Consider the following 115,343-nt stretch of genomic DNA (forward strand, 5'->3'; position numbering starts at 1 on the left):
GAAGCGCGCGGCATTCCGGGCGCAGAAGGAAGACGGCCGCCGCCGGTTCGTCGCTGGCGCCATCGGCCCGACCAACCGCACGGCCTCCATTTCGCCGGACGTCAACAATCCCGGTTACCGGGCGGTGACATTCGACGACCTCCGCATCGCCTATGGCGAACAGCTCGACGGCCTGATCGACGGCGGCGCCGACATCATCCTGATCGAGACGATCTTCGATACGCTGAACGCCAAGGCGGCGATCTTCGCCTGTGCGGAGCGTTTCGAGGCAAAGGGCATCCGGCTGCCGGTGATGATTTCCGGCACGATCACCGACCTTTCCGGCCGCACGCTGTCCGGCCAGACGCCCTCGGCCTTCTGGTCCTCCATCCGTCACTCGAAGCCCTTCACCGTCGGGCTGAACTGCGCGCTCGGCGCCGATGCGATGCGGCCGCATCTGCAGGAGCTTTCGGGCGTCGCCGACACGTTCATCTCCGCCTATCCGAATGCCGGCCTGCCGAACTCGTTCGGCGGTTACGACGAATCGCCGGAGGACATGGCCCGCCAGATCAAAGGCTTTGCCGAGGAAGGCCTCGTCAACGTCGTCGGCGGCTGCTGCGGATCGACGCCGGACCATATCCGCGCGATTGCCGAAGCGGTTGCGCCGTACAAGCCGCGCGAAGTGCCGGAACACCGGCCGTTCATGTCGCTTGCGGGCCTGGAGCCCTTCGAATTCACCAAGGACGTGCCGTTCGTCAATGTCGGCGAGCGCACCAACGTCACCGGCTCGGCGAAATTCCGCAAGCTGATCACCGCTGGCGATTTTACCGCAGCACTCGCGATCGCCCGCGACCAGGTGGAAAATGGCGCTTCGGTGATCGACATCAACATGGACGAAGGCCTGATCGACTCGCAGCGGGCGATGGTCGAATTCGTCAACCTGATCGCCGCCGAGCCGGATATCGCCCGGGTGCCGATCATGCTCGACTCGTCGAAGTTCGAAATCATGGAAGCAGGCCTGAAATGCGTGCAAGGCAAGCCGGTCGTCAACTCGATCTCCATGAAGGAGGGCGAGGAGAAGTTCATCGCCCAGGCCAAGCTGCTGCGCAATTATGGTGCTGCCGTCGTGGTCATGGCCTTCGACGAGCAGGGCCAGGCCGATACCTACGAGCGCAAGGTGGCAATCTGCGAACGCGCCTACAAGCTCCTGACCGAAGAGGCGGATTTCCCGCCGGAAGACATCATCTTCGACCCGAACATCTTTGCGGTCGCGACGGGTATCGAGGAGCATAACGGCTACGGGCTCGCCTTCATCCAGGCGACGAAGACGATCCGCGAGCGCATGCCGCTGGTGCATGTCTCGGGCGGTGTCTCGAACCTGTCCTTCTCGTTCCGCGGCAACGAGCCGGTGCGCGAGGCGATGCATGCGGTGTTCCTCTACCACGCCATCCAGGCGGGCATGGACATGGGCATTGTCAATGCCGGCCAGCTGGCGATCTACGAAAACATCGATCCGGAACTGCGCGAAGCCTGCGAAGACGTCGTGCTCAACCGCCGCGACGATGCGACGGAACGGATGCTCGACATTGCCGAGCGCTATCGCGGCACAGGATCGAAGGAAGCCAAGGAGAAGGATCTTGCCTGGCGCGAATGGCCGGTCGAAAAGCGCCTCTCGCATGCGCTGGTCAACGGCATCAACGAGTTCATCGACATTGACACGGAAGAGGCACGCCAGAATGCGGAACGGCCTCTGCATGTGATCGAAGGTCCGCTGATGGCCGGCATGAACGTGGTCGGCGACCTGTTCGGTTCCGGAAAAATGTTCCTGCCGCAGGTGGTGAAATCCGCCCGCGTGATGAAGCAGGCCGTGGCCGTGCTTCTGCCCTACATGGAAGAGGAAAAGCGCCTGAACGGCGGGGACCAGAAGAAGTCCGCCGGCAAGGTGCTGATGGCGACCGTCAAGGGCGATGTCCACGATATCGGCAAGAACATCGTCGGGGTCGTGCTCGCCTGCAACAATTACGAGATCATCGATCTCGGGGTGATGGTGCCGGCGACCAAGATCCTGGAAACGGCGATTGCCGAGAAGGTCGACATCATCGGGCTTTCCGGCCTGATCACTCCGTCGCTCGACGAGATGGTGCATGTGGCGTCCGAGATGGAGCGCCAGGGTTTCGATATTCCGCTGCTGATCGGCGGGGCGACGACCAGCCGCGTCCACACGGCGGTCAAGATCCATCCGCGTTATGATCGCGGCCAGGCCATCTACGTGACCGATGCCAGCCGCGCGGTCGGCGTCGTGTCAGCGCTTCTGTCCGAAGACGGAAAGCCGAGCTATATCAGCACGGTGCAGGCGGAATATGCCAAGGTGGCGGCGGCCCATGCCCGCTCGGAAGCGGAAAAGACCCGCCTGCCGATCGGCCGCGCTCGCGACAATGCCGAGAAGGTCGACTGGTCGTCCTATCAGCCCAAGAAGCCGCAGTTCACCGGCACGAAGGTGTTCGAGACCTATGACCTGGCGGAACTGGCGAAATATATCGACTGGACGCCGTTCTTCCAGACCTGGGAATTGAAGGGGCGTTTCCCGGCCATCCTCGACGACGAGAAACAGGGCGAGGCGGCACGCCAACTTTATGCGGACGCCCAGGCGATGCTCGACAAGATCATTGCGGAAAAATGGTTCCGGCCGCGGGCAGTGATCGGCTTCTGGCCAGCCAATGCCGTCGGCGACGATATCCGCGTCTATACGGATGAGAGCCGCAACGAGGAACTGGCGACCTTCTTCACGCTGCGCCAGCAGCTTTCGAAGCGGGATGGCCGCCCGAACGTGGCGCTGTCGGATTTCGTCGCACCGGTCGCGACCGGTCTCGACGACTATGTCGGCGGTTTCGTGGTCACGGCCGGCATCGAGGAAGTGGCGATCGCCGAACGTTTCGAACGGGCGAACGACGATTACTCGTCGATCCTCGTCAAGGCGCTGGCCGACCGTTTCGCCGAGGCCTTCGCTGAATGCATGCACGAGCGGGTCCGCAAGGAATTCTGGGGCTATGCGCCGGACGAGAATTTCTCCACGGAAGAGCTGATCACCGAGGGTTATGGCGGTATCCGCCCGGCGCCCGGTTATCCGGCCCAGCCCGACCATACGGAAAAGGCGACGCTGTTCCGGCTGCTCGATGCGGAAGAGGCGACCGGCGTCATCCTGACGGAAAGCTATGCGATGTGGCCCGGTTCATCGGTCTCCGGCCTCTATATCGGCCATCCGGCCTCGTACTATTTCGGGGTGGCGAAGGTCGAGCGCGACCAGGTCGAGGACTATGCCAAGCGCAAGGGCATGTCGATCGAGGAGATCGAGCGCTGGCTCGGCCCGGTCCTCAACTACGTGCCGACGTCCGCCCAGGATGCGGTAGACGACGCGGCGTGAGATCCTCAACGCAAAAACGGCATCCACGAGGATGCCGTTTTTGCTTATGGGCCATCAGCCCCTGATTTGCAGAAGACTTCCGATCAGTCGCGGACGATCAGGAAATCGTGGGCGTTGAAGCGCAGCGTCAGGGTTTCACCCGGCTGCGGCAGGACGGCATCCGGCGAATTGAACATGTCGAAGGAAATCTGGTTTCCGCCGACTTCGAGCTTGGTGCGGATGACCGAGCCGAGGAAATGCGAGGAGATCACCTGGCCGGTCAGCGAGGTGTCACCCTTGGCATTTTCCAGGAGCGAGCCCGCTTCCGGACGCAGTGCGATCGACAGCTTGTCACCGCCCTTCAGCGCGCCGATCGATTCCCGCAGCCTGATGGTGTTTTCGCCGACCTTGACGGTGTTAGCGGCCGGATCGATGACGGTCGCCTCGATGATGTTGAGCGTGCCGACGAAGGAGGCGACGAAGCGGGTGGTCGGGCGGTTGTAGATTTCCGACGGCGTGCCGATCTGGTCGGCGCGGCCGGCATTCATCACCACGATGCGGTCGGAGATCGACAGCGCCTCTTCCTGGTCATGGGTGACGAAGACGGTGGTGATGCCGAGCTGGCGCTGGATCTGGCGGATTTCCTCGCGCAGCGAGACGCGGATCTTGGCATCGAGCGCCGACAGCGGCTCGTCGAGCAGCAGGACCTGCGGTTTCGGCGCAAGCGCGCGGGCGAGTGCCACGCGCTGCTGCTGGCCGCCGGACATCTGGTAGGGATAACGGTCGGCCAGATGGTCGAGGCCGATCAGATTCAGCATTTCCTTGACGCGCGTTTCGATCTCCGGCTTGGACTTGCCCGCCACCTTCAAGCCGAAGGCGACGTTGTCGAAGACGTTCATGTTCGGAAACAGCGCATAGGCCTGGAAAACCATGCCGATGTTGCGCTGGTTGGTCTTCAGCGTGTTCTGATTCCGGCCGTTGATCGAGATCGCGCCATCGCTTGGGGCTTCGAAGCCTGCGATCATGCGCAGCACGGTCGTCTTGCCGCAACCCGACGGTCCGAGAAAGGAGACGAATTCGCCCTTCTCGATGGACATGTTGAAGTCCTTGACGACCTGGGTCTGTCCGAAACTCTTCTTGAGGCTGTCGAGCACGAGGAATGACATTATCGAAAATCCTTAAGGCCTGGACGGCGTCAATTTGCTGAAGCGGGAAACGAGCTGGATCAGACCCATCGACAGCCAGGTGATCGCGAACGCGATGACGGCCAGCGCCGAAGGCTCATAGGCCTTGTTGGCGCCGACGAGCTGGAGATAGGGTCCGAAGGCCGGACGGTTGAGAAGGGCCGCCATGGTGAATTCGCCCATGACGATCGCAAACGTGATGAAGGCGCCAGAGAGCACGCCCGACATGACGTTCGGGAAAATGCAGCGGAACATGATCGTCGGCCACTTGGCGCCGAGGATTTCCGCGGCCTCCGTCAGCGTCCGCACATCGATGGTGCGCATCGCCGTGTCGACCGAACGGTACATGTAGGGGAGCGCCAGCGTCACGTAGGAGAATGTCAGCAGGACGTTCGTGCCCTGCGTCGAGCCCGTGAACGGGATCCAGGACGAGGAATTGTAGAGGCGCAGGTAGCCGAACACGATGACGATCGCCGGGATGACGAGCGGCAGCAGCGTGATGAACTCGACGACCTGCCGCATCTGCGGCAGGCGCAGCCGCACCCAATAGGCCGTCGGCACGATGAGCAGCATGCCGACGATGATCGTCACCAGCGCCATCAGCATGGAGAAGCCGAAGGTCGCGCGGAACTGCGCGTCGGTGAAGACCGACTGGTAGGCGTCGAAGGAATAGATACCGCGCCGCATGCGCAACGAGAACTCGAACGTGCCGATCAGGGGTACGAAGAAATAAATCGCGCCGATGGCGATCGCGAGCCAGGCAAAGATCTTGTGCGCCTTCATTTCTGCCACCGTTCGGCGCGGGTGCGCAGCCAGATATAGAGGATGTTGGAAATGCCGGTGATGACGATCATGCCGAGAGCCAGGGCGTAGCCGAGGTTCGGATTGTGCAGCACGTCGCCGCGGATCTGGGCGTAGAGCAGGATCGGTACGATGTTGAGAGAGGCACCGGTCAGCGCAAAGGCGGTCGCGATTGCGCCGAAGGCGTTGGCGAAAAGGAGAAGCGTGGCGCCCATCAGGCTCGGCCAGAGGATCGGCAGCACCACCATGCGCCAATATTGCCAGCTGGATGCGCCGAGGATTTCGGATGCCTCGCGCCATTCCTTTTTCAATCCGTCCAGCGCGGGGGTGAGGATCAGCACCATCAGCGGGATCTGGAAGAACATGTAGGTGATTGTCAGGCCGAAGAACGACAGGAGATTGAAGCCGGTCGAATAGAGATTGAAGCCCAGCCAGTCACGCATCAAGACGGTGACGAGCCCGGTCCGGCCGAGCGTCGCCAGAAAGGCGAAGGCGAGCGGCACGCCGGCGAAATTCGAGGCGACGCCCGAAAAAGTCAGCAGGCTGGAGCGGATCCAAGACGGCACGCCGCCGAGCACGACCGCCCAGGCGAGGAAGAAGCCGATCAATCCGCCGCCGAGCGCAGACGCGACGGATACCCGGATACTGATCCAGTAGGCGCCGAGGATGGACGGCGAAAAGAGGTCGACAATATTCTGAAAGGTGAATTCGCCGGCCGGATTGAAGAAGGCGCCGACGATCAGATAGAGCGTCGGAACAATCAGGAAGGCGAGCGCGAATACCATGAACGGCACGATGCCGAGCCAGTCGATGACTGTCCGGCGGTCGATGAATGACGTGGAAGCGGTGGTCATGAATGCTGGCCATCCAGGAAAAACGGGAAAACTCCCGCGCCGGGTGGCGCGGGAGGTCAGTCTTGTTCCGATTACTTTGCGACGTTGGCGCCGACCACGCTATCCCATTTCTTGGTGATGGTTTCCTTGGCGGCGGCCTGCTGGGCGAGCGTCGGGAAAACGGCCTTCTCATAGGCTGCTGCCGGGGGCAGGGCGTCGAGCAGGTTCTTCGGGATCTTGTTGTTCTTGGCAAGATCGTTGAAGCGGATCGGGTGGCAATATCCCTTCAGCCAGCCGAGCTGACCTTCGTCGGAATAGAGGTATTCCATCCACAGCTTCGCCGCGTTCGGATGCGGAGCGAAGGCGGAGATCGCCTGGACGTAGACGCCCGCAACGACGCCGCTTGCCGGAACCACGACCTCGAAGGGCGGGTTGCCCTTCAGGCTTTCGCCCCAGGACAGCGCGTTATAGTCCCAGGCGACGATGATCGGCGTGGTGCCCTGCGCGAACGGGGCGGCCTTGCCGGTGACCGGAACGAAATTGCCCTTCTTGTTGAGTTCCGCAAAGAACTTCAGGCCTTCGTCGCCGGCCTTGGCGGAGTCGCCCTTGGCGCCGGAGAGGCCGGCAGCGTACACGCCCTGAACGGCCTGGTTGGCGCTGCGCGGATCGCCGGCGAGCGCGACGGCATTGGCGTAGTCGGACTTCAGGAGGTCCGGCCAGTCCTTCGGAGAGGTCTTGACGAGGTCCTTGTTCACCAGGAAGGCCAGAACGCCGTAATAGTCGCCGTACCAGTAGCCGTCGGCATCCTTGGCGTCGGCCGGGATCGAATCCCAGGTGGAGACCTTGTAGGGCTGGATCAGGCCTTCGGTCTTGGCGGACGGGCCGAAGGAGAGGCCGACGTCGATGACGTCGGGAGCCTGCGGGCCCTTGTTGCCCTTGTTGGCCTTGATAGCTTCGATTTCGTCGCCCGAACCGGCATCCGGGTTCAGTTCGTTGACTTCGAGGCCGTACTTCGCCTTGAAGCCGGCGATGACGTCGCCGTAGCCGCACCAGCTATGGGGCAGTGCGATCGTGGTCAGCGTGCCTTCCTTCTTGGCGGCCGCGATCAGCTCGGCACTCGGCTCGGCGGCGGCGATGGCGGTCGAAGCGACGACGATCGCGGTCGTCAGGGAAAGAAGACGTTGGGTCTTGTTGAGCACGGTATCCTCCTAAGGGTTCAGGTCGTGTGGTCTGGATCGTTTCGGCGCGACTCGTAGAGCCAGTTCATGTATCGTATATGACAGGCCGGAGGATGAGCGGTTGCTCATAAGCCCCCGGAATTACCGGCATATTTCTTGACCCCGACGGTCAGTCGGGACGGCCCTGGCGGCCCGGCCGGCGGAACAGCATCGTCCGCTCGAACAGGCCTTCCAGAGAGTTCATTCGTTCGCGGGTTTCCTCCCAGGTTGCGCTCTGCACCGCCTCGATCAGCGCCTCGACGACGAACAGGGTGATGACGGAGCTGTCCCAAGCCGAGGGTGCCTCGATCCGCACCTTGAACGTATGCTGCGCGTGCTTGGCGACGGGCGAGGCCCAGACGTCGGTCAGCAAGACGATGACGACGCCGTTGGCCCGTGCGGCCTCTGCCAGCGTCGCCATCTCCTGCTCGTAGCGGCGGATATCGAAGATCACCAGCACGTCGCCGGCGCTCATGTTCAGCACATGCTGCGGCCAGGAACTGGAATTGGTGGAGATCAGGGTCGTTTTCGGTCGGATGACCTGCATATGGGTGAAGAAATACTCGGCCAGCGCCCCGGTGATACGGCCGCCGACGAAATAGATGCCCCGGTTGCGATCACGCAGAAGTGCAGCCGCACCCTCGAAAGTCGTGGTGTCGAGATCCGAAAGCGTATCGCGCAGATTGGCGGTGATGGCGTCGGCGAAGCGGTTGAGGATATGTGTGCCCGGCGCATTGGAGGCCCAGCGGTCGTGCTTGGCGATCGGGTTGGAGATCGTCGCCTCGAGTTCCTGGTGGAGATGCGACTGGAATTCCGGATAGCCCCTGTAGCCGAGCTTCTGCACCATGCGCGCAACCGTCGGCGTCGAAACCCCAGCGTTCTCCGCGATCACAGTGATGCTGCCGAGCCCCGACACCGGATAGTTCTCCAATAAGCTGTCCGCCAACTGTTTTTCCGCGCGCGTCAGGCTGTCGTAACGAACACGAATGACATCCGATACGGTGCGTGCAGTTGGTGGCACGAAAGCTGTTCCCTCCGGTCTTCGCCGGTTTGTAGAGGGGATTAACAATCGTTTCCGATGAGAAGTCAACGGTGCTTTTGAAGAGAAATTTTCAGAATCACGTTGACGATAGCCAAAAAGTGAAGAATTCTCTTCTTAGTCCAATTTAAACGATTTTTCCGGAACGCGTTGATGCTGGTCCAGTCGGAATTCTTCACGGAAGCGGATGGCGAGCCCGTGGCCGTGGACAATGCCGAGGGCCGTGGAGAGGTGCTTCTCGTCTGCGAACACGCCTCGCGGCGCCTGCCGGAACGCTACGGCGATCTCGGGCTTTCCAAGGATGCGCTCGCCTCGCATATCGCCTGGGATCCGGGAGCGCTTGCAGTCTCCCGGCTGATGTCGAAGAGCCTTGGCGCGACGCTGATCCACCAGCGGTTTTCGCGTCTCATCTACGACTGCAACCGGCCGCCGGAATCGCCTGCCGCGATCCGCGAGGTGTCGGAAGTCTTCCGGATCCCCGGCAACGAGAACCTGTCCGAGGCGGAGAAATCCGACCGGACGGCGGCGCTTTACCTGCCCTTCCACGGCCGTATCCGCGAGGAGATCGCAGCAAGGCGGGCGAGGGGGCAGGCAACCGTCTTCGTCACCATTCACAGCTTCACGCCGGTCTATTTCGGCAAAGAGCGCCCCGTCGAGATCGGCGTGCTTCACGATACCGACAGCCGGCTGGCCGACCGGATGCTGGAGGCCGCATCCGACACGCATCTCTACCGCGTCGAGCGCAACGAGCCTTACGGGCCGGCGGACGGGGTGACGCATACGCTGGAAGTCCACGCCCTGCCGGCGGGACTTCTCAATGTCATGATCGAAATCAGGAACGATCTCATAACAGACGAAACCGGCCAGGGGGTCGTGGCCGATTTCTTGACAGGATTGCTGCGGGAAAGCCTCGCAGACATCCAAGGATAAGACCCGGGGAGCAGCAGCTCGCATGCCCGCGGCGGATCTCCGCGGGAAGGACAAACCGGATGGCCGCGATGGCGCGGTCTTTCTGCCAACAGGGGGAAGTCATGTCCGATTATACCGAAGGCGATAAAAAGCAGGACGTTCATATCCTGCATTCCATGGGCTATGCGCAGGAACTCGAGCGCCGCATGAGCTCGTTTTCGAACTTTGCTATTTCATTTTCCATCATTTGCATTCTCTCCGGCGGCATCAACTCGCTGGGTCAGGCGACTGCCGGCGCCGGCGGCGCGGCGATCGGCATCGGCTGGCCGCTCGGCTGCCTGATTTCCGGCATCTTCGCGCTCGGGCTCGCACAGATCGGCTCGGCCTATCCGACGGCGGGCGGCCTCTATCACTGGGGATCGATCCTCGGCAACCGCTTTACCGGCTGGCTTTCCGCCTGGCTCAACCTGCTCGGCCTCGTCACCGTGCTCGGCGCCATCAATGTCGGAACGTTCTATTTCTTCTTCGGCGCCTTCGGGCCGACTTTCGGCATCGAGGATACGCTGACACACCGCGTGGTATTCGTTGCCATCATCACCGGGCTGCAGGCCGGCATCAACCATTTCGGCATAGGTCTGACGGCGAAACTCACCGACTTTTCCGGCTATCTGATCTTCGTGACTGCGATCCTGCTGACGATCGCATGCCTTATCGCGGCCCCCGGCTTCGATTTCGCGCGGCTCTTCACCTTCGCCAACTATACCGGCACGGAGGGGGCGGCGCTCGTCTGGCCGAATAGCGTTTCCGGCGTGATGGCATTCCTTCTCGGCCTGCTCCTGCCGATCTATACGATCACCGGCTATGACGCCTCGGCCCATACATCCGAGGAAACCGTCAAGGCGGCCGTATCCGTCCCGCGCGGCATGGTCTCGGCCGTCGTGTGGTCCGCGGTGTTCGGCTACATCATGCTGTGCGCCTTCGTACTGATGATCCCCAACATGGACGATGCGGCCAAGCAGGGCTGGAACGTGTTTTTCTGGGCGATGGACGCGCAGATGAACCCGGCCGTGAAAAGCATCCTGTATTTCCTGATCTTCATTTCGCAGCTGCTTTGCGGCCTGGCTACCGTCACGTCGGTATCGCGGATGATCTTCGCCTTCTCGCGCGACAAGGGCCTGCCTGCGTCGTCGGTGCTCGCCAAGGTCAGCCCAAAATACCGTACGCCCGTCGCGGCGATCTGGACCGGCTCCATTCTCGCCGTCCTGTTCGTCTGGTTCACCTCGGCGATCACCATTGCCGGCACGCCGGCCTATTCGATCGTCGTGTCCTGCACGGTCATCTTCCTGTTCCTGTCCTTCGCCCTGCCGATCGCGCTCGGGCTGTTCACGATCGGCACAGCGAAATGGCCGAACATGGGACCCTGGAACATGGGTATTCCGGCCTACAGGCTGGTCGCCGTCCTGGTGATCATCTCGATGATCGTCATCTTCTTCATCGGCATCCAGCCGCCGAACGACTGGGCGCTCGAAATCACCGTCGGCTTCCTGGTGCTGACCGGAATCGTCTGGTTCGCCTTCGAGAACCGGCGCTTCATGGGACCACCGATCGGCGAGGCCATCGCCAAGCGGCAGGCCGAGATCGCTGCTGCGGAAGCGGCTGTCGGAGAGAAATAAGCGCAACCGGGCTGACGCCCCTATGATCCCGCCGCCACGACACTTGGAAGGTTGTGGCGGTTCACCCTTTTGAAACGGATGTGAGGCATGACCCCGATTTACTCCTTCGACGATCTGAAACGCGATGTCGCCGACGGCCGCATCGATACGATCATCGCCGCTCAGGTGGACATGCAGGGCCGCCTGATGGGCAAGCGGTTCCAGGCGGAATATTTCGTCGAGAGCGCCTATAAGGAAACCCATAGCTGCAACTATCTGCTCGCCACCGATATCGAGATGGAAACCATCTCCGGCTACAAGGCGACGAGCTGGGAGCAGGGCTACGGCGACTATACGATGAAGCCGGATCTTGCGACGCTCAGGAAACTGCCCTGGCTCGAAGGCACGGCGCTGGTGCTTTGCGACGTGCTCGACCATCACACCCATGAAGAGGTGCCGCATTCGCCGCGGGCCATCCTCAAAAGACAGGTCCAGCGGCTCGCCGACATGGGCATGTCCGCCTTCATGGCGACCGAACTCGAATTCTTCCTGTTCGACCAGACTTATGACCAGGCCCGCGAAAGCGGCTATCGCAATCTCAAGCTCGCGAGCGGTTATAACGAGGACTACCACATCTTCCAGACCACCAAGGAAGAAGAGGTGATGCGGGCGATCCGCACCGGGCTGCAGGGGGCCGGCATTCCGGTCGAGAATTCCAAGGGCGAGGCTTCGGCCGGCCAGGAGGAAATCAACGTCCGTTATGCCGATGCGCTGACCATGGCCGACCGGCACGTGATCATCAAGAATGCGTGCAAGGAGATCGCCTGGGGCAAGGGCAAGGCGATCACCTTCCTCGCCAAGTGGAATTACTCGGCCGCCGGCAGCTCGTCGCACATCCACCAGTCGCTGTGGAGCGCCGACGGAAGCAAGCCGCTGTTCTTCGACAAGGACGGCGAGCACGGCATGTCGGACCTGATGAGACATTATATTGCCGGGCTGCTCGCCCACGCGGGCGAGATCACCTATTTCCTGGCCCCCTACATCAATTCCTACAAGCGCTTCATGGCCGGCACGTTCGCGCCGACCAAGGCCGTCTGGTCGAAGGACAACCGCACCGCCGGCTATCGCCTCTGCGGCGAGGCGACCAAGGGCATCCGCGTCGAATGCCGCGTCGGCGGTTCCGATCTCAACCCCTATCTTGCCATGGCGGCACTGATTGCGGCCGGCATCGACGGCATCGAGAAGAAGATGGCACTGGAGCCGGCCTTCGTCGGCGACGCCTATGGCGGCAAGGGCATTCGCGAAATCCCGAAAACCTTGCGCGAGGCGATCGACCTGATGAACGGATCGGAACTGCTGCGCTCGGCCTTCGGCGACGATGTCATCGACCACTATGTTCGCGCCGGCCAGTGGGAGCAGGAGGAATACGATCGCCGTGTGACGGATTGGGAAGTGGCACGGGGGTTCGAGAGAGTTTGAGATAATCGCAACAACCATGTTGCGATTGTTGCCGTCATCGCATCGTGCTATGGTTGCGATGACGGCAATCCGGAGACGATCATGGGAACGATCGACAGCGCCTGGTTTTATGACAAGTTGGCTGAAAAAGGCAGTTCGTTGCGGGATATGGCGCGCTTCATGGAGCTCGATCCCAGCGCGGTCTCGCGCATGCTGAACGGCGAGCGGAAGATGAGCGCGGAAGAGCAGGACCGGATTTCGGCCTTTCTCGGGCTGGATCTCAATGAGGTTGCAGCTCATCGGCGTGGCGAGATGGCAGGCTTGTCGGAGAGCAAACAGGCGGCCTATGAGCTCCGGCTGCCGCCGCCCGAACGTCCCGTGAAGATGTTTACGGAAGCCGACATCATCTACAAGGATGGCAAGCGCTGGATGGAAAAGGATGACGGTACCCTGATAGAACTGCATCCCGCCTACGGTTGCATGAAGGGTACGATGACGACCCCTCCGGATCTGGACCTTACAGCGCCTGTCGATCCCGATTGGGGTAAAGTCTACGAGGATGACTGATCGATATCTATTGGACACCTGCGCCGTCATTTGGCTTGCGAATGGTGCTCCGCTCGGTCGGGACGCCAACATGGTTCTCAGCGAGAATCGCGCACGGAGTGGAGCTTTGGTTATTTCGCCGATGTCGGCATGGGAGATCGGGATGTTGGTCAGCAAAGGTCGGTTGCCGACAGCTAAAAATGCGGCAGCCTGGTTTAACGACGCGCGCGGGATGATTGGTGCTGATATTATGGATATATCCCAATCGGCTTTAATAGAGGCTTCCTTCCTCCCGCAACCCATCCACAACGACCCCACGGACCGCATCCTGATCGCCACCGCCCGCGAAAATGACCTGACAATCGTCACGCGTGATCGCGCAATCCTTGCCTATGGCGATGCCGGCCATGTTCGCACCCTTGCCTGTTAAGCCTTCGGGCCTGTTGAATTTCTGGAGTATGTATCAATGACGATGATCCAATGTATCTCGCCGGTGGACGGCTCGGTCTATGCCGAACGTCCGGCCATGTCGCCGGAGGCCGCGGCGGAAGCCGTCGGCCGCGCTCGGCATGCGCAGAAGGCATGGGCGAAGCGGCCGCTTGAAGAGCGTGTCCAGCTTGTGCTGAAAGGCGTTGCACGCCTCAACGAGATGGTCGATGAGGTAGTGCCGGAACTTGCCTGGATGATGGGCCGGCCGGTGCGTTACGGAGGCGAGTTCAAGGGGTTCAACGAGCGCTCCAATTACGTCGCGTCGATCGCGGCCGATGCGCTTGCTCCGCTGCGAGTCGAGGACAGCGCTTCGTTCGAGCGCCGCATCGAACGGGAGCCGCATGGCGTGGTCTTTGTCATCGCGCCCTGGAACTATCCCTATATGACGGCGATCAACACGGTCGCGCCGGCGCTGATGGCCGGCAATGCGGTCGTCATCAAGCACGCTTCCCAGACGCTGCTCGTCGGCGAGCGGATGGTGCGCGCCTTCATCGAGGCCGGCGTTCCGGAGGATGTTTTCCAGAATATCTTCCTCGACCACGCGACGACGGCCCAGCTGATTTCCGAAGGGCTGTTCAACTTCATCAATTTCACGGGCTCGGTCGAGGGCGGACGTTCGATCGAGCGGGCCGCAGCCGGTACCTTTACCGGCATAGGCCTCGAACTCGGAGGCAAGGATCCGGGTTATGTGATGGAGGATGCCGATCTGGATGCGGCCGTCGATACGCTGATGGATGGCGCGACCTACAATTCCGGCCAGTGCTGCTGCGGCATCGAGCGCATCTACGTGCACGAATCGCTCTACGACGCCTTCGTCGAAAAATCGGTCGCCTGGGTATCGAACTACAAGCTCGGCAATCCGCTCGACAAGGAAACCACGCTCGGGCCGATGGCCAACAAGCGCTTCGCCAAGGTGGTGCGCCAGCAGATCGCTGACGCGGTCGCAAGCGGCGCCAGGGCGCTGGTCGATCCCAAGCTTTTCCCCGCGGATGACGGCGGGGCCTATCTGGCGCCGCAGGTGCTGGTCGATGTCGATCATTCCATGGAGATCATGCGCGAGGAGACGTTCGGCCCGGCCGTCGGCATCATGAAGGTGAAGAGTGACGACGAGGCGATCGGCTACATGAACGACAGTCGCTACGGTTTGACGGTGTCGCTGTGGACGCCTGACGTCGATCGCGCCAACCGGATCGGCAGCCAGCTCGAAACCGGCACGGTGTTCATGAACCGCGCCGATTATCTCGATCCGGCGCTGGTCTGGACCGGTGTCAAGGAAACCGGGCGGGGCGGCTCGCTCTCCGTGCTCGGCTTCCATAACCTGACCCGCCCGAAATCCTACCATCTCAAGAAGGTCACGAAATGAATATCGTCGCGAACTGGAGCTATCCGACCGCCGTCAAGCTGGGCCGCGGACGCATCAAGGAACTGGCGGACGCCTGCAGGACGCTCGGCCTGAAAAAGCCGCTTCTGGTCACCGACCGGGGACTGGCCTCGATGGCAATCACCGGCCATGCGCTCGACGTGCTCGAAGAGGCGGGCCTCGGCCGGGCGATCTTTGCCGATGTCGATCCGAACCCGAATGAGAACAACCTCGAAGCCGGCGTCAAGGCCTACAGGGACGGTGATCACGACGGTGTTGTCGCCTTCGGCGGCGGCTCGGGCCTCGATCTCGGCAAGCTGATCGCTTTCATGGCCGGTCAGACGCGGCCGGTCTGGGATTTCGAGGATATCGGCGACTGGTGGACCCGCGCCGATGCCTCGAAGATCGCGCCGATCGTCGCCGTGCCGACCACGGCCGGCACCGGTTCGGAAGTCGGCCGGGCAGGGGTGCTCACCAATTCCGTCACCCATGTGAAGAAGATCATCTTCCATCCGAAACTGCTGCCGGGCGTCGTCATCTGCGATCCGGAACTGACCATGGGCATGCCCAAGGTGATCACCGTCGGCACCGGCATGGATGCCTTTGCCCACTGCCTGGAAGCCTATTCGTCGCCCTTCTACCACCCGATGTCCGGCGGGATCGCGCTCGAAGGCATGCGGCTGGTCAAGGAATTCCTGCCGCGCGCCTACAAGGACGGAGCGGATCTCGAAGCCCGCACCAACATGATGTCGGCTGCGGCCATGGGCGCCGTCGCCTTCCAGAAGGGGCTCGGCGCCATCCATTCGCTGTCGCATCCGATCGGGGCGGTCTACAACACCCATCACGGCATGACCAACGCGGTCGTCATGCCGCCGGTGCTGCGCTTCAACCGTCCTGCGATCGAGGAGAAGATCGCCCGCGCCGCGGCCTATCTCGGCATCGCCGGCGGCTTCGACGGCTTCTACGATTATGTCCTGTCGCTACGCTCTGAACTCGGCGTGCCGGACAATCTCACGGCCATGGGTATCAAGCCGGACCGAATCGATGAGCTGACGGCCATGGCGATGGAGGACCCGAGCTGCGGCGGCAACCCCGTCACCATGACGATGGAGAACACAAAGGCGCTTTTCCTCGACTGCTTTTAAGACTTCCGAGGCGCGAGAAAGTCGGCATCAACGAAGCCCGGAGGCCAAAACCTCCGGGCTTTTCCGCATTTTAGAGCCGGAAGCTAAATCTCCTGAGTGATATTAATGGTGCCTAAATTTGCAATTCGTTAACCATGTTTGGAAAGGATGGCGTTCATGACACCATGCTTCCCGGTGTCCTCGTGAGCGATGTGGCTCAAGACTTGTTCGAGGACCGACAATGCCTGTAATTTCCTTTGCCAATGCCAAGGGTGGAGCCGGAAAAACGACCGCCGCGCTCCTGCTCGCGACCGAACTTGCCCATCAGGGTTTTCGCGTCACCGTCATTGATGCCGACCCGCAGCGCTGGATCAGCCAGTGGTTCGAAACCTCGGGCGCGGTGCGCAATATCGAGGTGGTATCGGAAGTCACCCTCGCATCGCTGCAGTGTCATCTCAGGGAAATGGCATCGCGCACGGACTATTTCATCGTCGACCTCGCCGGTGCCCGTGATGCGGTGGTCACAACAGCCATCGGCCTTTCCGACCATGTGATGATCCCGGTGCAGGGGTCGGCCATGGATGCCAAGGGTGCAGCGCAGATCCTCGACCTTCTGGCCTACATGAAGGAGAGGGCCGGCCTGGTGATCCCGCATTCGGTGGTGCTGACGCGCGTCACCTCGATGGTGACCACCAAGGCGCTTCTGACCATCAAGGGCCTGCTTGCGGCCCGCGGCGTGCATGTCCTCGATACGCCGATCGGCGAACGCATCGCCTTCAAGGAACTGTTCGAGACCGGCGGAACGCTCCACACGCTCGATCCGGCCAAGGTTAGCAATGTCGACAAGGCCAAGGAAAATGCCGGCACCTTTGCGAAGGAGGTCCTGCGGCTCATGCCGGTCAAGATCACCCGTTCCGCCGCGTCGCGCCTCTTCGGACTGGGCCGCCACGCCGCCTGATCATCAACAGAGTTCCGTTGATCTCGGGACTTCGCTCAAGAGGCGGTCGGTTCGAAAGAGCTGACCGCCTTTGCATATGCACTGGCCGCGTGGGTCGCTGCGGCTGCAGTTGCGATCAGGTCCGGCTCTTCCTGGTTGGCCGGGACATTGCGCGCGGCGAGGAACCGGCCGCGCATCTGACGCCAGTTCTGCTGGGCGAGGCCGCTGATTTCATTTGGCGGCATCCCGGATGTCGTCAGGATCTCCACCGTCAGCAGATCGAACCGATCCTGCGAGTGCATATAGCTCCAGCCGATCAATCTGCTTTGCGGAAGCGACGAGACGAGGACACGCAGCATTTGCTCGAGGGCGACACGTTCGGGAGCGCCCAGCAAGACTTCGTCATGGGCGAGCGGGATTGCGATCGTCTTTTCATGACCTTTTTCGGCATGGCGGCGGAAACCAGGGGGGCCGGAATATTCAAGCATGACTTGGTTGCAGACGAATATGCAACGACTGCAGATCGCCGTGGCGGCCGGACCGGCAATGATCACTTCGACAGTGCGGCGGTTTTCACCACAAAAGGAGCAGACGGCTCCGTCATCCCCGCGCCCGAAGAGAAGGGACAGGGCGCCTTTCAGTCTCGTTGGGAAATCCATTCCATCCACCGCCGATACATGTCTCTGGCGAAAAACTAGTCTCTGGCGGAAAACTAGCGCTGCTATCGCCCGAAGCCAGATTGCCCAAGCGAACAAATGGCCGCCGGCAGCGGGTGCCGCCGGCTCATGTGTTGTTCTGGAACTTACTCGATGAATTCGACCGTCGTGCCGGGCTTGACCATCTTGGCGAGCTCTCGTGCATCCCAGTTGGTCAGGCGCACGCAGCCATGACTGTTGGTCTTGCCGATCTTGGAGGGTTCCGGCGTGCCGTGGATGCCGTATGTAGGCTTCGAGAGCGCGATCCACACCGTACCGACCGGGCCGTTCGGGCCTGGCGGGATCTGCAGGATCTGGTCGTTGTTGCCCTGCTTGAAATTGATCTTCGGATTGTAGGTATAGCCGGGATCGAGTGCGATGCGTTCGACCGCATGGGTGCCGGTCGGCGAGGGCGTGTCGGTCGAGCCGATGGTCGCCGGATAGGCCGCCACCAGCTTGTCGTCGGCGCCATAGGCGAAGACCTGCTTCTTGCTCTTGTCGGCGATGATGCGGGTGACCTGCCCGACCTTCGGCTGGCCGGGATTGATGACCTTGATGGTCGAGCCGGGGATGGTGAAATCGACGCCGGGATTGAGCGCCTTCAGATAGCTTTCGTCCATGTGGAACTGCTCGGCGAGCTTTTCAGTGACGGACGTATAGGACATGGCCGGCAGCTGCGACTTGTGCGCATAGTCTTCCGGGATCGAGGCGACATAGGGACCGGCGGCATCAGCCGGCGTGATCGTGTAGTCGACGATCGGCAGGCCGCCCGAATAGGTCAGCCGCTGCAGGATGTCCTCGGAATTGTTCGGATCGAGCGTCTCGCCGGTCATTTCCTGCCAGGCGGCGATCGCCTTGTTGACGTTGTCGCCGAGATGGCCGTCGATGACGCCGGGCGAGATGCCTTCGCGGTCCAGGAAGACCTGAAGTGCTGCGATCTGAGCCTGCGGCTTCTTGGTGACGGTGATGATCGGCTTCTGCGGTAGAAGCGTTTCCGCCGGCCGCTGGTCCGGCTCGATCGAGGCTTCCTGCGGATAGCCGTTGTCGGTGCCGGGGAGGGCTTGGTTATCGAGCGGCATGCGGCTGACTGAGCCCTGGCTCGGGATCCCGCCGGTAATGGCGCCGGGTTCGCCCGGCCGGTATTCGCGATAATCGCGATAACCGCTGGCGCCCTGCTGATAGCCGCCGCTGTCGCGCAGCGACCGGTAACCACCCGGTACCGGCGGATATTCCTGCGTCCGGTTGGGGCGATAAGTTTCCTGCCGGACCTCGGTTGCGACGACATTGCCGAAATGGTCGATCAGGACACGGCGGCCCATGCCGTCACGGCTGATGATGACGTCTCCGCGGTCGGGCACGTAGTCCAGGATCGAGCCGTCGGGAGCGACGAGCATCGTTTCCGAGGGATAGCGGCCATAACGGTTCTGCGCCTCGGCGGAGGGAATCCCCTGGGCCGCGGTCAAGATCACCAGGCTTGCGCATGCAAAAAATAGCCGCTTCACGATGTCACCGACTTCCTTGTTTCCTACCTACACGTAATCGGGAAATCGGACATTGGTTCCCGCCCGCTCGCCTGTCGTCACAGACAAGGTAAATTTGACCGTAGTGTGGAAAAAGTGAATTCGTCATGAACACACCGTTAAATTCACATCACGATCGGTTAGAAGTTTTGACGAAACCGTGAAGGGAATGATTATGAAGGCTTTTTCGGCTGCCAACGGACCGAGGATTTTCCTCGACGAGAGTTCCGTTCTCGATATCGGAGGCTGTTTCATCGGCGATTTGGACCTTTCTCCGGGCCGGGCCATTCCGGACGACGGCGATCCGCGAATCGATCATTCGCTCGAAGGCTTCCTCTTCACCTGCGGCCCGGATCATATCCGTCATCCGGAGACCATCGAAGGCTCGATGGACGGCCGGAAATATCCCCTGCACGGATCCTTCTCCTCCCACCCGGCCGAGATCCTGTTCTGGGATGCACAAGGGCCGGATGCCGAATGCCGCGCGCGCGTGCCGCTGACGCTTGCGACGGGCGGGACGGCGCTTCTCGAAAGGCACTGGCGGACCGATGGCGCGACCGGCGAGGTGAGCCTGTCGGACAAGGTCACCAATACCGGCTCGAAGCCGTTCCCGCCGGTGCACATGTACCACATGAATGTCGGTGCCTGGTTGTTCGACGACAATGTCCGGCTGACTGGCAGGATGCTGGAGGGCGGCGGGTTTCCCTGGACGTTCGGCAAGGACCCTGGCGGAGTGTTCTGCGTGCCCGCAGGGCAAGAGGGCGAACATTGGGCTGAAATTGCGCTCGGGCCAATCGCCGCGATCGGCGGACTGACGCTGAAGGTGAAATTCCGCACCGATACGCTGCCCTATCTGCAAATGTGGCGGAACCAGAAGGCGCCGGCGCATGTGCTCGGAATCGAACCCGTCTCGCATCGGGCCGCGAGCCGCTACGAGCTTGCCGAGAAGGGGGAGCTTGGCTCGCTGAAGCCGGGCGAAAGCGTCGAATACGGTCTGCGCTTCTGCTTCGTGTGAGGTCGGAGGTTCGGCAGCCAGCGCATGATTGACGCCCGGGCGGCACCGTCGTAATGCTGGCGCCTCAATCAGAACGGAGGGCTAAGTCCATGGATATCCGCCAGATCAACGACGAGTATTCCGTCACGGGCCAGATCACCGTCGAGGATCTCGACCAGGTCAAGGCCATGGGGTTCAAGTCGGTCGTCTGCCATCGTCCGGACGAGGAAGAACCGGGCCAGCCGCACTATGCCGAGATCGAAGCCCGCGCCAAGGAACTCGGCCTCGACATTCGCCACATCCCGGTCGGTCGCATGGGCGTCGACGAACAGGGCATCAACGCGATGGTCGATGCGCTCGACGAATTCCCGCGCCCGATGCTCGGCTTCTGCCGTTCCGGCGCTCGTTCGACGGCGATCTACGAAAAGAGCCAGCATCTGCGCGGCTAAAGACTTTCCGCAGCCTCGTGCTTTTGGCGCGGGGCCTTTTCCCGAAGCTCACATTTTCCAGGAGAATTCCATGAGCATCCAGCGCATCGAGCCGGGCGCCCGCATGAGCGGCGCCGTCGTCCACGGCAACACCGTCTATCTCGCCGGCCAGGTTGGCGATGGTGAATCGGTCACCGACCAGTGCAAGGACGCGCTTTCCGAAGTCGACCGCCTGCTGGCAGCCGCCGGTTCAGACAAGTCGAAGATCCTGCAGACGATCATCTATCTCTCGGACATCGCCTATTTCGGCGAAATGAACGCTGTCTGGGAAGCCTGGATCGACCCGGCCAACCCGCCGGCCCGCGCCACCAGCGAAGCCAAGCTCGCTGCGCCGAAGTACAAGGTCGAGTTCATCGTCACCGCTGCGATCTGATCGCTGCAGATCCGAATCAAAAAGCCGGCCTATCGCTCTGATAGGCCGGCTTTTTCTGTTTTATGCGTTTTCGCGGATCTGGGTCAGCGTCCGCGTCGGCGTGATCGCTTCCGGGTCGAGCCTGACCTCGATGATCGAAGGCTTGCCGCTGGTGCGGGCCCTCTCATAGGCCGGGCCGAATTCGTCCGTCTTCTCGACCAGTTCGCCGTGCCCGCCGAACGCCTTGGCGTAGGCGACGAAATCCGGGTTGACGAGGTCGGTGGCGCTGACGCGTCCCGGATATTCCCGCTCCTGGTGCATGCGGATCGTGCCGTAGATGCCGTTGTTGACGAGCACGGTGATGATCGGCAGTCCGTAGCGGACGGCGGTGATGAATTCCTGGCCGTGCATCATGAAGCAGCCGTCACCGGCAAAGCAGACGACTTCGCGCTCCGGAAACAGCTGTTTGGCGGCAACGGCGGCCGGCAGGCCGTAGCCCATGGAACCGGAGGTCGGGGCGGACTGGGTGTTGTATTTCCGGAAGCGGTGGAAGCGATGCAGCCAAGTGGCGTAGTTGCCGGCGCCGTTGGTGAAGATCGCATTGTCCGGAACGTTTTCCTCGATCCATTGCATGATCGGACCCATCCTGACCGGACCAGGACCGGCCTCCGGCGGTGTCGACCATTTGAGATAGGCGTCGTGCAGCGCCGATTTCCGTTCGGCCCAGATCGGGGCGGCGGGCGGTTCGAGATCCTTCAGCGCGGCGACGAATTCCGCCGGAGCGGCGCAGATCGCCAGATCCGGCCGGTACATGCGACCGAGTTCCTCCGGATCGGGGAAGATGTGGACGAGCTTCTGCTTCGGATAGGGAATGTCGATCAGCGTGTAGCTGGAGGAGGGCATTTCCGACATGCGGCTGCCGAGCAGCACCAGAAGGTCCGCCTCCTTCACCGCCTTGGCGAGCGCCGGGTTGATGCCGATGCCGACATCGCCCGCATAGGAGGGATGCAGGTGATCGAACAGCATCTGGCGGCGGAACGAGCAGCCGACGGGCACCTTGAACCGGCTGGCGAAATCCGCAAAATCCGCATGCGCCTCTTCGCTCCAGCGGGTGCCGCCCAGGATGAACATCGGACGCTCCGCATTTTTCAGCATGGTTTCGAATGCGGCGATCTGGCTTTTACCGGGGTGGCTTTCGACCGGCATGTAGGCGCGCGCTTCGACTGCCTCGACTTCCTCGACCAGCATGTCTTCCGGCAGCGTCAGCACGACCGGGCCGGGGCGGCCGGAGGTGGCGACCGCAAAGGCGCGGGTGACGAATTCAGGAATGCGGCGGGCATCGTCGATCTCGCCGACCCATTTGGCGAATTCGGTGAAGGCGCGGCGGTATTCGACCTCCTGGAAGGCTTCGCGCTCCTTCATGTCCCGGGCGATCTGGCCCACGAAGAGGATCATCGGGATCGAGTCCTGCCTGGCGATATGCAGGCCGGCCGAGGCATTGGTGGCGCCTGGGCCGCGGGTCACCATGCAGATGCCCGGCTCGCCGGTCAAACGACCCCAGCTGTCGGCCATCATCGCGGCACCGCCTTCCTGGCGGCAGACGAGGACTTCGATGCTGCTTTCATAAAGAGCGTCGAGCACGGCGAGATAACTTTCGCCGGGAACGCAGGAGATGCGCTTGACGCCGTTCGCCTTCAGCGCCTCGACGATGAGTTGCCCCCCGGTTTTCATGGCGGTTTTCATATGTCTCTCCCCTCTTTTTCGATTTGATCGAGTTCCGCCAGCACGTCTGCGGTATGTTCGCCGAGTGCGGGGCTCGGCCGGTGATAGGCAAGCGGCGTTTCCGAGAGCACGATCGGACTGCGCACGCCCGGAATGACCGTGCCGTCGGCCGCTTCGAGATCGATTCGGAGCCCGCGTTCCTTGACCTGCGGGTCGTCGAACATTTCGGCGATCGAGTTGATCGGCCCGGCCGGCACGGCATTGTCGCCGCAGGCGCTAAGCAGTTCGGCCTTCTTCCATTTCGATGTCTGCGCCAGGATCAGCCGGCGCACTTCGACGCGGTTGGCGACCCGCGCCTTGTTGGTGGCGAAACGCTCGTCATCGGCGACCTGCTCGATGCCGAGAATACGGCAGAGGCGGCGGAACTGGCCGTCATTGCCGACGGCAAGGATCAGGTGGCCGTCCTCGGTCGGCACGACCTCGTAGGGGCTGATGTTCGGATGGGCATTGCCGAGCCGCACCGGCGCTTCCCCGGAAACCAGGTAGTTCATGTTCTGGTTGGCGAGGATGCCGGCCTGGACGTCGAGCAGCGCCATGTCGACATGCTGGCCTTCGCCGGTCTTCATCGCGTGAATCAGGGCGCCCTGGATGGCCGTCACCGCGTAGATGCCGGTGAAGATGTCGGCGATCGCCACGCCCGCCTTCATCGGCTGCCCGTCCGGCTCTCCGGTGATTGACATGAAGCCGGACATGCCCTGGACGATATAGTCGTAGCCGGCAAGATTGGCGTAGGGGCCGTTCTGGCCGAAACCGGTGATCGAGCAATAGATCAGCTTCGGATTGATTTTTTTCAGGCTCTCGTAGTCGAGGCCGTATTTGACGAGGCCGCCGAGCTTGAAATTCTCGATCAGCACGTCGGCGGTCGCGGCCAGCCGGCGGACGATTTCCTGGCCTTCCTCGGTCTTCAGGTCGACGGCGATCGAGCGCTTGCCGCGATTGGTGGAGTGGTAATAGGCAGCCGACAGGTTTTCGCCGTCCTTGCCTTCGACGAAAGGGGGACCCCAGGCGCGGGTGTCGTCGCCGCCGTCGGGGTTTTCCACCTTGATGACGTCGGCGCCCATATCCGCCAGCATCTGCCCGGCCCAGGGACCGGCAAGCACACGGGCAAGTTCGATGACGCGGATGCCGGTAAGCGGCGGTTTCTTGGGTGTCTGGGTCATGTCACGGGGTCACGGTTGACTTGGCGGCAGTGGTTACCGGCTTGATGGAGGCGACGCGGCGTTCCCGCCAGATGATATAAAGGCCTGAGCCGATGATGATCGAAATGCCGAGCCATTTGACCGGATCGGGGAAGTCGCCGAAGACCAGCCAGCCGAACAGCGTTGCCGAGACGATCTCGAAATATTGCAGCGGCGCGATCACCGAAGCCGGCGCGGCGCGATAGGCATAGACGGCAAGGACGCCCGAAAGTGCTGCGAAGACGCCGACGCCGGCAAGCCACATCAGGGTCTTCCCATCCGGCATGGAGGGCGCCAGGAAGGCGATGCCGGTCCGGTCGCCGACAAAGAGCAGGATGGCGGAGATCGGAATTCCCCAGAGCGCCATCTGAAACTGCATCGACCACGGGTCTTCGCGATGCGCCAGCGCCCGGGTCAGAAGCGCGAAGATCGCCACGCAGAAGGCGGTGACGATCGGCAGCAGCGCCACGAAGCCGATCTCCTGGAAGCTCGGGCGGATGACGATCATGGCGCCCGCGAAGCCGGCCGCGCAGGCGGTATAACGCCGCCAGCCGATGATCTCCTTGAGGAAGATGCTGGAGAGAACGGTCAGGATGATCGGCTCGACGAAGAAGATGGCGATCGCATCGGCCACTTCCATGACCGCAAGCGTCGCCACAAAACAGACCATGGAGACCGTGATGAGGGTCGCGCGGATCGCATGGAAGACACTCAGCCGCCAGGAGAATGCCCGCCAGTAACCGTTCCACAGCACGATCGGCAGCATGCAGAGCGCCTGGAAGACGAAGCGGGCGGCGGTGATGAAGGTGGGTGATGCGGTATCGGTCGCAAGCTTGGAAAAGATGTCGATGAACGGGGCGATCAGCATCGCGACGATCATCAGGCCGAGGCCGTTGACGATCCGGTTCGGGGCTGATGCGGCAAGGCTTGCGGGCGACGAATTCATGGATTTCCTATAGCCGGGACTGGTCCCGGAAGCACTTGATTAAATGTCATGAACTCATTCCGTTTGATATGCAGGCCGTTTGATATGCGGGGCCGTTTTATATGGACTGTCGATTCAGATCGCCGGCGCCGGGACGGGCAGGGCGGCCGTGGCCCAGGCGGCGAACTCGGCGGTGGCGCGCGCCCGCACCGTATCGTTCAGCGTTTCATGGCGCGTGCCGGGCCAGATCTTGGTCGTGACGTTCGAAAAGCCGCTGCGCTTGAAATGCTCCGAAAGCCACAGAATTTCGCGGCCGCCATTGGTCGCCGGGTCTTCGGCACCGCCGATCAGATGGATCGGCAGGGTTTTCGCCAGGCGATCGGTCATCTTCGGTGCCCGGAAGGTCAGTTCGAAGAGGTCGAGCCACAGCGAGACGCTGGCGTCGAAACCGCAGAGCGGATCGGCGATATAGGCGTCGACGATATCCGGGTCGTGGCTCAGCCAGTCGAATTCCGTGCGATGGCCGGCAATCGATTTCCCCCAGGCGCCAAACGTGAGTTTCGGCAGAATCCCGCTCGGCACGTCCGAGCCTTTCAGGGCTTTTTCGATGCGCAGGATCAGCTGGGCGGCGCGGCCCGCCGGGCCAGGATGGAAGTTGGAATTCCAGACCGCAACCGCATCGAAGCTTTCGGGATGATCGACGGCGGCGTTGAGCGCGATCAGCCCGCCCATCGAATGGCCGAATAGCAGGACCGGCAGGCCGGGATGGGCGGTCGCCGCCATGTCACGCATGGCCTTGACGTCCGCCAGCACCAGGCCGACGCCGTTGTGCCTGGCAAAACGGCCGATCGGCGCATCCGGCGCCGTCGTCTCGCCGTGGCCGCGGTGGTCGAAGGCGTAGACATGGAAGCCTTGGCCGGACATCGTGTCGGCAAAAGCCTTATAACGCCTGGAATGCTCAGCAAGCCCGTGCGAGATCAGCAGGATGGCGTTGGCCGGCTCAGTCGCCGGTTGGTAATGATGGGCAAGGTTCGCGCCCGTCGCGCTCGAAAACCGCCTCGTTTCGTCGAACATCCTCGCTCCCTCGACCGTTCGCGCATTGCTCCCGGCTCCCAATTCGCCTACATAGCGGCAAACCGAAATTCCCCCCGGAGCACTTTATCCATGGCACGTCAGTTCATCTATCACATGTCGGGGCTCAACAAGTCCTACGGCGCCAAGAAAATCCTTGAGAACGTCAATCTGTCTTTCTACCCGGATGCCAAGATCGGTATCCTCGGCCCCAACGGCGCCGGTAAGTCGACCGTGCTGCGCATCATCGCTGGCAAGGACAAGGAATATACCGGCGAAGCCTGGCTCGCAGAGGGCGCGACCGTCGGTTACCTGGAGCAGGAGCCGCATCTCGATGCGTCCAAGACCGTTTTCGAGAACGTCATGGAAGGCGTCGCCAAGAAGACGGCCGTCCTCGACCGTTACAATGAGCTGATGATGAACTATTCCGACGAGACCGCGGAAGAGGGCGCCAAGCTTCAGGACATCATCGACAGCCAGAACCTCTGGGATCTGGAAAGCCAGGTCGAGATGGCGATGGAAGCGCTGCGCTGCCCTCCGCGCGATTCGGAAGTCACCAGCCTGTCCGGTGGTGAACGTCGCCGCGTCGCTCTTTGCCGCCTTCTCCTGTCGCAGCCGGATCTGCTGCTGCTCGACGAACCGACCAACCATCTGGACGCCGAGACCATCGCCTGGCTCGAAAAGCATCTGCGCGACTATCCGGGCGCCGTGATGATGATCACCCACGATCGCTACTTCCTGGACAACGTCACGGGCTGGATCCTCGAGCTCGATCGCGGCCGCGGCATTCCTTACGAAGGCAACTACTCGGCCTACCTGCTCGCCAAGGCCAAGCGCATGCAGCAGGAAAACCGCGAAGAGGCAGGCCGCCAGAAGGCGATTTCCCGCGAACAGGAATGGATCGCTTCCAGCCCGAAGGCGCGTCAGGCCAAGTCCAAGGCGCGTATCAAGTCCTACGAACAGCTGGTGGAAGCCGCCGAGAAGCAGCGTCCCGGCGACGCGCAGATCATCATCCCGGTCAGCGAGCGTCTCGGCCAGGTGGTCATCGAGATGGAAGGCATCACCAAGGGCTTCGAAGGCCGCACGCTGATCAACGACCTGTCGATCAAGCTGCCACCGGGCGGCATCGTCGGCATTATCGGGCCGAACGGCGCCGGCAAGACGACGCTGTTCCGGATGATCACCGGCCAGGAACAGCCGGATGCCGGCTCGATCCGCGTCGGCGAGACCGTCCATCTCGGTTATGTCGACCAGAGCCGCGATGCACTTGATGGCAACAAGACCGTCTGGGAGGAAATCTCCGGCGGTGCTGAAATCATCAAGCTTGGCAAGTTCGACATGAACTCCCGTGCCTATTGCGGCGCCTTCAACTTCAAGGGCGGCGACCAGCAGCAGAAGGTCGGCAATCTTTCGGGCGGTCAGCGCAACCGCGTTCATCTCGCCAAGATGCTGAAGGCCGGCGGCAACGTTCTCCTTCTCGACGAACCGACCAACGACCTCGATACGGAAACGCTGGGTGCGCTCGAAAGCGCGCTGGAAAACTTCGCCGGCTGCGCCATCATCATCAGCCACGATCGCATGTTCCTCGACCGTCTTGCGACGCATATTCTCGCCTTCGAAGGCGATGGCCATGTGGAGTGGTTCGAAGGCAATTTCGAGGACTATGAACAGGACAAGGTCCGCCGCCTCGGCCCCGACGCCCTCAACCCGGGAAGCCAGGCCCACAAGCGTCTGACGCGTTAATATTTTTTAGCTTTATCTAAGTTAGAACCCCGGCTTTGCCGGGGTTTTGCATTCTGGGCGGGTTAATAAATGCTAAATCTAGCACCCCCAAATTTACTGGGATTTCTTATGTAGGCCAATCAAGACAATTGCAAAGTTTGCGGCGCAGTTTTCGCCCTCGGGGAGGGTCCATGATTTGCGGGCCTTATAAGCTGTCATGACGACGGGGCCATTTCGAGGGTTTGTCCATGCTGCGTCTCATCGAGCGCTTGCCTTTCCGTACGTCTCTGACGCTTCTCGCTTCCGTTCCGCTTCTGGCCGTCATTGCGCTTGGTGGAATTTCCAGTTGGGATGCCTATAACAAGTATCGCGAATTGGACCGCGCGGTGGCGCTGCAGTCGCTGGCACTTTCGGCCAGCGACCTGATGAGCCTTACGCCCGTCGAGAGCTCTGCTCCGCCCGCGCAGAGGCCGGAAGCCCGTGCTAAGGTCGATGCGGCTGAAAAGAGGCTCGTCAACCTGTTCAAGGAGGCCAAAGCGCTCGGTTATGACGATCGGAGCCTCCAGGAGCTTGTCGCTTCGCTGGAAGAGCGCTTCGCCCGGATGGGCGAATTTCGTGCCAAGATCGACGGCGGCGATACCAACCAGCTCCTGCCGGCCCAGTACGTTTCCCCGATCAGCGAGCGTTGCCTCGACATCATCGGCCGGGTGATCGGCCTGATCGAGGATCGCGGCCTCTCGCGCAGCCTTGAAGGCTTCTACGACCTCGTTCAAACCAACAACGGTTATGTCATCCTGAACCGGATGGGGCAGCAATATACGAAGAACGGCAAGCTGGAGGCAGAAGAAATCGGCCGCTATATTCAGGGTCGCCAGCAGATCAAGATTTTCGAAAAGCCGCTTCGCAGCTTTGCTTCCGCGAGCACGCTTTCGAAGTGGGATGCCTATTGGAAGTCCGCGGACGGCGAATCCATCACCAAGATGGTCAAGACATTCGACACCTTGAAGCCATACACACCCGCCGCCGGCGACTATGAAGGATGGACGAACACGATCGAGAAGCGCCGCGTATTCGGCGTCGGCCTGATCGATGAGGCCGCGGCGGAGGTCAAGCAGATTGGTGACGCCAAATCGGCAGAAGCAGCCTCCACTCTGCAGTTCTTGTTCCTCTCGCTGGGCGTCTTCCTCGTTGCCGTCGTCGCGCTCAGCGTATTGATCGCCCGCAGCCTGTCGGGCTCGATCCGCAAGATCGGCGATCGCATGGCAAGCCTTGCTTCGGGCAATACGCAGGATGCGATCCCCTATGCGGACCGCAAGGACGGCATCGGCGACATGGCGCGCTCGGTCGAGATTTTTCGCGAGGCCGCCATTCGCAACCATCAGCTCGAAGCCGAGGCCGAAAGCACGCGCCGCCGTTCGGAGGCCGAGCGTCTCGAACTGCAGCAGCAGACCGAGGCGGAAGCGGAAGCACGTCTCACGCAGGCGACAAGCGCCCTTGCCGCAAACCTGCGGCGGCTTGCCGCCGGCGACATGCTTTGCGAGGTCAACGAAGCGCTTGCACCGCAGTTCGAAGGACTGCGCCACGACTTCAACACCTCCGTGCGTCAGCTGCGCGATGCGCTTTTGAGCGTCGGCAACTCGGTCTCTACCGTCAACAGCGGCTCGAAGGAAATCTCCGACGCCTCGGACAACCTGTCCAAGCGCACGGAACAGCAGGCCGCATCGCTGGAGGAAACTGCGGCGGCCCTGGAAGAGATCACCGCCAACGTCGTTTCCACCTCGAAACGTACCGCCGAAGCCCGCGACGTCGTCCGCGACGCCCGCACCCGCGCGGACCAGTCGGGCCAGGTCGTCCGCAATGCGGTCGCCGCCATGGAGCGAATCGAAAAGTCGTCGCAGCAGATCGGCCAGATCATCGGCGTGATCGACGAAATCGCCTTCCAGACCAACCTTCTCGCCCTCAACGCGGGCGTCGAGGCGGCGCGTGCCGGTGAAGCCGGCAAGGGCTTTGCGGTCGTTGCACAGGAAGTCCGCGAACTCGCTCAGCGCTCGGCAAATGCGGCCAAAGAAATCAAGTCACTGATCTCCAACTCGGCGATTGCGGTTGGCGAAGGCGTCAAGCTCGTCAGCGAGACCGGCGACGGGCTCAGCGTCATCGAGCAACTGGTGCAGACCGTCAACGGCCATATGGATGCGATCGCCATCGCAGCCCAGGAGCAGTCGGTCGGCCTTGCGCAGGTGAACACGGCGGTCAACCACATGGACCAGTCGACCCAGCAGAATGCCGCGATGGTCGAAGAAATGAACGCAGCCGGCGCCGGCCTTGCTCAGGAAAGCGCAAAACTCAACGATCTGCTGTCGCATTTCGAATTCGGAAACGGCGGGGCAGGTCAGCTTCGTGATACCGCAGCCCGCATGCGCGCGCCTGCGGCGCCCGCTCCGGCAAGTCGTCCGGCTTTTGCGCCGGCCAGCCGTCCTGCCGCCGCCCAGCCAAGCCGCCCGGCGCCGTCGCGTGCCCCGGTTTCGCGTGGAAATGCCGCGGTCGCGCAGTCGTCCGACGAGTGGGAAGAATTCTGATCCCGTCCACCACGAACGAAACTTAAGAAGGCGGCTTCGGCCGCCTTCTGTTTTTTGGCCGCTCCTTATCGGATCAATCAGTTGCCGCTTGCATAGGTCCCTGAAATCATATAAACATATCTTTATATGTTGATTGCATGAGGATGCGGCTGAATGGGATTGTCGCTCGACACTCTGGTGGACGTACTGAAAACAGCCGGCGAGCCGACGCGCTTTCGCCTGCTTGCGCTTCTCGCTGCCGGGGACCTGACCGTCACCGACCTTACCGAAATCCTGGGACAATCGCAGCCACGCATTTCGCGGCATCTGAAGCTGCTTGCCGAGGAAGCGCTGATCGATCGCTATCAGGAAGGCGCCTGGGCTTATTTCCGGCTGAAGCAGGACGGCAAGGCGGCGGCGCTGGTGAGAACGCTGCTGGCCGCTTCGTCGGAGGACGATCCGGTCCTGCTCCGCGACAGCGAGCGGCTGACGATGGTCAAGCGCCTGCATGCCGAGCGGGCCCAGGCCTATTTCAGCCGCAACGCTTCCGAATGGGATGAGCTTCGTCGCCTGCATATCAGCGACGCTGCCGTCGAGTCGGCGCTGCTCAAGCTGATCGGCACGACGCCGGTCGATGCGCTTCTCGATCTCGGCACCGGCACCGGCTGGATCCTGCAGCTTCTGTCCAATCTCTACCGTCGTGCCGTCGGCATCGACGCGAGCCGCGACATGCTTTCGGTCGCCCGCTCCAACCTCGACAAGGCCGGCATCGTCAAGGCGTCGGTCCGCCATGGCGACATTCTCAACCTGCCGCTCGAAGGCCAGGATTTCGACCTGATCACTGTTCACCAGGTGCTGCACTTCCTCGACCAGCCGGAGCTGGCGATCGCCGAGGCAGCGCGTGTGCTGCGTCCGGGCGGCCGCCTGCTGATCGTCGATCTCGCGCCGCATACGCTCGAATATCTGCGCGAAGACCATGCCCATGTGCGTCTCGGCTTTTCCCATCAGGTGATGGCGGAATGGCTGGAGAAAGTGGGCCTCGAAGTCGAACAGGCGCTCGATCTCGGATCCGGCAAGGAAGGCGGACTGACGGCCACCGTCTGGCTTGCCCGCGACCGCCGCCTGCTGATCGCCGCCCATCATGAATCTGCCCAATCGCAAACCGTCCTTTAAGGGAGCTGAACCAATGACCGCCGATAGCGAAACTTTCAGCGTTTCCTTCGAATTCTTCCCGCCGAAGTCGGACGAGATGGAAGGGCAGCTGTGGAATACAGTCGATGAACTGGCGCTCTGGGATCCACGGTTCGTCTCGGTCACCTATGGGGCCGGTGGTTCGACCAAGGCACCGACGATCAACACGGTGCGCCGCCTGGTCGGCGAGACCTCGCTTGCGACCGCCGCACACCTGACCTGCGTCGATGCCACGCGCGAAGAAACCCATTCCGTCGTCGGCGATTACCGCGCCGCCGGCATCCGCCACATCGTTGCCCTGCGCGGTGATCCGGCGAGCGGCATCGGCACCGAGTATCGCCCGCATCCGCAGGGTTATGCCAATGCGGCAGATCTGGTGCGCGGCCTGACCGAGCTCGGCGGTTTCGACATTTCCGTCTCCGCCTATCCCGAAAAGCATCCGGAAAGTGCGGATCTTGCCGCAGACATCGAGATGCTGAAGCGCAAGGCGGATGCAGGTGCCGCCCGGGCGCTCACCCAGTTCTTCTTCGACAACGACGTCTTTGAACGTTACCTCGAAAAGGTCCGGGCCGCCGGCATCGCCATCCCGATCGTGCCGGGCATCATGCCGATCCAGAACCTCTCCCAGCTTAAGCGTTTCGCCGGCCGCTGCGGCTCCTCGGTTCCATCCTTCCTGGATGCCCGTTTCGAGGGATTGGACGACACGCCCGAGGATCGCGCCAATGTGGCTGCCGATATCGCCGCCGAACAGATCGAGGATCTTATACGCCGTGGCATTGACGACTTCCATATCTACACGATGAACCGGGCGCCGCTCGTATCCGCCGTCCTGCAGAAGCTTGGCCGCCGGCAGATCCGCACCCCGCGTACCGCTGCCGCCTGAGCGCGTTGAAAAAAACGCATGCTCCTACGAAAGGAGCATGCGTTTTCACCGGAAGTGCTGATTATCAAACGGTCGTGGATGCGATATTTGAACTGGTAGTGGAACTGGTGGCGCTCAAATGAAGAGCATGGATGCCACAAACACAAACGCTGCACCGACTACCAAGACATTGAGAGAGTATGTACGTCCCATGTCTGCCTCCTTGCGTTGACGGGGAGACTTTATGTCGGTTTTATGCCGGTTGGGAAGCGTCTTTCGATGCTGCAGTGCCGTCGGCCTGTTATCCTTACGTCGCCGGTAATATTATAAGATACTGATTTTTATATATAAACTAACCATTAATCTTAATTTATGCACGGTTAAAAAGCCGTGTACGGCTGTTAACTTCTGACATATTCCGTGATGGTTTCGCCTCGTTACGATGCTCTCGGTGCTGAATTGCTGCGCCTGCGAAGGAGCCTTCCGTCGAGCAGGACGAGGCCGAAGCCGATCAGCAGCATGCCGATCAGGTCGGTCGCCTCCAATCTTTCGCCGAGGAATAGCGCGCCGAGAAGAATGGCGCTCGGAGGTACGACGAGCGTGACCAGAGAGGCGTTGGTGGCACCCGCGAGCCCCAGAATCCGGAAAAAGAGGAGATAGGCAAAGGCGGTCGACAGCAGCGCGAGGGCGAGTATCGCGAGGATGGCGTTCAGGGATGGCGCCGGCAGGACCCAGGGCTGGTCGGCGATCAGCGACACGGGCAGCATCATCAGGCTGGAGGCGGTGAGCTGTCCAGTGGCGCTGACGGGTGCCGGCAGTCCGCGGAAGCGTTTGCCGTAGGTGCCGGCCACTCCGTAGGAGACGGCTGCCAAGACCGGCAGGATCAGCGCCCAGAACGGTACCGAGGCGGCCGCCGTGATGCCGGGGCCGATCAGCACGGCCGTGCCGGCCAGGCCCGCGAGGCAGCCGGCAATTTTCGCGCCCGTCAGCTTCTCGTCGGTCGTCCAGCGATTGGCGATCAGCACCGTCCAGATCGGTGTGGTCGCGTTGAGGATCGAGGCGAGGCCTGCGCCGATTTCGGTCTGGCCGAAGAAGATCAGCGTGTGGGGCAGGGCGTTGTTGATGAAGCCCATCACCAGGAACGACCGCCAATGGGTGCCAAGCGTCGCATAGAGCCCGAACCGGCCATGCAGATAGATGTGCAGCGCCGCTGCCGCCAGGAACAGGCGCAGGAAGACGAGCGTGAAGGGCGGCACTTCCAGGACCGCGATGCGCGCGAAGAAGAAGGATCCGCCCCAGATCAGCCCGAGCAGCAGGATCAGTGCCCAGACGATGGCGCCGGGCTTTGAAATGGTGGCGGTTGTCATCCGGTATCTCCCTCGCGGTCAAGGCGAGGGGATAGCTCTATGGTCCACGAGTCGCCACCCGATTTCGTTCGGGGGGCGACGATTGCTGTTCAGAGAGCGGAGAGCAGAGACAGGGTCGGCCAGCCGTCGGCCGGCAGGCCGAGACGTGCCTGTTCCTTCTGGACGGCCTGGCGGGTGCCCGATCCGAGAATGCCGTCGACCTTGCCGATATCATGGCCGAGCGCTTCGAGCTTGGTCTGCAGCGCCTTCATGCCGCCGTCGTCGAGACCCTGTTCCGGCGTGCCCTTCAGATAGGTCGGAGCGCCGGAAAGCCGGGTGGCGAAATAGGCGGCCGAGGTCGTGTAGATGAACGACTGGTTCCATTCCAGATAGATGTTGAAGTTCGGATAGGTCAGGAAGGTCGGTCCCTTGCGGCCCTGCGGCAGGATGAGGGCTGCCGGCAGGTTGCCGAAGCTGGTGACGCCATCGCGCGGGACAACGCCGAGCTTGAACCATTCGCTGGCCGGCATTTCGTTGCCGAGACCCGACTTGTCCCAGGGAAGATCTTCCGGCAGCGTCACTTCCTGGATCCAGGGCTGGCCGGGCTTGAAGCCCATGCTCTGGATGAATTTGGCGGCCGTCAGGATGGCATCCGGGGAACTGGTCTTGACGTTGATATGGCCATCTCCGTCACCGTCGACGCCATGCGCGATGATATCCTCGGGAAGCATCTGGACCTGGCCGATTTCGCCGGCCCATGCGCCGGTATTGGTCGACGGATTGAGGTCGCCGTGCTGAACCATCTCGATCAGGGCGATCAGCTGCGGGCGAAAGAGTTCGGGGCGGCGGCAGTCATGCGAAAGCGTTACCAGCGCGTTGCGGGTGTTGAAGTCGCCCTGGACGGCACCGAAATCGGTTTCCATCGCCCAGAATGCGGTGATGACGCCCGGTGCGACGCCGAATTCCTTCTCGGCGCGGGCGAAGACGTCCGCATACTGCTTGATCTTCTGGCGACCGATGTCGAGGCGCGCCTGGCTGACAGTGCGCTGCGAGAATTCCAGGAAGGTCTGGCGGAAGACGCCCTGGGCCCGGTCCCGGGACAAGACCTTCTGGTCGATCTGGGCGCCGGCGAGCGCCTCGTCTGCTGCGCTCGCTGAGGCGCCCTTTGAAATGGCTTCCGCCTTGACGCCGTTCAGGAAGGCGCCGAAATCGCCGCCACAGGCGGGAGCCGGCGTCTGGGCGAGTGCGGTGGAGGCGAGGCAACTGGTGATGACGGAGGCAATAGCCAGGCGGCGGGCAAAACGAGCGGACATTCGGCGTTCCTAGAATCTGAGTAAGCGCCGTCCGATGTCGGAAAAATTTGTGACCGAAACATGGGCGGCAGCCCTGTTGGCGCAGTTTTTATCGCAACTGCTCACACATTGCCAGACAACAGTTCGCCAGGTGAACGGGACTTACTTGCCGGCCGCCGCAAGCCAGTTATGCCAGTTCTTGGACGTGCCCGCAAAGACGTTGATATCCATTTCGCCCTTGATGCCCGGCACGATTCCGGTCGAGGTATACTGCCAGAAAGCCCAACGGCGATCCGGGTAGATCTTGGTCGGATGCTGCGCCACGGCGCGGAGCCAGAAATGGTAATTGCTGAAGGCGCCGACCAGATTGTCGCGGTGGAAGTCTACGGAGGTGTAGATGATCGGCCGCTTGCCGTAATAGGCCTCGAGGCGGTCCATGAAGCGCTGCATCGACGCGCGCACCGTCTCGGGGTCGGGACGGGTCTTGCAGGTCGGCGAGGACTGGTTCCATTCCATGTCGAGGACCGGCGGCAGCTTTACCGCATCCTTGGGCACATTGTTGATGAACCAGTCGGCCTGTTCGTCGGCTGTCGAGCAGAAATAATAGAAGTGATAGGGCGCGTAGGGGATGCCGGCCGATGCAGCACCTCGCCAGTTCAGCTCGAAGGTCGGATCGATGCGATCCTTGCCTTCCGTCGCCTTGATGAAGACGAAAGCGATGCCGGATCTTTTGACGGCGGGCCAGTCGATATCGGTGCCGTTCCACTTGGAGACGTCGATGCCATGGATCTCGTGCAGGCCCGGATGGTTCTTGCCGAAATCCTGCGGATCACTGTCCCTGAACCGCATCTTCTTGACCGATGAGGTTTCCATCAGGTCATAGCTTGAAGAGGTGCATCCCGTGGCAAGGAGCGCGGTCGCAAGGAGGGCCAGAAGGAGCCGAGGCATGAACATCCCGTGTGGTGTCGATGTGGAAGCCTCTTGCCCCGTTCGACGCGGAACAGGGAGGCGTGAACTCCATGTTCACCATAACGTCGTAAAAAATCAGTTAGGGCAAGGGGAATTCAAGCCTGAAACGCCAGGGCGCGCGGGATTTAGTTCCGGCGGCGGATGACGGCGTGCCACGCGTAACCGCCACCGATCTCCTCGAAGATCATGTCGGCATCGGCGGTGGCAAGCTTGCCTTCGAGCACTTCATGCAGGTTCGGCCGCGGCGTGACGTGGAAACGCATGAGCCACGCCTTCAAAATCCGTCCGAACCAGCCCGGCAGCCGTTCCTGCTGGCCGAAGTCGACGATATGCAGGGAACCGTGCGGCGCCAGAGCTGCCAGCGAGGCGTCGATCGCCTTTTCCCAATCGGGAATCATCGACAGCGCGTAGGATATCAGGATGCGATCGAAGCCGGTGGCGCCGAATTCCTCCGCCTTGAAATTCGTGGCGTCGGCAACGCGAAATTCCGGTGTGACCGGCTTGCCGCGGAAATTGGCCCGGGCGCTTTCCAGCATCTCGGCGGAGATATCGAGGCCATAGAGCTTTGCCGCAGGATAATGCCGATGGGCAAGCGCCAGGTTGCGGCCCGTGCCGCAGCCGACCTCGAGCAACGAGGCGTTCGGCGGGACATTCAATCCCGCAATCGCCCGGTCGCGGCCAAACAGGTAATATTTGCGGGTGATGTCGTAGATATGGCGCTGATACCGGTACATCCGGTCCATGCGTTCGGCGTGGCCATTCGACAGGGGGCTGCTCGCCATATCCGTCGCCATCAGGCTTTTTTCACATAGATGTGGAAACCGCCGTAGATCGCCGAGCGATCCTCGAGGTTGAGTTCGTTGGAGCGCTCTTCCAGATAGGACCACTGATCGAGCAGGGCCGGCGAGAGGCGACCGTCGAGCACGCTCTTTTCGGCGGCGGTGCGGAAGATCACGCGGGCGCCGGGGGCGGCCGTGCGGGTGATTTCCGACCAGACATCGTTGAGCTGCTCGTCGTTCATCCAATCCTGCGCATCAAGCAGGACGTAACGATCGACCGAACCCGCGGCCTTCTGGGCCAGAAGCTCGGTGAAGCTGGCATGATGGACCGTGACGCGCTCGGCATTGTCGCGGATGGCGCGGTAGTTCTCGGCCTTCAGGTAGGTCGGCAGGGTGCCTTCCTCCGGCTTCGGATAACGGCGCGCGAAAGCCTGCCAAGCGAAATAGTTGTCGCGCAGCGGGAAGTGACAGGCGAGCTTTTCGAGCCGCTGGCGCAGGACCGGGGCGATCGAGCCGTCGGAGGCGAGGCTCGCGAGCTCGTCATATTGCTGCGGCGGGATGCCGAGGCCGAACAGCGAGCTCTTGCGGCTGGTGATCCAGCGGATCAGCGGCTTGTCGAACAGCGGAGCGATGCTGCCGTCGAAGAACTGGCGCTGTTCGCGTAACGACTTGGCATTGGCCATTTCGGTCAGATCGATACCGTGCAGGCGGGCGATCAGGTGGCCGGCGCCGATGAAACGGCCGAGCAGGCCGGTCTTGTAGATGTTGCGATCGAACACTTCGATCCGGCGGCGGCCGGCGAGCGAACGTTTCTCCCAGTAGGCGCGGGTCGCGGCATCCAGGTTCGAGGCGATGAGAGTGTCGAAACTCTTGCTGTTGGTGCGGATGCCGTCCATGCCGAAATGGCGCACGACATCGCCATGCCCCGGCAGGTGGCGGAAAGCGGCGAGTTTCAGGCGGTTCAGCGCGACGTGATGCGGGTTCAAGTCGACGACGTCGATCTTCTTCGGCGAGCGCGAGAGATAGGCCAGCATGTTGCAGCCGCCGGAGCCGATGGTGACGATCGAATGCTGGTCGGAAAGCTCCATGGCGATCATGTCGACTTCCGGGTCTTCCCAGATCTGCGGATAGACGAGACCGGAGAACAGCAGGCCGAAAAGCCTTTCTGAAAAACCCTGCCGAGACAGTGCTTTATGCTGCAGAAGCGCGTCTTTCAGCTTCTGGTTTTTCCGAAAACCGGCTTCCTGTGCAATATCCGCCATGGTCGAGTCCCGCCTTGTCCAGAGTTTCAGCGCGTGTAAACCCGTCATGCTACAGATTGATGACGCCGCCTGTGTCCAGTCCCGCAATAGGCTCCAGGCGGCCGATCGCCCCTTCCTTGTCTTTAAGAATCCTGATTGCATGCGGCCTTGAAATGGAGGCAGGCATGCGGTTTTTGGTCCGGTTCGTGAAAATCCTTATCAGCGTCATCGTCGTCGGCCTGATCGGGCTTGGGATCTGGCTCTATATGTCGCCTCCGGAACTGCTGAGGGTGGGCAGCGGTTATGCCGCCAAGATCGTCTGTTCGAACGTGTTCCTTGCCGGCCGCGACAGCGGCGAGGTTCTGGCGGTCGATGTCCAGGCTCCCGGCCATCCGCTCCTGAGATTGATGCAGGTCTCCGTCGATCGAACGGAAAAGCGGGTTCATGCAGCACTGCTCGGCATTTTCGCCGGCAATGATGCTGTGTATCGCGAAGGGCTCGGCTGCGCCGTCACGCCAGACGGGGCGGTGGCGGTCGCTGTCGGCGTTCCGGTACCTCCCGTAACGTCAGCGGATCAATCCGTGCTTTGGCCGGAAGGTGGAAAAACCGAATCAGACCCGGCGGTTGCGCGGCTTCTTTCAGATGCGGGTCTTGCCGGTCCGGGCATGCGGGCGGTTGTGGTGACCAAGCGGGGGCGGATCATTGGCGAGACCTATTCGGCCGGTTTTTCGAAGGACATGCCGCTGATCGGCTGGTCGATGACCAAGACCGTGAACGCCGCGATCATCGGCACTCTGGTCCGCGATGGAAAGCTTTCACTGGAAGACAAAAATCTGTTTCCGCAATGGCAAGGCAATCAGCGCGGCGATATCCGGATTGCAGATCTCGCCGCCATGGAGAGCGGGCTTGCCTTCAACGAGAACTACGGCGCGGTCGCCGATGTGACGCGCATGCTCTATCTCGAGCCGGATATGGCGAATTTCGCGGCCGACCAGCCGCTCGAGGCCGATCCCGGCTCGCGGTTCAGCTATTCCTCCGGCACGGCCGTGATGCTCTCGAAAATCTGGATGGACAAGATCGGCGACAGGGCCGCGGTGCTCTCCTATCCCCGTGCCGCCCTGTTCGGTCCGCTCGGCATGACGAGCGCCGTCATGGAGGCCGATGCGGCCGGTACGTTCGTCGGCAGCTCGTATATGTATGCGACTGCGCGCGACTGGGCCCGGATAGGGTTCCTGCTTGCCCGTGACGGCGTCTGGAACGGCAACCGGATCCTTCCTGAAGGCTTCGTCGCCCGGATGCACCAGGCCAACGCAACGTCGAACGGGCGGTATTCGAAGATGCAGACCTGGCTGCCCGGCAAGGACGATCCGGGCATGCCGGCGGACGCCTTTTTCCTCCAGGGGCATGACGGGCAGACCATCACGGTCATCCCGTCCCTCGATCTCGTGGTGGTGAGGCTCGGATTGACGCCGAGCTGGAACCGCTACGATCCGAAGCGGCTGGTCGCCGAGGTCGTGAAAGCGACAACGGCGCCTTGAGGCGCCGCTGAACATTTTCCACCCAGGCATTTTCAGGCGGGCTACTTTTCCAGGACGTCCAGCATGTTCTTGCGTTTCGCGTCATAATAATAGCCGCGCGCATAGAGCTTGATGGCATTGTCGTTTCTGTTCTCGGCGACAAGCCAGGCGCCGCGCAGATATTTGATCGCGTATTTGAGGTTGGTCTCGGCGTCGAGCAGGCCGGCCGGCGGGCCTTCGTAGCCCATCGACTTGGCGGTCGAATACTTGATCTGCATGAGGCCCCAATAGCCGTTCTTGTGATAAGCCTTGGGATCGTATTTGCTTTCCCGATGCACGACGCGGTGCACCAGCGATTCCGGCACGCCATACATGCCGGCATAACGCTTGATGAGCTTGCTCAATTCCGGCGGCGCATCGGACGCCGTGGTCGGCATCGGCTCGCCGGGAGCGGGCGGGAATTCCATGGCGGACAACGCGGCAATCGCTCTCGGCTGCGATGCATAGGCAAGCGTCGCCGTGTCCGGGCGCGGGGTAGGGATGACGGTCTGCAGTGCGACCATGTCCGGCGTGAGTTCCGGTTCGTCCAGCGCGATCGCCGAGGCTGCGGCCGGCTGGATCCGGCCTTCGGTAACAGCCGGCGCGACTGGTGGCGACACGAGGCGGCCGCCTTTCGGCATCGCAAGGCTCGCCGGCTGGGTGGAAGCGAGGATCGTCGACGTGGTCGGAGCAACAGGCGGCGGCATCATCGCCGGGCCGGGTGTCGGGGCGAAAGCGACGAGCGGCGCCATGGTGGGCGATGCCATTGCAGCCGACTGAACGGAGATCGCATCGGCAGCGGCCGGCATCGGAATGGGAAGTCTGGTGGTCTTGGTGAGCGCCACGGTCGGCTGCGTGCCGGCTGTCTGGGCGGTCGAGGCAAGCTGAACGCCCGGAGGGGTCATCTGGCCGGGGACCTGCACCGGTCCGTATACGGGCAGGTCGGCTTTATACTGGGTCGTCGTCTGGCCGTCGGCGGAGACCGTCTGGACGGGTCCGGTCGCCTGGCCGTTGATCGGGGCAACCGACTGTGTCGCTGCGAGCTTTTGCTCGCGTTCGACGCTCGAACATCCGGCGAGAACCGAAGAAACGGCGCACGCTACAGCCGTGCCGCGGCCGAGGATTCGGATTATCGCCATTGGGTCGCTTTCATGAAAAAATGGTTACCCCAGTCCGCCCAAACGCCACCAAAAGAGTGTTTTCATTAACCTATGGGGCGGCGTCCGGCAAGACGGAGAACGTCAGGCGGCGATCCGGCGATAGCCGGCGGTAACCGCACGGCGCGAAATGAAGCGCGTCTGGGGCTTGCGCGAGGCGGGGTTGAGGTTGGCAGGCTGCCGTCTGCGGCTGAGCACGCGGCGCGGAAAAAGCACGTGGATTCCGGCTCCAAGTGCAGCGCAGATCAGGAAGGTCGCCTGCATTTCGAGAAGCTGGGGCAGGAGCGACCGGTCTGGATCGACGAACTGGGCAAGCACGGCGGCAAGTACAACGGAATAACGTGCCTGGAAGGCGGATTTGCCGAACATGCATCCGAAGATTCGTGCCGCCCGGCATTCAGGAAGATTGTCGTTGTCGGCGATCGGGCCGGAGATTCGCGGGTCCTGGTAGGACCAGAGCACATAGAGCATCAGATAGCCGAGCCCTGCCCAGGAAATCACATCCATGAGCTTGGGCAGATAGACGGCGATCAGCGCCATGGGAATCATCGCCACGATCAGCGCCGCCGACATGCCAACGGCAAGCCCCGGAACCGTGGCGATCGCCGTGCGGCGACCGCGCTGGAGCGAGAAGCTGGCGGTGAGGCAAGCGAGGGGGCTTGGAAGGAGGGCGAGAAAGATCGCGGTCGCAGCAAAAGCGAGCCAGATGTCAGCCGTCATTCCATTTCCTCCCGAACGCCCATGAGTGGCGCCCGCTCAATTTCCTGTCTCAAGCCGTTTCGAAGGGCTGGCCGATATGATCCATCACTTCGCCGAACCATTTTGCCGTCAGATCGAAATGTTTTCCACCCTTGATTCTCGGAAATTCGATCGTGCGCAGTTTTCCACCCTGTTCCTCGTCGTGGCCGGTGACGCCCGAAACCTTGTTCAGCGCGCTTTCGACGGCGAGATCCACCATGCCCTGGATGAGGCGCAGGTCGTCGCCGTTTGCCGGCGCCGAGCGGGCGAAATATCCGGACTTCTGCACCATCGAGCGATCCGCGCCAATCAGCGCCGCGAACTGCTTCTGGAACCAGCCGCCGACATTGATCGTGTCGATCTTAACATGTCCGAACGCGTCGCGCTTGATCGATTCGCCTGCCGCTTCCCGCTCGGCGACGATCGCATCGAGGCCGGCACCTTCCGAAACGAACAAGGTCACGAACCCGCGCTTGTCCATGACGTCCTTGAGGCGTGCGGCCTCCTTGTCGAGGTCGAAGGCCATCTCCGGCAGGTAGACACCGTCGATGTTCTTCATCGCGCTGTTCATCATGAAGCCCTCGACATATTCATTGCCCTTGGTCTTCTGAATATAGGCCCGCGCAGTCGCGGCGGTAAGCCAGCCGCAGTGACGTCCCATCACTTCGTGAATCACAAATGTGCGAGGCGCGGCACTCTGCTCGTTGGAAACGTTGTCGAAGAATGAAGCGCCGACTTCGGCAGCCGTCCAGGCGCCGAGCGACTGACGGATCGGCACGATGTCGTTGTCGACGGTCTTCGGCAGGCCGACGACGGTGAGATCGTAGCCGTTGGCGCCGAGATAGGCGGCAAGGTCGGCGGCCGTCGTGTTGGTGTCGTCGCCGCCGATCGTGTGAAGGATGGTGATTCCATCGGCTGCCAGCCGGTCGGCGGCAATGCGAAGCGGGTTTTCGCCTTCCTTGACGAGGCCGCGCTTGACGCAGTCTGCGGCATTGGTGAGCTTGACGCGGCTGTTGCCGATCGGCGAGCCGCCGTAGCGGTGGAGCAAATACGCCTTTTCCCGCATGTCCTTGGTGATTTCGATGCGGTCGCCGAGCAGGACGCCCTGATAACCGGAGCGGTAAGCGACCATCTCGATGTCGGGCGCAACGTCGTTGTAGCGCTCGATCAGGCCGCCGACGGCGGAAGACAGACAGGGCGCGAGCCCCCCTGCGGTCAGCATTGCTACTTTCTGTTTGGCCATCGATCCTCCTTCACGCGGGTGCTCGCGTACAGTTCAAAACCGCTGGAATGGATGCGACAGAGACAGGCCCCTGTAAAGTGAATTTCTCAAGAAAAACCGCAGCTTCGACTTCGTGGCGCAGGAGAGCCTAATATAATCGATTCAACCCATGCGGCGTGTAGGCCCAGCCTGTGGAAAAACGGATCTGGAGGCTTCGTCAATTGTCCCGGACTACGGGGTCACCTGTCTGTGAGCGTCGGTGATTGTTCGGAAAACATGAACATAGTTTAATCTGAGACGGGCCGTCCGTCGTCTTGCAATCCCGCCTGCAATCTGGTCCATTGTCAGCATGATCTGGGATTTTGCTTGCCTTCAGTTTTCTTCCCTTTGGGAACGGCTTCTCGGCGCCATGGGCGACGCGGCCGGGAACGCGCTCGGCCGTGTCATCGAGGCGATCCGCACCACGTTCGAGGGTGATCCGGAAACGCGCCGGCAAGTGTCTTTCTCGGTCGCCATCATCGCGCTGTCGGCCAAGATGGCGAAGGCTGACGGTATTGTCAGCGAGGCCGAGGTGAAGGCCTTTCAGCAGATATTCGATTTCCCCGACGAGGAAGCTCGCAACGTCGCGCGCCTCTATAACCTCGCGCGCCAGGACGTCGCGGGTTACGAAGCCTATGCGACGAAGCTTGCAGGCCTGTGCAGCCCCGGTGCCGGCAAGGCTGAAAACTGCCCGATGCTGGAAAACGTCGTCGACGGCCTGTTCCATATCGCCAAGGCGGACGGCCTCGTGCATGAGGCGGAACTGGCGTTCCTGTCGCGCATTGCCGAGATCTTCCGCATCGACGAGGGACATTTCCGCCGCATCATGGCGCGGCACGTGCATCTCGACGGCCGGGATCCCTATCTGGTGCTCGGCGTTTCGCCGGAAGACGATTTCGCCAAGATCCGCAAGCAGTACCGCTCGCTGGTGTCCGAGCATCACCCGGACCGGTTGATCGCCCGCGGCGTTCCGGCTTCGCTGCATGCCGCCGCCAATGAACGCATGGCCGCGCTCAATGCCGCCTATTCGGCGATCGAGAAAGAGCGCCGCGCCGCATGACGCCGTTCAACGCCGATTATGCCGGCGCGACGGTAAGGCCTTCTCCCAACCATGGTGAACGTGTCGACGGGCGCAGGCCCGACATGATCATCCTGCACTATACGGGCATGCCGAGCGGCGATCAGGCGCTCTCCTGGCTCTGCAACGAGGAGAGCCAGGTCTCCAGCCATTATTTCGTCCATGAGGACGGGCGCGTGGTGCAGCTCGTGCCGGAAGAACGCCGGGCCTGGCATGCCGGCAGGAGCTCCTGGGCCGGCGAGACCGACATCAATTCCTGTTCGATCGGCATCGAGATCGCCAATCCGGGGCATCCCGGAGGCCTGCCCGAATACCCTGCGGTACAGATCGCAGCGGTCGTCGAACTGTGTCGCAATTGTGGCAAAAGGTGGCAAATCCGACCGGAAAGAGTGCTCGGGCACTCGGATGTCGCCCCGATCCGCAAGGTGGATCCGGGGGAAAATTTCCCCTGGGAGAAATTGCACCTTGAGGGTGTCGGACATTGGATCGATCCAATGCATATCAGCGGCGGGCGGTTTTTCCAGTTCGGGGAGAGCGGCCAGCCCATCGAGGCATTGCAGTCGATGCTGTCGCTCTATGGCTACGGAATTGATATTACCGGGAATTTCTGCGAACGCACGAAGGGCGTGGTGGAAGCCTTCCAGCGCCATTTCCGGCCGCAGCTCGTCGATGGGATCGCCGATTTCTCGACGATCGACACGCTTCACCGGCTGCTCAAATCCTTGCCGAAATTCAATTAGCGCGGGCGCCGCGCCGGTCGTTTGGGGCCGCGTCGAAATCGCAAAATTTTGCAGTGCCACATCATCTCCTTATTAGCCCGGTCTAAAGGACCCGCTAACAGCAGCCGCCATGTTGGACGGGGGTTGCAGAGATAAACGACCAGGATCGTTCAGACATCGCGCCGTCAATCCGGCGACGCGCTGAGAGGGTGTTTGCGTATCGACACCCGCGGTTCCTGTTGGTCCGGAGACACTTCACCTACATGAATACAATGATTGTTGCTGCCGCGGCGGGCCTTGCCATGCTGGTCGCGGGAACCGAACTCGTGCGTGCTCAGGACGACGCCGTCACCACCTATACCAAGCCGCTTATCATTCCATGGGAAACGCGCGAAACCGGTTTTGCCGCGCCCACCGACGAAGCCAGGCGCCTGGTTCGGCAGCTTCATTATACCCAGCTGATCGCGAAATACGCGGACGAATACGACGTTCCGGAAGAGCTTGCGCTGGCGGTGGTGCGGATCGAGAGCAATTTCCGTCCGACCGCCAAGGGCAGTGCCGGCGAGATCGGGCTGATGCAGATCAAGCCGGCAACGGCGAGGCTGATGGGTTATCGCGGGCCGGACTACGGTCTCTATGATCCCGAGACCAATATCCGCTACGGCATGAAATATCTGGCCGGCGCGCATGAACTCGGCGGCGGCAAGATCTGCGGCACCATCCTCAAATACAATGCCGGCCACGGCGCCAAGCGCATGAACCCGGTTTCCAAGCGCTATTGCAACCGGGTGCAGGCGGTGATCGAGACCGCCGAACAGACGGCCGAACAGACTGCGTCGCTTTCGCCTGTGGCATTCTGATTCCGAAAACGGCTAGAAGTGCTTCGAACAGAAGACATTTCGGCCGGTGGAATCGAAAGGCGAGAGCATGACGGGACGGTTCAGATATATCGTGATCGGGAGGGGCATGATGGGCGCTGCGGCTGCCCGGTACCTCTCGAAATGGACCGACGGTGTTGCGTTGGTCGGTCCCGGTGAGCCGGCGGACTACGGGCGCCATGACGGCGTCTTTGCCAGCCACTACGACGAGGCGCGCATCACCCGGACGATCGATCCCGATCCCGTGTGGGCGCGCCTCGCCAACCGTTCGATCGAACGTTATGGCGAGATCGCCCGTGAAAGCGGCGTGGATTTCTATTCCGAGTCGGGCTGCCTGCTGGTCGGCCCGAAGCGCGGCGACGGGCCGTCCTATGTCGCAAACGTCATCGATGCCGCGGACAAGCTCGGTGTTTCGACCGAGACGCTGTCGGATGCAGATCTCAGTGGCCGTTTCGGATTATTCTCTTTCCCGAGGGACAGCGAGGGCGTCTGGGAGCCGAAGAATGCCGGGCACATCAATCCGCGCCGGCTGGTGAAGGCTCAGGCTCTCATCGCCGAGCGCCAGGGCACGGCCATCATTCCGGAAACGGTGGTTTCCGTACGGCAGGACGGCGATTCGGTTACCGTCACAACCGCCGAGGGCAGCAGCCATTCGGCGGAGAAGGTGCTGGTGGCGGCCGGCGGTTTCTCCATCAACGAGAACCTGCTGCCACGACGTCTCGACCTCAACGTCTATGCGCGCACCGTCGCCTTTTTCGAGGTCGACGAGGCCGCGATGGACGTCTGGGGCAGGGTGCCTTCGCTGATCTGGAAATGGCGCGAGGGCGAGGACGGCATCTACCTCCTGCCGCCGGTGCGCTACCCCGACGGCAAGATCTACCTGAAGATCGGCGGCGATCCGGACGACCTGCTGCTGCCGACGGAGCCCGATATCCGCGCCTGGTTCCGCTCAGGTGGGCGGGAAAGCACGCGCGCCCGGCTTGCCGGGATCATGGCGCGGCTGATGCCGGAGCTCGATCTCTCGCGCTCGTCGATGGCGGCTTGCGTCACCTCGTTCACGCCGACCGGATATCCGGCAATCGCGATGACCGGGGCCGATCGAATCGGCATCCTCAGCGGCGGTTGCGGGGCGGCGGCAAAGAGTTCCGACGAGATCGGCCGGCTCGGCGCGGAACTGATCTTCCATGGGCAAATCCGGGACGACGCCTATTCGACGGATTTCCGGGCCGATTATCTCTGACAAGATATCTCCGGCCCGATTGTCGCTGGCCTATGGCTTTCGCTCGGCATCTCGGTTATGTGACCGCTGCCAGTTGGCCGGGCAGCCGCGCTTTACCAATGCCGAAAGGCGGTAGGGTGAGGAAAGTCCGGGCTCCACGGAAACACGGTGCCGGATAACGTCCGGCGGGGGCGACCCTAGGGAAAGTGCCACAGAAAGGAAACCGCCCCGCTTGCTGTACCGCTTCGACAAAGCGGCAGAGCTAGCGGGGTAAGGGTGAAAGGGTGGGGTAAGAGCCCACCGCGCTTCTGGTAACAGCGGCGGCAAGGTAAACCCCACCGGGAGCAAGACCGAATAGGGATGACGCGGGTCCACGCGAAAGCGCGGGCTACAGCCTGTTTCCGGGCCAGTCATCCGGGTGGGTTGCGTGAGGCGATATGCAAATATCGTCCCAGATGAATGGCTGCCACGTTCCGGTGCTTGCACCGGGGCCTTACAGAACCCGGCTTACAGGCCAACTGGCGTTTATCTCCCCTTCCTCGCGATTCTGTGTACGCCTGCCAGATACGAGGCAGGCGTCGCAGGAGGTCCGTTTTCGGGCCTTGTCTTTTATATGAGTAATTGTGAAAGCTTTTTTATTTTCCGCAGCTTACTGAGTATCCCAAATCGACTTGCCGGACACTGCCAAGGCGGTTTCTTCGCTTTCTCTAATAACCCTTTGTTAAACTTAACAGCTTATAAATAAATCCTGCTTGGGAGTGGCTAGCGGGGCTTCTCCCATTGACGCCCATATGGTCCCATGGTATCCCAAAATCGCACTGCACAAGGGCGAATGAGCGCCCGCCAATCCCAGAATTTCGGTCGTCCTGCGGCCGGGCGGATATCCGCCCATCCGGACGGCGAAGCTGTGTTTGGTGTGGTGTTAACTGGTGGGCGGGTTTCCGTCTTGAGCCATAACGGGGCGGATGTTTGGCGTGATGAGCCGCTTCCTGTCGAATGCGACGAACAGGATCGATGCGAAGGGACGGGTCTCCGTTCCGGCGAGTTTTCGTTCGGTTCTTTCGGAGCGCGGGATCCAGGAGCTTTATTGCCTCCAGGATTTCACCTATCCGGCGATCAGCGTCGGCGGGCCGGATCTGCTCGATCGTTACGAGCGGCAGATCGCCTCCGTCGATCCGTTTTCGCCGGACGCGAACCGGATGTCGCTGCTCGTTCACGGTGGCGGCGTCTTCATGAGGCTCGATGCGGAGGGCCGGCTGATGGTCACGGATTTCATCCGCGACTTCACGGGAATCAGCTCGGACGTTACCTTCGTTGGGCGCTCGGATCATTTTCAACTTTGGCAGCCGCAGGCGTTTCACGAGGCGCAGGCGGCGGCGAGAGAGGGGCGCTTCGGTTCGCGCCCTGCGTAAGACAGGGGAACGGAATGGCGGCGAATCCAGGCGACGGAACAACCGAGCCCGAAGGCGGACCGGTTCGTCACATTCCGGTTCTTCTGAAAGAAGTCCTCGAGGCGCTCGAGCCCCGGGCCGGCAAGGTCATTCTCGACGGTACGTTCGGAGCGGGCGGTTACACGTCTGCGATCCTTGCCGCGGAGGCTGAGGTGATCGCGCTCGATCGCGACCCGAATGCGATTGCCGCCGGCAAGGCGCTGGTCGATGCCCACAAGGGCCGCCTCCACCTCATTCAGTCGCAGTTCTCCGAACTTGCCGATCACGCGCCGGAAGGCGGGCTTGATGGCGTCGTGCTCGATATCGGCGTCTCCTCCATGCAGATCGACGAGGCCGATCGCGGCTTCTCTTTCCAGCGCAACGGTCCGCTCGACATGCGCATGTCGGCAAGCGGCGTGTCGGCGGCCGATGTCGTCAATCGCGCCAAGGTCGGCGATCTCACCCGCATCTTCGGTTTCCTCGGCGAGGAAAAGCAGTCGGGCCGCATCGCCCGCGCGATCGAGAAGCGGCGTCTCACCGAACCCTTCACCACGACGCGCGAACTCGCAAATCTCATCGAGACGGTCAATCCGCGCAAGGCTAAGGACAAGATCCATCCCGCGACGCGCGTCTTCCAGGCGCTGCGGGTGTTCGTCAACGACGAGCTCGGCGAGCTCGCCCAGGCGCTGTTTGCCGCCGAGCGGGCGCTGAAGCCGGGCGGCCGGCTGGTGGTCGTCACCTTCCATTCGCTCGAAGACCGGATCGTCAAACAGTTCTTCGCCGATCGCTCCGGCAAGGCTTCCGGTTCGCGGCACCTGCCGATGGTCGTGGCCAAGCCCGCGATCTTCGAACCGCTCGGCAAATCGATGATTTCGGCGAGCGACGAGGAGGCGGAACTCAATCCGCGTGCCCGTTCCGCCAAGCTTCGTGCCGGTGTGCGGACGGAAGCCCCGCCGCGGGCCGCCGACATGTCGATTTTCGATCTGCCCGATCTCGCCAGCCTCGCAAAGATGGGAGCCTGATACATGCTGCGTAGCTTCGATCTTGTTTTGATCGGCGTGATGACGGCAGCGGCCGTCGTAACCTATTCGATCAAGCACCGCGCCGACGAGAAGCTCAACGAGGTTCGCCGGCTCGAATCGGAAATCAAGCTGGAGAAGGACACGATCGATCTCCTGAAGGCGGACTGGGCCCTGCTGACCCAGCCGAACCGCCTGCACCGGCTGATCAACGTCTACAATTCCGAGCTGGCGCTCGCGCCGACCGAAACGACGCAGCTTGCGATGCCGAAGGAGTTGCCGATGCCGAAGGCGCGGCTTCCGCAGCCCGAGACGACCATCGAGGACATCATCGCCGGCAAGAACAGCGAGGTCGCCGCCGCGCTGAAGGGTGTTGCTGCCGCCAAGGCCAAGCCCGCCGCCAAAATTCCCGTGCCGCAGCGGCGCGGTCCCATCGAAGTCATTTCCACAGGATCGGTGAAACGCTGATGTCTTTCCTGTCCCGCATCATGATCGTCAAAAGCCGCGCGCATTTTTCGTCCGGCAGCCGTGTCAGAGGCTCCGAAAAGGCGTCCTTCGAGGGAACCCGCAAGCGCAAGTCCGCCCAGGCGAAAAACCGCGTTGGTCTACTGATCGCCGGCTTCACGGTCTTCTACTGCGTCATCGGTGGCCGCCTGATGCAATATGGCGTCGCCCAGCCGCTGACGACGTCGAGCATCCTGCCGGCGGACCGGCTTCTGGCCTCGCGCCCCGATCTCGTCGATCGCAATGGCGCGGTTCTGGCGACCGACATCCGCACGGTTTCGCTGTTTGCCGAGCCCAACAAGATCATCGACGCCGACGAGGTGATCGAGAAGCTGTCGACGGTTCTGAACGACCTCGACGTCAAGGGCACCTATTCGAAGCTGACCTCGAATTCGCGTTTCCAGTGGTTGCGCCGCCAGCTGAGCCCGAAACAGCAGAGTCAGATTCTGGCGCTCGGCATTCCGGGCATCGGTTTCCGGCCGGAAAAGCGCCGTTTCTATCCGGGTGGTCCGACGGCGGCGCATGTCGTCGGTTACGTCAATATCGACAACCGCGGCGTCGCCGGCATGGAACGTTACGTCGACAATCAGGGCCTCGCCGATCTCGCGGCCGTCGGCATGACGTCCAGCCAGCCGCTGGAGCCGGTCAAGCTGTCCATCGACCTGCGCGTTCAGTCGATCGTCCGCGACGTGGTGACCGAGGCGATCAGCAAGTACAGCTCGATCGGTGCCGGCGCGGTCGTTCTCGACGTCCATACCGGCGAAATCGTCGCCATGGCGTCCGCACCCGATTTCGATCCCAACAATCCGGCCGAAGGCGGCGAGGAGGGCTGGTTCAACCGCATGTCGAACGGCACGTTCGAAATGGGCTCGACCTTCAAGTCCTTCACGATCGCCATGGGTCTCGATTCCGGCAAGGTGAACCTTCAGAGCACGTTCGACGCCCGGTTTCCGATCCGCATCGGCGGCTTCACCATCAAGGATTTCCACGGCAAGGGGCGCGTGCTGAGCGTTCCGGAAATCTTTCAGTATTCGTCTAATATAGGCACCGCCAAGATTGCCGATACGGTGGGCATCGAAGGCCACAAGGACTTCCTGACCAAGCTCGGCCTGCTCACGAAGATGCATACGGAGCTTCCGGAAGTCGCCACTCCGAGCCAGCCGCGCGAGTGGAAAAAGATCAACTCGGTCACCATTTCCTTCGGCCACGGTGTCTCGACGACGCCGTTGCAGACGGCGGTTGCCGGTGCCGCGCTCGTCAACGGCGGAAAATACATCCCGCCGACCTTCCTGCCACGCAACCGGGCAGAAGCCGACAAGATCGCGACCCAGGTGCTCAAGCCCTCGACCAGCAAGGACATGCGCTATCTTTTCGAATGGAACGGCGTCAACGGATCAGGCAGGAACGCGCGCGTCGCGGGCTTCAACGTCGGCGGCAAGACGGGGACGGCCGACAAGGTGGTCAACGGGCGCTACGCCCATGACAAGAATTTCAACGCCTTCCTCGCGGCCTTCCCGATGGACAATCCGCAATACGTCGTCCTGACGTTCTGCGACGAACCCAAGACCGACAAGGGCAATGGCGCGGCTCTTGCCGCGACATCCGCCGCTCCGATGGTCAAGGAGATCATTACCCGCGCTGCGCCCATTCTCGGTGTGAAGCCGAAATTCGGCAATGACGGTTCTGCCCTGCTTGTGTCTTATTGAGCGATAACAACGTGAGCGGACGATTCGAGGGGACGACGCTCAGAATGGACAATCAGCTGATGAAATTGCGAGAACTCGCCGGAGGGGATTTCCCGGAAATAGCCGATCTGATGGCCGGGCCGGCAGGCGATCTCGATGTGACCGGCCTGACCTCCGACAGCCGCAAGGTGACGCCCGGCATGCTGTTTGCCGCGCTCGCAGGCACCAAGGCGGACGGTTCGAGCTATATCGGCGATGCGGCCGCCCGCGGCGCGATTGCGGCGATTGCGGGACATACGGCGGAAGCGGGCATTCCAGTTCTCGCCGTTTCCAACCCCCGCCGGCTGCTGGCACTCGCCGCCGCCCGTTTCTACGGCGCGCAGCCGGAAACCATGGTTGCCGTGACGGGTACAGCCGGCAAGACCTCCGTCGCCTCGTTCACCCGCCAGATCTGGGCGCATGCCGGCCATGCCGCAGCGCAGATCGGCACGACCGGCGTCGTCTCGCCGACCCGCAACGATTACGGAACGCTGACCACGCCGGATCCGGTCGAACTGCAGCAACTGCTGGCGGAACTGGCTGCCGAAGGCGTCACCCATGCCGCCATGGAAGCTTCCAGCCATGGCCTCGACCAGAGCCGGATCGACGGCGTGCGTCTTTCCGCCGCCGGCTTTACCAATCTCGGCCGTGACCACATGGACTACCATCCGACGATCGAGAGCTACATGGCCGCCAAGATGCGGCTTTTCGATACGCTGATGCCGAAGGGCTCGCCGGCCGTCATCTTCGCCGATGACGCCTGGTCGGAAGAAGCGATGCGGGTGGCGACGGTTGCCGACCTTGACGTCCGCACGGTCGGCCGAAGGGGCGATTATCTGTGCCTCAAGCGCGTCGAGCACTTCCGTCATAAGCAGATGGCCGAGATCCATATCGGCGACCAGATTTTCGAAGTTGATATTCCGCTTGCCGGCGATTTCCAGGTGGCGAACGCGCTGGTCGCGGCAGGGCTTGCCATGTCGACCGGGGTTCCGGCCGCCGTCGCCATGGCCGCGCTCGAAAAGCTGGTCGGCGCCTCGGGTCGTCTAGAACTGGTCGGCCAGAGCAAGGACGGCGCGCTCGCCTATGTGGATTACGCCCACAAGCCGGACGCGCTGGAAAACGTGCTGACCTCCGTGCGCCCGTTCACGACCGGCCGCGTCATCGTGGTGTTCGGCTGCGGCGGCGACCGCGACAAGGGCAAGCGGCCGATCATGGGCGATGTGGCGACGAGGCTTGCCGATATCGTCATCGTGACCGACGACAATCCACGTTCCGAGGTTCCCGAGGTGATCCGTTCCGAGATCATGGCAGCGGCTCCGGGTGCAATCGAGATCGGCGATCGGGCCAATGCGATCCGCGAGGCGGTTCATATGCTGCGGGCAGGTGATACGTTGATCGTCGCGGGCAAGGGCCATGAACACGGCCAGACGATCGGCACGACGGTCCTGCCGTTTTCCGATCATGTCGAAGTCCGCAAGGCGCTGGAGGAGCTGAAATCGTGAGCTGGCTATGGACCTCCGAGGATCTGACGTCTGCCATGGGCGGCCGGCCGATCGGTTCGCTTCCGGCGGGTATCACCGGAATCTCGATCGACAGCCGCTCCATCGGTCAGGACGAGGCTTTTTTTGCCATCAAGGGCGACCGCGTCGACGGTCATGACTATGCGAGCCTTGCAGTCGCCAACGGTGCGACGCTGATCGTCGTCAACGAGGCGAAACTGCCGGCGCTCGGCAAGCTGAGCGTGCCGATGATCGTCGTCGAAGACGTTCTTGCGGCGCTTGGAAAGCTGGCGCTCGCCGCGCGTGCGCGCAGCCGGGCACGCATCGTCGCCATCACCGGTTCGGTCGGCAAGACGACCACCAAGGAAATGCTGCGTCATGCGCTCGCGCCCTCCGGCAAGGTGCATGCCGCCGTCGCCTCCTTCAACAATCACTGGGGCGTGCCGCTGACGCTCGCCCGCATGCCGGCCGATTGCGATTTCGGCGTCTTTGAGATCGGCATGAACCACCCGGACGAGATCCGCCCGCTGGTGAAGATGGTGCGTCCGCATGTGGCGATGATCACCACAATCGCAGCCGCCCATCTCGGCCATTTCAAGAATCTCGAGGAGATTGCCGCTGCCAAGGCCGAGATCTTCGAAGGCCTTGAGCCGGGCGGTTCGGCGATCCTCAATCGCGACATCAAGCAGTTCGGTTTTCTGCAGAAAAAGGCGCAGGAGGCCGGTGTCTCGCACATCCACACCTTCGGCCAGCATGCCAAGGCGGATTTCCGGCTGGCGGATTTCGAGGGCAATGGGGAAAGCTCGGTCGTCTGGGCGGTGCTGAACGGCGAGACGTCGGAAGTCCATATCGGTGCACCTGGCCGGCATATCGCCGAAAACGCCATGGCGGTCCTCGGTGCCTGCCTGCTGGTCGGCGCGGACATGGCCGGCGCCATGGCGGCGCTCGCGGCGCTGAAGCCGGTCAAGGGCAGGGGCGAACGCCACCGGCTCGGCATCGGCGAAGGCCATCTGACCCTGATCGACGAGAGCTACAACGCCAACCCGGCCTCGATGCGGGCGGCGATCGCGCTTCTGGCATCCTCGGTACCGGAACTGACCGGCCGGCGGATTGCCGTTCTCGGCGACATGCTGGAAATGGGTGAATTCTCCGCCAAGGTGCATGAGGAACTGACGGGTCCGCTGCTTGCGGCCGGCATCGAGCATGTCTGGCTGGCGGGTGCGGAAATGACGGCGCTGCGCGACGCGCTGCCCGACAGCGTCGATGTGCAATATTACGAAAAGACCGCGGATCTCGCCGATTTCGTCGTGCGTTCGGTGATGCCGGGCGACGTGGTGATGGTGAAATCCTCGCTCGGCCTCGGTTTCGGCAAGATCGTGACCGCGCTTATTGACAACTACCCGGCATTCTCCGACACGGAACGCCACTAATTGAGACGCGGCTTCTAGAAAGGGCGCTGAATGCTGATCTGGCTTGTGGAACTGGCGGATAAAGTCCAATTTTTCAACCTGTTCCGGTACATCACCTTCAGAACCGGCGCTGCGCTGTTCACCTCCGCGCTGATCGTCTTCCTGTTCGGGCCAATGATCATCGCCTCGCTTCGCCTGCGCCAGGGCAAGGGACAGCCGATCCGCGCCGACGGCCCGCAGACCCATTTCAAGAAGGCGGGTACGCCGACCATGGGCGGACTAATGATTCTCGCCGGCATCGTCGGCGGTTCGCTGCTCTGGGCGGATCTTTCGAACGTCTACGTGGTGGCGACCTTGCTCGTGACGCTCGGTTTCGGCGCGATCGGCTTTTATGACGACTATCTGAAAGTCACCAAGCAGACCGACAAGGGCTTTTCCGGCAAGGCGCGTCTCGGCATCGAGTTCGTGATCGCGGGGATCGCCGTCTTCTTCATGATGCGGGTGGCGCTCACGACCGGCCAGTCGAGCAATCCGACGCTCGGCACCTCGGTCGCCTTCCCGTTCTTCAAGGACCTGTTCATCAATCTCGGCATCTTCTTCGTCCTGTTCGGCGGTTTCGTCATCGTGGCGGCCGGCAATGCGGTGAACCTGACGGACGGTCTCGACGGGTTGGCAATCGTACCGGTCATGATCGCCGCAGCCTCGTTCGGCATCATCGCCTACCTCGCCGGCAACGCGGTGTTTGCGGGATACCTGCAGATCAATTTCGTGCCCGGCACCGGCGAGCTTGCCGTCATTCTCGGCGCGGTGATCGGCGCCGGCCTCGGCTTCCTGTGGTTCAACGCGCCGCCGGCTGCCATCTTCATGGGCGATACCGGTTCGCTGGCGCTCGGCGGCCTGATCGGCTCGGTTGCCGTCGCCACCAAGCACGAGATCGTCATGGCGATCATCGGCGGCCTGTTCGTGATGGAGACGCTGTCTGTCATCATCCAGGTCGGCTTCTTCAAGATGACCGGCCGGCGCGTCTTCCTGATGGCGCCGATCCATCACCATTTCGAAAAGCTCGGCTGGACGGAAAGCCAGGTGGTGATCCGTTTCTGGATCATCGCGGTCGGCCTTGCCATGCTTGGCCTTTCGACCCTCAAGCTGCGGTGACACGGCGATGATCGCGGTCACCACGTTCAAGGACAAACCGGTCGCACTCTTCGGCCTCGGTGGCTCGGGGCTGGCGACGGCCAAGGCGCTTGTTGCAGGCGGCGCCCGGGTGATTGCCTGGGACGACAATCCCGAAAGCGTCGCCAAGGCCGCCGACGAGGGGATCGCCACCGCCGACCTGCGCGGCATCGACTGGTCGGTTCAGTCCGCCTTCGTGTTGTCGCCGGGCGTGCCGCTTACCCATCCGAAGCCGCATTGGAGCGTCGATCTCGCCCGTGCCGCCGGCGTCGAGGTCATCGGCGATGTCGAGCTTTTCGTGCGCGAGCGGCGGGCGCATGCGCCGGATTGCCCGTTCATCGCCATTACCGGCACCAACGGCAAATCGACGACCACGGCGCTGATTGCCCATATCCTCAAGTCCAGCGGTCGCGACACCCAGCTCGGCGGCAATATCGGCACGGCGATTTTGACGCTCGACCCGCCCAAGGATCAGCGCTTCTTCGTCGTCGAATGTTCGTCCTACCAGATCGATCTGGCTCCGACGCTCAATCCGACCGCAGGCATTCTCTTGAACCTCACGCCCGACCATCTCGATCGCCACGGCACGATGCAGCACTATGCCGATATCAAGGAACGGCTCGTCGCCGGCAGCAAGACGGCGGTGATCGGCGTCGACGATTCGTTCTGCACCCTCATCGCCGACCGCGTCGAGCGGGCCGGCGTCAAGGTGCGCCGGATCTCCAAGCGGGTCGTCGTAGCCGACGGCCTCTATGCCGAGGGCAGCCGGATCGTCGAGGCGCATGGCGGCGCGATGTCGCTGCTCGTCGATCTCGAAGGCATCCAGACGCTGAAGGGCAGCCATAACGCCCAGAACGCGGCGGCGGCAATCGCCGCCTGCCTGGCGGTCGGCGTTTCGAAGGACGAGATCCGTGCCGGACTGAAATCCTTCCCCGGCCTCAAACACCGGATGCAGCCGGTCGGACGTCGGGTCCAGGTGGTTTTTGTCAACGATTCGAAGGCGACCAATGCGGATGCGGCGGCGCCGGCGCTCTCCAGCTACGACCGGATCTACTGGATTGCCGGCGGTTTGCCGAAAGAGGGCGGCATAGTCAGCCTCGCACCACTCTTCCCGCGTATCGTCAAGGCCTATCTGATCGGAGAAGCCGCGCCGGCATTCGCGGCGACGCTTGGCGAAGCGGTGCCCTACGAGATTTCGGGCACGCTCGAAAAGGCGGTCGCTCATGCCGCGGCGGATGCGAGCGCCGATACCACGCCGTCCGCGGTGATGTTGTCGCCGGCCTGCGCCAGCTTCGATCAGTTCAAGAATTTCGAAGTTCGCGGCGATGCCTTTGTCGGCCATGTCGCGGGCCTCGACGGCGTCACGATGCTGATCGATTTGGATTGATCGAGACGGAAAAGGGGAACGACAGATGGTAAGCCGCGCAGACCGTGGACCGCTCGCAGACTGGTTCTGGACGATCGACCGTTTCTTCCTCGTCGCCTTCGTGCTGCTGATGGGGGTCGGCTTCATGCTCTCCTTCGCGGCATCGCCTGCGGTCGCGGAGCGGATCGGCCTCGACAGCTTCCACTTCGTCGAACGGCACGCGCTGTTCCTGCTGCCCTCGCTGGTGGTGATGGTCGGCCTGTCCTTCCTGACGCCGAGGCAGGTGCGCCGGACCGCGATCGTGCTGCTGATCATTTCGCTGGCGCTGATGGTGCTGGCGCTGTTCTTCGGCGTCGAGGTCAAGGGATCGCGGCGCTGGATCGGTGTCGGAATGTTCTCCATCCAGCCCTCGGAATTCATGAAGCCGGCCTTCGTGGTCGTCTGCGCCTGGCTGTTCGCCGAGCATGCGCGGCAGCCGGAAATCCCCGGCAACCTCTTCGCCATCATCCTGTTCGGCATCGTCGCGGCGCTGCTCGTCGCCCAGCCCGACCTTGGCCAGACCATTCTCACCAGCGTCGTCTGGGGCGGCATGTTCTTCATGGCCGGTATGCCTTGGCTGTGGATCGTCATGCTCGGCGGCGTCGGCGCCGGTGGTATCGTCACCGCCTACTACATGCTGCCGCACGTGACGGCGCGTTTCGACAAGTTCCTGACCGGCGAAGGCGACCGTTTCCAGATCGAGACGGCCCATGAGGCGATCCTGCAGGGGGGCTGGTTCGGGCAGGGGCCGGGCGAGGGCATCGTCAAGCGCATTCTGCCGGACAGCCACACGGACTTCGTGTTCTCGGTTGCAGCCGAAGAATTCGGCATTATCTTCTGTATGGCACTGGTGGCGATCTTCGCCTTCATCGTGCTGCGCGGCCTGAACCACGCCTTCAAGGAGCGCAACGACTTCAACCGGTTTGCGGTCGCTGGCCTCGTCCTGCAGATCGGCATGCAGTCGCTCATCAATATCGGCGTCAATCTCGAACTCATGCCGGCCAAAGGCATGACGCTCCCCTTGATCTCCTATGGCGGCTCCTCGATGATCGCGATCTGCATCACAGCAGGCTTCATCCTGGCGCTCACCCGTCATCGTCCGGAGAAGCGAGCGCAAGAGCGGAGCCTGTTCCGGGTCGCCCAGGGCGTACCCGCGGAGTAAAGTCCAATGACCAAGGGCATCATTTTGCTCGCCGCCGGGGGAACCGGCGGCCATGTGTTTCCAGCAGAAGCGCTGGGACACGAACTGAGGGAGCGCGGTTATTCCGTGCATCTCGTCACCGACAGCCGGGCCGAGCGCTATGCCGGCACTTTTCCGGCCGATGAAATCCATGTCGTTCCGTCCGGCACGTTCGGATCGAAGAACCCGATCGCGCTCGCCCGCACCGGCTGGAAGCTATGGACGGGACTGCGGGCCGCCCGCCGCCTGATCGGCCGGCTGAAGCCGCTCGCCGTCGTCGGTTTCGGCGGTTATCCGACCGTGCCGCCGCTGATGGCCTCGACCGCCATGGGCGTGCCGACGATGATCCACGAGCAGAACGCCGTGATGGGCCGCGCCAACAAGGCGCTGGCGGCCAAGGTCCAGGCGATCGCCGGCGGTTTCCTGCCCGAGAACGGCGGCCCCTATGCGGACAAGACCGTGACGACCGGCAATCCAGTGCGTCCCGCTGTGCTTGCGGCCTCCAACGTCCCTTATGTGGCGTCTCGCGGCGATGATCCCTTCCGGCTGGTCGTGTTCGGCGGCAGCCAGGGCGCTCAGTTCTTCTCCTCGGTGGTGCCGACGGCACTCAGCCTTCTCGACAAGGCCGCGCGAGACCGTATTGTCGTCACCCAGCAGGCGCGTCCGGAAGACAAGGATCGGGTCAGTTCCTGTTTTGCCAAGCTGAAGGCGCCGGCCGATATTTCGTCGTTCTTTTCGGACATGGCCGAACGGCTGGCGACGGCGCATCTGGTCATTTGCCGCTCCGGTGCGTCTACGGTGTCGGAAATCGCGGTGATCGGCCGGCCGGCCATCCTCGTGCCTTACCCGCATGCTCTGGATCACGACCAGGCAGCCAATGCCGAGGCGCTGGTGGCGACCGGTGGCGCCAAGGTGGTGCAGCAGTCGGACCTGTCTCCGGAAAAGCTTGCCGCGATCATTTCGGGTGCGATGAAGGATCCTGACAAGCTCGAAAGAATGGCTGCGGCCGCGAAGTCCGCCGGACGGCCGAATGCGACCGGCCTGCTTGCGGATCTGGTGGTGGCGATCGCCGAACGGAAAACGATTTCGGAATTCAAGGGAGCGCATTCATGAAGATGCCGAAGGCTATCGGGCTCGTCCATTTCATCGGCATCGGCGGTATCGGCATGAGCGGTATCGCCGAGGTGCTGCACAATCTCGGCCACAAGGTCCAGGGTTCGGACCAGGCCGACGGCGCCAATGTCCAGCGTCTGCGCGACAAGGGCATCCCGGTGTTTGTCGGCCATCAGGCCGAGAACATCGGTGACGCCGAAGTGGTCGTCGTCTCGACAGCCATCAAGAAGAACAATCCCGAGCTGATGGCCGCGCGTGAAAAATCGCTGCCGATCGTCCGTCGCGCCGAAATGCTCGCCGAGCTGATGCGCTTCCGCAATGCGATCGCCATCGGCGGCACGCATGGCAAGACCACCACGACGTCCATGGTCGCGACGCTTCTGGAAGCCGGCAATCTTGATCCGACCGTCATCAACGGCGGCATCATCAACGCCTACGGCACCAATGCCCGCATGGGCGAGGGCGAGTGGATGGTGGTCGAGGCCGACGAATCGGACGGTACCTTCCTGAAGCTTCCCGCCGATGTCGCCGTGGTCACCAATATCGATCCCGAACATCTCGACCACTATGGCAATTTCGACGCGGTTCGCGCCGCCTTCCGGCAGTTCGTCGAAAACGTTCCGTTCTACGGTTTCGGCGTGCTCTGCCTCGACCATCCGGAGGTCCAGGCTCTGGTCGCCCGCATCGAGGATCGCAAGATCGTCACCTATGGCGAAAACCCGCAGGCCGACGCGCGTTTCTCCAACGTGCGGATGGAAGGCACCAAGTCGATCTTCGACGTGGAAATCCGCCGCCGCCGCACCGGCCGGGTGTTCCAGTTCAAGGACCTGGCGCTGCCGATGCCCGGTCGCCACAACATTTCCAACGCCACGGCGGCGATTGCGGTCGCCAACCGGCTCGGCATTTCGGAAGAGGATATCCGCAAGGGGCTCGCCAATTTCAGCGGCGTCAAGCGGCGCTTCACTTTGACCGGCACCTGGAACGGCGTGTCGATCTTCGACGACTATGGCCACCACCCGGTGGAGATCAAGGCCGTGCTGCGGGCAGCCCGCGAATCCTGCCAGGGCCGCATCATCGCGGTTCACCAGCCGCATCGCTACACGCGCCTGTCGAGCCTGTTCGAGGATTTCGCCAATTGCTTCAACGATGCCGACAGCATCCTCCTGGCCCCGGTCTATGCCGCGGGCGAGGAACCGATCGAAGGCGCCAATTCGGAAGCCCTGGTTTCGCGCATCCGGTCGGGCGGTCATCGCGACGCGAGATACATGGCATCGCCGACGGAACTCGCTTCGATTGTATCGGGCATTGCGAAACCGGGTGATTTCGTGGTTCTTCTGGGGGCAGGCAATATCACGCAGTGGGCGGCAGCATTGCCGAAGGAACTGGAAAGCATATCGGGACGATAGGAAATGAAACAGGTGAATGGGGAAAAGCTTCTGGCGTCGTTGGGGGATGACGTCAACAAACTGCGCGGCAGGCTGACGCCGGACGCGCCGATGGATCGTGTCACCTGGTTCCAGGCCGGCGGCCTCGCCGAACTGATGTTCCAGCCCCATGACGTCGACGACCTCGTGACCTTCCTGCAGATCCTGCCGGAAGAGGTGCCGCTGACGGTGGTTGGCGTCGGCTCCAACCTGCTGGTCCGCGACGGTGGCATTCCTGGCGTCGTCCTGCGCCTCTCGGCCAAGGGTTTCGGCGGGGTCGACCTGGTCGGTGAGAACCGTATCAAGGCCGGTGCGATCTGCCCCGACAAGCATATCGCTGCGATGGCGATGGACCATGGCATCGGCGGTTTCGCCTTCTATTACGGCATTCCGGGTTCGATCGGCGGGGCTCTGCGCATGAATGCCGGCGCCAATGGCGGCGAGACCGCCGGGCGCGTCGTCGAAGTGCATGCCGTCGACCGCAAGGGCGTCAGCCATGTCTTCTCGGCTGCCGAGATGGGCTACAGCTACCGCCATTCATCGGTTCCGGCCGAGATGATCTTCACCCATGCGGTCTTCGAGGGTTATCCCGAAGAGCGGGCAAAGATCCGCGCCGAGATGGATGCCGTGCGTCAGCATCGCGAGACGGTGCAGCCGATCAAGGAAAAGACCGGAGGCTCGACCTTCAAGAACCCGGAAGGCCATTCCGCCTGGAAGCTGATCGACGAGGCCGGTTGCCGTGGCCTCGTCAGCGGCGGCGCGCAGATGTCGTCGCTGCATTGCAATTTCATGATCAATATCGGCTATGCCAGCGGTTATGACCTCGAATATCTTGGCGAGACGATCCGCCAGCGGGTCTTCGAACATTCCGGCATCAAGCTCGAATGGGAAATCAAGCGACTCGGCATCTTCATGCCCGGCCGCGAGGTGAGGCCGTTCCAGGGCATGACGAGCGACTGACAGGACCCGACCGATGGTGAGGCGAAAGCGTCCCGTCGGTCAGATTGTCGAATTTTATGAAGCGCTGTAAAATAAATGCCTTACGGCGATTTTCTCATGTTTTTGTTCGTCATGCGTACCGGTAGCGCTGTCTCAGTGGCTCGGCTGTTTCAGGGCTTGCTTATTCATTGAGCATTCATGAGCATCTATTGCATAATAACCTCGTCTTGAATGAGAGTCGCGCCTGAGACCGGCGGGGTGCCGGGGCGCGAGCAGGGGGATTAAAATGTTCAAAAAATTAGCGGCTGAATTCTTCGGCACTTTCTGGCTTGTCTTCGGCGGATGCGGCAGCGCGGTTCTGGCTGCTGCATTCCCCGATCTCGGTATCGGCTTCGTCGGCGTTGCGCTCGCATTCGGCCTGACGGTGCTGACCATGGCTTATGCGGTCGGCGGTATTTCCGGCGGGCACTTCAATCCGGCGGTCTCGGTGGGACTGACCGTAGCGGGCAGGTTTCCGGCGTCAAGCCTCCTGGCCTATGTCGTCGCCCAGGTGGTGGGGGCCATTGTCGCGGCCCTGGTTCTCTATCTGATCGCTTCCGGCAAGGCTGGGTTCCAGCTCGGCGGCTTTGCGTCCAACGGCTATGGCGAGCATTCGCCCGGCGGTTATTCGTTGACCTCCGCGCTGCTGATAGAACTGGTTCTCACCGGTTTCTTCATCTTCATCATTCTCGGCGCGACCGGGCCGAAAGCGCCGGCCGGGTTTGCTCCGATCGCAATCGGCCTTGCGCTGACGCTGATCCACCTGATCTCGATCCCGGTGACCAACACATCCGTCAATCCGGCCCGTTCGACCGGCGTGGCGTTGATCGTCGGGGACTGGGCTCTCGGACAGCTTTGGCTTTTCTGGGTGGCTCCGATCGTGGGCGCCGTTCTCGGCGCGCTGGCGTGGAAGCTGGTGGACGATTCGGAAGGCCGGGTCGCGGCCTGATATAGGCGGAACGAAGCGTTCCTGCAGAGGTTAAAAAGCCCGCGAAGCAGAGTGCGTCGCGGGCTTTTTGTTGCTCTGATTTTGCCTGAGAGCGGGGGGCGAGCCATGGGGCAGGGCAGCAGCGCGCTGAAATGTTTGCCTGGCTGGCGCCGTCATCATTCGTCTAAGGCCTAAGAATATTGGCGCCGGGTCTCGTGAATTGTGTGTCGATTCGACCGACTCGCCCGTCGTTTTGTCGCCGTCCCGAATGTCGCCTCAAACGCGGCGTTAATATCCGACAGGTCGATTTTTCCTTTGTTTTCATGCTTTTGGCTGCCCGGGTTAATCAAGGTAAACGGTTTGTTAACTATATTAGGGCACTAATGCAGGCATGCCTAACATCCGGCGGGAATCGTCTGGGGAACAGGTTGGCGCAAGCGCCGCAGTTTAGAGTGAAGTCCTTTTTGGCGGGAGTGATTGATGAGCGACAAGCACGTGGCTGTTTTGATGGGAGGGTTTTCCTCCGAGCGGCCTGTCAGCCTGTCCTCGGGCAATGCCTGCGCGGAGGCTCTCGAAGGCGAGGGCTATCGCGTCACCCGCGTCGATGTCGGCCGGGATGTGGCGGCGGTTCTCTCCGAACTTCGGCCGGACGTTGCCTTCAATGCCTTGCACGGACCTTTCGGCGAGGACGGCACGATCCAGGGCATCCTCGAATATCTCGAAATTCCCTATACGCATTCCGGCGTGCTGGCCTCGGCGCTTGCCATGGACAAACATCAGGCCAAGCACGTCGCCAAGGCGTCCGGCATTCCGGTCGCCGAAGCCAAGGCCATGAGTCGCTTCGATATCGGCAGTGCTCATCCGCTGAAGCCACCCTATGTGGTGAAGCCGGTGCGTGAGGGGTCTTCCTTCGGCGTCGTGATCGTCCAGGAAAATCAGTCGCATCCACCGCAGATCATCGGTTCGTCCGAGTGGCGCTACGGCGATCGCGTGCTGGTCGAGCGCTATATCTATGGCCGCGAACTGACCTGTGGCGTGATGGGCGATGTGGCGCTTGGAGTTACCGAAGTGGTGCCGCTCAGCCACGCCTTTTACGATTACGACGCGAAATATGCGGAGGGTGGTTCGAAACACGTCATTCCGGCGCAAATTTCACCGAATATTTACCAAAAGATTCAAACACTAGCGCTCAAGGCGCATCAGGCGATGGGCTGCCGTGGCGTCAGTCGCTCCGACTTTCGTTACGACGACCGCTTCTCCGAGAATGGCGAGGTTATCTGGCTGGAAATCAATACGCAGCCGGGCATGACCCCGACCTCGCTGGTGCCCGAAATGGCCGCACATGCCGGCCACTCGTTTGGTGAACTCGTCCGTTGGATGGTGGAGGACGCTACGTGTTTGCGTTGATCGGCAGAAAGGCGGGTGGACCGCGCGGCCGTTCTCAGGCTCATTATCTCGGTGCCGAAGAGCGCCGGGTGCTTCCTCGCCCGCTTCGCCGGGTGTTTCGCTTCTGCGTCAGCCTCGCCACCGGTCGCATCCATATCCCGGCCCATACCGGAACGGTTGCCGCCGCCGGCTTCTTCGCGGCGGTCGGTCTCTACGGCATGTCGCTTGGCGGTCACGGCCAGACGGTCGCCCAGGCGACCACGGCTGCGGTCGGCTTTGCGATCGAGGATGTGCGCGTCTCGGGCAATGACCAGACGTCCGAAATCGACATCCTGCAGCTTCTCGGCCTCGACGGCACGACCTCGCTTGTCGCCCTCGATATCGATTCGGCCCGCCGCAAGCTGTCCGCGCTTCCCTGGGTTCAGTATGCCGAAGTTCGCAAGATCTATCCGAAGACGATCGAGGTGATGCTGAAGGAACGTCAGGCTTTTGGCATCTGGCAGCATGGTTCCGAGCTGTCGCTGATCGAAAAGAACGGCAGCGTGATCGCGCCGCTGCGCGACAACAAGTTCGCCTCGCTCCCGCTGTTTGTCGGCCGCGATGCCGAAACGGCTGCCGCCTCCTTCGAGGATGCGATGTCGAGCTGGCCTGAGCTGAAAAATCGCGTGAAGGCCTATGTCCGCATCGCCAGCCGTCGCTGGGATCTGCATCTCGACAACGGCGTCGTGCTGAAGCTGCCGGAAGACAACGTCGCCAAGGCGCTCGCCGTGCTCGCTCGCCTCGAAAAGGAGCAGGGTTTGCTGGAGCGGGATGTCGCCGCGGTCGATCTTAGGCTTGAGGATCGCACGACCATTCAGCTGACCTCCGGCGCCATGGATCGCCGCAAGGAGGCGCTCGATGCGCGGACCAAGGCCCTGAAGAAACTGGGAGAGCAGTCTTGAGCGTATTCGGTTCCTCCCATTTCGGCCTGCCGCGCATGAAGCCGCTGTCTTCCAAACGCAGCCATGTTGTCTCGGTCTTGGATATCGGCTCCACCAAGGTGGTCTGCATGATCGCCCGGCTGACGCCGCGCCAGGAAAGCCAGGTTCTGCCGGGCCGCACCCACAATATCGAGATCATCGGCATCGGCCATCAGCGCTCGCGCGGCGTGAAGTCCGGGGTGATCGGTGATCTCGACGCTGCTGAAAACGTCGTTCGTCTCGCGGTCGATGCCGCCGAGCGTATGGCGGGGCTTACCGTCGACAGCCTGATCGTCAATGTCTCCGCCGGCCGCATCACCAGCGACGTCTATACTGCGACGATCGATCTCGGTGGCCAGGAAGTGGAAGAGGCGGACCTCAAGAAGGTTCTGATCGCGGCAAGCCAGCAGTCGCTGCGCCAGGATCGTGCCATCCTCCATTCGCTTCCGACCGGCTTCTCGCTCGACGGCGAGCGCGGCATCCGCGATCCGCTGGCGATGTTCGGCGACACACTCGGCGTCGACATGCATGTCGTGGCTGCCGAGCGCGCCACGTTGAAGAACCTCGAACTCTGCGTCAATCGCGCCCACCTCTCGGTCGAGGGCATGGTTGCGACCCCCTATGCCAGCGGCCTTGCGGCGCTTGTCGACGACGAAGTCGAACTCGGTTGCGCGGCGATCGACATGGGCGGCGGCACGACGACGATCTCGGTCTTTGCCGAGGGCAAGCTCGTCCACACGGATGCGATCAGCCTGGGCGGTCATCATGTGACCACCGACCTTGCCCGGGGCCTGTCGACCCGTATCGAGGATGCGGAGCGCATGAAGGTCGTGCACGGTTCGGCGCTCGCCAACGGCTCCGACGAGCGCGACGTGATCTCCGTTCCGCCGATCGGCGAGGACGACCGCGACCAGCCGACTCAGGTGCCGCGCTCGCTGGTTACCCGCATCGTGCAGGCCCGCATCGAAGAAACGCTCGAACTCATCCGCGACCGCATCCAGAAGTCGGGTTTCAGCCCGATCGTGGGAAAACGCGTCGTGCTGACCGGTGGTGCCAGCCAGCTCACCGGTCTTTCGGAAACGGCGCGCCGCATCCTGGCGCGCAACGTCCGGATCGGCCGCCCGATGGGTGTCTCGGGCCTGCCGACGGCAGCCAAGGGACCGGCGTTTTCGACGGCGGTCGGCCTGATGATCTATCCGCAGGTCGCGGATCTAGAAACACACGCTTCGCAGAGCGGCCTGATGGCTTCGCTGGGAAGCGGCAATGGCCGGCTGGCCCGCGTCGGACAGTGGCTGAAAGAAAGTTTTTGATGCGAGGGGCGTAGGCCCCCGCGCATCGGAGAAGAGTTGCAATGAATTGGCCGGCGGCGATACGGCCAGCAAAAGAAGGAACTGGTGCAATGACCATCAAGCTGCAAAAGCCTGATATCACCGAGTTGAAGCCTCGGATTACCGTGTTTGGCGTCGGTGGCGGGGGTGGCAACGCCGTCAACAACATGATCACTGCCGGCCTCGAAGGCGTCGACTTCGTCGTCGCCAATACCGATGCCCAGGCGCTGACCATGACCAAGGCCGAGCGCATCATCCAGATGGGGGCTCGGGTCACCGAAGGTCTCGGCGCCGGTTCGCAGCCGGAAGTCGGCCGCGCCGCCGCGGAAGAATGCCTCGACGAGATCGTCGATCACCTGCATGGCACTCATATGTGCTTCGTCACCGCCGGCATGGGCGGCGGTACCGGCACGGGTGCAGCACCGGTCGTCGCGCAGGCCGCCCGCTCGAAGGGCATCCTGACCGTCGGCGTCGTCACCAAGCCGTTCCACTTCGAAGGCCAGCGCCGTATGCGCCTTGCCGAATCCGGCATCCAGGAACTGCAGAAGTCGGTCGACACGCTGATCGTCATCCCGAACCAGAACCTCTTCCGCATCGCCAATGACAAGACGACCTTCGCCGACGCATTCGCGATGGCCGACCAGGTTCTCTATTCGGGCGTCGCCTGCATTACCGACCTGATGGTCAAGGAAGGCCTGATCAACCTCGACTTCGCCGACGTCCGTTCGGTGATGCGCGAGATGGGCCGCGCGATGATGGGTACCGGCGAAGCATCCGGCCCGGGCCGCGCCATGCAGGCCGCCGAGGCTGCCATCGCCAATCCGCTGCTCGACGAGACCTCGATGAAGGGCGCCCAGGGCCTCCTGATCTCGATCACCGGCGGCCGCGACCTGACGCTCTTCGAAGTCGATGAAGCCGCGACCCGTATCCGCGAGGAAGTCGATCCGGATGCCAACATCATCCTCGGCGCGACTTTCGACGAAGCGCTCGAAGGCCTGATCCGCGTGTCGGTCGTGGCGACCGGCATCGATCGTGCCGCCGGCGCCGTCGACATCCGTGCCGCCGAAATCCGCGCCGCCGCAAAGCCGATCATCCGCCCGTCGGCAGCGATTGCTCCGGCTCCGGTTGCCGCTCAGCCGGCTCCGGTCATGCAGGCAGCTCCGGTTCCGAAGCCGGTCGTCGATCCGATCGCCGAGACGATCCGCATGGCGGAAGCCGAGATGGAACGCGAACTCGCGATCGCCGAACCGCAGCAGCAGTATGCGGCACAGGCACCCCAGCCGGTCGCTCAGCAGCCGGTGATGCAGCAGCCGGAAGAGTTCCGCCCGCAGAGCCGCATCTTCGGTGCTGCTCCGGAAGCGCCCGCACCGGTGATGAGCCGCCCGGCTCCGGCCCCGCAGCCGGCACCGGTTCAGCATCACGTGCAGCCGCAGCCTGCCCCGGTGATGAGCCAGCCGGCTCCGCGCCCGGCGCAGCCGGTCTATCGCGAGCCGATCGCGCCTTCGATGTCGCAGGTGGTCGAACCGGTTCGCATGCCGAAGGTCGAGGATTTCCCGCCGGTCGTGAAGGCCGAGATGGATCACCGCGCCCAGCCGGTACAGCATGTACAGGAAGAGCGCGGCCCGATGGGTCTCCTGAAGCGGATCACCAATTCGCTCGGCCGCCGCGAAGAGGAAGAGCCTGCTCACGTCGAGCCGGCAGCACCGGCTCCGGCCCCGCAGCAGCGTCGTCCGCTGTCGGCGGAAGCCAGCCTCTACGCACCGCGCCGCGGCAATCTCGACGATCACGGACGTGCGGTTCCGCAGGCCCATCACGAGGAAGACCAGCTCGAAATTCCGGCCTTCCTGCGCCGTCAATCGAACTGATTTCCACTCGAGTTAAAGACGGTCACGAAATGTGAAGAAGGCCCGGATCACGCGTCCGGGCCTTCGCTCGTTTTGTCAATCAAGACGCAGGGTTAACAACGTAACAATCCGAAATGAACAGTGATTTGGATTGTGCCGGACGGCTGCGTATGAAGGACGCTAAGGGACGCCAAAAGAGATCGACCGATTCAGGTGATCGGTCCAGCGGCGCTCAAGAAATTCGGATCCATTTTCTTTACGGATCCGGCGAAAAGAAGGCAGCAGGAATGACCATCGGACTGTTCGGTTTCCAGACCACCATCGCTTCCCCGGTAACCCTCAAGGGAATTGGTGTTCATTCTGGAGCCCCCGTCAGCCTCACTTTTCAGCCTGCCGAAGCCGGCACCGGCGTGATCTTCACGCGTCTTCTGGACGACGGCAGCTCGGTCGAATATCGCGCTGTCTCCTCCCAGGTCGGCAATACCGATCTCTGCACCGTTCTCGGCACGTCGCTGACCCGCTCCGTCGCGACGATCGAACATGTGATGGCCGCGATTTATGCGCTGGGCGTCGACAACCTCATGGTCGAAGTCGACAGCGGCGAGATGCCGATCATGGACGGTAGCTCCCTTCCGTTCATCGAAGCCATCGAGCAGGTCGGCATCGTCAATCTCGGCATCAAGCGCCGTTATATCCGCGTCCTGAAGCCGGTCCGTATCGACGTCGGCGCGTCCTGGTCGGAATTCCGGCCCTATGACGGCACGCGCTTCGAGGTGGAAATCGACTTCTCTTCGCCGCTGATCGGCCGCCAGAGCTGGAAGGGCGACCTGACCGCTGCGACCTTCAAGCAGGAACTCTCCCGGGCCCGGACCTTCGGTTTCATGCGCGACGTGGAACGTCTCTGGGCCGCCGGCTACGCACTTGGTTCCTCGCTCGAAAATTCGGTCGTCATCTCGGACGACGACACGATCGTCAACGTCGAGGGCCTTCGTTACAAGGACGAATTCGTCCGCCACAAGACGCTCGATGCCGTCGGCGACCTGGCGCTTGCCGGCGCCCAGTTCATTGGCTGCTACCGCTCCTATCGCGGCGGCCACAAGATGAATGCCAATGCGCTGAAGGCGCTGATGAGCGACCCGACGGCTTACGAGGTCGTCGAGGCTCCGTCGTCGCGGGCGGCTCGCGTGCGGGCACGGGAGTTCGTACCGGTCAACGTGCCGGAACTGTCATCCTGGTTTGCCTGAGAAAGTTGATCCAGTCGACTCGGCCGCTTCCCCGGAAGCGGCCTTTTTCTTTTGGGAGACATGTTTCGATTTAACCTTGAAATGCCGTATTGCGGCGGCGTGCCACAAAAATGCATTAATGCCGCAGCATTGCGTTGCTCTCCCTTTGCTTTTATGGCTAGAACGGCCTGCTTGGGCAGCGGGCTTCTCAGGCGCGGGACGATCAGGAATTGTCGAATGAACCATGTAAGGTCTGTTGCAATGCGTAAGACGGCAAGAGTAGCGCTTGTGTCGCTGGTGCTGGCTGGCGCCGGCTTTGGCATGACCGCCTGCCAATCGGATCCCGATATCGATATCACCAAGCTCGGTCTCGAAACGGATGCCCCGGAGACGCTCTACAACCAGGGTCTCGCCAACATGAAGGCCGGCAACCTTTCCGAAGCGAGCCGCAAGTTCGATGCGATCGACCGTCAGAACCCGTTTACCGAATGGGGCCGCAAGGCGCTCGTGATGAGCACATTCACCAAGTACCGGCTGGGCCGCAACGACGAAGCCGTCGCCACCGGCAACCGCTATATGGCCCAGTATCCGCAGTCGCAGGATTCAGCCTATGTCCAGTATCTCGTCGGCCTCGCTTACTCCAAGCAGATCGCCGACGTGACCCAGGACCAGCGCGCCGCGGTACGCACCATCGATGCGATGAACAAGGTCGTCACCAACTATCCGAGTTCGGAATATGTCGAGGATGCGCAGGCGAAGATCCGCTTTGCGCGCGACCAGCTGGCCGGCAAGGAAATGCAGATCGGCCGCTATTACCTGGAGCGCAAGGAATATCTCGCCGCGATCCAGCGCTTCCGTAATGTCGTCGAGCAGTACCCGAACACCAACCAGGTGGAAGAGGCGCTGGCACGCCTGACCGAAGCCTATTATGCGATGGGCATTACGGAAGAGGCGCAGACCGCTGCCGCAGTCCTCGGGCGCAACTATCCCGACAGCCAGTGGTATGCCGACTCCTTCAAGCTGCTGAAGGGCAATGGCGTCGAGCCCCGCGAGAATCGCGGTTCGTGGATTTCCCGCGCCGGGGCCAAGCTGATCGGCGCATAAGGTCTGAGACATGCTGATCCAGTTGTCGATCCGCGATATCGTTCTGATCGAGCGGCTGGATCTTGCCTTCGAGACCGGTCTTTCGGTGCTGACCGGCGAAACCGGCGCCGGCAAATCGATTCTCCTCGACAGTCTTTCGCTGGCGCTCGGTGGCCGCGGTGACGGCGGCCTGGTGCGCCATGGGGAGGACAAGGGCCAGGTGACGGCGGTCTTCGACGTCTCCGGCAGCCACGGCGCCCGAAAACTCCTGCGCGATAACGGCATTGACGACGACGGCGACCTGATCTTCCGCCGCATCCAGTCGGCCGACGGGCGCACCCGCGCTTCTATCAATGACCAGCCGGTCAGTGTGCAGCTGATGCGTCAGGCCGGTCAGCTTCTGGTCGAAATCCACGGACAGCACGACGACCGGGCGCTGATCGATACCGACGCGCACCGCGCGCTGCTCGACGCCTTTACCGGCCTCGGCGACGAGGTGCAGCAGCTGTCCACCCTCTACCGCTCCTGGCGGGACGCCGAGCGCGCCTTCAAGACGCATCGTGCCAAGGTGGAGGCCGCGGCCCGCGAGGCCGATTATATCCGCGCCTCGGTCGAGGAGCTGGAGGCGCTCTCGCCGCGCGACGGCGAGGAGGACGAACTCGCCGAACAGCGCTCGCGGATGCAGAAATCCGAGCGCATCGCCGGCGACATTTCCGACGCCTCCGAATTCCTCAACGGCAATGCATCGCCCGTGCCGCTGATCGCCTCGCTGGTGCGGCGGCTGGAGCGCAAGAGCCATGAAGCGCCGGGCCTGCTCGAAGAGACGGTCGAGCTTCTCGACCAGGCGCTCAACTATCTCTCCAATGCCCAGATGGAAGTCGAGGCGGCGCTGCGGCGGACCGAGTTCGACCCGCGCGAGCTGGAGCGGGTCGAGGAGCGGCTGTTTGCCCTGAGGGCCGCCGGCCGCAAATATTCGATCCCGGTCGCCGACCTGCCGGCGCTCGCCGAAAAGATGATCGCCGACCTGGCCGATCTCGATGCTGGCGAGGAGAGGCTTGGCGAGCTGGAAAAACTGACTGCTGCCGCCAAGACCGCCTACGATCAGGCCGCCGTCACCCTCTCCCAAAAACGTCGGCATGGCGCCGAATCGCTGGCCGGGGCTGTCATGGCAGAGTTGCCGGCCCTGAAGCTCGAGCGCGCCCGTTTCATGGTCGATGTGGCGAGCGATCCGGAAGCCGCCAGCGCCGAGGGCATCGATACCGTCGAGTTCCACGTCCAGACCAATCCCGGCACGCGTCCCGGCCCGATCATGAAGGTCGCTTCGGGCGGCGAGCTGTCGCGTTTCCTCTTGGCGCTCAAGGTGGCGCTTGCTGATCGCGGCTCGGCCCCGACGCTGGTCTTCGACGAAATCGACACCGGTGTCGGCGGTGCGGTGGCGGATGCGATCGGCCAGCGGTTGAAACGTCTGTCTGACAAGGTGCAGGTGCTCTCGGTTACCCACGCGCCTCAGGTGGCCGCGCGGGCCGCCACGCATCTGCTGATCTCCAAGGGGCCGGCCGGCCAGGGCACCGACAAGATCGCCACCCGCGTCGCCACCATGGAACCCGAGCATCGCACCGAAGAGATCGCCCGCATGCTCGCCGGGGCTTCTGTCACCGACGAGGCGAGGGCGGCTGCGAAAAGGTTGCTGGCGGGTGGCGGGTAGCCTCGTCCTCCGAGACCCTCCATCCGCTCTTCCCATCGGTAAATTTTGCTCTACAAAACGATTCCTCGCTATCCGAGGAGTAGACCCGCATGCCCGCCGAACAGACGCCTGTCGAAAACCTGACCGAAGAACAGGCCGCCGCCGAGCTCGCCTATCTGGCAGCCGAGATCGCCCGCAATGACGAGCTCTACCACGGCCATGACGCGCCGCAGATTTCGGACGCGGATTACGACGCGCTGAAGCGGCGCAACGATGCGATCGAGAAGCGGTTCCCGCAGCTGATCCGCGCCGATAGCCCTTCCATCCGGGTCGGCGCCGCGCCTCTGCCGACCTTCGCCTCGATCACCCATTCGCGGCCGATGCTGTCGCTCGACAACACGTTTTCCGACGATGACGTGCGGGATTTCGTGTCCTCTGTCTACCGGTTCCTCGGCCAGCTTCCGGACGGCTCGATCGCGTTTACCGCCGAGCCGAAGATCGACGGGCTTTCCATGTCGATTCGTTACGAGAACGGCCGGCTGGTCAATGCCGCCACCCGCGGCGACGGCACGACTGGCGAGAACGTCACCGAGAATATCAAGACGATCAAGGAGATCCCGAACCGCCTGCCCGCAGGCGTGCCCGATGTCGTCGAGGTGCGCGGCGAGGTCTATATGCGCAAGAGCGATTTCCTGGCCCTCAACGAGCAGATGGCGGCGGAAGGCAAGCAGACCTATGTGAACCCGCGCAACACCGCCGCCGGGTCGCTGCGCCAGCTCGACGCCAAGGTGACCGCCAGTCGCAACCTCAAATTTTTCGCCTATGCCTGGGGAGAAATGTCGGACATGCCGGCCGACACACAGATGGGCATGGTCGAAAAATTCAGGGAATGGGGCTTTCCGGTCAACCCGCTGATGAAACGCCTGCACGCGGTCGAGGACATCATCGCCCATTACAAGGATATCGGCCTCAAGCGCCCGGATCTCGACTACGAGATCGACGGTGTCGTCTACAAGGTCGACCGGCTCGACCTGCAGGCCCGGCTCGGTTTTCGCTCGCGTTCGCCTCGCTGGGCGACGGCCCATAAATTCCCGGCCGAGCAGGCTTTCACCCATGTGGAGAGGATCGACATCCAGGTCGGCCGCACCGGAGCGTTGACGCCGGTGGCGCGGCTGACACCTGTCACCGTCGGCGGCGTGGTCGTTACCAATGCGACGCTGCACAACGAGGATTATATCAAGGGCTTGGGCAATTCCGGCGAGCCGATCCGCGAGCCGGATCACGATATCCGAGTCGGCGACACCGTCATCGTGCAGCGGGCAGGGGATGTCATCCCGCAGGTGCTCGACGTGGTGATGGAGAAGCGTCCTTCGGAAGCGGTGCCTTACGAATTCCCGAAGAAATGCCCGGTCTGCGGCAGCCATGCGGTGCGGGAGCGCAACGAAAAGACCGGCAAGCTCGATTCGGTCACCCGCTGTACCGGCGGTTTCGTCTGCCGGGCGCAGGCGACCGAGCACCTGAAGCATTTCGTTTCCCGCAATGCTTTCGATATCGAAGGCCTCGGTTCCAAGCAGATCGACTTCTTCTTCGAGGCGGAAGACGAGGCGCTAAGGATCCGCACCGCGCCGGACATTTTCACGCTGAAGAGGCGGCAGGAGGCGTCGACGCTTACCAAGCTCGAAAATATCGAGGGCTTCGGCAAGGTCAGTGTCAAGAAACTGTTCGACGCGATCGACGAGCGGCGCAAGATCGCCCTCCATCGCTTCATCTACGCGCTCGGCATCCGCCATGTGGGCGAGACCACCGCCAAGCTCCTGGCGCGCGCCTACGGCACCTATGAGGCCTTTGCCAAGGCCATGGACGACGCGGCCGAGCTTTCCGGCGACGCGTGGGACGATCTCAACAATATCGAGGGGATCGGCGAGGTCATGGCGCGCGCCATCGTCGAGTTCTTCAAGGAGCCGCGCAATGTCGAGGTGATCACCCGGCTTCGCGAAGAGGTGACGCCGCAGGAGGCCGAACAGCCGGTCGCATCGAACAGCCCGGTCGCCGGCAAGACCGTCGTCTTTACCGGCTCGCTCGAAAAGTTCACCCGCGACGAGGCCAAGGTGCGGGCGGAAAGCCTTGGCGCCAAGGTGGCCGGGTCGGTCTCCAAGAAGACCGACTATGTCGTCGCCGGCCCGGGCGCCGGCTCCAAGCTCGACAAGGCGAGGGAACTCGGCGTCCAGGTGATGGACGAGGATGAATGGCTCGCCTTTATCGCGTGAGGCCGCTCACGGCTTGAGGCGCGCCATCGCATAGGCGTCGACATATTCGCCGTCGCGGAAGGCGAATCGCTTGAAATGGCCTTCCTTCACGAAGCCGTTCCGCTCGTAGAGGCGGATCGCCGTTTCGTTGTCGGTATAGACGGTCAACTCGATGCGCTTCAGGTCCAGCCACCGGTCGGCGATGGCGAGGATTTCCCCGATCAGGGCGCGGCCGATCCCGCGACCCGTATAGGCGTCGTGGACCCCCATGCCGATGCTTCCCGCGTGGACGCGGCGATTGGCGTAATGCGTCATCCCGACATCGCCGACGATCCGGTCTTTCAGGATGGCGACCAGCGAGATGAAGTTGGCGGACTGGTTTTCGATGCCCTTGCGGATTTCCTCAGGGCTGTGGTGGGGCGTGCGCAGGGTGCCGTAGCGATAGCCCGGCAGGTTGTGCAAAGCCGTGATGGCCGGCGCGTCCGCCGGCGTGCGTGCGCGGATCGACAGGCCTTCGGGCCATCGACCGTCGGGGTCTAAAGGCGGCGGGATATCGAACTCTGTCATGCTTGCTCTCCTTGGTTTTTCGCCGAGGCAGAGCGGGAGAACCGAACCCTGCCATGTTTCGGCAGGGTTGGTGGACGGATGACCGGTTAACGCGCCAAAACCGCCACGCACCCTGCGGGGTGAATGGTCACGGTAAGATGCATGTGGGCGGCGAAACGGGTCATGGCGCGGATAAGGCCAGACGAGCGGCCGGCAGTCAAGAGAGGCACTTGATCTGTTCCCGTATTGGGAATAAATTATGTCATGCAGGTGATTGCGAAATCGACCTTGAGATCGTTTTGGGAGCGCCACCCGCAAGCAAAAGGGCCGCTCGGTTTCTGGCATGCCGCGGTCAGCAGGGCGGAATGGAATGGTCCGGCGGATGTGAAGCGGATGTTTGGCGCGAAAGTTGATTTTATCGCCGACAATCGTCTCATATTCGATATCGCCGGCAACAAATGCCGCCTGATCGTTCACGTCGCTTACGAATACCGGCGGGTGCTGATCAAGTTCGTGGGGACGCATTCCGAATATGACCGGATCGACCCGGAGACGATATGATGGATAATATCAGACCAATCCGGAATGGAGACGATTTGAAATGGGCAATCGAAGAGATCGCCCCCTATTTCGACCAGCCTCCGGCAAAGGGAAGTGCCGATGCCGATCGATTCGATGTGCTCTCCGATCTTATCGAAGCCTATGAAAACCGGGACTTTCCAAAGGAGGAGCAGGAGCCGATCGAATTTCTGCAAGGCTTTATGGAGATGACCGGTCGGACCCAGAGCGACCTTGCGAATCTTCTGGGTTCACGCTCCCGTGCGTCGGAAATCCTCAATCGAAAGCGTGCCCTGACGGTCGAAATGATCTTCAAGCTTCAGCAGGACTGGGGCGTGCCGGCCGATTGTCTGGTGAAGCCCTATTCCCTTGCCGTGGCGTGAGGGCAACGACTGTTTTGCCGAATCGGGGCGCTCGCTGTAGAGAAGACCGAGTTTCTGCAGGATTGCTCCGTGAAAACCATCGCCATCGACTTCGAAACCGCCAACGAGCAGCGCGGCAGCGCCTGTTCCGTCGGGCTTGCCTGGCTGGAGGGCGATGAGGTCGTGCGGGTGGAGGAGCGGATGATCCGCCCGAGGGACATGCGGTTTTCGTCCTTCAATATCGCGATCCACGGCATTCGGCCGGAGCATGTCGAGGATGCGGGAGAATTCCCCGAGGTGATGGACGAGTTCATCGACGATTTTCGGGGCGCGACGATGATCGCTCATAACGCGGCCTTCGATTTCAGCGTCTGGCGCGCCTGCCTCGATGCCTATCGGCAGAGCTATCCGGAGCTCTCCTATCTCTGCAGCGTAAAGATGTCGCAGAAGGTCTGGCCACATCTCGGCTCGCACAAGCTCAACGTGCTTGCCCAGCATCTCGGCCTCAGGTTTGCCCATCATAATGCGGCAGAGGACGCGGCCGTTTGCGCGCGGGCGACGATCGCGATCGCCAAATCCCTTGCCGTGCCGCATGTCCGCGATATTCCGGAGGCGATCGGCATGAAGGTCGGGCGGTTGTTTTCCGGCGGTTACGCGCCCTGCACGTGCCGGCTGAAATAGGACTTTGCCGGGCCTGCTTGTTTCCGCTCCGGCAATCCTTATCTCAGATCACGGATCGTTTACCGGAGCCGTGCCCATGAGACACCCCATGAACCGCCTTGCCTGCCTCGCATCTGCCGCTGCGATTTCGCTCGGTGCGCTTGCCGTGCCCGCCTCCGCCGAAGTGGTCGGCGAGGTTGGCGTCGACTGGATCGGCAACGACATCATCGTCGAGGCGGTCGCCGATCCGCAGGTGAAGGGCGTCACCTGCCACGTCACCTATTTCGAGCGCGGCATCATCGACCGGCTGAAGAACGGCAACTGGTTCGAGGACCCGTCCAACAATTCGATCGCCTGCCGCCAGACCGGCCCGATCGAGATCGGCAATATCGATCTCTCCAAGGATGGCGACGAGGTGTTTCGCGAGGGCATGTCGCTGATCTGGAAGTCGCTGGTCGTCAACCGCATCTACGACAAGGCCAACGATACGCTGATCTATCTCGTCCACACGCGCGAACTCACCGACGGTTCCGCCAAGATGGCGATCTCGACCATCCCGCTCTATAACCAGAACGTCACCTGGAAGAATGGCAAGCCCCAACCGTAATCGGGGCTCAGGCAAGGGCGGCCGCGGCCGCCCGGCCGGCATTGCGGCCTGAAAACAGGCATCCACCGAGAAACGTGCCTTCGAGCGCGCGATAGCCGTGCATGCCGCCGCCGCCGAATCCGGCTGCCTCGCCGACGGCATAGAGTCCCGGAATGGCCTGCTGATCCTCTGCGAGCACGCGCGCTAAAAGATCGGTCTCGATCCCGCCAAGCGTCTTGCGCGTCAGGATATTCAGTCTCACCGCGATCAGCGGTCCATGCGCCGGATCGAGAATGCGATGCGGTTTTGCGGTGCGCACCAGTTTTTCGCCGAGCGAGCGGCGTGCATTGTGGATGCCCATGATCTGCGCGTCCTTGGCAAAGGGATTGGCCACCTGTCCGTCGCGGGCGACGATCTCCCGCTCGATATCGGCAAGGTCCAGGAGATTGCTGCCGGTGAGCCGGTTCATGCCGGCGACCAACTCGGCAAGACTATCGGCGATCACAAAATCCTCGCCATGTTCCTTAAAATCCTCGACCGGTCCCGTCGCCTTTTTTCCGATCGCCCGTTTCGCTGTCAGCTTCCAGTCCCGGCCGGTGAGGTCCGGGTTCTGTTCAGAGCCGGATAGCGCGAATTCCTTGCGGATGATGCTCTGGTTCAGCACGAACCAGCTGTAGTCGTAGCCGGTCGCCATGATGTGCTGCAGCGTGCCGAGCGTATCGTAGCCGGGATAGAAGGGGGCGGGCAGGCGCCTGCCCGTCGCGTCGAACCAGAGCGAGGAAGGACCGGGCAATATGCGGATGCCGTGGTTCTCCCAAACCGGGTTCCAGTTCCTCAGGCCTTCGGTATAGTGCCACATCCGGTCGCGGTTGATCACCTGTCCGCCGGCCGCCCGCGTAATGCCGATCATTCGTCCGTCCACGTGTTTTGGCACGCCCGAGACCATGAACGCAGGCGGTCGCCCGAGCCGCTCCGGCCACATCTGGCGCACGAGGTCCTGATTGCCACCGATGCCGCCCGAGGCGACGATGACGATCGGTGCGTTGAGCTCGAAGTCACCGGCCGGTGTCCTCGATGTATCTTCGCCACGTTCAGCCGTGCTCGCCTTAAGGATTGTGCCTGCAACGCCAGTCACGGCCTTTCCGGTCTTCACCAGATTGTCGACGCGGTGCCGCCAGAGGAAGCGGATCTTTCCGCCCTTCTCTGCCTCGCGCGCCCGCCGCTCGAAGGGTTCGACGACGCCGGGGCCGGTGCCCCAGGTGGTGTGGAACCGCGGCACGGAATTGCCGTGTCCGGTCGCCGAGTCGCCGCCGCGTTCAGCCCAGCCGACGATGGGGAAGATGCGGTGACCCATCTGCCGCAGCCAGGAGCGTTTCTCGCCGGCGGCGAAGGCCACGTAGGCCTCGGCCCACAGGCGCGGCCAGTGGTCTTCCTCGCGGTCGAAACCGGCGGTGCCCAGCCAGTCCTGCCAGGCGAGATCGAGGCAATCGCGGATGCCCATCCGCCGCTGCTCCGGCGAATCGACCAGAAACAGCCCGCCGAGCGACCAGAAGGCCTGGCCGCCAAGGTTCTGTTCCGGTTCCTGGTCGAGGATGATGACCGAGCGGCCGGCATCTGCAAGTTCCGTCGCGGCCACGAGGCCCGCCAGGCCTGCGCCCACCACAATGGCGTCAACGCTGTCGCTCAATCGTGCTCCTCCCAAAGCGTGAAAGACACAAGCTGTGCTGCATCCTTCCGACGGATACAGTCATGCGGTGTGGCCGAGGTCAACAGGATCGCCGGCAAAATGACAAAACCGGGCTCGTTCAAGCGAACCCGGTTTTGAAGCGTTAAGACGGACAGGGGCGAATCAGCGGACGTAGACGATCCGGCTGCCGTCGGCAGCGGTGTCGATCGCCACGACGTTGTTGAGTTCGACATTATGGTTCAGAAGATCGGCGCGCAGCGCGGGGTCGGTCTTCACCTCGTTCTGGGCCTGTTGCACCATTGCCGGGCTCGGATGGATGATGCTGTCGGGCACGTCAAGCTGCCTGGCGTTGTTGTCGGCTGCGGGATCGGTATAGACGATGGCGACGTCGCCGGCGGGCTTGGCCGTCATGCCCATATCGCGGGCATAGGCGGTTCCCATCGTGGCGGCGGACATCAGGACTGCGAGAGCAAAAGCCTTGTTCATGGTCATTCTCCTATCTCGGGTAAACCAGCCGATGCGTTCTTGAAGCAGTTCGGTTGGGCGTTTTGCGACGGGAGAACTGCAAAGCCCATTATCGGGTTCCGCATAAAATTATTACAAATAAGAAATGATTACAATGTGTTAATCTTCCGTCACATTTGCGTGTGACGGAAGATCAGGACATGATTTCGCAACTTTTTGGGCTGCAGTTTACGCGGCTTCGCGTGCCAGCTCGTCGGCAATGACGGTGTCGAGGTTGAGGAAGCAGACCATGGTCTTTTCCAGCGCCACAATGCCGCGGCAGAAGGCGCGCTGGGCTTCCGGAATGATTTCCGGGGCCGGCTGCAGATCTTCGCCACGAATGGTCATCATGTCGGAAACCTGTTCGACCAGCAGGCCGACCAGCTTGCCGGCAATGTCGGTGACGATGATCGCGGACCGTTCCGACGGTTCGGTCATCTTCATGCCGAGGCGGCAGGCCATGTCGATGACCGGGATCACCGCGCCGCGCAGGTTGATGAGGCCGAGCACGTAGGACGGCGTGTGCGGCATCGGGGTCACCGGCGCCCAGCCGCGGATTTCGCGGATCGCCATGATGTCGATGCAGAATTCCTGGTCCCCCAGATGGAAGGAGACGATTTCGAGGTAGGCGCCGGACTGCTTGATGGCATTGCTCATGTCAGAACTCTTCCCATTTGTCTGAGGATCCCACGGCCTTCGGCTTGGCGGAGGCGGGACTGTTGCTGAAGGCTCCCGCGAGCTTGTTCATCAAGTTCAGGGCGGGGGAGGGTTTGGCTGGTGTGGAAGCGCTCGCGACCTCGACGGCGCGCGGGCCATTGCCTCCACGGATCTGGAACTGGCTGATCAGCTGGTTGAGGTTTTCGGCGTCGCTGGCCAACGAATGGCTGGCAGCAGTGCTCTGCTCCACCATGGCGGCATTCTGTTGCGTTGCTTGGTCCATCTGGCCGATCGAGGTATTGATTTCTGTCAGTCCGGTTGATTGTTCGCGCGCAGAAGTGAAGATCGCGTGAACGTGATCATTGATTTTCAGCACGTCGTCGCCAATCCGCGTCAGGGCGTCGCCGGTTGCCCTGACCAGATCGACGCCGGTCTTGACCTCCTGGTTGGAGCGGGTGACCAGCGCCTTGATGTCCTTGGCGGCGCCGGCTGCACGCCCGGCGAGCTCGCGCACTTCCTGGGCGACCACTGCAAACCCCTTGCCGGCCTCGCCCGCACGGGCCGCCTCGACCCCGGCGTTGAGTGCCAGAAGATTGGTCTGGAAGGCGATTTCGTCGATGACGTTGATGATCTTGCCGATCTCGGCGGTGGCATCTTCTATCCGCCCCATGGCGGCGGTGGCATCGCGCACCACGCTGGCAGACTGTTCCGTATAGTCCTTGGCATGGCTCACCATCTGGGTCGCCTCTTCGGCGCGGCTGGTGGCGTTGCGCACCGTGGAGGTGATTTCCTCGAGGGCTGCGGATGTTTCTTCGAGCGAGGCGGCCTGCTTCTCGGTCCGTTTCGCCAGGTCGTCGGCAGCCGAGCGCATCTGGTTGGCGTTGGCGCCGATGGAACTGGAGCTGGTGGCGACCTCGGTCATGATGTGGCGCAGGCGTTCGACGACCCGGTTGAAGTCGGTGCGCAGGCGCTCGAGGTCTCCCCGGAAGGGGCGGTCGAGGGCGGCTGCGAGGTCGCCTTCGGAGAGGCGGTTGAGCGCGCCGGCAAGCGAATCAACGGCGAAGTGAAGCGCTTCGGCTTCGGTCTTCTGTTCGGTTTCGCTCGCCTGTCGCCGGGTTTCGTTCTGGCGGCGTTCGTCCTCCAGATTGACTTCAAGGGTCTGACGTTCGACGGCTGCAAGCCGGAAGATGTCGGTGGCGCGTGCCATCTCGCCGATCTCGTCGCCACGGTCGATGCCGGGCACGGGGGTCTTGTAGTCGCCGCCGATGATCCGCTGCATGCTTGCGCGAACGCCGTCGATGCCGCGCCGGATGGCGCCGCCATGAATGCTCTGCAGGATCGCCATGGCGACCAATGCGATCAGGCCGCAGCCAAGCTGTACATAAAGCGAGTTCGAGGAACGTGCGTTCGCTTCCTGGACGCGGTTGCGGACCAGTTTTTCGCCCGCGACGGCCGCTGTCTCGAGCGTCGTACCGACTCGTTCGCCGGCACCGTCGATGACGTCGTCGATCTTGTCATAGGCTTCGTCGGGCGCGCCCGTTTCGACCATTTTTCTGAGGTCGACCTGGATCGCCGTCGAAACAGTCGCGAGATCCGTTTCAAAACTTGAGACGAGGCCCGGATTGCCGATTTCGGCCGCGAGTTTCTTCAGATCGCCCGCAGAGTTTTTCAGCTTATCGATGGAGTCCGCCATCGCCTTCAGCCGGGCAGGATCGACGCGTTTGTCGTCGCGGTCGACGATCGTGTCCATCGCTGCCAGGACGAGCTCCAGGTTGGCGATGCGCATGCCGTTGACCGTGTCCACATGCTCCCGGATCTCGGTGGCGCGCTGCAGCGCTTCGTCGACCTGGCGGCCTTCGTACCAGCCGACAAGCAGCATGGCGCCGATACCGGCAAAGGCGGATCCTGCCAGCGTCCATAGCCGGTGATTGACCGACAGTGTCTTGCGAATGGTTGTTGCCGTCATGCGGTTGAAATTCCTCCCGGCGCCGGACAGGTCCGGCAGGCTTCAGATCAAGATGGAAACAGGGAGCGAGCCGGGGTTGGCGACGTCATGTCTTTGAGTGGTCATGATCGATATCGCGACCCTCAGTGCGATGCTTGCCGCATCCTCACTCCCGCTCGCCGCAACGATTCATAAACCACCTTCGCCTTTATAAGGTCTCAGAGAGATATTAATCTTCCGCTAAGCTTATTTGGGGTTGCCGGACCTTCCGGAAGGCCGGAAAAGGTTGTAGATTGAACATCATGGACCGCATCGCCACCGACGGCTACCGCCTGCCGCTGATCACTGCCGCAAGCCTGCTCTTGTTCACGCTCGCAGGCGCGACTTTCTATGGCTGGCTGGCCTTCGGCTCTTCCATTCTGCTGACGCTCGGTGAAAACGGCCTTTCCTGGTGTTTCTGATCGGCTTTTCGGTCGTGGGACAAATCAGCGCGATACTTTCCGAAAACGACTTCTTGAATTGCGTGTCGGCCGCCTCGGGTCTATCGCTCCGACAACTAGGCCCGAGCTGAAGAGATACCGATGAAGAGCTTTCGAATTGTCCTGTGGATCGCGGTCGTTGCGCTGGCGGGTGTGCTGGTTGCGTTGACGCTGACTTTCACGCGTTCGAAACAGCAGCTGGCAGAAGGTCCGTTCGGCGTGCCGTTCCAGCTCGTTGCCCAGAACGGCCAGCCGATCACCGAGAAAGCCTTTCAGGACAAGCCGACGGCGCTGTTCTTCGGCTTCACCCATTGCCCGGAAGTCTGTCCCACGACGCTGTTCGAGCTGAACGGCTGGCTGCACAAGGTCGATCCGGACGGCACCAAGCTCAACGGATATTTCGTCAGCATCGATCCGGAGCGCGACAGCCCGGAACTGCTCGGCCAGTACGTTTCCAATGTCACCGACCGGGTGAAGGGCATTTCCGGTCCTCCGGCCAAGGTCCAGGAGATGGCCAAGGGGTTCAAGGTCTATTTCAAGAAAGTGCCGGTCGACGAGAAGGATCCGAGCGGCGACTACACGATGGACCATACGGCTTCCGTCTTCCTGCTCGACAATGGCGGCCGCTTCGCCGGCACCATCGCCTATGGGGAAAATCCCGACGTCGCGGTCAAGAAGCTCGAAAATCTCATCAAGGGCTGATACGTTTGGCGTTGAAGCCGACACGGCTTCTGTGGCAATCCTCTCCGCCACCGTTTTGAACAGCTGAGAGACCCTTCCTTGAGTGAAATCCGCCTTTACGTCACGTCCACCGAAAAAGGTGCGACCGAGATCCTCGATATCCTGTCGGAGGTCTTCGGCGAGGAGGATTTCGCCATCGCCACCACCGAAGTCGATGAAAAGAGGGACATATGGGAAGCCTCCGTCTACATGATGGCGGAGGACGAGGAACCGGTGCGCGAGCGTATCGCCGACGGTCTCTCCCAGGCTTTTCCGGCCCTTGAAATCCAGCGGGAAATCATCCCGGATATCGACTGGATCGCCAAGTCGCTGGAAGGCCTTAAGCCGGTCAGGGCCGGGCGGTTCATCGTCCACGGCTCGCATGACCGCGACAAGGTGAAGATCAACGATATCGCCATCGAGATCGACGCGGGCCAGGCCTTCGGCACCGGCCATCACGGCACCACCGCCGGCTGCCTCGAGGTGATCGAGGAGGTGATGCGCGCGCGCACCGTTCGCAACGCGCTCGACCTTGGAACCGGAAGCGGCGTCCTGGCGATCGCCGTGCGCAAGCTGCGCAACATTCCGGTGCTCGCCACCGATATCGACCCGGTCGCCGTGCGGGTGGCCCGGGAAAACGTTCGCCGCAACGGCATCGCCACCGGCATACGGCTCGAGACCGCGCCGGGATTTCATTCGCCTCAATTCGACCGGGAAGGGCCGTTCGACCTGATCATCGCCAACATCCTGGCGCGGCCGCTGATGAAGATGGCGCCGCAGCTTGCAGCACATCTGGCGCCCGGCGGCTCGGTGATCCTTTCGGGCATTCTGGCCGCACAGCGCTGGAAGGTGCTGGCCGCCTATAGCGGCGTGCGTCTCGCCCATGTCCGCACCATCTGGCGCAATGGCTGGGTGACGATCCATCTGCGCCAGAATTGATCTTGGTTGCAGTGCAGCACTGAAATTTGCGCATAGCTGCTGGAGCCGGACAGCAAAAAGGCGGCACCATGGGTGCCGCCTTGCGATCAGTTTTGAGGCTGATCGAACCCGCGAGCCTGAGGGAGGAGATGCTCGAGCGGGCCTCGTATCCTGGAAGCCGGGGCGGGTGAGGGAGGAGATCCCGCGCCGGCCGAATGATCAGAATACGTAGCTTTGCGCGCCCTTGCGGCGCAGTTCTTCGCGGCTGGTGCCGAGGCCCTTCAGCGTTTCTTCGTCGAGGTTCAGGAGCGCGCCGTTGACGTAACGGGCAACCTGGCGCTCGCGGGCTTCGACCATGCGGTTGAAAGCATTGCGGAAGAAGGAGTTGGCCATGGAAGTGATCCTTTTGATACGGGCCTTGTCCGGCGCCCGTTCGATGATCTGAATATAGCGATTGCTGCACTGCACAGTGAGAGGGCTTGTCTCAATGGTGGTATGCGTTCGGCGCATAGGGTGGGCAGATCCGCGCCAGGCGCCTCGGGCAGATGCACAATCGCTGATCATCTCCGCCTCGGCTGGCATTGTCCGCCGAAGATCGGCTAACATGGCTTGACCCTCTCGGAATCAAGCAGCCGGAAATTCAAGCCCATGTTCCAGTCTTTCGAAGTGAAGTCCGCCCCGCAGTTCGGCCGCGATCGCGTCAGCGCGCTCAGAGCGAAATTCACCGATCTCGGCATTGACGGTTTTCTCGTTCCCCGTGCCGACGAATATCAGGGCGAATACGTGCCGGCCTCTGCCGAACGCCTGTCCTGGCTCACCGGCTTCACCGGATCGGCCGGCATGGCGCTCGTCACGCAGCGTGAGGCTATCGTTTTCGTCGATGGACGTTATGTCACCCAGCTTGCCGAGCAGGTGGACGGTTCGGTGTTCAGCCCCGGCGATCTCGTCAACGAGCCGCCGCATATATGGCTGCCACGCCACGGCGCAAAGGGTTTTCGGCTCGGCATCGATCCCTGGCTGCATGCGGGCGCGGAAGTGCGGCGGCTTGAAAAGGCGCTGGCCGAGATCGGCGGCTCGCTGGTGCTGCTCGATGCCAATCCGCTCGATGCGATCTGGACCGACCGGCCGGCCGAGCCGCTCGGTGCCGTTTCGATCCAGAAACAGGAACATGCGGGCACGCTGGCAAGCGACAAGATCGCGGCGATCGCCGCTCAGGTGAAGGAGAAGGGCGCTGCCGCGGTCGTCATCGCCGACCCGACATCGGTTGCCTGGATCTTCAACATCCGCGGCGATGACGTGCCGCATACGCCCTATCCGCTGTCGCGCGCCATCATCCCGGCCGAAGGCAAGGCGGAAATCTTCCTCGACCAGATGAAAACCGGCATCGAGCAGGCCGCCTATCTCGCCCAGATCGCCGTGCAGCGTCCGCCTTCGGAGTTTCTCGCCCGCCTTGCGGCCTTCTCGGCGGATGGCGCAAAAATCCTGATCGATCCCGACCTGACGCCGCTCGCGCTTACCAAGGCGATCACGGCGGCCGGCGGCGAGGTGATCGAGGCTTCCGACCCGGCCAAGCTGCCGCGCGCCTGCAAGAACCGTGAAGAACTCCAGGGCTCGGCCCAGGCGCATCTGCAGGACGGTGCGGCGATGGTCGAATATCTCTGCTGGCTCGATGCGCAGGCGCCCGGCACGATCACCGAGATCGACGCGGTCAAGGCGCTGGAGGCGACCCGTGCCCGCGTCGGCCAGAACATGCAGAACCCGCTGAAGGACATTTCATTCGACACGATCTCAGGTGCGGGCGAGCACGGCGCGGTCATCCACTACCGGGTGACAACCGAAACCAACCGCAAGCTCGAAGCGGGCGAGCTTTTCCTGGTCGATTCGGGCGCGCAATATGTCAACGGCACGACCGACATCACCCGCACGGTCGCGGTCGGCTCCGTTCCGGAAGAGCACAAGCGCTTCTTCACGCTGGTGCTGAAGGGCATGATCGGCATCAGCACCGCGCGTTTTCCCAAGGGCACGCGCGGCTGCGATCTCGATCCGCTCGCCCGCATCGCGCTGTGGAAGGCCGGCGGCGATTATGCACATGGCACCGGCCACGGCGTCGGCTCCTACCTCTCCGTGCATGAGGGGCCGCAGCGGATCTCGCGGCTGGCGACGCAGGAACTGCTGCCCGGCATGATTCTTTCCAACGAGCCCGGTTATTACCGCCCCGGCTCCTTCGGCATCCGTATCGAAAACCTGATCTATGTGAAGGGTCCGCAAGAGATCGACGGCGGTGATCAGCCGATGCTGGCCTTCGAGACGCTGACCTGGTGCCCGATCGACCGCCGCCTCGTGCTGCCGGCGCTGATGACGGCGGAGGAACTCGCCTGGCTCAACGAGTACCATACGGCCGTGCGCGAAAAACTGCTGCCGCTGATCGACGACGAAGCGGTCAAGACATGGCTGGTGAAGGCGACCGAGCCTCTTTCCTGAGTGAGTGGCGCCTAAATCAGAAGCCCAGCAGGTGGCGGCCGATCATCGCTGCCACCCAGCCGGCGCCGAGAAGCAGAAGGCCCGGATATCGGATGCCGACGACGAGGGCCACGAGCATGGCGATCCTGACGTCCCAGCCGCCGTTGAAGAAGGCCGGGGCGACGAGCGTCGTCAGAACCGCCGCCGGCACCGCGTTGAGCGCCTGTTCCATGCGCGGCGGGATCGTCTTCATCCGCGTGATCAGCACATAACCGCCGATGCGGGTGAGGAAGGTCGCGACTGCCGCGGCAAGGATCAGGAGAAGCATGTCCACAGACAACTGGTCGGCCATGTCAGCTCTCCGTCTCGCTGGCGGCCGTCACCGGCACGGGCTCGGGGGCCAGGGGCAGGAGGGCGGCGAAGACGACGCCGACGGCCGCACCAATGCTGACATGCCAGGGAGAGCCGACGAAATGATAACCGAGCACGGAGCCGAGCGCGCTCGCCACCATGACCGGATAAAAGCCCGGCTTGCTGCGGAAGCCGATGACCAGTCCGAGAAAATAGACCGGCAGCAGGACGTCGATCGCAAGCACACGCGGATCGCCCATCATCCGCCCGAAAAACGCGCCGACCACGCTGAAGAACAGCCAGGGGAAATAGATTGCCGCGCCGAAGCCGATATACCAGGGGAAACTGATGTGCTCGCCGCTTTCGCCGCGTTTGACGGCTTCCGCGAATTGCGGATCCGTCAACACGAAAAAGGTGAAGAATTTTTGGACCGGCGAAAAATGGGTGATGAACCGCGTCAGCGCCGCCGAATAGAGGATATGGCGGAAATTCACCGCGAAGACGGAGAGCACGATCAGCCACGGCGCCACGTGGTGGCCGAAGAGCTCGATGCCGACGAGCTGGCTGGCGCCGGCATAAACGGTCGCACTCATCAGGCCGGCTTCCATGACCGACAGGCCGTTATCGCTTGCCACGGCGCCGAACAGCACCGCAAAGGGCGCCGAGGACAGGGCGATGAGGAGGCCGCCTTTCACACCCTGGTTGAATTCGCTGCGATTCATCGAAGAAGATCCTTTTCGCACCGGCTTTAGAGCCCTGCGGGACCGCGCGCAATTCAATTGGGCTGATGCAATGATCGATTCCGCTGAACAGTCGGGTTCGTCCAACTCCGGCGTCAGTCTCGAAGGATGTCCTTGCTCGAAACGATGCCGATGCCTTTCTCCTTCATTTCGGCGACGGCGTTCTTGACGCCTTGCGGATCGATGCCGCGGCTTGCATCCTTGATGAAGCGGACCTTCACGCCCGGCAGCATTTCCAGCGCGTCGAGCGCCGAGAATTTCACGCAATAGTCGGTCGCAAGCCCGCAAACATCGAGTTCGGTCACCTGCTGGGCTCTCAGATAGCCGGCAAGGCCGGTTATCGCGGCCTGGTCGTTGTCGCGGAAGGCGGAATAGCTGTCGACCGCGGGGTTCTCGCCCTTCTGCTGGATATAGTCCACCGCCTCGATATTGAGGTCGGGGTGGAATTCCGCATCCGGCGTGCCCTGCACGCAATGATCCGGCCACATGACCTGGGGTTTGCCCGACAGTTCACCCATATCGAACGGTTTCTTGCCGGCATGCCTGGAGGCAAAACTGCCGTGGTTTTGCGGATGCCAGTCCTGCGAGGCGACGATCACGTCGTAGCCGCCGCCTTCGATCAGCTGGTTCGCTATCGGCACGATCTCGTCGCCATGGGCGACGGGCAGGTTGCCGCCGGGGCAAAAACCGTTCTGGATGTCGATCAGGAGCAGCGCTTTCATCGGTCGTCCTCCGATTCCTGGATCGACTGAGGATGCCAAGGGCGGAGGACGGGATCAAGGCCGATATGTTCTGCAGTGCAATAGTCAGCGCGGTTCGGTCGCGAGCTTGAGAATCTCGTCCTTGTCGATCGGATCGTCGATGGGCGCGACGATCAGCCGATAGCCCACCAGCCTGGCAATCGGGGCCAGCACGGCGAACATCAGCTTCTGCACCCAGATCGGCGGGCCGGCGAGATAGAGATGATCGCGATAGGCGTGGAGTTTCAGTGCGATAGCCAGCAGCTTCGGGTCGCCGGCCGGTGAAAAGCCCTCCGGGGCCAGCACCGTCGATGCGGCAAGGTTGATGAAGAAACGCAGGTGCTTCTGGCCGGGCGTGAACGACACCGTGGCATGAGTCTCGCCGTCACTGGCATTGCGGAAGAAATGCGCCTTGCCGCGCGGCACCATGACGGTTTCGCCGGCATCGGCGAAATGTTCGACGCCATCGATCATGACCATCAGCCGGCCCGTGTGGACGTGGAAATATTCGTCCGCGTTCGGATGGATATGGGCAATCGCATTGCCGCCGCCCGAGCCACCCTTTTCGAGGATGACGTCGAATTTGGACAGTGCCTCGCTTTCCACCGGGTCGGTGAACACGAAGGTTTCCTTGTTGAAGTGATTGACGATCCTGGTATGGGCAGGCACGAGCGCTCTCGGCATGGGTTCTGTCCTTGGCAATCTGTTGAACGGGCCAATCTGTTGAACGGGAAAGTGCCGGGGGAATGGGCAGCAAGGTCAGTTCCGCCGGAAATAAAAGGCGTGTAGGTTGGCGGCCAAATAACCGCAAACACCGTTTTTGCTTGTCCGTTCACCGTTTTTGCATAACCGACCGATGGGCCAGTTGAACTACGACGACCTGCGCTTTCTGCTCGCCGTGGCCGAGACGGGCTTGACGCTTTCGGCTTCGCGCCTGCTGAAGGTGAGCCAGAGCACGGTGTCGCGGCGGATCGCCGGCCTGGAACAGGATCTCGGCGTCGAACTCTTCGACAAGAAACGCACCGGCTACGATCTGACCGATATCGGCCGGACGCTGGTCGGCCCGGCGACCGCGGTGCGCGATGCCATGACGGCGTTCTCCAATGCCATGGACGCGGTTTCCCGCGACATAAGCGGCAGCGTGCGCTTCACCACCAACGACGTTCTCGCCGGCCGCTTCCTTCCGTTGCTGATTAGCCGGCTCAAGGCCGCGCATCCCAATCTCAGCCTGGACGTGGTGACCACCGACAGCCGGCTGGATCTGACACGGGGGGACGCCGACATCGCGCTGCGCGCCGGCACGCGTCCGACCGAAGCGGGCCTCGTCGGCGTGCGGATCACCGACGATATCTGGAGCCTCTATTGCAGCCGCGCCTATGCGGACCGGCACGGCGTGCCGCGCGATGTGGGCGATCTCGACCGTCATTCGCTGATCGCCATCGACCCGCATATTAAGGATCATCCGGCTGTTCTGTGGGTGCGGGAAAACTATCCGGAGAGGGCGATCGTGGTTCGCCAGAACACGGTCGCTGCAACGCTGTCGAGTATTCGCAGTGGACTGGGGATAGGGCTGTTTTCGGAGTTCGTGGCGGCCGGCGACGACGACCTGGTTTACTGCTTTCGACCTCTGATGCCACCTGCTGCGGAGATCTGGCTGATCACCCATGAACGGCTTCGGTATACACCTCGGGTCCGCGCGGTGATGGACATCGCCAGGGTGCTCCTGTCGCAACATGTGGCCGAAGGGATCCGGGGGCAGGGGAATGAATTGGTATAAAAATCGTATCAAGCCTTGAAAGAATGAGATTTTGTGGCTAAACAGCAACGGTCGCTGGCTTGACTAGCCTCAATTGCGCCCCCGGGGGACACCCTGTTGCCGCAATTCGGTTAAACTTCCGACGGCATGCGCTTTTATGTGCACCACCGAAACCAAATCGGGGCGGCGTAAAGACATTGGTTACCATAATCGTTCATCCTCACATGCAGTCGATAGGCGGCAGTGAGCAAAATCTTCGTTTGCTCAGCGCTCGTCAGGGTTGTGTTGGCGGTCTCGCGGAAGCGATGCCTGCCGGTGTGAGTAACGGTTCGGGTAACGAGTGATGGCGCGTTCAGTCCATACGTCGGTGAATGGCAGGCATGCAGGCAAGGCTCCTCAACGCCGCAAGAAATCCCGCTCTCTCCTGGTCAATGTCACGGTCGGTTTCGGCCTGACGGTAGCAGCCCTGATGGGTGCGTCGATGGTTACCATGGCGACCGCGGTGAAGTCGGCTTCCGATGTCAAATTCGAAACGGCGCTGACCAAGCCGATCGCTTTTGCCGCTCCGGCAGCCATGTCGCGCGAACGTGAAATCGACGTTTCGAAGTTCTCCCGCCTGCCGGGCAGATCCTCCGCCGAACCGAAGGGCAAGCGCCTCGCCGGCGCCGATATGGCCGCCCTCGAAGCCCGCAAGCCGGATGTTTCGAGCGTCAGCCAGGTGCTCAACCTCGCGATGGCCAAGGCCGCCCGCCATCAGGAACACCAGCAGCAGTTCGCCGCGCTCGAAAAGATCCGTCCGGACGCCAATGCCATCCGCGCCGTGCTCGCACCGGCGATGGAAAGCCTCGTCGTCGTGGCGCCCCGTGCCGCCGGCGGCGCCTTGCCGGACATGATCCAGGATGCCCAGACGGTTACCACCGTCGCGGGGCTGAAAGACATGAAGCCGGTCGAGATGGCCGCGCTTGAAGAAACCGCCCTGGAAGAAGACGCAGACGACACCGACGAGAGCGAAGTCGCGGTGGTCGAGGAGGCCGTTCCCGCAGCGCCTTCCTATGCCCTGCCGAAGGCTGGTCCGCTGCCGGTGATCCGTCCGGGCTCTGCCATCGACAAGCCCGCCAAGCCGGCAGCGCTTGCCGCCATCGCTGCGGTCGCGCCGCAAAAGCCCGCAAAGGCGAATGACGACGACGACAAGCCGACGGCGCTCGCGTTTGCCAAGCCCGACAATCCGATGCGCGAGGAGCCGACCCGTCCGTCGCAATCCGCGCCCGCCTGGCCCGGAATCGGCACCAAAGTCGCCATCTACGATATTTCCGGCGGCATGGTCTATATGCCGAACGGCTCGAAGCTCGAGGCGCATTCCGGCATCGGCAAGATGCGCGACAACCCGAACTTTACGCATGTGACGATGCGTGGCCCGACTCCCCCCGGCACCTACAAGCTGTCGATGCGCGAAAAGCTGTTCCACGGCGTCGCCGCGATCCGTCTGACGCCGGTCGACGGCAAGGCGCCGCAGGGCCGCACCGGCCTGCTCGCCCACAGCTTCCTGCTTCGGGTGCGCGGCGACTCGCACGGCTGCGTCGCGTTTGCAGACTATCCCGCGTTCCTGAAAGCCTTCCAGCGCGGCGATATCACCCATATGGTGATCGTGCCCAAGTGGGACGGCAAGCGCCCCGGCCGCGGCACCAATGGCGGTTTCATGGCCAAACTGTTCGGCAATAACGACGCCTAGTCGGAGCCATGATGGTGACGCCGGATGAAGGCGTCACCTGCAAGCACCTCAGCCGAGAATATCCCGCGCCACGCGCATAAAAATCTTCGTGCCGATCGGGATCAGGTCGTCGGGAAAATCATAGTTCGGATTGTGCAGGTTCGGCATGTTTTCGCCGGCACCCAGGAAGAACATCGCCGATTTCGATACGGCCGCGAAGCGGCCGAAATCCTCCGAGCCGCGCATCGTTTCGCCCTCCTCATGGGAAACGCCCTCGGTATCTATCGCCGCCCGCAGCATTTCGGTTGCCTCCGCATCGTTTTCGCAGTGGCCGAAGATGTCGTGATAGTCCATCTCGTATTCGAGGCTGCCGGCTGCGGCGATATCGCGGACCAGGTCTTCGGCCGTGGTCGTCAACGCCTCCATCTGGCTGTCGGTCATGCTGCGCAATGTCACCCAGACTTCGGCATGGCCGGGCGCAATCCCGAAGGCCGGTTCGCCGACCGAGGCATGCGTCACTGTTGCCAGCACCATGTCGCCGGTTGCGATCGAGCCTTCGCTCAGGGCCGTCAGCGCCGGCATCAGCGCTGCGACCGTCGGGACCGGGGAGATGCCCGTTTCCGGCATGGAGGCATGCGCCGTGCGCCCGAGAAGCGAGATTCGCAGGCCACGCGACGCGCAATTGACGATCCCCTGCTTCAACCAGGCGCGACCGAGCGGCAGGCCGGGCATGTTGTGCAGGGAAAAGCTGTAATCCGGCACCAGGTCCTGGAATTTTTCGTCGGCGATGACCGCCGCCGCACCGGCGCCGGTCTCTTCGGCCGGCTGGAACAGCAGGATGACGCGGCCGCGCTTCGGCCTTTCCCGGCCGAACTGCCGTCCAAGCGACGCCAGCATGGTCATGTGGCCGTCGTGCCCGCACATATGGCCCTTGCCGGGAACCGTCGAGCGATAATCCGGCGTGCCGACCTCCTCGATCGGCAGCGCGTCCAGCTCGGCGCGGAACAGCACGGTCGGGCCGGTAAGACCGCTGTCATAGACGACCGCGACGCCGGTGCCGCCGAGACCGGTCACGATCCGGTCCGGCTTCGTATCCGCGAGAAAGTTCTGCACCTCCGCCGCCGTTGCGATCTCCTCGCCGGATATCTCCGGCATGGCATGCAGCTTACGCCGCCATGCGGTGAGATCCACCACATCCTGGTTGGTCAGAAACATCGGCCGCTCCCTTGTCCGTCATCTGCCCGCAGACGTAGCGCCCCGCCGAAGCCGGCGCAACGCGGCCCACCTCTTTTTCGACGGGAAAGCCGTTTGAAATAATTGAGAAACAAACATGCGCAGAATAACCGGAATCGGCTTCTGGAATGCCTCGCCCCGAAGCCCGCCGATTGCCACACCGAAGATCCCGATGGAGCATGACATGCCGCTCGCCCGCCTGACCCAAATCCACCTGAACCCAAGCCATTTCTTCGCCGCCTTTGCCTGCCTGGTCGCTGCCATCGGCCAGCCTGCCGCCGCCCAGCAATCCGACCGCCAAAACCTCAGGACCATGTTGCAGGCCTGCCGCAGCGACATGCGCAGCCTCTGCGCCGGCGTCCAGCCGGGCGGCCGACGCATCGCCCAGTGCATGCGCGATCACGCTTCGCAGCTCTCCGACGACTGCCGCACCGCGATCGCCGACGGCATGCAGGGGCAGTCGGAGGCAGGCGGGCCTGCTGCCCGCCAGCGCACTGCCGGCGTGCCGGCGGGTGTGAGAGTGCTGCGCGACGTCGCCTATGGCAAGGCTGCTGCCCAGCGCATGGACGTCTACCTGGCGCAGAAGCCCGGACCGTCTCCGAATGCACCCGTCATTGTCATGGTGCATGGCGGCGCCTGGGCGGCCGGCTCGAAATCGGCGGCCGGCGTTGTCGACAACAAGGTGGCCCACTGGCTGCCGAAGGGGTACGTCTTCGTCTCGGTCGCGACCCGCCTGATGCCGCAGGCCGATCCGCTGGCCCAGGCCGCCGATGTCGCGGCGGCACTCGCCGCCGTCCAGCGCCAGGCACCGTCCTGGGGCGGCGATCCCGCGAAACTGGTGCTGATGGGCCATTCCGCCGGCGCCCATCTGGTCGCGCTGATCTCCGCCGACCGCACCATCGCCGAAAAGGCGGGCGCCAGGCCCTGGTCCGGCACCGTGGCCCTCGACAGCGCCGCCTACGACGTGACCGCGATCATGCGCGACCGCCATCCAAAGCTCTACGACAACGCTTTTGGCAGCGATCCGGATTTCTGGGCAAAGGCATCCCCGAGCTTGCAGCTGAAGGGAGCTACCCCGCCCATGCTGCTGGTCTGCTCCAGCCTGCGCAAGATCTCCTGCGACCAAGCTGAAGCTTTCGCGAAGAAAGCCGGTGGCCGCCAGAAAGTCCTGCCCGTCGCGATGCGCCACGGCGAGATCAATATCGATCTCGGCAAAGACAGCGCCTATACCGGCGACGTCGATACCTTTCTGGCCTCGGTCGGGCTGCGCTGATCTAAGGGCAACCATGCCGGATATCGTCGCGCCTTGACTTGAAATCGCCTTTGTTTCTACTCTCTCCTGATCTTCGCGAAAGAATATCGGGGTATGGGGCGTGCTCGAATTCTTGACCAATTATGTCAACGTCGTCGTGGCGCAGATCAATGCGGCGATCGACTTCCTGACCGGTTCGCAGAAGGAGATCCCGGCCGACAGCCTTGTCGGCTCGGTGGCGCTGGCGCTGCTGACGGCGCTGGTGGCCGTTCTCGGCTATGTCGGCAAGCTGGCCATCCAGGGCCTCCAGTCGTTCTACGAGGAACGGAAGAAATATCGTTCCGCACTGGTCCGCTACGTCTACGACGTGGATATTTGGAAGAACACCTTCGACAAGAATTTCAGTCACGCCGAGATGGAGAAATGGGTAACCAGGCTGATCCAGGGTGACGACAAGTTCAAGTTCAATTTCGGCACCTCGGAAGACAAGGATTCCAAGGATATAATGACCTATATCCATTGGCTGCGGCCGCGTGAGATATATACGGTGCGTCTGTTTCTTGCCTATTCCGAACTTTTCGACAGCATGTGCGACAATATAAGCGGCGACACATTTGCAGGCCTTGAGCCCAGTCGAAAGCTCAATGCTTACTTCATCACTCAGCAGATCGGATTGGACACCTACAGCTATGCAGAGCATTCCCTGAAAGCACTGAGAGCGTCCGACAAGCCTTTGGCTCTCGTTTTTCTGCAAAATGCAGGGATCGGATTGTCTCGATTGTTTTGGGTGACCAAAAGGCACCATCTCGACCCGCCGGTCATCCTGAACCCCAGGCAGGAAGAAGAGGCCAAAGATAAGAGGTATAAATCAGAGAAAATCAAGGCGGCTGATCGTCACGTGCCGCCGGATTGGAAAGACAAAAATCTTGACGACCTGCGCATCAAGTCGGACCAGGCGCTAAATGAAATCTTAATAAGGCGGCGGAACGGGCTTCGACATTTCGAATTTCCTTTTTTCTTCGGACTTCCAGAAAAATAGCTGACTTGAAAGACCGTCAAGCCACGTCAGCCCAGGCTGCATAAAATAATCCATTCCGGTCTGTGATTCAACCCTCACACCCGCTCCACAAACCCCTCTAGCACCCGCTTCTGTCCGGCCCGGTCGAACTCGATCGTCAGCTTGTTCCCCTCGATCGCGGAGATATTGCCGTTCCCGAACTTGACGTGAAACACCCGGTCGCCCACCGAGAATTGCGACGGCGTGTCGGCCACCGACTTGGCCACCAGTTCGCCGTCGATTGTTCGCGTGCGCGGGCCGCTTTCGCCGTAGCCGATGCGTTCCACGGCGTGGCCGGAGCGGGTGCCCCAGTTGTCGCGAGTGGCGTCGGTCCTGTTGGCCTGGGCGCGTTTCCAGCCGGGCGTCGCGTAATTGTTGGTGAAGGGATCGGCCTTGTCGAAACGCGACTGGCCGTAGCCGCCGCGGCCGCCATAACCGCCGTAATTGCTGTCCGAGGCTGCGACATCCACATGGGCGGCCGGCAGTTCGTCGAGGAAGCGCGACGGCATGGTCGATTGCCACAGGCCGTGGATGCGGCGGTTCGAGACGAACCAGATGTGGCATCGGTGCTTTGCGCGCGTCAGGCCGACATAGGCGAGGCGGCGTTCCTCCTCCAGGCCTGAGCGGCCGCCCTCGTCGAGTGCCCGCTGGTGCGGAAAGAGGCCTTCCTCCCAGCCGGGCAGGAAGACGGTGTCGAATTCCAGGCCCTTGGCCGAATGCAGCGTCATGATCGAGACGGCATCGAGGTTTTCGTTGGTCTCGGCATCCATGACCAGCGAGACGTGCTCGAGGAAGCCACGCATGCTCTCGAAGGCCTCCATGGAACGCACGAGTTCCTTGAGGTTTTCCAGCCGTCCCGGCGCTTCAGCCGACTTGTCGTTCTGCCACATGGCGGTATAGCCGCTCTCGTCGAGGATCTGCTCGGCAAGCGTGGTGTGAGCCATGTTTTCGAGCAGGCTCTGCCAGCGGCGGAAATCGGTGACCACGTCGAACAGCGCCTTGCGCGCCTTCGGCTTCAGCTCGTCGGTCTCGATGATGTCGGCGGCGGCCTGCAGCATGGGGATATCGCGGCCACGCGCATAGTCGTGCAGGTAGCGCACCGTCGTGTCGCCGAGGCCGCGTTTCGGGGTGTTGATGATCCGCTCGAAGGCGAGGTCGTCGGAAGGCTGGCAGACCATGCGGAAATAGGCCATCGCATCGCGGATCTCGAGCCGTTCGTAGAAGCGCGGGCCGCCTATGACGCGGTAGTTGAGGCCCAGTGTCACGAACCGGTCTTCGAACTCGCGCATCTGGAACGACGCGCGCACCAGGATCGCCATGTCGTTGAGCTTGTGCTTGCCGCGCTGAAGGTTCTCGATCTCCTCGCCGACGGCGCGCGCTTCCTCTTCCGAATCCCAGGCGGCATGCACCACCACCTTCTCGTCGTCGGGGTCGGAGCGGTCGGTGAACAGCGTTTTCCCGAGCCGGCCCTCGTTATGGGCGATCAGGTGGCCGGCGGCGCCGAGGATGTGTTCGGTGGAGCGGTAGTTGCGCTCCAGCTTGATCACTTTCGCGCCCGGAAAGTCCTTCTCGAAGCGCAGGATGTTGTCGACTTCGGCGCCGCGCCAGCCATAGATCGACTGGTCGTCGTCGCCGACGCAGCAGACGTTCTGGGGAATGTCCTTCGGTCGCTGGGCAAGCAGACGCAGCCACATGTACTGCGCGGTGTTGGTGTCCTGATACTCGTCGACCAGGATATAGCGGAATTTTCCGTGATACTCCTTCAAGAGATCCGGGTTCTTGCGGAAGATCGCGATCGGGTGCAGCAGGAGATCGCCGAAATCGCAGGCGTTCAGGGTGCGCAGCCGCGCCTGATAGGCGGCGTAGAGTTCGCGGCCCTTGCCGTTGGCAAACGCGCGGGCGTCGCCCTCGGCAATGTCCGGCGGCGTCAGGCCCTTGTTCTTCCAGGTGTCGATCATGCCGGCGAACTGTTTTGCAGGCCAGCGCTTGTCATCCAGCCCCTCGGCCTGGATGAGCTGCTTGATCAGCCGCACCACGTCGTCGGTGTCGAGAATGGTGAAATCGGAGCGAAGGCCCGCCAGTTCCGCGTGGCGGCGCAGCAGTTTCACGCCGATCGAGTGGAAGGTGCCGAGCCAGGGCATGCCCTCGACCGCGCCGCCGACCAGAACGCCGATGCGTTCCTTCATCTCGCGCGCCGCCTTGTTGGTGAAGGTGACCGCAAGGATCTGCGACGGGAAGGCGCGGCCGGTCGCCAGGATATGGGCGATGCGGGTGGTCAGCACGCGCGTCTTGCCGGTGCCCGCGCCCGCGAGCACGAGAACCGGGCCGTCCAGCGTCTCGACCGCCTGGCGCTGTTCCGGGTTGAGGCCGGCGAGATAGTCTGGCGCACGGTGCTGGTCGCGGGCCGCCATGGCGCGCGCGGCGATGCCGAGGCCGCCATTGCCCGCGGCTGGTGCGGGCGCGGGGGTCTGGGCCTTGTTGCGCGGCGCCTGCGGGTGCTGCGGTTCCTCGTCGAAGAACGGAATGTCGTCGAAACTATTCGTCATGCGGCCAATGTAGTGATTCGGACCTGAAAGGCCAGAAAATGTTCTGCTTTCATTCCAAGTCTCCACATAAGGCAAGGCTAAAGTGTGAAGAGGCTGGCGGTTGCCCTCTGCGAAACGAGCAATTTCAGGAGGATATGTATGCCTTCGATCTAACATATCCGTGAAATTTCGTGAGGTTACATTTCCGTAAGGTTGCCGATGACCCATTGCGTGAGCACCCGCAAAAAAGGATACTCTGCGGCAATATGGCCTTGTCGTGCCTCCGTCGGAGAATTGAATGCGGATTTGGAAACAGCTTCTGCTCTGTCTCGTAGTCCTCGCGGGAGCGCTTGCTCTGTGGGTCTACCTGGTGCCGAGCGCCGGGGAAACCCTTGCCAAGATGGGCGTGCCCGGTGAGATGATCGCCGCCGTCAGCCCGAAGCCGGCAACCCCGTCCGCATCCCCGGCAACCGGCGGGGCAAACGGCAATGCTGCGGCGCGGCAACAGGGGCAGGGCGGTGCACAAGGCAATGCCGGTAACGGCCAGCGCGGGGCAGGCGGGCAGGGTGGAGGCCAGGGCGGCAATCGCGCCACCCTCGTCGTCGCCCAGCCGGTGGTGATCGGCACCGTCAACGACCGTCTCTCGGCAATCGGCAGCGGCGAGGCGATCCAGTCCGTCGTCGTCATGCCGCAGTCTTCCGGCACGATCAACGAGATCATGGTGACATCCGGCCAGAAGGTCACCAAGGGCCAGGTTCTTGCCCGTCTCGACGACGAGGAGCAGACGATCGAGCGCGAAAAGGCGCAGGTCGCGCTGCAGAGCGCCCAGGAAAAGTCCGCCTCCTACAAGAACCTCCAGTCGTTCTCGCGCCTCGATGTGCTGAATGCCCAGATCGCCGAGCAGGCGGCAAGGCTGGCGCTCTCCACCGCCGAACTCAATCTCAAGCGCCGCGACATCGTCGCGCCGATCGACGGCATTGCCGGCATCGTCGCGGTCAATATCGGCGACAACGTCACCACCCAGACCAATGTCGTCACCGTCGACGACCGCACGGCCATCCTCGTCGACTTCTGGGCGCCGGAGCGTTTCGCGGTCGCGATCGAGCCGGGCCAGGCGGTCGAGGCGAGTTCGATCGCCCGTCCGGGCCAGGTCTTCTCGGGCAAGGTCGACGCGATCGACAACCGCATCGATCAGGCGAGCCGGACGATGCGCATCCGCGCCCGGGTCGAAAATCCCGGCGACGTGCTGCGCGCGGGCATGGCCTTCAATGTCGGCATGCGCTTTGCGGGCGAAAGCTATCCCGCGGTCGATCCGCTCGCCATCCAGTGGGATGGCGAAGGTTCCTATGTCTGGCAGGTAAGGGACAACAAATCGGTCAAGACCCGGGTGCGCGTCGTTCAGCGCAATCCGGATGCTGTCCTCGTCGGCGCCGAGCTGAAAGAGGGCGACAGGATCGTAACCGAAGGTCTGCAACGGGTGAGGGAAGGGGCGTCGGTTCGTATTCTCGGCGCACCGGAAACGGCTGAGGTGGCGCGCCAATGAAGATCGAACTCCCAAGCCTTGGTCACGACGACGACGGAAAGGGCGAGGCGGAGAAATCCGGCCAGAGCTTTACAGCCCTCTTCGTCCGCCGGCCGATCCTTGCCGCGGTTCTGAACACGCTCCTGGTGGTCGCGGGTCTTGCTGCACTCGCCGGCGTCGAAGTGCGCGAACTGCCCGACGTCGACCAGCCGGTCATCACCGTGCGCACCAATTACGACGGCGCCTCGCCGCAGACGATGGACCAGGAAGTCACCCAGGTCATCGAAGGCGCGGTCGCCCGCGTCTCCGGCCTGAAGGCGTTGTCCTCGCAGTCGCAGTTCGGTTCCAGCCGCGTGACGATGGAATTCTCCGATTCCGTCGATCTTTCGGAAGCCGCAAACGACGTGCGCGATGCGGTCGGACGCGTCGTCAACCAGCTGCCCGACGATGCCGACGAGCCCCGCATCGTCAAGGCCGACGCCGATTCCGATGCCATAATGCGGCTTGCGGTCACCTCGTCGAAACTGTCGATGGAGGACCTCACCCAGCTCGTCAACAACGAGGTCGTCGACCGGCTCGCCGCAGTCGAAGGCGTGGCCGATGTCGAGCTCTATGGCGACCAGGACAAGGTGTTCCGCGTCGATGTCAATCAGGCGGCATTGGCCGGCCGCGGCCTGACGGTCGCCGACGTATCCAAGGCGCTGTCGAGTGCCGCACTCGACGTTCCGGCCGGTTCGCTGAAGAGCACGACGCAGGATATCGTCGTTCGCGCCACCGCCAGCCTCACCACGCCGCAGGATTTCGAAAACGTCCTGATCGGCCCGAATGTCCGCGTTCGCGATGTGGCGACCGTGGCGCTCGGCCCGGACGACGGCACGACCGTGCTGCGCGCCAACGGCGTGCAGGGCGTCGGCCTCGGCATCATCCGCCAGGCGCAGTCGAACACGCTCAACATCTCCGAGGGCGTCAAGGCTGCCGTCGCGGAGATGCAGAAGACGCTGCCGGAAGGCACCCGCATCGCCATCACCGGCGACGACGCGATCTTCATCCAGGGCGCGCTGCACGAAGTCGAGATCGCGCTGATTCTGTCGGCTGCGGTGGTCGTCGTGGTCATCTACCTGTTCCTGCGCGACTGGCGCGCGACGCTCATCCCGGCGATCACCATGCCGGTGGCGCTGATCGGCACGCTGGTGGCGATCTATCTGGTGGGTTTCTCGATCAACATCCTGACACTGCTCGCCATCGTTCTGGCGACCGGTCTCGTGGTCGACGACGCGATCGTCGTGCTCGAAAACATCGTGCGACGACGGGCGGAAGGCATGGGACCGCGCGCCGCCGCCGTGCTCGGCACCCAGGAAGTCTTCTTCGCCGTCATCGCCACGACCGCGACGCTCGCGGCCGTCTTTATTCCGCTGTCCTTCCTGCCCGGTCAGATCGGCGGCCTGTTCAAGGAATTCGGCTTCGTGCTCGCCTTTTCGGTCGGCCTGTCGTCGGTGACCGCCCTGACGCTCTGCCCGATGCTCGCCTCGCGCATGCTGACCAAGCCGATCAAGGAAGATCATGGTCTGCTCGGCGCCTTTGGCAATGCGTTCGCAAAACTGTATGCGATGACGCTCCGGTTCTGCCTCAATGCGCCGCTGGTCGTCATCGTCGTCTCGGTGATCTTCTCGATCGCCGCCTACAACGTCTTCGGCCTCGTCAAGAGCGAGCTGACGCCGCGCGAAGACCGCGCCACGATCATGCTTCGCGTCACGAGCCCGCAGGGCGTCAGCCTCGATTATACCCGCGACCAGATGCAGCGTCTCGAAGAGAACCTGAAGCCACTGCGCGATTCCGGCGAGATCGCCAATGTCTTCTCGATCTCGGGTTTCGGCAGCAATACCAATAGCGGCTTCATGGTTCTGACGCTGGCGCCCTGGGACGAGCGAACCCGCAGCCAGGACGAGATCGCTGCCGACGTCAATGCGGCGGCCCTGCGTGTCCCGGCACTGCGCGGCTTCACCATGCAGGCGAACAGCCTGAAGATCCGCGGCGCCGGAAACGGCCTGCAGGTGGCGCTGGTCGGCAACGACTACGACGCGCTCACCGCCACGGCGCTCAAGCTGGTCTCGCATATGGAAAGCGAGGGAGGCCGGTTCTTCGATACGCCGCGCCTCACCAACGAGCCGACCCAGGCGCAGCTTTCGGTCGCCATCGACCGTGAGCGGGCTTCCGACCTCGGGATCGATATTACCGGCCTGTCGACCGCCATGCAGTCCCTGCTCGAAGGCCGCTCGGTCGTCGACGTCTTCGTCAATGGCGATGCGCTGCCGGTCAAGCTCACTTCCACGACCCGTCCGATCGACGACCCCACCGATCTCGAAAACATCTTCCTGAAGACCGGCGACGGCAAGATCGTGCCGATGTCGACGATCGCGACGTTGAAGGAAGGCGCCGTGGCGCCGCAGCTCAACCGCGAACAGCAGCTTGCCTCGGTCGCCATCTCGTCGAACCTGCGCGACGGCGTCGCGCTCGGCGATGCGGTCAAGCAGGTCATGGCGATCGCCCAGCCGCTTCTGCCGGCCGGCGTCCGGCTGATGCCGATGGCGGAAGCCAAGACGCTCGGCGAAAACTCCAACGCCATGCTGATGACCTTCGGTTTTGCGATCGCGATCATCTTCCTGGTGCTTGCCGCGCAGTTCGAAAGCGTGCTGTCGTCGATCATCATCATGTCGACCGTGCCGCTCGGCCTCGCCTGCGCGGCGATCGCGCTGGTGCTGACCGGATCGAGCCTCAACGTCTACAGCCAGATCGGCCTCGTGCTCCTGGTCGGGGTCATGGCCAAGAACGGCATCCTGATCGTCGAGTTCGCCAACCAGCTCCGCGACCGTGGCGCCAGCGTGCGCGAGGCGATCGAAACCGCCTGTGCGATCCGTCTGCGCCCGGTGATGATGACGATGATCGCCACCGTCATCGGCGGCGTGCCGCTGCTGCTCGCCCATGGCGCCGGTGCGGAAGCCCGTATCGCGCTCGGCTGGGTGATTGTCGGCGGCCTCGGTTTTGCGGTTCTGGTGACGCTGTTCATCACCCCCGTCGCCTATCTTCTGATCGCCGGCTTCGCCAAGCCGCATGTGCACGAGGAAGCCCGGTTCCATCAGGAACTGGCGCATGCCTCGCGCCGCAAGGAAGACAAGCAGGACAACGAGGCGGAAGAAAAAGAACAGCTGCTGGCCGCCGAATAACGGGCGAGGGACGATCTGTTCGGGAGCGGCGTCACGGTCGCTCCCTCCATCTTCCTGCCCCGGACCAGATCCGGGGACGGAGGTGCGGTCTCGAGGTTTTCGCTGCCTTCTACCGATGCAGCAAGGTGTTGAGCTCGCCGGCAAGCGCGCCGCCGTTTTCCCGGTCGTCGGCCATCTTCTGAAACAATCCCGCCATTCCCCTGAAGATCAGCGAGGCCGGATCGTCTTCGCCAAGGAATGCGGCGATCTCCTCCATCTCCGCCACCCAGCGATACGCCTTCGCATACATCTCCGGAATGGCAACGGAGAGCTTCCGGTCGAGGTCGGGTATGCTTTCGGCCATTTCCTGCTTGAGGCTCTGGTCCGCGCCGGCCCCGATCGCGGCAAGAAGCATGGCGGTGCCGAGGCCGGTCACGCCCTTGTTGATGCCGGCATAGCACATTTTCAGCGCCGAGGCGGCGCCGAGCGCGCCGTCGATTCGGCGGACTTGAAGCCCGTGGGCCGCGAGAACGGCGCTTCTGTCCGCGCCGTCACCACTGACATAGAGCCTCGGTCCCGCCTTTCCCGGCTGCGGCGGCAGGCCGATGATCGAACCGTCCAGCACGGTCGCCTGGCCGGGCCTGAAAGCGGCCGCAACCTGGCGCATCGTGTCCGGCGAGATCGCGTTGCAATCGACGAATGTTACCGGGCTCGGGCGCTCTCCTATGGCGGCAGACAGCATTTCGGCAACGCCGATCGCTTCGGCGGGCGGAACGATCGACAGCACGATCTCCGCCTCGATGATGTCTTGCAGGGAGGCGGGCTGCATTCCCGCAGCCCTGGCCCGGTCGTGGGTTTCGGGTGAGCGGCCTTCCAGACAGGTCAGCACCCTGGCGCCACTATCCGTCAGGCGCCGGCCGATCCCGCTCCCCATCGCACCCGCTCCAATGATTGCAATTGTCGGCATCGTTGATCCTCCTGAGGCGTGAAAAGGCAGGACATGATTTAGAGCATCGATCGGTGACTTGCAGGTGAACTATTTTGCGCTGCGACAAAGATCCGCAGTGGCGCCGGAATCGGAAGTTCCGGTCTCGCGTTCGGTCCGGTCGTCGCAGCCTGCGATTCGCATCCGGCTCTTCGAACCTCCGCCATGCCGGGCCGGAAGGACTTACCGAAACGGGAGGCTTGCCGTGAATATCTCCTTGTGGTGGTCTCTTTCGAGACTTCTTCTCTTCGTGACGCCCATGACCGGCGCTCGTTAAACTTGCGGCAACCTTGTGCATGGCATGGCATATGTTGCCACGCAGCAGAAGGAGAGACGTATGGCGCTTATCGGCTTTAAGAACACCCATAACCAGGCCGTATATATCAATCCCTCGCAGGTGCTCTACGTCACGACTTTCGAAGAGGAAGTGACGATCATCGCTCTTGCACTCGCCAGCACGGGCGGCAAGCCCACTGCCGTTTATGTCCGCGGCAATGTCGATCAGGTACAGCAGAGGCTGAGCGTGGCCGTCCCGGGCTAGGTTCGGCATCAGCTCGTCCGTCATCCTCGCTTTCGGGGTTGTCGGGCCATGCGGTCGCGGGGACGTCCCAAGGGTTGCCCGCCCGCCTGCTCAACGACTTAACCCCAATCCACATCCTCTCTCATCCCCGCTCTCCCGACCCATGCCTACAATCCCCCCGTTCCGTTGCGGATACACCGGCAGGCGTGCCGGCGAGGCGGGACCGGCACCGGGTGTGAGGAAACGACGTAAGTCCTTCCATTCGGGGTTCGCGGAAAATGGTCTCCCTCCAGCGACGTGGGACGGGCGAGAAGCTGTCGGGCCGACTTCTCGTTTCGTTTTCCATCATGGAGCGCCGGGCGTGCCTGTGAGGCACACAGGGTGATCGGGGCCGCGCCGTGCGGCGTCCGAGGGTTTTTCAAGAAACCCGGATTGTGCGGCGCAGGTGGAAGACGATGCCGGGCGGCAGTCATGGCCTGCGGCATCGTGGTCTGAGAGCGTGCATGACGCCCTCTCCAGGGAGGGGCACGCAACCGTTCCCACAACCCCCGTCATCGCAGAGGGACCGAAGTCGCGGGCATAAACCGCCGAACGGGGCGCTGAGAGGTGTCACCTATTTTTATATTTACGAGGCAGCTTTCAGCCCCCCCGGCCGACTCCGAAAACCGAAATCGCCAAGGCCGGACTCCGCCCGGTCGATCGGCCATTGTTCCGTCTGGACAAAACCCGACCCGTCGCCTAACCAATCCCTTGAAAAGACACGAGGAGAATGTTCATGGCGGTCAAGGATGTAAAGGCGGGTCTCCGCAACGAAGAGGGCATCGCAGCGGTCCTCGGCATCCTCAAGCAATCCTTCGGGGAGCGCTTCCAGACCGGCCGGTCGTTTCGCGAGCAGCACGCCCATACGACGACCTATCTGCCCGCCCAGCTTCCGGACGGCGTCGTCTTCGTCGAGAGCGCCGACGACGTCAAGGCCGTGGTCGAGGCCTGCGCCGAGCATCGCGTGCCCGTCGTGCCATTTGGCGTCGGCTCCTCGCTCGAAGGCCAGGTGAATGCGCCGTCGGGCGGAATTTCGATCGATTTCACCCGCATGAACAAGGTGCTGCGCGTCAGCCCCGCCGATCTCGACGTGACGGTGGAGCCCGGCATCACCCGCGAGGAACTGAACCGCGAGCTTCGCGACACCGGCCTGTTCTTCCCGATCGATCCCGGCGCTAATGCCTCGATCGGCGGCATGACCGCGACCCGCGCTTCCGGCACCAATGCGGTGCGCTATGGCACGATGAAGGACAATGTCCTGGCGCTCACCGTCGTCACCGCCGACGGCGAAGAAATCCGCACCGCGCAGCGGGCCCGGAAATCCTCGGCCGGCTACGATCTGACCCGGCTCTTCGTCGGCTCGGAAGGCACGCTCGGCGTCATCACCTCGGTGACGTTGCGGCTGCAGGGCATTCCGGAAAAGATCGGCGGCGGCGTCTGCGCCTTTCCGAGCGTGAAAGCCGCCTGCGACGCCGTGATCATGACCATCCAGATGGGTATTCCGGTTGCCCGCATCGAGCTGCTCGATGACGTGCAGATACGGGCCTGCAATGCCTATTCGAAACTCTCCTATCCAGAAAAACCGACGCTGTTCCTGGAATTCCACGGCACCGATGAGACGGTGGCGCTGCAGTCGGCGCAGTTTGCCGAGATCGCCGCGGAATGCGGCGGTGACGACTTTCTGTGGACGGCCAATGCCGAGGAGCGGGCAAAGCTCTGGAACGCCCGGCACAACGCCTATTGGGCGAGCCGGGCGCTGGCGCCGCAACTCGACGGCCTGTCGACCGACGTCTGCGTGCCGATCTCGCGGCTGGCCGAATGCGTCGCCGAGACCCAGGCCGATATCGCGCAGCAGGGACTGCTGGCACCGATCGTCGGCCATGCGGGTGACGGCAATTTCCACGTCCTGGTGCTCTTCGACGGCAAGGACCCGGCCTCGGTCGAGAAGGTCGAGGCGTTCATTGCCCGCCTCAACCACCGGGCCCTTGGCATGGACGGCACCTGCACCGGCGAACACGGCATCGGCCAGGGGAAGATGTCGTTCCTGGAGGAGGAGCTCGGCGGCGCGGTCGGCCTGATGCGGACGATCAAACAGGGGCTCGATCCGAAGAATATCTTCAATCCCGGCAAGATCTTCAGGAATGCCGAATGAGATGCTCCCGCAAGCTTGACTTGCCTGCGAACCCGATGGAACTAGTCTCTTAAGCAGATCAGGGAAACGGATACCGTGCTCGGACGCATCCTGTTGGCATTCGGCGGATTGGTGGTGGTGGCGCTGTTTACAGCGCTGCTGGCGCCCTTGTTCGTCGACTGGGCGAGCCTGCGCGTCAGCTTCGAGGAACAGGCAAGCCGCATCCTCGGCAAGAAGGTCACCGTCCACGGCAGCGTCGATGCGCGTATACTGCCATTTCCCTCCGTCACCCTGCACGACGTACGGGTGGGGGCCGATACGGATGGCCAGCCCTTGGTCCAGGTCGCGCAGTTTTCGATGGATATGGAGCTTGCACCCTTCCTCTCCGGCGAGGCGCGTATCTTCGACATGCGCATCGAGCAGCCGAAGGCGCGGGTCCGGCTGCTGAAGGACGGCACGCTCGACTGGATGCGCGGCAGCCGCGCCTTGATCCCCGCCCGCACCGTGGTCATCGAGGACGTGCATGTCACCGGCGGCGAGGTCGACCTGATCGATGAACAGTCCGGCCAGTCGCGGCGGATCACCGGCCTCGCAGGCGATTTTTCCGCAGGCTCGCTGCGTGGCCCCTGGCGCGGCGAGGGCAATGCGTCGCTCGACGGTTACGAGACGCGGTTCAACCTGGCGAGCGGCACGGCGGATGCCGAGGGCAAGCGCGTGCCGCTGCGCCTCAGGCTCTGGCCGGATGCGCGGCCCGTCGAGATCAATCTCGACGGCGAACTCGCCCTTGCCGACAACAAGCCGACCTTTAACGGCAACTTCACGCTCGACTTCCTGCAGGAGGAGGACGAGACCGAACCGGTGACGCCGCCACCGCCCGGACCGCGCCTGAAGGGCGGGTTCGAGGTCACCAACGAGCGTATCCGCATCCCGCAGTACCGGCTGGAAGTCGGGGCGACCGACAATCCTTATGTGGTGACCGGCGAGGCGACGCTCGATACCGGCACCAAGCCGGAATTCCTGCTGACAGCCGACGGCCAGCAGATCGACGTCAATCGGCTGGGCGAGGGCGCGCGGGCAAAGACCGGCCGTGATGCCGCCGCCTCGGCGCAGCGCCGCATCAACAATTTCATCCGGCTGGCGGCATCGATCCCGATTCCGCAGGTGCCCGGCCGCGCCAGCCTGAGGCTGCCGGCGATCGTCGCCAACGATACGACGATCCGCGACATCAGGCTCGACATACGGCCCGCAGGGCGCGGCTGGACGGTCGACAATGTGGTCGCCACCCTGCCGGGCCGTACCCAGTTGGAGGCCAAGGGCAGCCTCGTGCTGCGCGACCGGACGTCCTTCGTCGGCGACATGCTGGTGGCCTCCAGCCAGCCATCCGGGCTTTCCGACTGGCTTTCGGGCCGGGTCGCGCCGGAACTGCGCCAGCTCCGGTCCGCCGGTTTTTCGGCGAAGGTCAATCTGACGCCGGACCTGCAACGGTTCGACAACCTCGAACTGGCGATCGGGCCGGCGACGCTCAAGGGCCGTCTGGAACGCCAGTCGTCCCAGGGGAAAACGCCAAACCTGTCGATGAGCCTTGCGGGCAACGAGATCGATATCGATGCCATGCGGGCGCTCGCCTCGCTGATGACCGGCGACGACGCGGGCCAGGACGTGCTGGACCACCGGGTTGCGGCGACACTGAAGGCCGACCGGTTCACTGCCTTCGGGGTTGCCGCCAACAATGTCGATACCGCCTTCACCGTGGCCGGCGGCACGTTGTCGCTGGAACGACTGACGATCGGCAATATCGAAGGCGCCACGGTTTCGGCGCGGGGCCGGATCGAAGGCTCGCTGCTCGCCTATTCGGGCAATGGCAGCCTGTCGTTTCGATCCGCTGATCCGACCGCCTTCCTGACCATGCTGCGCGACCGGCTGCCGCCGCATCCGGCTCTCGCCCGGCTTGCCGCAAACGGTGCCTGGTTCGCGAATACGGATCTCGGCGCCAATCTGACCGTCGGCGGAAGTCTGAACGGAGTGGAGGTCGTCCTCAAAGGCAAGACCAACGGCAGCGCGGTCAATGCCAACCTGAAACTGCCCGGTCTTTTCGACCTGACGAGCGACACCGACATGAGGCTCGTTGCGTCGCTCGACAATCCTGATCCGATGGTTCTCCTGGGACAGGTGGGTCTCGATCCCCTGCCTTTCGAAGGGGATGGCGCGGGCGAGTTGCTGCTCAACGTCCAGCAGGGTCCGGATGCCGCGGCAAAGACCGCGCTGACGTTCACGACCGAAAAGACCTCGTTGGACCTCCACGGCGATATCCGGATCGGCGCCGAGGGCTTTGGCGAGGGCAGTGGCCACGTGACGCTCAGAAGCGCCGATCTGGAGCCCTATCTGCTGATGAACGGCGTCGGCCTGCCGCAATTCGGGACCGGCCTGCCGGTCACGCTCGATGCGGATATCAGCATGACGCCCGAAGCCATGAAGATCGCGGGCCTCAAAGGCGTGGCGGACGGCAACGCGATCAGCGGCGATATCGCCGTCGACCGCAAGGCGCCGGGCCTGCCGGCCACGGGTTCGCTCAGTGTCGACAGTCTCGATCTCGCCTGGCTCGGGGAAGCGATCTACGGGGCGGTCGGCGACCCGCAGAGCGGTGCGTTTTCCTCAAAACCCTTCGCCCGGCCGATCTTTGCCGGCGCGGATGTCGCCCTCGACGTCAAGGCGCGGGCGTTCCATGCCGGCGCGTTCGGCAATGTCGGGGATTTTGCGGCTCGCGTCACCCATCGCAGCGGCGGAATCACCATCGAAAACGGCGCAGGCAACTGGCAGGGTGGCCGGCTCTCTGGCCGGCTGCTGATGTCGAACGGCGACGGTACGGGGCTTCTGCAGGCCCGGCTTTCGGCTGAGAACGCCGATCTTGCGCCGCTCGTCTGGACAGCCGGCGGCAAACCGGTCGCCAGCGGCAAGCTGGATTTCAACATGTCCGCCGAATCGACCGGCAAGAGCCTTGCCGAACTCCTCGGCGCTGCGAGCGGTTCCGCGGAATTGCGGCTGAAGGGGCTGACCGTGGCCGGCATCAATCCCGACGCGATGAAGCCTTTGATGGCGGGGGTCGACAAGCTTGGCGGCGAGGTGACGGAAGCCAAGGTCCGGCCGATCGTTGCCGGTCTGCTGCATCAGGGAAGTGCCGCCCTCGGCGACGTGACCATTCCGTTGACGATCACGTCGGGCGAAGCGCGGGCTCAGAATATCGCAGCCGCGGTCGGCGCGACGAAACTCTCGGGCGAAGGGCGCTTCGATCTTCTGGATGATACTCTGAGCGCGAATTTGGCGGTTACCTACAATGCCGGCGAAGAAGCGCTGGCCGGCGGCGATCCGACCATCCGGCTGGACTATTCGGGCGATATTGCCGCACCCGCCAAGCGGGTCGATATCGCGGCCATGACCAATTTCCTGTCGCAACGCGCCTTTGAGCAGCAGCGGCGGCGTGTCGAAACCCTGCAGGCGAGCGTGCTGGAGAAGCAGCGTCTTCGCCGCGAGGTGGCGCTCTATAATTTCCAGGCGATCGAGCGGCAGGCGGCCCGCGACAGGGCCGCAGCCGAAGAGCGGGTCCGCCAGCAGGCAGCCGAGGCTGAGCGTCAGCGGCAGGCGGTGGAGGCGGCGGCCCGGGCGGCGGAAGAGGCGCGCCAGCGCCAGATCAGCCAGCCGCCGCAGCTGATCGTGCCGCCGACCGATGGTGCGATCCGCCAGAACTTTCCGATCCTTCCGCCGGCCGTCGCTCCCAGTATACCCAGCCTGCCGGGGGTGCAGCGGTAGCTGCCGCCGCGCGTTCGGGTCGCCTTTAGAGCCAAGCGGTCCGTTCGCCGAACGGGGTGGTCTCGTCGAAATTCGTGGTGCCGATCTGGTCGCTTTCGCCGGAAAGCTGGGCGGGGGCCGGCAGTTCGCCGCCCTTGGTCGCCGTCTTCAATTTTTCGGCGGCCTTAGCGGCTTCGAGCTGGGCCTTCAGCGCGGCAATTGCCTGTTCGAGCTCGGCCTTCTTCTGTTCGTCGGTCTCTTCGGCGAGTTCGTCCTGTTTGGCACTGATCTGTGCTTCGAGATCGGCCGTGTTGGAGGCGGTACCTGAAGCAGTCGAAGACGCGGAAAGCAGTGTGGAAGCAGCGGATGATGAGGAAATAGCATCGACCATAGGAAAACCTCTTTGGGAGAATCATCGGGTGGAAACCCAAGAGGAAGCTAGCCGATAGAAAGATGTAAATATGGTTAAATCTTGGTAGGAAATCGCTACCCTAGGAGGATTTGAGCCAGGTCAGGACATGAACGCGCAACGCCGACGAGAGATTGCTGTCGGCACCTCGTTGATCGTCGATCTCGGCGATCAGGGTCGCCAGGCTGATGTCGCGTTTGATGGCGATCGCTTTCAGCTCGAGCCAGAATTCGTCTTCGAGTGAAAAGCTGGTGCGATGACCGTGAAGGGTCGCGGAATGTTTGCGGATCACGAAACTCTCCGGACCTTCGGAACAAGCTCGCTTATTCAGACCGCAGCACTTCCGGCGTCAAGCGGGTCGGCGCAAGTTTGGTTAACGGGATATTGATATGCACCGGGAAAGCTCAGTCGTCCTTGCCGGGTTTTTCGAGGCGGCTCTGGTCGAGCAGCTTCTCCGCCTTGTCGTTGCGTGCCTCGGTCAGGGATTTCTCGGCCTTGGTGCGGCCGAAGGTGAGGCGGTTCTGATCCGCCTCCTTTTCCTTTTCGAGCCGTTCCTTATTCTTGCGGAACTGGCGAAGGTTGACGATTTCGGCGCTCATGGCTGACGCGCCTCCCGGCGCTTACTGCTTCTTGCGGAAGGAATCGAGCGAGATGACCGAGCCGGGCTTCTTTTCTTCGCCGGGCTTGGTTTCGGTATCGGTGGACTTGGCAACCGCCTCGACAGGGATGGCGGTGATTTCAGCAGACGTGTTTTCGTCTTCATCGGCGAGCGGCACTTCGAATTCGAGTTCGAAATTCACCGACGGGTCGTAGAAACCGCGAATGGCATTGAAGGGAACGACCAGGCGTTCCGGCGTATCGGAAAAGGAAAGGCCCACTTCGAACTGGGTATCGGAGACCTTGAGATCCCAGAACTGGTGCTGGACGACGATGGTCATCTGTTCGGCATATTTCGCCTTGAGGTGCTGCGAGATGCGCACGCCCGGGGCGCCGGTGAGGAAGGTGATGAAGAAATGATGGTCACCCGGCAGACGGCCGGTGGCCGCAACCTCGGTCAAAACCTTACGGATGACGCCGCGCAAAGCGTCCTGCGCCAGAATATCGTAACGGATGTGGTCCTGCCCCATACGGTCCTGTCTTTCCATTCTCTCGTCTTTTAGTCAGACGCGTTATGCCATGCCGGCCCGGCGCGGGGAAGCCCCGACGAACATCCGAGTCAGTTCCATAGTATTCGACTGGGGAGCGAAGGTGAAGGCTTCTGTTGCCAGGTGCCTTCGGACCCCGCCTTAAAGTGCTACCTCCAAGGACTTAGTTCGGATTTCCCGCACCGCCATTAGGCAGCGAGAGCATAACCCTTAGCGTTGTTGTCGTTTGCAACTACACTTTTTGACCCGATAACGGTGGTATCATGCCGAGCAAAAGTTCGATCTTTAAGCCCTTGTCGATCCTATTTCGCCCCCATCAAAAGCCGGTCTGCAAGGTTTCCCAATGCGACCGACCGGTTTTTGGTGGAGGCGCCGGGTACCGCCCCCGGGTCCAATAGGTTTATTACACCGGCCGTTTATTGCCATAGCCGGACCGAGGTCCGGCAACCCTCATATAGGCTTTCCCAGCGCGCATGAAAAGGGGTTGCGTAACATTCGAAATCGCTTCTACAACATCATCTTGTTTAGAGTTCCCTGGCGCCCCGGCGCCTATACGAGAGGAGAGGGACATGAGCGAATATTTCGATGATGTGAAGAAGTATGACAGCGCCGCCGACGAGGCGGTGGTGGGAAAGATCGTCAAGCATCTCGGCATCGCTCTGCGGAACCGGGATTCGGCCAATGTCGCGGCAAGCGACAAGACCGAGCTCGACCGCGTGGTCGCCAACTGGTGCGGCAAGAAGCTTGGCGTGACGGGAGACGCCGCGGACAAGGCGGTCGCAGCCGTGGCCAAGTCCATGGCCGCAGATCGCACCAAATCCCGCGTGACCTTCTATTATCTGGTCGCCAAGGAGCTCGGCAAGCTCCAGACGCTCTGAGCCTGCGGAGCGCGTCTCCCAAAAACGGCAGATTTTCAGGGCGCGCCCGGTTAGCGCAGAACGCCGTCGTTTGCGTGTGAGGCAGGCGGGAGCCCTTTTGGCCCCCGACCTGCGCCGTCACGTCCGGCTGACAAAATTCGGGCTGGCAAAGATCCGAGTGTGCAGATAGCCAGGCGGTGTGTGAGCGGAGCAGGGCAGGCGATGTCGTTCCGTCCCGGCGGGCATGGTGGGATTTTGAGGAGGCGAGGTCATGGGCAAGCGGATCGTATTCACCGGCGGCAGCGGCAAGGCCGGACGGCATGTGGTGCCATATCTTCTGGGCCAAGGGCATGAGGTCTTCAACCTCGACCTGGTGCCGCTCGATTGTCCCGGCGTCAATACACTGATCACCGATCTGAGGGACGGCGGCGAGACCTTCAACGCGCTCTCGATGCATTTTGGCTTCAAGGGACTGGAAAGCGGCAAAGGACCGGCGCCCGTCGATGCCGTGGTGCATTTCGCCGCCGTGCCGCGCATCCTGATGCGCCCCGACAATGCGACATTCTCCGCCAACACGATTTCCACCTACAATGTCATCGAGGCGGCGATGAAGCTCGGCATCCCCAAGGTGATCATCGCATCCAGCGAGACGACCTATGGGGTCTGCTTTGCCGAGGGCGACAAGGACTATCATTCGTTTCCGCTCACCGAGGACTACGATGTCGACCCGATGGACAGCTACGGCCTGTCGAAAGTGGTCAACGAGAAGACGGCGCGCGCCTTTGCCATGCGGTTCGGCGCCGATATCTACGCGCTTCGGATCGGCAACGTGATCTCGCCGGAGGATTACAGCCGGTTCCCCGGCTTTCTCGCCGATCCGCCGTCGCGCAAGCGCAATGCCTGGAGCTATATCGATGCCCGCGATCTTGGCCAGATCGTCCATCTCTGCGTCGAAAAGGACGGACTTGGGTTCCAGGTCTTCAACGCGGTCAACGACACGATCACGTCTCGCGAGCCGACCCGGCCGTTCCTGGAACGCTGGGCGCCCGGAACGCCTATCGTCGGCGAGATCGGCGAATTCGAGGCTCCGATCAGCAACCGTAAGATCCGGGACGTGCTGGGATTCGCCGAGAGCCATGATTGGCGCAAATACGTCACCAAGTGATCCTGAGAACCGGATTTGCCAAAATAGCGGGGAAAGCCGCCACAGGCGATTGGTCGGCCGGCCTTATGCTATTATATGATTTCCTGACGATGGAATCGGCGGCCTGACCCATGAAACAATATCTCGATCTTCTCCGGCATGTGATGGAAACCGGTACCGACCGGGGCGACCGCACCGGCAAGGGGACACGCTCGGTGTTTGGCTATCAGATGCGCTTCGACCTCGCGGAGGGTTTTCCGGTCCTGACGACCAAGAAGCTGCATCTGAGATCGATCATCCACGAGCTCCTGTGGTTCCTGAAGGGCGACACCAATATCGCCTACCTGAAAGAGAACGGCGTTTCGATCTGGGATGAATGGGCCGACGAAAATGGCGAGCTCGGCCCCGTCTACGGCTACCAGTGGCGCTCCTGGCCCGCCCCCGACGGCAGCCATGTCGACCAGATCTCGCAGCTGATCGAAGGCCTGAAGGTCAATCCCAATTCGCGCCGGCATATCGTTTCGGCCTGGAATGTCGGCCAGCTCGACGACATGGCGCTGCCGGCCTGCCATTGCCTGTTCCAGTTCTATGTCGCGGACGGCAAGCTCTCCTGCCAGCTCTACCAGCGCTCCGCCGACGTTTTTCTCGGCGTGCCATTCAACATTGCGTCCTACGCCCTGCTGACGATGATGGTGGCCCAGGTCACCGGCCTGAAACCCGGCGACTTCGTCCATACGCTCGGCGACACGCATATCTATTCGGATCATTTCGAACAGGCCAGGCTGCAGCTCACCCGCACTCCGAAGGCGCTGCCCACCATGCGCATCAATCCTGCGGTAAAGGACATTTTTTCCTTCCGTTACGAGGATTTTGCGCTGGAGGGGTATGAGGCCGATCCGCATATCAAGGCGGCGGTGGCGGTGTGAGCAGGCCCCGTCTCGTCATCATCGCCGCGGTCTCGCGGAACGGTGTCATTGGCCGCGATGGCGACATGCCCTGGAGGCTCTCGACCGATCTCAAGCGCTTCAAGGCGCTGACCTTGGGCAAGCCAGTCATCGTCGGGCGCCGGACCTTCGATTCCTTCGGGGGCCGACCGCTTCCTGGACGGCCGCACGTGATCGTCACCCGCAACCCCGATTTTCACTATGACGGCGTCGATGTGGCGGCGTCGCTCGCCGAGGCGATCGAGATCGCCGGCACTAAGGCGCGGGAGGCCGGCTCGGACGAAATTTTCGTGCTGGGCGGCGGCGAGATCTACGCCCAGGCGATCGGGATCGCCGACATGCTGCGCATCACCCATGTCGAGACCGAAATTTCCGATGGCGACACGGTTTTTCCGGCAATCGATCCTAATGTCTTCTATAAGGCAGAGGAGATAGCGGTTCCGGCCGGCGAGAAGGACAGTTATCCCACCCGTTTCACCACCTATGTCCGCAGAACCGCGACAAACTGAAACATTTCGTTACCGTTGAACGGGAAGTTATTGAAGCTGCGTTGAAAGCAGGTCAGCTCATACCTATAACGGGCAATAGCCAGACAGCTGCCACACGGCAGGGTCGAGGCTTGGGAGCGAATACGAGCAAAGAGGTTTTGATGCCCTGGAGCAATCAGAATGGTGGCGGCGGCGGCCCTTGGGGTGGCGGTGGCGGTAATAATCAAGGACCCTGGGGACAGGGACCGAACCGCCCGCGCGGCGGCGGGGGAAGCGGCGGTCCGCCTGACCTCGAAGACATTATCCGGCGCAGTCAGGACCGGCTGCGCAGCGTGATGCCCGGCGGCTTCAACGGCGGCGCCTTCGTGATCGTGCTCGTCGTGATCGTGGCCTTCCTCGCCTTCCAGTCCGTCTATACCGTCCAGCCGGACGAGCGTGGCGTCGAACTGCGTTTCGGCCGTCCGAAGGACGAGATCTCCATGCCGGGCCTGCATTTCCATTTCTGGCCGTTCGAATCCGTCGAGATCGTCAAGGTGACCGAACAGCAGCAGAATATCGGCGCGGCGCGAGGCTCGAGCTCCAATGCCGGCTGGATGCTGACCGGCGACCAGAACATCGTCAACGTACAGTTCTCGGTTCTGTTCACCGTGACCGATCCGAAGGCCTATCTCTTCAACCTCGAAGGCCCGGCCTCGAC

Annotated in this window: 101 protein-coding genes and 2 other RNA genes (1 of these 103 running past the window's edge); 66 read left to right on the forward strand and 37 right to left on the reverse strand. The window is 62.4% G+C overall.

The window, feature by feature from the left end:
• Window positions 1-3,400, forward strand: a 3,400-nt coding sequence (metH, locus tag PMI07_RS25785) for a methionine synthase (protein WP_024164160.1), incomplete at its 5' end; no start/stop codon positions are given.
• Between the two features lie 83 nt (window positions 3,401-3,483).
• Here the strand turns inward: metH and PMI07_RS25790 are convergent.
• The 5 genes from PMI07_RS25790 to PMI07_RS25810 all read right to left on the reverse strand — a co-directional run bounded on the left by PMI07_RS25790 (window position 3,484) and on the right by PMI07_RS25810 (window position 8,435).
• Entirely contained in the window at window positions 3,484-4,545 is a 1,062-nt protein-coding gene (locus PMI07_RS25790) for an ABC transporter ATP-binding protein (RefSeq protein ID WP_007770444.1), read from the reverse strand.
• Window positions 4,546-4,557: 12 nt separating this feature from the next.
• Window positions 4,558-5,346, reverse strand: a complete 789-nt coding sequence (locus PMI07_RS25795) for an ABC transporter permease (protein WP_024164161.1) — start codon at window positions 5,344-5,346, stop codon at window positions 4,558-4,560.
• A complete protein-coding gene (locus tag PMI07_RS25800; protein WP_007764578.1) occupies window positions 5,343-6,218 on the reverse strand; it encodes an ABC transporter permease subunit in 876 nt (291 codons plus the stop codon). The genes PMI07_RS25795 and PMI07_RS25800 overlap by 4 nt, the downstream gene beginning before the upstream one ends.
• Before the next feature lie 71 nt (window positions 6,219-6,289).
• The gene (locus PMI07_RS25805) at window positions 6,290-7,396 is read right to left on the reverse strand and encodes an ABC transporter substrate-binding protein (protein ID WP_007764577.1); all 1,107 of its coding nucleotides are present in this window, start codon (window positions 7,394-7,396) and stop codon (window positions 6,290-6,292) included.
• 148 nt (window positions 7,397-7,544) lie between these two features.
• Window positions 7,545-8,435: a MurR/RpiR family transcriptional regulator gene (locus tag PMI07_RS25810; protein ID WP_007764576.1), complete on the reverse strand. Its 891-nt coding sequence runs from the start codon at window positions 8,433-8,435 to the stop codon at window positions 7,545-7,547.
• Window positions 8,436-8,606: 171 nt separating this feature from the next.
• Here PMI07_RS25810 and PMI07_RS25815 point away from each other — a divergent pair, with 171 nt between their 5' ends.
• From PMI07_RS25815 to PMI07_RS25850, 8 genes are all read left to right on the forward strand, one after another.
• Window positions 8,607-9,383 (forward strand): N-formylglutamate amidohydrolase, encoded by a 777-nt coding sequence (locus PMI07_RS25815; protein ID WP_007764575.1) that lies wholly within the window; start codon window positions 8,607-8,609, stop codon window positions 9,381-9,383.
• 101 nt (window positions 9,384-9,484) lie between these two features.
• A complete protein-coding gene (locus tag PMI07_RS25820) occupies window positions 9,485-11,035 on the forward strand; it encodes an amino acid permease (protein WP_037088452.1) in 1,551 nt (516 codons plus the stop codon).
• Window positions 11,036-11,122: 87 nt separating this feature from the next.
• Window positions 11,123-12,493, forward strand: coding sequence for a glutamine synthetase family protein (locus tag PMI07_RS25825; protein WP_007764570.1), 1,371 nt, complete (start codon window positions 11,123-11,125; stop codon window positions 12,491-12,493).
• 81 nt (window positions 12,494-12,574) lie between these two features.
• Complete coding sequence (locus PMI07_RS25830; protein ID WP_007764567.1) at window positions 12,575-13,039, forward strand: helix-turn-helix transcriptional regulator; 465 nt, start codon at window positions 12,575-12,577, stop codon at window positions 13,037-13,039.
• Window positions 13,032-13,448 (forward strand): type II toxin-antitoxin system VapC family toxin, encoded by a 417-nt coding sequence (locus PMI07_RS25835; protein ID WP_037088415.1) that lies wholly within the window; start codon window positions 13,032-13,034, stop codon window positions 13,446-13,448. Before PMI07_RS25830 ends, PMI07_RS25835 begins: the two co-directional genes overlap by 8 nt.
• A 36-nt stretch (window positions 13,449-13,484) precedes the next feature.
• Window positions 13,485-14,870, forward strand: coding sequence for an aldehyde dehydrogenase family protein (locus PMI07_RS25840; RefSeq protein ID WP_007764544.1), 1,386 nt, complete (start codon window positions 13,485-13,487; stop codon window positions 14,868-14,870).
• A complete protein-coding gene (locus tag PMI07_RS25845) occupies window positions 14,867-16,012 on the forward strand; it encodes an iron-containing alcohol dehydrogenase (protein WP_007764541.1) in 1,146 nt (381 codons plus the stop codon). Before PMI07_RS25840 ends, PMI07_RS25845 begins: the two co-directional genes overlap by 4 nt.
• 220 nt (window positions 16,013-16,232) lie before the next feature.
• Complete coding sequence (locus PMI07_RS25850; RefSeq protein WP_007764539.1) at window positions 16,233-16,949, forward strand: ParA family protein; 717 nt, start codon at window positions 16,233-16,235, stop codon at window positions 16,947-16,949.
• A 35-nt stretch (window positions 16,950-16,984) separates the two neighbouring features.
• Here the strand turns inward: PMI07_RS25850 and PMI07_RS35850 are convergent, their stop codons facing one another.
• Complete coding sequence (locus PMI07_RS35850; protein WP_245277237.1) at window positions 16,985-17,287, reverse strand: hypothetical protein; 303 nt, start codon at window positions 17,285-17,287, stop codon at window positions 16,985-16,987.
• On the opposite strand from PMI07_RS35850, the gene PMI07_RS35855 reads away from it, so the two are divergent.
• Window positions 17,288-17,626, forward strand: coding sequence for a hypothetical protein (locus PMI07_RS35855; protein ID WP_245277238.1), 339 nt, complete (start codon window positions 17,288-17,290; stop codon window positions 17,624-17,626).
• 104 nt (window positions 17,627-17,730) lie between these two features.
• On the opposite strand, the gene PMI07_RS25860 is transcribed toward PMI07_RS35855, so the two are convergent.
• Window positions 17,731-19,092: a L,D-transpeptidase gene (locus PMI07_RS25860; RefSeq protein WP_245277240.1), complete on the reverse strand. Its 1,362-nt coding sequence runs from the start codon at window positions 19,090-19,092 to the stop codon at window positions 17,731-17,733.
• 226 nt (window positions 19,093-19,318) lie between these two features.
• Between PMI07_RS25860 and PMI07_RS25865 the strand changes: the two genes are divergently transcribed.
• The 3 genes from PMI07_RS25865 to PMI07_RS25875 all read left to right on the forward strand — a co-directional run bounded on the left by PMI07_RS25865 (window position 19,319) and on the right by PMI07_RS25875 (window position 20,998).
• Window positions 19,319-20,158 carry a DUF4432 family protein gene (locus tag PMI07_RS25865; protein WP_024164163.1) on the forward strand — a complete coding sequence of 280 codons (840 nt, stop codon included), beginning with the start codon at window positions 19,319-19,321 and terminating at the stop codon, window positions 20,156-20,158.
• Between the two features lie 89 nt (window positions 20,159-20,247).
• Window positions 20,248-20,586, forward strand: coding sequence for a TIGR01244 family sulfur transferase (locus PMI07_RS25870; RefSeq protein ID WP_007756649.1), 339 nt, complete (start codon window positions 20,248-20,250; stop codon window positions 20,584-20,586).
• 70 nt (window positions 20,587-20,656) lie between these two features.
• Window positions 20,657-20,998 (forward strand): RidA family protein, encoded by a 342-nt coding sequence (locus tag PMI07_RS25875; protein ID WP_007756646.1) that lies wholly within the window; start codon window positions 20,657-20,659, stop codon window positions 20,996-20,998.
• Window positions 20,999-21,058: 60 nt separating this feature from the next.
• Here the strand turns inward: PMI07_RS25875 and PMI07_RS25880 are convergent, their stop codons facing one another.
• The 4 genes from PMI07_RS25880 to PMI07_RS25895 all read right to left on the reverse strand — a co-directional run bounded on the left by PMI07_RS25880 (window position 21,059) and on the right by PMI07_RS25895 (window position 25,936).
• Complete coding sequence (locus PMI07_RS25880) at window positions 21,059-22,720, reverse strand: thiamine pyrophosphate-binding protein (protein ID WP_007756645.1); 1,662 nt, start codon at window positions 22,718-22,720, stop codon at window positions 21,059-21,061.
• Window positions 22,717-23,919 (reverse strand): CaiB/BaiF CoA-transferase family protein, encoded by a 1,203-nt coding sequence (locus tag PMI07_RS25885; protein WP_007756643.1) that lies wholly within the window; start codon window positions 23,917-23,919, stop codon window positions 22,717-22,719. The genes PMI07_RS25880 and PMI07_RS25885 overlap by 4 nt, the downstream gene beginning before the upstream one ends.
• Before the next feature lies 1 nt (window position 23,920).
• The gene (locus PMI07_RS25890) at window positions 23,921-24,883 is read right to left on the reverse strand and encodes a DMT family transporter (RefSeq protein ID WP_007756641.1); all 963 of its coding nucleotides are present in this window, start codon (window positions 24,881-24,883) and stop codon (window positions 23,921-23,923) included.
• 114 nt (window positions 24,884-24,997) lie between these two features.
• On the reverse strand, window positions 24,998-25,936 hold the full coding sequence (locus tag PMI07_RS25895; protein WP_007756639.1) for an alpha/beta hydrolase: 939 nt from the start codon (window positions 25,934-25,936) through the stop codon (window positions 24,998-25,000).
• A gap of 90 nt (window positions 25,937-26,026) precedes the next feature.
• On the opposite strand from PMI07_RS25895, the gene ettA reads away from it, so the two are divergent.
• The 4 genes from ettA (at window position 26,027) to metF (ending at window position 32,284) form a co-directional block, all read left to right on the forward strand.
• A complete protein-coding gene (gene ettA / locus PMI07_RS25900) occupies window positions 26,027-27,676 on the forward strand; it encodes an energy-dependent translational throttle protein EttA (RefSeq protein WP_007756637.1) in 1,650 nt (549 codons plus the stop codon).
• 227 nt (window positions 27,677-27,903) lie between these two features.
• Window positions 27,904-30,231, forward strand: coding sequence for a methyl-accepting chemotaxis protein (locus PMI07_RS25905; protein WP_007756630.1), 2,328 nt, complete (start codon window positions 27,904-27,906; stop codon window positions 30,229-30,231).
• Between the two features lie 153 nt (window positions 30,232-30,384).
• A complete protein-coding gene (locus PMI07_RS25910) occupies window positions 30,385-31,383 on the forward strand; it encodes a metalloregulator ArsR/SmtB family transcription factor (protein ID WP_007756626.1) in 999 nt (332 codons plus the stop codon).
• 13 nt (window positions 31,384-31,396) lie between these two features.
• Window positions 31,397-32,284, forward strand: a complete 888-nt coding sequence (gene metF / locus PMI07_RS25915) for a methylenetetrahydrofolate reductase [NAD(P)H] (RefSeq protein WP_007756624.1) — start codon at window positions 31,397-31,399, stop codon at window positions 32,282-32,284.
• A gap of 416 nt (window positions 32,285-32,700) precedes the next feature.
• Here the strand turns inward: metF and PMI07_RS25920 are convergent, their stop codons facing one another.
• From PMI07_RS25920 to PMI07_RS25940, 5 genes are all read right to left on the reverse strand, one after another.
• Window positions 32,701-33,630, reverse strand: coding sequence for a DMT family transporter (locus tag PMI07_RS25920; RefSeq protein WP_007756620.1), 930 nt, complete (start codon window positions 33,628-33,630; stop codon window positions 32,701-32,703).
• A gap of 89 nt (window positions 33,631-33,719) precedes the next feature.
• Window positions 33,720-34,922, reverse strand: a complete 1,203-nt coding sequence (locus PMI07_RS25925) for a lytic murein transglycosylase (RefSeq protein ID WP_007756618.1) — start codon at window positions 34,920-34,922, stop codon at window positions 33,720-33,722.
• 141 nt (window positions 34,923-35,063) lie between these two features.
• On the reverse strand, window positions 35,064-35,849 hold the full coding sequence (locus PMI07_RS25930) for a GH25 family lysozyme (RefSeq protein WP_007756616.1): 786 nt from the start codon (window positions 35,847-35,849) through the stop codon (window positions 35,064-35,066).
• A gap of 146 nt (window positions 35,850-35,995) precedes the next feature.
• Complete coding sequence (locus PMI07_RS25935; RefSeq protein ID WP_037088454.1) at window positions 35,996-36,652, reverse strand: class I SAM-dependent methyltransferase; 657 nt, start codon at window positions 36,650-36,652, stop codon at window positions 35,996-35,998.
• Window positions 36,653-36,663: 11 nt separating this feature from the next.
• Window positions 36,664-37,911: a DUF3419 family protein gene (locus tag PMI07_RS25940; protein WP_007756612.1), complete on the reverse strand. Its 1,248-nt coding sequence runs from the start codon at window positions 37,909-37,911 to the stop codon at window positions 36,664-36,666.
• 164 nt (window positions 37,912-38,075) lie between these two features.
• Between PMI07_RS25940 and PMI07_RS25945 the strand changes: the two genes are divergently transcribed.
• Window positions 38,076-39,428 carry a serine hydrolase gene (locus PMI07_RS25945; RefSeq protein ID WP_007756609.1) on the forward strand — a complete coding sequence of 451 codons (1,353 nt, stop codon included), beginning with the start codon at window positions 38,076-38,078 and terminating at the stop codon, window positions 39,426-39,428.
• A 41-nt stretch (window positions 39,429-39,469) separates the two neighbouring features.
• Here the strand turns inward: PMI07_RS25945 and PMI07_RS33820 are convergent, their stop codons facing one another.
• The 3 genes from PMI07_RS33820 to PMI07_RS25960 form a co-directional block, all read right to left on the reverse strand.
• Window positions 39,470-40,585 carry a lytic transglycosylase domain-containing protein gene (locus tag PMI07_RS33820; RefSeq protein WP_007756607.1) on the reverse strand — a complete coding sequence of 372 codons (1,116 nt, stop codon included), beginning with the start codon at window positions 40,583-40,585 and terminating at the stop codon, window positions 39,470-39,472.
• Between the two features lie 102 nt (window positions 40,586-40,687).
• Window positions 40,688-41,323, reverse strand: a complete 636-nt coding sequence (locus tag PMI07_RS25955) for a hypothetical protein (RefSeq protein WP_007756605.1) — start codon at window positions 41,321-41,323, stop codon at window positions 40,688-40,690.
• Window positions 41,324-41,372: 49 nt separating this feature from the next.
• Window positions 41,373-42,584: a pyrophosphate--fructose-6-phosphate 1-phosphotransferase gene (locus PMI07_RS25960; RefSeq protein ID WP_024164164.1), complete on the reverse strand. Its 1,212-nt coding sequence runs from the start codon at window positions 42,582-42,584 to the stop codon at window positions 41,373-41,375.
• Window positions 42,585-42,912: 328 nt separating this feature from the next.
• Between PMI07_RS25960 and PMI07_RS25965 the strand changes: the two genes are divergently transcribed.
• The 26 genes from PMI07_RS25965 (at window position 42,913) to ligA (ending at window position 74,056) form a co-directional block, all read left to right on the forward strand.
• Window positions 42,913-43,662, forward strand: coding sequence for a DnaJ family molecular chaperone (locus tag PMI07_RS25965; protein WP_007770790.1), 750 nt, complete (start codon window positions 42,913-42,915; stop codon window positions 43,660-43,662).
• The gene (locus PMI07_RS25970) at window positions 43,659-44,420 is read left to right on the forward strand and encodes an N-acetylmuramoyl-L-alanine amidase (RefSeq protein ID WP_007770792.1); all 762 of its coding nucleotides are present in this window, start codon (window positions 43,659-43,661) and stop codon (window positions 44,418-44,420) included. Before PMI07_RS25965 ends, PMI07_RS25970 begins: the two co-directional genes overlap by 4 nt.
• A gap of 242 nt (window positions 44,421-44,662) precedes the next feature.
• On the forward strand, window positions 44,663-45,259 hold the full coding sequence (locus tag PMI07_RS25975; RefSeq protein ID WP_007770794.1) for a lytic transglycosylase domain-containing protein: 597 nt from the start codon (window positions 44,663-44,665) through the stop codon (window positions 45,257-45,259).
• Window positions 45,260-45,326: 67 nt separating this feature from the next.
• Window positions 45,327-46,517 (forward strand): FAD-dependent oxidoreductase, encoded by a 1,191-nt coding sequence (locus PMI07_RS25980; protein ID WP_037088420.1) that lies wholly within the window; start codon window positions 45,327-45,329, stop codon window positions 46,515-46,517.
• Between the two features lie 69 nt (window positions 46,518-46,586).
• Window positions 46,587-47,022, forward strand: an RNA gene (gene rnpB / locus PMI07_RS33830) — RNase P RNA component class A.
• A gap of 451 nt (window positions 47,023-47,473) precedes the next feature.
• Complete coding sequence (gene mraZ / locus PMI07_RS25985) at window positions 47,474-47,908, forward strand: division/cell wall cluster transcriptional repressor MraZ (protein WP_007771124.1); 435 nt, start codon at window positions 47,474-47,476, stop codon at window positions 47,906-47,908.
• 14 nt (window positions 47,909-47,922) lie between these two features.
• Window positions 47,923-48,948, forward strand: coding sequence for a 16S rRNA (cytosine(1402)-N(4))-methyltransferase RsmH (gene rsmH, locus PMI07_RS25990; protein ID WP_007771126.1), 1,026 nt, complete (start codon window positions 47,923-47,925; stop codon window positions 48,946-48,948).
• A 3-nt stretch (window positions 48,949-48,951) separates the two neighbouring features.
• Window positions 48,952-49,413 carry a hypothetical protein gene (locus PMI07_RS25995; protein WP_007771129.1) on the forward strand — a complete coding sequence of 154 codons (462 nt, stop codon included), beginning with the start codon at window positions 48,952-48,954 and terminating at the stop codon, window positions 49,411-49,413.
• Window positions 49,413-51,155 carry a penicillin-binding transpeptidase domain-containing protein gene (locus PMI07_RS26000; RefSeq protein ID WP_007771131.1) on the forward strand — a complete coding sequence of 581 codons (1,743 nt, stop codon included), beginning with the start codon at window positions 49,413-49,415 and terminating at the stop codon, window positions 51,153-51,155. Before PMI07_RS25995 ends, PMI07_RS26000 begins: the two co-directional genes overlap by 1 nt.
• Before the next feature lie 59 nt (window positions 51,156-51,214).
• A complete protein-coding gene (locus PMI07_RS26005) occupies window positions 51,215-52,675 on the forward strand; it encodes a UDP-N-acetylmuramoyl-L-alanyl-D-glutamate--2,6-diaminopimelate ligase (RefSeq protein WP_024164166.1) in 1,461 nt (486 codons plus the stop codon).
• Complete coding sequence (locus tag PMI07_RS26010; protein ID WP_007758022.1) at window positions 52,672-54,102, forward strand: UDP-N-acetylmuramoylalanyl-D-glutamyl-2,6-diaminopimelate--D-alanyl-D-alanine ligase; 1,431 nt, start codon at window positions 52,672-52,674, stop codon at window positions 54,100-54,102. The genes PMI07_RS26005 and PMI07_RS26010 overlap by 4 nt, the downstream gene beginning before the upstream one ends.
• Window positions 54,103-54,132: 30 nt before the next feature.
• Window positions 54,133-55,236 carry a phospho-N-acetylmuramoyl-pentapeptide-transferase gene (gene mraY / locus PMI07_RS26015; RefSeq protein ID WP_007758021.1) on the forward strand — a complete coding sequence of 368 codons (1,104 nt, stop codon included), beginning with the start codon at window positions 54,133-54,135 and terminating at the stop codon, window positions 55,234-55,236.
• 7 nt (window positions 55,237-55,243) lie between these two features.
• Complete coding sequence (gene murD, locus PMI07_RS26020; RefSeq protein WP_007758020.1) at window positions 55,244-56,641, forward strand: UDP-N-acetylmuramoyl-L-alanine--D-glutamate ligase; 1,398 nt, start codon at window positions 55,244-55,246, stop codon at window positions 56,639-56,641.
• 25 nt (window positions 56,642-56,666) lie between these two features.
• Window positions 56,667-57,821: a putative lipid II flippase FtsW gene (gene ftsW, locus PMI07_RS26025; protein WP_007758019.1), complete on the forward strand. Its 1,155-nt coding sequence runs from the start codon at window positions 56,667-56,669 to the stop codon at window positions 57,819-57,821.
• Between the two features lie 6 nt (window positions 57,822-57,827).
• Window positions 57,828-58,952: an undecaprenyldiphospho-muramoylpentapeptide beta-N-acetylglucosaminyltransferase gene (gene murG / locus PMI07_RS26030; RefSeq protein ID WP_024164167.1), complete on the forward strand. Its 1,125-nt coding sequence runs from the start codon at window positions 57,828-57,830 to the stop codon at window positions 58,950-58,952.
• On the forward strand, window positions 58,949-60,358 hold the full coding sequence (gene murC, locus PMI07_RS26035) for a UDP-N-acetylmuramate--L-alanine ligase (RefSeq protein ID WP_007768101.1): 1,410 nt from the start codon (window positions 58,949-58,951) through the stop codon (window positions 60,356-60,358). The genes murG and murC overlap by 4 nt, the downstream gene beginning before the upstream one ends.
• Before the next feature lie 3 nt (window positions 60,359-60,361).
• The gene (murB, locus tag PMI07_RS26040) at window positions 60,362-61,336 is read left to right on the forward strand and encodes a UDP-N-acetylmuramate dehydrogenase (protein WP_007768098.1); all 975 of its coding nucleotides are present in this window, start codon (window positions 60,362-60,364) and stop codon (window positions 61,334-61,336) included.
• A 265-nt stretch (window positions 61,337-61,601) separates the two neighbouring features.
• The gene (gene aqpZ / locus PMI07_RS26045; RefSeq protein ID WP_007768096.1) at window positions 61,602-62,303 is read left to right on the forward strand and encodes an aquaporin Z; all 702 of its coding nucleotides are present in this window, start codon (window positions 61,602-61,604) and stop codon (window positions 62,301-62,303) included.
• Window positions 62,304-62,762: 459 nt separating this feature from the next.
• On the forward strand, window positions 62,763-63,689 hold the full coding sequence (locus tag PMI07_RS26050) for a D-alanine--D-alanine ligase (RefSeq protein ID WP_007768093.1): 927 nt from the start codon (window positions 62,763-62,765) through the stop codon (window positions 63,687-63,689).
• The gene (locus PMI07_RS26055) at window positions 63,677-64,609 is read left to right on the forward strand and encodes a cell division protein FtsQ/DivIB (RefSeq protein WP_007768090.1); all 933 of its coding nucleotides are present in this window, start codon (window positions 63,677-63,679) and stop codon (window positions 64,607-64,609) included. Before PMI07_RS26050 ends, PMI07_RS26055 begins: the two co-directional genes overlap by 13 nt.
• The gene (gene ftsA / locus PMI07_RS26060; protein WP_024164168.1) at window positions 64,606-65,937 is read left to right on the forward strand and encodes a cell division protein FtsA; all 1,332 of its coding nucleotides are present in this window, start codon (window positions 64,606-64,608) and stop codon (window positions 65,935-65,937) included. Before PMI07_RS26055 ends, ftsA begins: the two co-directional genes overlap by 4 nt.
• Before the next feature lie 89 nt (window positions 65,938-66,026).
• The gene (ftsZ, locus tag PMI07_RS26065; protein ID WP_024164169.1) at window positions 66,027-67,820 is read left to right on the forward strand and encodes a cell division protein FtsZ; all 1,794 of its coding nucleotides are present in this window, start codon (window positions 66,027-66,029) and stop codon (window positions 67,818-67,820) included.
• Window positions 67,821-68,086: 266 nt separating this feature from the next.
• Window positions 68,087-69,043 (forward strand): UDP-3-O-acyl-N-acetylglucosamine deacetylase, encoded by a 957-nt coding sequence (gene lpxC / locus PMI07_RS26070; RefSeq protein WP_007773454.1) that lies wholly within the window; start codon window positions 68,087-68,089, stop codon window positions 69,041-69,043.
• A 216-nt stretch (window positions 69,044-69,259) separates the two neighbouring features.
• Window positions 69,260-70,126, forward strand: coding sequence for an outer membrane protein assembly factor BamD (locus tag PMI07_RS26075; protein ID WP_037088422.1), 867 nt, complete (start codon window positions 69,260-69,262; stop codon window positions 70,124-70,126).
• Window positions 70,127-70,136: 10 nt separating this feature from the next.
• Window positions 70,137-71,810, forward strand: a complete 1,674-nt coding sequence (gene recN, locus PMI07_RS26080; protein ID WP_007773450.1) for a DNA repair protein RecN — start codon at window positions 70,137-70,139, stop codon at window positions 71,808-71,810.
• A gap of 89 nt (window positions 71,811-71,899) precedes the next feature.
• Window positions 71,900-74,056, forward strand: a complete 2,157-nt coding sequence (gene ligA, locus PMI07_RS26085; RefSeq protein WP_007770405.1) for an NAD-dependent DNA ligase LigA — start codon at window positions 71,900-71,902, stop codon at window positions 74,054-74,056.
• Between the two features lie 6 nt (window positions 74,057-74,062).
• Here ligA and PMI07_RS26090 read toward each other — a convergent pair whose 3' ends face one another.
• A complete protein-coding gene (locus tag PMI07_RS26090; protein ID WP_007770403.1) occupies window positions 74,063-74,602 on the reverse strand; it encodes a GNAT family N-acetyltransferase in 540 nt (179 codons plus the stop codon).
• A gap of 243 nt (window positions 74,603-74,845) precedes the next feature.
• Here PMI07_RS26090 and PMI07_RS26095 point away from each other — a divergent pair, with 243 nt between their 5' ends.
• From PMI07_RS26095 to PMI07_RS26110, 4 genes are all read left to right on the forward strand, one after another.
• Window positions 74,846-75,142, forward strand: coding sequence for a type II toxin-antitoxin system HigB family toxin (locus tag PMI07_RS26095; RefSeq protein ID WP_007770401.1), 297 nt, complete (start codon window positions 74,846-74,848; stop codon window positions 75,140-75,142).
• The gene (locus PMI07_RS26100) at window positions 75,142-75,522 is read left to right on the forward strand and encodes a transcriptional regulator (protein ID WP_037088424.1); all 381 of its coding nucleotides are present in this window, start codon (window positions 75,142-75,144) and stop codon (window positions 75,520-75,522) included. Before PMI07_RS26095 ends, PMI07_RS26100 begins: the two co-directional genes overlap by 1 nt.
• 69 nt (window positions 75,523-75,591) lie before the next feature.
• Window positions 75,592-76,182, forward strand: a complete 591-nt coding sequence (locus PMI07_RS26105) for a 3'-5' exonuclease (protein ID WP_007770396.1) — start codon at window positions 75,592-75,594, stop codon at window positions 76,180-76,182.
• Window positions 76,183-76,270: 88 nt separating this feature from the next.
• Window positions 76,271-76,768: a CreA family protein gene (locus PMI07_RS26110; protein WP_037088426.1), complete on the forward strand. Its 498-nt coding sequence runs from the start codon at window positions 76,271-76,273 to the stop codon at window positions 76,766-76,768.
• 7 nt (window positions 76,769-76,775) lie between these two features.
• Here PMI07_RS26110 and PMI07_RS26115 read toward each other — a convergent pair whose 3' ends face one another.
• The 4 genes from PMI07_RS26115 to PMI07_RS26130 all read right to left on the reverse strand — a co-directional run bounded on the left by PMI07_RS26115 (window position 76,776) and on the right by PMI07_RS26130 (window position 81,561).
• Window positions 76,776-78,434 carry an FAD-binding dehydrogenase gene (locus tag PMI07_RS26115; protein ID WP_007770393.1) on the reverse strand — a complete coding sequence of 553 codons (1,659 nt, stop codon included), beginning with the start codon at window positions 78,432-78,434 and terminating at the stop codon, window positions 76,776-76,778.
• Window positions 78,435-78,596: 162 nt separating this feature from the next.
• On the reverse strand, window positions 78,597-78,920 hold the full coding sequence (locus PMI07_RS26120; protein WP_007770392.1) for a hypothetical protein: 324 nt from the start codon (window positions 78,918-78,920) through the stop codon (window positions 78,597-78,599).
• Between the two features lie 207 nt (window positions 78,921-79,127).
• Complete coding sequence (locus tag PMI07_RS26125) at window positions 79,128-79,595, reverse strand: chemotaxis protein CheW (protein WP_007770391.1); 468 nt, start codon at window positions 79,593-79,595, stop codon at window positions 79,128-79,130.
• A gap of 1 nt (window position 79,596) precedes the next feature.
• On the reverse strand, window positions 79,597-81,561 hold the full coding sequence (locus tag PMI07_RS26130) for a HAMP domain-containing methyl-accepting chemotaxis protein (RefSeq protein ID WP_007770385.1): 1,965 nt from the start codon (window positions 81,559-81,561) through the stop codon (window positions 79,597-79,599).
• Between the two features lie 272 nt (window positions 81,562-81,833).
• Here PMI07_RS26130 and PMI07_RS35120 point away from each other — a divergent pair, with 272 nt between their 5' ends.
• The 3 genes from PMI07_RS35120 (at window position 81,834) to PMI07_RS26140 (ending at window position 83,678) form a co-directional block, all read left to right on the forward strand.
• Entirely contained in the window at window positions 81,834-82,001 is a 168-nt protein-coding gene (locus PMI07_RS35120; protein ID WP_155956650.1) for a hypothetical protein, read from the forward strand.
• A 120-nt stretch (window positions 82,002-82,121) separates the two neighbouring features.
• Window positions 82,122-82,721 carry an SCO family protein gene (locus PMI07_RS26135; RefSeq protein ID WP_007770382.1) on the forward strand — a complete coding sequence of 200 codons (600 nt, stop codon included), beginning with the start codon at window positions 82,122-82,124 and terminating at the stop codon, window positions 82,719-82,721.
• Window positions 82,722-82,799: 78 nt separating this feature from the next.
• Complete coding sequence (locus tag PMI07_RS26140) at window positions 82,800-83,678, forward strand: 50S ribosomal protein L11 methyltransferase (protein WP_007770381.1); 879 nt, start codon at window positions 82,800-82,802, stop codon at window positions 83,676-83,678.
• Between the two features lie 198 nt (window positions 83,679-83,876).
• Here PMI07_RS26140 and PMI07_RS35450 read toward each other — a convergent pair whose 3' ends face one another.
• Window positions 83,877-84,050, reverse strand: a complete 174-nt coding sequence (locus PMI07_RS35450; protein WP_037088460.1) for a hypothetical protein — start codon at window positions 84,048-84,050, stop codon at window positions 83,877-83,879.
• 255 nt (window positions 84,051-84,305) lie between these two features.
• On the opposite strand from PMI07_RS35450, the gene PMI07_RS26150 reads away from it, so the two are divergent.
• Window positions 84,306-86,138, forward strand: coding sequence for an aminopeptidase P family protein (locus tag PMI07_RS26150; protein WP_024164170.1), 1,833 nt, complete (start codon window positions 84,306-84,308; stop codon window positions 86,136-86,138).
• A gap of 16 nt (window positions 86,139-86,154) precedes the next feature.
• Here PMI07_RS26150 and PMI07_RS26155 read toward each other — a convergent pair whose 3' ends face one another.
• From PMI07_RS26155 to PMI07_RS26170, 4 genes are all read right to left on the reverse strand, one after another.
• Window positions 86,155-86,469, reverse strand: a complete 315-nt coding sequence (locus PMI07_RS26155; RefSeq protein ID WP_007768473.1) for an AzlD family protein — start codon at window positions 86,467-86,469, stop codon at window positions 86,155-86,157.
• A 1-nt stretch (window position 86,470) separates the two neighbouring features.
• Window positions 86,471-87,190 (reverse strand): AzlC family ABC transporter permease, encoded by a 720-nt coding sequence (locus PMI07_RS26160; RefSeq protein WP_007768476.1) that lies wholly within the window; start codon window positions 87,188-87,190, stop codon window positions 86,471-86,473.
• A gap of 113 nt (window positions 87,191-87,303) precedes the next feature.
• Entirely contained in the window at window positions 87,304-87,930 is a 627-nt protein-coding gene (gene pncA, locus PMI07_RS26165; RefSeq protein ID WP_007768478.1) for a bifunctional nicotinamidase/pyrazinamidase, read from the reverse strand.
• Between the two features lie 84 nt (window positions 87,931-88,014).
• Window positions 88,015-88,632 carry a cupin domain-containing protein gene (locus PMI07_RS26170; RefSeq protein ID WP_024164171.1) on the reverse strand — a complete coding sequence of 206 codons (618 nt, stop codon included), beginning with the start codon at window positions 88,630-88,632 and terminating at the stop codon, window positions 88,015-88,017.
• A 181-nt stretch (window positions 88,633-88,813) separates the two neighbouring features.
• Here PMI07_RS26170 and PMI07_RS26175 point away from each other — a divergent pair, with 181 nt between their 5' ends.
• Both PMI07_RS26175 and PMI07_RS33825 read left to right on the forward strand, forming a co-directional pair.
• The gene (locus PMI07_RS26175) at window positions 88,814-89,725 is read left to right on the forward strand and encodes a LysR family transcriptional regulator (RefSeq protein ID WP_197032565.1); all 912 of its coding nucleotides are present in this window, start codon (window positions 88,814-88,816) and stop codon (window positions 89,723-89,725) included.
• A 322-nt stretch (window positions 89,726-90,047) separates the two neighbouring features.
• Window positions 90,048-91,433, forward strand: a complete 1,386-nt coding sequence (locus PMI07_RS33825; protein WP_007766441.1) for a tlde1 domain-containing protein — start codon at window positions 90,048-90,050, stop codon at window positions 91,431-91,433.
• A 48-nt stretch (window positions 91,434-91,481) separates the two neighbouring features.
• On the opposite strand, the gene PMI07_RS26185 is transcribed toward PMI07_RS33825, so the two are convergent.
• Window positions 91,482-92,627 (reverse strand): amidohydrolase, encoded by a 1,146-nt coding sequence (locus tag PMI07_RS26185; RefSeq protein ID WP_007766444.1) that lies wholly within the window; start codon window positions 92,625-92,627, stop codon window positions 91,482-91,484.
• A gap of 115 nt (window positions 92,628-92,742) precedes the next feature.
• Between PMI07_RS26185 and PMI07_RS26190 the strand changes: the two genes are divergently transcribed.
• Together PMI07_RS26190 and PMI07_RS26195 are read left to right on the forward strand one after the other, a co-directional pair.
• Window positions 92,743-93,918: an alpha/beta hydrolase gene (locus PMI07_RS26190; protein WP_024164172.1), complete on the forward strand. Its 1,176-nt coding sequence runs from the start codon at window positions 92,743-92,745 to the stop codon at window positions 93,916-93,918.
• Window positions 93,919-94,018: 100 nt separating this feature from the next.
• A complete protein-coding gene (locus PMI07_RS26195; protein WP_007774313.1) occupies window positions 94,019-94,936 on the forward strand; it encodes a hypothetical protein in 918 nt (305 codons plus the stop codon).
• Between the two features lie 74 nt (window positions 94,937-95,010).
• Here PMI07_RS26195 and PMI07_RS26200 read toward each other — a convergent pair whose 3' ends face one another.
• A complete protein-coding gene (locus PMI07_RS26200; protein WP_024164173.1) occupies window positions 95,011-97,500 on the reverse strand; it encodes a UvrD-helicase domain-containing protein in 2,490 nt (829 codons plus the stop codon).
• A 277-nt stretch (window positions 97,501-97,777) separates the two neighbouring features.
• Between PMI07_RS26200 and PMI07_RS26205 the strand changes: the two genes are divergently transcribed.
• Together PMI07_RS26205 and PMI07_RS26210 are read left to right on the forward strand one after the other, a co-directional pair.
• Entirely contained in the window at window positions 97,778-99,022 is a 1,245-nt protein-coding gene (locus PMI07_RS26205; RefSeq protein WP_007775041.1) for an efflux RND transporter periplasmic adaptor subunit, read from the forward strand.
• Window positions 99,019-102,222, forward strand: coding sequence for an efflux RND transporter permease subunit (locus tag PMI07_RS26210; RefSeq protein WP_007775039.1), 3,204 nt, complete (start codon window positions 99,019-99,021; stop codon window positions 102,220-102,222). Before PMI07_RS26205 ends, PMI07_RS26210 begins: the two co-directional genes overlap by 4 nt.
• Window positions 102,223-102,331: 109 nt before the next feature.
• On the opposite strand, the gene PMI07_RS26215 is transcribed toward PMI07_RS26210, so the two are convergent.
• Complete coding sequence (locus tag PMI07_RS26215) at window positions 102,332-103,168, reverse strand: NAD(P)-dependent oxidoreductase (protein ID WP_007775037.1); 837 nt, start codon at window positions 103,166-103,168, stop codon at window positions 102,332-102,334.
• Window positions 103,169-103,523: 355 nt separating this feature from the next.
• On the opposite strand from PMI07_RS26215, the gene PMI07_RS26220 reads away from it, so the two are divergent.
• The 3 genes from PMI07_RS26220 (at window position 103,524) to PMI07_RS26230 (ending at window position 109,680) form a co-directional block, all read left to right on the forward strand.
• Window positions 103,524-103,727 (forward strand): hypothetical protein, encoded by a 204-nt coding sequence (locus tag PMI07_RS26220; protein ID WP_007775035.1) that lies wholly within the window; start codon window positions 103,524-103,526, stop codon window positions 103,725-103,727.
• Window positions 103,728-104,481: 754 nt separating this feature from the next.
• Window positions 104,482-105,897, forward strand: a complete 1,416-nt coding sequence (locus PMI07_RS26225) for an FAD-linked oxidase C-terminal domain-containing protein (RefSeq protein ID WP_007775033.1) — start codon at window positions 104,482-104,484, stop codon at window positions 105,895-105,897.
• A gap of 75 nt (window positions 105,898-105,972) precedes the next feature.
• Window positions 105,973-109,680, forward strand: a complete 3,708-nt coding sequence (locus PMI07_RS26230; protein WP_024164174.1) for an AsmA family protein — start codon at window positions 105,973-105,975, stop codon at window positions 109,678-109,680.
• Between the two features lie 25 nt (window positions 109,681-109,705).
• Here PMI07_RS26230 and PMI07_RS26235 read toward each other — a convergent pair whose 3' ends face one another.
• The 5 genes from PMI07_RS26235 to ssrA form a co-directional block, all read right to left on the reverse strand.
• Window positions 109,706-110,050, reverse strand: a complete 345-nt coding sequence (locus tag PMI07_RS26235; protein WP_007764059.1) for a hypothetical protein — start codon at window positions 110,048-110,050, stop codon at window positions 109,706-109,708.
• Window positions 110,051-110,150: 100 nt separating this feature from the next.
• Window positions 110,151-110,360 carry a ribbon-helix-helix domain-containing protein gene (locus tag PMI07_RS26240; protein WP_007764057.1) on the reverse strand — a complete coding sequence of 70 codons (210 nt, stop codon included), beginning with the start codon at window positions 110,358-110,360 and terminating at the stop codon, window positions 110,151-110,153.
• 112 nt (window positions 110,361-110,472) lie between these two features.
• Window positions 110,473-110,667: a DUF4169 family protein gene (locus tag PMI07_RS26245; RefSeq protein WP_007764051.1), complete on the reverse strand. Its 195-nt coding sequence runs from the start codon at window positions 110,665-110,667 to the stop codon at window positions 110,473-110,475.
• Between the two features lie 21 nt (window positions 110,668-110,688).
• The gene (locus PMI07_RS26250) at window positions 110,689-111,195 is read right to left on the reverse strand and encodes an SspB family protein (RefSeq protein ID WP_007764049.1); all 507 of its coding nucleotides are present in this window, start codon (window positions 111,193-111,195) and stop codon (window positions 110,689-110,691) included.
• A gap of 120 nt (window positions 111,196-111,315) precedes the next feature.
• Window positions 111,316-111,697: a transfer-messenger RNA gene (ssrA, locus tag PMI07_RS34535) on the reverse strand.
• Window positions 111,698-111,782: 85 nt separating this feature from the next.
• Here ssrA and PMI07_RS26255 point away from each other — a divergent pair.
• From PMI07_RS26255 to hflK, 5 genes are all read left to right on the forward strand, one after another.
• A complete protein-coding gene (locus PMI07_RS26255) occupies window positions 111,783-112,091 on the forward strand; it encodes a DUF2853 family protein (protein ID WP_007764046.1) in 309 nt (102 codons plus the stop codon).
• A gap of 250 nt (window positions 112,092-112,341) precedes the next feature.
• Complete coding sequence (locus PMI07_RS26260; RefSeq protein ID WP_007764043.1) at window positions 112,342-113,235, forward strand: NAD(P)-dependent oxidoreductase; 894 nt, start codon at window positions 112,342-112,344, stop codon at window positions 113,233-113,235.
• A 110-nt stretch (window positions 113,236-113,345) separates the two neighbouring features.
• On the forward strand, window positions 113,346-114,140 hold the full coding sequence (locus tag PMI07_RS26265; RefSeq protein WP_024164175.1) for a thymidylate synthase: 795 nt from the start codon (window positions 113,346-113,348) through the stop codon (window positions 114,138-114,140).
• On the forward strand, window positions 114,137-114,667 hold the full coding sequence (locus PMI07_RS26270; protein ID WP_007753647.1) for a dihydrofolate reductase: 531 nt from the start codon (window positions 114,137-114,139) through the stop codon (window positions 114,665-114,667). Before PMI07_RS26265 ends, PMI07_RS26270 begins: the two co-directional genes overlap by 4 nt.
• A 140-nt stretch (window positions 114,668-114,807) precedes the next feature.
• Window positions 114,808-115,343, forward strand: the start of a protein-coding gene (hflK, locus tag PMI07_RS26275; RefSeq protein ID WP_007753652.1) for an FtsH protease activity modulator HflK. Its footprint extends 562 nt past the window's final position; only the first 536 of its 1,098 coding nucleotides appear in the window; the start codon lies at window positions 114,808-114,810; its stop codon lies off the right edge, out of view.

The sequence above is a fragment of the Rhizobium sp. CF080 genome, from assembly GCF_000282095.2.
Lineage (GTDB): Bacteria > Pseudomonadota > Alphaproteobacteria > Rhizobiales > Rhizobiaceae > Neorhizobium.

Bases quoted from the DNA above. Each gene is read 5' to 3' on its own strand.
- PMI07_RS25790 (WP_007770444.1), bottom strand. From the start codon at position 4,545: ATGTCATTCCTCGTGCTCGACAGCCTCAAGAAGAGTTTCGGACAGACC.
- PMI07_RS25795 (WP_024164161.1), bottom strand. From the start codon at position 5,346: ATGAAGGCGCACAAGATCTTTGCCTGGCTCGCGATCGCCATCGGCGCG.
- PMI07_RS25800 (WP_007764578.1), bottom strand. From the start codon at position 6,218: ATGACCACCGCTTCCACGTCATTCATCGACCGCCGGACAGTCATCGAC.
- PMI07_RS25815 (WP_007764575.1), top strand. From the start codon at position 8,607: ATGCTGGTCCAGTCGGAATTCTTCACGGAAGCGGATGGCGAGCCCGTG.
- PMI07_RS25820 (WP_037088452.1), top strand. From the start codon at position 9,485: ATGTCCGATTATACCGAAGGCGATAAAAAGCAGGACGTTCATATCCTG.
- PMI07_RS25825 (WP_007764570.1), top strand. From the start codon at position 11,123: ATGACCCCGATTTACTCCTTCGACGATCTGAAACGCGATGTCGCCGAC.
- PMI07_RS25830 (WP_007764567.1), top strand. From the start codon at position 12,575: ATGGGAACGATCGACAGCGCCTGGTTTTATGACAAGTTGGCTGAAAAA.
- PMI07_RS25835 (WP_037088415.1), top strand. From the start codon at position 13,032: ATGACTGATCGATATCTATTGGACACCTGCGCCGTCATTTGGCTTGCG.
- PMI07_RS25840 (WP_007764544.1), top strand. From the start codon at position 13,485: ATGACGATGATCCAATGTATCTCGCCGGTGGACGGCTCGGTCTATGCC.
- PMI07_RS25845 (WP_007764541.1), top strand. From the start codon at position 14,867: ATGAATATCGTCGCGAACTGGAGCTATCCGACCGCCGTCAAGCTGGGC.
- PMI07_RS25850 (WP_007764539.1), top strand. From the start codon at position 16,233: ATGCCTGTAATTTCCTTTGCCAATGCCAAGGGTGGAGCCGGAAAAACG.
- PMI07_RS35850 (WP_245277237.1), bottom strand. From the start codon at position 17,287: ATGCTGCGTGTCCTCGTCTCGTCGCTTCCGCAAAGCAGATTGATCGGC.
- PMI07_RS25865 (WP_024164163.1), top strand. From the start codon at position 19,319: ATGAAGGCTTTTTCGGCTGCCAACGGACCGAGGATTTTCCTCGACGAG.
- PMI07_RS25870 (WP_007756649.1), top strand. From the start codon at position 20,248: ATGGATATCCGCCAGATCAACGACGAGTATTCCGTCACGGGCCAGATC.
- PMI07_RS25875 (WP_007756646.1), top strand. From the start codon at position 20,657: ATGAGCATCCAGCGCATCGAGCCGGGCGCCCGCATGAGCGGCGCCGTC.
- PMI07_RS25880 (WP_007756645.1), bottom strand. From the start codon at position 22,720: ATGAAAACCGCCATGAAAACCGGGGGGCAACTCATCGTCGAGGCGCTG.
- PMI07_RS25885 (WP_007756643.1), bottom strand. From the start codon at position 23,919: ATGACCCAGACACCCAAGAAACCGCCGCTTACCGGCATCCGCGTCATC.
- PMI07_RS25890 (WP_007756641.1), bottom strand. From the start codon at position 24,883: ATGAATTCGTCGCCCGCAAGCCTTGCCGCATCAGCCCCGAACCGGATC.
- PMI07_RS25895 (WP_007756639.1), bottom strand. From the start codon at position 25,936: ATGTTCGACGAAACGAGGCGGTTTTCGAGCGCGACGGGCGCGAACCTT.
- ettA (WP_007756637.1), top strand. From the start codon at position 26,027: ATGGCACGTCAGTTCATCTATCACATGTCGGGGCTCAACAAGTCCTAC.
- PMI07_RS25905 (WP_007756630.1), top strand. From the start codon at position 27,904: ATGCTGCGTCTCATCGAGCGCTTGCCTTTCCGTACGTCTCTGACGCTT.
- PMI07_RS25910 (WP_007756626.1), top strand. From the start codon at position 30,385: ATGGGATTGTCGCTCGACACTCTGGTGGACGTACTGAAAACAGCCGGC.
- metF (WP_007756624.1), top strand. From the start codon at position 31,397: ATGACCGCCGATAGCGAAACTTTCAGCGTTTCCTTCGAATTCTTCCCG.
- PMI07_RS25920 (WP_007756620.1), bottom strand. From the start codon at position 33,630: ATGACAACCGCCACCATTTCAAAGCCCGGCGCCATCGTCTGGGCACTG.
- PMI07_RS25925 (WP_007756618.1), bottom strand. From the start codon at position 34,922: ATGTCCGCTCGTTTTGCCCGCCGCCTGGCTATTGCCTCCGTCATCACC.
- PMI07_RS25930 (WP_007756616.1), bottom strand. From the start codon at position 35,849: ATGCCTCGGCTCCTTCTGGCCCTCCTTGCGACCGCGCTCCTTGCCACG.
- PMI07_RS25935 (WP_037088454.1), bottom strand. From the start codon at position 36,652: ATGGCGAGCAGCCCCCTGTCGAATGGCCACGCCGAACGCATGGACCGG.
- PMI07_RS25940 (WP_007756612.1), bottom strand. From the start codon at position 37,911: ATGGCGGATATTGCACAGGAAGCCGGTTTTCGGAAAAACCAGAAGCTG.
- PMI07_RS25945 (WP_007756609.1), top strand. From the start codon at position 38,076: ATGCGGTTTTTGGTCCGGTTCGTGAAAATCCTTATCAGCGTCATCGTC.
- PMI07_RS33820 (WP_007756607.1), bottom strand. From the start codon at position 40,585: ATGGCGATAATCCGAATCCTCGGCCGCGGCACGGCTGTAGCGTGCGCC.
- PMI07_RS25955 (WP_007756605.1), bottom strand. From the start codon at position 41,323: ATGACGGCTGACATCTGGCTCGCTTTTGCTGCGACCGCGATCTTTCTC.
- PMI07_RS25960 (WP_024164164.1), bottom strand. From the start codon at position 42,584: ATGGCCAAACAGAAAGTAGCAATGCTGACCGCAGGGGGGCTCGCGCCC.
- PMI07_RS25965 (WP_007770790.1), top strand. From the start codon at position 42,913: ATGATCTGGGATTTTGCTTGCCTTCAGTTTTCTTCCCTTTGGGAACGG.
- PMI07_RS25970 (WP_007770792.1), top strand. From the start codon at position 43,659: ATGACGCCGTTCAACGCCGATTATGCCGGCGCGACGGTAAGGCCTTCT.
- PMI07_RS25975 (WP_007770794.1), top strand. From the start codon at position 44,663: ATGAATACAATGATTGTTGCTGCCGCGGCGGGCCTTGCCATGCTGGTC.
- PMI07_RS25980 (WP_037088420.1), top strand. From the start codon at position 45,327: ATGACGGGACGGTTCAGATATATCGTGATCGGGAGGGGCATGATGGGC.
- mraZ (WP_007771124.1), top strand. From the start codon at position 47,474: ATGAGCCGCTTCCTGTCGAATGCGACGAACAGGATCGATGCGAAGGGA.
- rsmH (WP_007771126.1), top strand. From the start codon at position 47,923: ATGGCGGCGAATCCAGGCGACGGAACAACCGAGCCCGAAGGCGGACCG.
- PMI07_RS25995 (WP_007771129.1), top strand. From the start codon at position 48,952: ATGCTGCGTAGCTTCGATCTTGTTTTGATCGGCGTGATGACGGCAGCG.
- PMI07_RS26000 (WP_007771131.1), top strand. From the start codon at position 49,413: ATGTCTTTCCTGTCCCGCATCATGATCGTCAAAAGCCGCGCGCATTTT.
- PMI07_RS26005 (WP_024164166.1), top strand. From the start codon at position 51,215: ATGAAATTGCGAGAACTCGCCGGAGGGGATTTCCCGGAAATAGCCGAT.
- mraY (WP_007758021.1), top strand. From the start codon at position 54,133: ATGCTGATCTGGCTTGTGGAACTGGCGGATAAAGTCCAATTTTTCAAC.
- murD (WP_007758020.1), top strand. From the start codon at position 55,244: ATGATCGCGGTCACCACGTTCAAGGACAAACCGGTCGCACTCTTCGGC.
- ftsW (WP_007758019.1), top strand. From the start codon at position 56,667: ATGGTAAGCCGCGCAGACCGTGGACCGCTCGCAGACTGGTTCTGGACG.
- murG (WP_024164167.1), top strand. From the start codon at position 57,828: ATGACCAAGGGCATCATTTTGCTCGCCGCCGGGGGAACCGGCGGCCAT.
- murC (WP_007768101.1), top strand. From the start codon at position 58,949: ATGAAGATGCCGAAGGCTATCGGGCTCGTCCATTTCATCGGCATCGGC.
- murB (WP_007768098.1), top strand. From the start codon at position 60,362: ATGAAACAGGTGAATGGGGAAAAGCTTCTGGCGTCGTTGGGGGATGAC.
- aqpZ (WP_007768096.1), top strand. From the start codon at position 61,602: ATGTTCAAAAAATTAGCGGCTGAATTCTTCGGCACTTTCTGGCTTGTC.
- PMI07_RS26050 (WP_007768093.1), top strand. From the start codon at position 62,763: ATGAGCGACAAGCACGTGGCTGTTTTGATGGGAGGGTTTTCCTCCGAG.
- ftsZ (WP_024164169.1), top strand. From the start codon at position 66,027: ATGACCATCAAGCTGCAAAAGCCTGATATCACCGAGTTGAAGCCTCGG.
- lpxC (WP_007773454.1), top strand. From the start codon at position 68,087: ATGACCATCGGACTGTTCGGTTTCCAGACCACCATCGCTTCCCCGGTA.
- PMI07_RS26075 (WP_037088422.1), top strand. From the start codon at position 69,260: ATGAACCATGTAAGGTCTGTTGCAATGCGTAAGACGGCAAGAGTAGCG.
- recN (WP_007773450.1), top strand. From the start codon at position 70,137: ATGCTGATCCAGTTGTCGATCCGCGATATCGTTCTGATCGAGCGGCTG.
- ligA (WP_007770405.1), top strand. From the start codon at position 71,900: ATGCCCGCCGAACAGACGCCTGTCGAAAACCTGACCGAAGAACAGGCC.
- PMI07_RS26090 (WP_007770403.1), bottom strand. From the start codon at position 74,602: ATGACAGAGTTCGATATCCCGCCGCCTTTAGACCCCGACGGTCGATGG.
- PMI07_RS26095 (WP_007770401.1), top strand. From the start codon at position 74,846: ATGCAGGTGATTGCGAAATCGACCTTGAGATCGTTTTGGGAGCGCCAC.
- PMI07_RS26100 (WP_037088424.1), top strand. From the start codon at position 75,142: ATGGATAATATCAGACCAATCCGGAATGGAGACGATTTGAAATGGGCA.
- PMI07_RS26110 (WP_037088426.1), top strand. From the start codon at position 76,271: ATGAACCGCCTTGCCTGCCTCGCATCTGCCGCTGCGATTTCGCTCGGT.
- PMI07_RS26120 (WP_007770392.1), bottom strand. From the start codon at position 78,920: ATGAACAAGGCTTTTGCTCTCGCAGTCCTGATGTCCGCCGCCACGATG.
- PMI07_RS26125 (WP_007770391.1), bottom strand. From the start codon at position 79,595: ATGAGCAATGCCATCAAGCAGTCCGGCGCCTACCTCGAAATCGTCTCC.
- PMI07_RS26130 (WP_007770385.1), bottom strand. From the start codon at position 81,561: ATGACGGCAACAACCATTCGCAAGACACTGTCGGTCAATCACCGGCTA.
- PMI07_RS26135 (WP_007770382.1), top strand. From the start codon at position 82,122: ATGAAGAGCTTTCGAATTGTCCTGTGGATCGCGGTCGTTGCGCTGGCG.
- PMI07_RS35450 (WP_037088460.1), bottom strand. From the start codon at position 84,050: ATGGCCAACTCCTTCTTCCGCAATGCTTTCAACCGCATGGTCGAAGCC.
- PMI07_RS26150 (WP_024164170.1), top strand. From the start codon at position 84,306: ATGTTCCAGTCTTTCGAAGTGAAGTCCGCCCCGCAGTTCGGCCGCGAT.
- PMI07_RS26155 (WP_007768473.1), bottom strand. From the start codon at position 86,469: ATGGCCGACCAGTTGTCTGTGGACATGCTTCTCCTGATCCTTGCCGCG.
- PMI07_RS26160 (WP_007768476.1), bottom strand. From the start codon at position 87,190: ATGAATCGCAGCGAATTCAACCAGGGTGTGAAAGGCGGCCTCCTCATC.
- pncA (WP_007768478.1), bottom strand. From the start codon at position 87,930: ATGAAAGCGCTGCTCCTGATCGACATCCAGAACGGTTTTTGCCCCGGC.
- PMI07_RS26170 (WP_024164171.1), bottom strand. From the start codon at position 88,632: ATGCCGAGAGCGCTCGTGCCTGCCCATACCAGGATCGTCAATCACTTC.
- PMI07_RS33825 (WP_007766441.1), top strand. From the start codon at position 90,048: ATGGCGCGTTCAGTCCATACGTCGGTGAATGGCAGGCATGCAGGCAAG.
- PMI07_RS26185 (WP_007766444.1), bottom strand. From the start codon at position 92,627: ATGTTTCTGACCAACCAGGATGTGGTGGATCTCACCGCATGGCGGCGT.
- PMI07_RS26190 (WP_024164172.1), top strand. From the start codon at position 92,743: ATGCGCAGAATAACCGGAATCGGCTTCTGGAATGCCTCGCCCCGAAGC.
- PMI07_RS26200 (WP_024164173.1), bottom strand. From the start codon at position 97,500: ATGACGAATAGTTTCGACGACATTCCGTTCTTCGACGAGGAACCGCAG.
- PMI07_RS26205 (WP_007775041.1), top strand. From the start codon at position 97,778: ATGCGGATTTGGAAACAGCTTCTGCTCTGTCTCGTAGTCCTCGCGGGA.
- PMI07_RS26210 (WP_007775039.1), top strand. From the start codon at position 99,019: ATGAAGATCGAACTCCCAAGCCTTGGTCACGACGACGACGGAAAGGGC.
- PMI07_RS26215 (WP_007775037.1), bottom strand. From the start codon at position 103,168: ATGCCGACAATTGCAATCATTGGAGCGGGTGCGATGGGGAGCGGGATC.
- PMI07_RS26220 (WP_007775035.1), top strand. From the start codon at position 103,524: ATGGCGCTTATCGGCTTTAAGAACACCCATAACCAGGCCGTATATATC.
- PMI07_RS26225 (WP_007775033.1), top strand. From the start codon at position 104,482: ATGGCGGTCAAGGATGTAAAGGCGGGTCTCCGCAACGAAGAGGGCATC.
- PMI07_RS26235 (WP_007764059.1), bottom strand. From the start codon at position 110,050: ATGGTCGATGCTATTTCCTCATCATCCGCTGCTTCCACACTGCTTTCC.
- PMI07_RS26245 (WP_007764051.1), bottom strand. From the start codon at position 110,667: ATGAGCGCCGAAATCGTCAACCTTCGCCAGTTCCGCAAGAATAAGGAA.
- PMI07_RS26250 (WP_007764049.1), bottom strand. From the start codon at position 111,195: ATGGGGCAGGACCACATCCGTTACGATATTCTGGCGCAGGACGCTTTG.
- PMI07_RS26255 (WP_007764046.1), top strand. From the start codon at position 111,783: ATGAGCGAATATTTCGATGATGTGAAGAAGTATGACAGCGCCGCCGAC.
- PMI07_RS26260 (WP_007764043.1), top strand. From the start codon at position 112,342: ATGGGCAAGCGGATCGTATTCACCGGCGGCAGCGGCAAGGCCGGACGG.
- PMI07_RS26265 (WP_024164175.1), top strand. From the start codon at position 113,346: ATGAAACAATATCTCGATCTTCTCCGGCATGTGATGGAAACCGGTACC.